The 92,515-nt window shown below is 63.6% G+C and carries 98 protein-coding genes (1 of these 98 running past the window's edge); 55 read left to right on the forward strand and 43 right to left on the reverse strand.

Annotated elements, in window-relative coordinates; genetic code table 11:
• The 5 genes from IF10I1_RS10210 to IF10I1_RS10230 form a co-directional block, all read left to right on the forward strand.
• Positions 1-390, forward strand: partial view of a cbb3-type cytochrome c oxidase subunit I gene (locus IF10I1_RS10210; protein ID WP_050473031.1) — the final stretch only. 969 nt of this gene lie to the left of the window's left edge; only the last 390 of its 1,359 coding nucleotides appear in the window; its start codon lies beyond the left edge, outside the window; the stop codon is at positions 388-390.
• 157 nt (positions 391-547) lie between these two features.
• A complete protein-coding gene (locus IF10I1_RS10215; protein WP_050473030.1) occupies positions 548-1,354 on the forward strand; it encodes a CbbQ/NirQ/NorQ/GpvN family protein in 807 nt (268 codons plus the stop codon).
• A 3-nt stretch (positions 1,355-1,357) separates the two neighbouring features.
• The gene (locus tag IF10I1_RS10220; RefSeq protein WP_186392675.1) at positions 1,358-3,265 is read left to right on the forward strand and encodes a nitric oxide reductase activation protein NorD; all 1,908 of its coding nucleotides are present in this window, start codon (positions 1,358-1,360) and stop codon (positions 3,263-3,265) included.
• A gap of 117 nt (positions 3,266-3,382) precedes the next feature.
• Positions 3,383-3,616 (forward strand): DUF1858 domain-containing protein, encoded by a 234-nt coding sequence (locus tag IF10I1_RS10225; protein ID WP_058898995.1) that lies wholly within the window; start codon positions 3,383-3,385, stop codon positions 3,614-3,616.
• Complete coding sequence (locus tag IF10I1_RS10230; RefSeq protein ID WP_186392676.1) at positions 3,613-3,894, forward strand: DUF6522 family protein; 282 nt, start codon at positions 3,613-3,615, stop codon at positions 3,892-3,894. Before IF10I1_RS10225 ends, IF10I1_RS10230 begins: the two co-directional genes overlap by 4 nt.
• A 42-nt stretch (positions 3,895-3,936) precedes the next feature.
• Here IF10I1_RS10230 and IF10I1_RS10235 read toward each other — a convergent pair whose 3' ends face one another.
• The gene (locus tag IF10I1_RS10235; protein ID WP_186392677.1) at positions 3,937-4,275 is read right to left on the reverse strand and encodes a DUF2249 domain-containing protein; all 339 of its coding nucleotides are present in this window, start codon (positions 4,273-4,275) and stop codon (positions 3,937-3,939) included.
• Positions 4,276-4,377: 102 nt separating this feature from the next.
• On the reverse strand, positions 4,378-5,082 hold the full coding sequence (locus IF10I1_RS10240) for a Crp/Fnr family transcriptional regulator (RefSeq protein ID WP_050473026.1): 705 nt from the start codon (positions 5,080-5,082) through the stop codon (positions 4,378-4,380).
• Positions 5,083-5,257: 175 nt separating this feature from the next.
• Here IF10I1_RS10240 and nirK point away from each other — a divergent pair, with 175 nt between their 5' ends.
• From nirK to IF10I1_RS10285, 9 genes are all read left to right on the forward strand, one after another.
• Positions 5,258-6,388, forward strand: a complete 1,131-nt coding sequence (nirK, locus tag IF10I1_RS10245) for a copper-containing nitrite reductase (RefSeq protein ID WP_094463060.1) — start codon at positions 5,258-5,260, stop codon at positions 6,386-6,388.
• 80 nt (positions 6,389-6,468) lie between these two features.
• Positions 6,469-7,302: an SUMF1/EgtB/PvdO family nonheme iron enzyme gene (locus IF10I1_RS10250; protein WP_186392678.1), complete on the forward strand. Its 834-nt coding sequence runs from the start codon at positions 6,469-6,471 to the stop codon at positions 7,300-7,302.
• Entirely contained in the window at positions 7,287-7,679 is a 393-nt protein-coding gene (locus IF10I1_RS10255; protein ID WP_186392679.1) for a hypothetical protein, read from the forward strand. Before IF10I1_RS10250 ends, IF10I1_RS10255 begins: the two co-directional genes overlap by 16 nt.
• 103 nt (positions 7,680-7,782) lie before the next feature.
• Positions 7,783-8,151, forward strand: a complete 369-nt coding sequence (locus IF10I1_RS10260; protein WP_186392680.1) for a metal-sulfur cluster assembly factor — start codon at positions 7,783-7,785, stop codon at positions 8,149-8,151.
• A complete protein-coding gene (locus IF10I1_RS10265; protein ID WP_244284691.1) occupies positions 8,118-9,251 on the forward strand; it encodes a hypothetical protein in 1,134 nt (377 codons plus the stop codon). The genes IF10I1_RS10260 and IF10I1_RS10265 overlap by 34 nt, the downstream gene beginning before the upstream one ends.
• Before the next feature lie 79 nt (positions 9,252-9,330).
• Positions 9,331-9,762, forward strand: a complete 432-nt coding sequence (locus IF10I1_RS10270; protein WP_186392681.1) for a pseudoazurin — start codon at positions 9,331-9,333, stop codon at positions 9,760-9,762.
• A gap of 376 nt (positions 9,763-10,138) precedes the next feature.
• Positions 10,139-11,302, forward strand: a complete 1,164-nt coding sequence (locus IF10I1_RS10275) for an NnrS family protein (RefSeq protein ID WP_186392682.1) — start codon at positions 10,139-10,141, stop codon at positions 11,300-11,302.
• Positions 11,303-11,317: 15 nt separating this feature from the next.
• On the forward strand, positions 11,318-11,728 hold the full coding sequence (locus IF10I1_RS10280; RefSeq protein ID WP_122520814.1) for a hypothetical protein: 411 nt from the start codon (positions 11,318-11,320) through the stop codon (positions 11,726-11,728).
• A gap of 94 nt (positions 11,729-11,822) precedes the next feature.
• Positions 11,823-12,380 carry an alpha/beta hydrolase gene (locus tag IF10I1_RS10285; RefSeq protein ID WP_186392683.1) on the forward strand — a complete coding sequence of 186 codons (558 nt, stop codon included), beginning with the start codon at positions 11,823-11,825 and terminating at the stop codon, positions 12,378-12,380.
• Between the two features lie 9 nt (positions 12,381-12,389).
• On the opposite strand, the gene IF10I1_RS10290 is transcribed toward IF10I1_RS10285, so the two are convergent.
• On the reverse strand, positions 12,390-13,772 hold the full coding sequence (locus IF10I1_RS10290; protein ID WP_186392684.1) for a PLP-dependent aminotransferase family protein: 1,383 nt from the start codon (positions 13,770-13,772) through the stop codon (positions 12,390-12,392).
• Between the two features lie 111 nt (positions 13,773-13,883).
• Between IF10I1_RS10290 and IF10I1_RS10295 the strand changes: the two genes are divergently transcribed.
• Positions 13,884-14,804, forward strand: a complete 921-nt coding sequence (locus tag IF10I1_RS10295) for a LysR substrate-binding domain-containing protein (RefSeq protein WP_186392685.1) — start codon at positions 13,884-13,886, stop codon at positions 14,802-14,804.
• Positions 14,805-14,851: 47 nt separating this feature from the next.
• Here the strand turns inward: IF10I1_RS10295 and IF10I1_RS10300 are convergent, their stop codons facing one another.
• On the reverse strand, positions 14,852-15,346 hold the full coding sequence (locus tag IF10I1_RS10300) for a cupin domain-containing protein (protein WP_186392686.1): 495 nt from the start codon (positions 15,344-15,346) through the stop codon (positions 14,852-14,854).
• Between the two features lie 163 nt (positions 15,347-15,509).
• On the opposite strand from IF10I1_RS10300, the gene IF10I1_RS10305 reads away from it, so the two are divergent.
• From IF10I1_RS10305 to IF10I1_RS10320, 4 genes are all read left to right on the forward strand, one after another.
• The gene (locus IF10I1_RS10305; protein ID WP_244284692.1) at positions 15,510-16,478 is read left to right on the forward strand and encodes an alpha/beta fold hydrolase; all 969 of its coding nucleotides are present in this window, start codon (positions 15,510-15,512) and stop codon (positions 16,476-16,478) included.
• A gap of 358 nt (positions 16,479-16,836) precedes the next feature.
• Positions 16,837-17,370 carry a hypothetical protein gene (locus IF10I1_RS10310; protein ID WP_186392687.1) on the forward strand — a complete coding sequence of 178 codons (534 nt, stop codon included), beginning with the start codon at positions 16,837-16,839 and terminating at the stop codon, positions 17,368-17,370.
• A gap of 92 nt (positions 17,371-17,462) precedes the next feature.
• Positions 17,463-18,197, forward strand: a complete 735-nt coding sequence (locus tag IF10I1_RS10315) for a cytochrome c oxidase assembly protein (protein ID WP_186392688.1) — start codon at positions 17,463-17,465, stop codon at positions 18,195-18,197.
• The gene (locus IF10I1_RS10320) at positions 18,194-18,673 is read left to right on the forward strand and encodes a CopD family protein (RefSeq protein WP_186392689.1); all 480 of its coding nucleotides are present in this window, start codon (positions 18,194-18,196) and stop codon (positions 18,671-18,673) included. Before IF10I1_RS10315 ends, IF10I1_RS10320 begins: the two co-directional genes overlap by 4 nt.
• On the opposite strand, the gene IF10I1_RS10325 is transcribed toward IF10I1_RS10320, so the two are convergent.
• Positions 18,640-19,176 carry a DUF2231 domain-containing protein gene (locus IF10I1_RS10325; protein ID WP_186392690.1) on the reverse strand — a complete coding sequence of 179 codons (537 nt, stop codon included), beginning with the start codon at positions 19,174-19,176 and terminating at the stop codon, positions 18,640-18,642. The two genes, IF10I1_RS10320 and IF10I1_RS10325, sit on opposite strands and share 34 nt — an antisense overlap.
• A 48-nt stretch (positions 19,177-19,224) precedes the next feature.
• On the opposite strand from IF10I1_RS10325, the gene IF10I1_RS10330 reads away from it, so the two are divergent.
• Genes IF10I1_RS10330 through IF10I1_RS10340 form a run of 3 tightly spaced genes read left to right on the forward strand, consistent with a single transcriptional unit; the run spans position 19,225 to position 22,729 of the window.
• Positions 19,225-19,953, forward strand: coding sequence for a cytochrome c oxidase subunit II (locus IF10I1_RS10330; RefSeq protein ID WP_186392691.1), 729 nt, complete (start codon positions 19,225-19,227; stop codon positions 19,951-19,953).
• Entirely contained in the window at positions 19,950-22,415 is a 2,466-nt protein-coding gene (gene ctaD / locus IF10I1_RS10335) for a cytochrome c oxidase subunit I (RefSeq protein WP_050472994.1), read from the forward strand. The genes IF10I1_RS10330 and ctaD overlap by 4 nt, the downstream gene beginning before the upstream one ends.
• Positions 22,412-22,729: a hypothetical protein gene (locus IF10I1_RS10340; RefSeq protein WP_050472993.1), complete on the forward strand. Its 318-nt coding sequence runs from the start codon at positions 22,412-22,414 to the stop codon at positions 22,727-22,729. Before ctaD ends, IF10I1_RS10340 begins: the two co-directional genes overlap by 4 nt.
• Here IF10I1_RS10340 and IF10I1_RS10345 read toward each other — a convergent pair.
• Both IF10I1_RS10345 and IF10I1_RS10350 read right to left on the reverse strand, forming a co-directional pair.
• Positions 22,726-22,926, reverse strand: coding sequence for a DUF3008 family protein (locus tag IF10I1_RS10345; RefSeq protein ID WP_050472992.1), 201 nt, complete (start codon positions 22,924-22,926; stop codon positions 22,726-22,728). The genes IF10I1_RS10340 and IF10I1_RS10345 overlap by 4 nt on opposite strands.
• 27 nt (positions 22,927-22,953) lie before the next feature.
• Positions 22,954-23,469 carry an MgtC/SapB family protein gene (locus IF10I1_RS10350; RefSeq protein WP_050472991.1) on the reverse strand — a complete coding sequence of 172 codons (516 nt, stop codon included), beginning with the start codon at positions 23,467-23,469 and terminating at the stop codon, positions 22,954-22,956.
• Positions 23,470-23,792: 323 nt separating this feature from the next.
• Between IF10I1_RS10350 and IF10I1_RS10355 the strand changes: the two genes are divergently transcribed.
• Entirely contained in the window at positions 23,793-24,089 is a 297-nt protein-coding gene (locus IF10I1_RS10355; RefSeq protein WP_050472990.1) for a PRC-barrel domain-containing protein, read from the forward strand.
• A 274-nt stretch (positions 24,090-24,363) separates the two neighbouring features.
• Here IF10I1_RS10355 and IF10I1_RS10360 read toward each other — a convergent pair whose 3' ends face one another.
• A complete protein-coding gene (locus IF10I1_RS10360) occupies positions 24,364-25,032 on the reverse strand; it encodes an exopolysaccharide biosynthesis protein (RefSeq protein ID WP_208977260.1) in 669 nt (222 codons plus the stop codon).
• 90 nt (positions 25,033-25,122) lie between these two features.
• Between IF10I1_RS10360 and IF10I1_RS10365 the strand changes: the two genes are divergently transcribed.
• From IF10I1_RS10365 to IF10I1_RS10390, 6 genes are all read left to right on the forward strand, one after another.
• A complete protein-coding gene (locus tag IF10I1_RS10365; protein WP_050472989.1) occupies positions 25,123-25,836 on the forward strand; it encodes a gluconate 2-dehydrogenase subunit 3 family protein in 714 nt (237 codons plus the stop codon).
• Between the two features lie 3 nt (positions 25,837-25,839).
• A complete protein-coding gene (locus IF10I1_RS10370; RefSeq protein WP_186392692.1) occupies positions 25,840-27,609 on the forward strand; it encodes a GMC family oxidoreductase in 1,770 nt (589 codons plus the stop codon).
• A gap of 11 nt (positions 27,610-27,620) precedes the next feature.
• Positions 27,621-29,006: a cytochrome c gene (locus IF10I1_RS10375; RefSeq protein WP_186392693.1), complete on the forward strand. Its 1,386-nt coding sequence runs from the start codon at positions 27,621-27,623 to the stop codon at positions 29,004-29,006.
• Positions 29,007-29,066: 60 nt separating this feature from the next.
• Positions 29,067-29,570 (forward strand): superoxide dismutase family protein, encoded by a 504-nt coding sequence (locus IF10I1_RS10380; protein WP_186392694.1) that lies wholly within the window; start codon positions 29,067-29,069, stop codon positions 29,568-29,570.
• A gap of 114 nt (positions 29,571-29,684) precedes the next feature.
• Positions 29,685-30,545: a BON domain-containing protein gene (locus IF10I1_RS10385; RefSeq protein WP_186392695.1), complete on the forward strand. Its 861-nt coding sequence runs from the start codon at positions 29,685-29,687 to the stop codon at positions 30,543-30,545.
• A gap of 179 nt (positions 30,546-30,724) precedes the next feature.
• Complete coding sequence (locus tag IF10I1_RS10390) at positions 30,725-30,955, forward strand: hypothetical protein (protein ID WP_050472984.1); 231 nt, start codon at positions 30,725-30,727, stop codon at positions 30,953-30,955.
• Between the two features lie 99 nt (positions 30,956-31,054).
• Here the strand turns inward: IF10I1_RS10390 and IF10I1_RS10395 are convergent, their stop codons facing one another.
• A complete protein-coding gene (locus tag IF10I1_RS10395; protein WP_244274493.1) occupies positions 31,055-31,675 on the reverse strand; it encodes a sigma-70 family RNA polymerase sigma factor in 621 nt (206 codons plus the stop codon).
• Between the two features lie 318 nt (positions 31,676-31,993).
• Between IF10I1_RS10395 and IF10I1_RS10400 the strand changes: the two genes are divergently transcribed.
• The 3 genes from IF10I1_RS10400 (at position 31,994) to IF10I1_RS10410 (ending at position 36,140) form a co-directional block, all read left to right on the forward strand.
• Complete coding sequence (locus IF10I1_RS10400; RefSeq protein ID WP_186392696.1) at positions 31,994-34,363, forward strand: membrane-bound PQQ-dependent dehydrogenase, glucose/quinate/shikimate family; 2,370 nt, start codon at positions 31,994-31,996, stop codon at positions 34,361-34,363.
• An 80-nt stretch (positions 34,364-34,443) separates the two neighbouring features.
• Positions 34,444-34,941, forward strand: coding sequence for a ferritin-like domain-containing protein (locus IF10I1_RS10405; protein ID WP_050472983.1), 498 nt, complete (start codon positions 34,444-34,446; stop codon positions 34,939-34,941).
• A 68-nt stretch (positions 34,942-35,009) separates the two neighbouring features.
• The gene (locus tag IF10I1_RS10410; protein ID WP_186392697.1) at positions 35,010-36,140 is read left to right on the forward strand and encodes an NAD(P)-dependent oxidoreductase; all 1,131 of its coding nucleotides are present in this window, start codon (positions 35,010-35,012) and stop codon (positions 36,138-36,140) included.
• A gap of 79 nt (positions 36,141-36,219) precedes the next feature.
• On the opposite strand, the gene IF10I1_RS10415 is transcribed toward IF10I1_RS10410, so the two are convergent.
• The gene (locus tag IF10I1_RS10415) at positions 36,220-37,110 is read right to left on the reverse strand and encodes an SDR family oxidoreductase (RefSeq protein WP_050473120.1); all 891 of its coding nucleotides are present in this window, start codon (positions 37,108-37,110) and stop codon (positions 36,220-36,222) included.
• A 1,021-nt stretch (positions 37,111-38,131) separates the two neighbouring features.
• Between IF10I1_RS10415 and IF10I1_RS10420 the strand changes: the two genes are divergently transcribed.
• From IF10I1_RS10420 to IF10I1_RS10450, 7 genes are all read left to right on the forward strand, one after another.
• Entirely contained in the window at positions 38,132-38,647 is a 516-nt protein-coding gene (locus IF10I1_RS10420; RefSeq protein ID WP_186392698.1) for a hypothetical protein, read from the forward strand.
• 48 nt (positions 38,648-38,695) lie between these two features.
• Positions 38,696-39,283, forward strand: coding sequence for a hypothetical protein (locus IF10I1_RS10425; protein ID WP_122520843.1), 588 nt, complete (start codon positions 38,696-38,698; stop codon positions 39,281-39,283).
• A 448-nt stretch (positions 39,284-39,731) separates the two neighbouring features.
• Positions 39,732-40,388: a hypothetical protein gene (locus tag IF10I1_RS10430; protein WP_050472978.1), complete on the forward strand. Its 657-nt coding sequence runs from the start codon at positions 39,732-39,734 to the stop codon at positions 40,386-40,388.
• A 72-nt stretch (positions 40,389-40,460) separates the two neighbouring features.
• Positions 40,461-40,967: a ferritin-like domain-containing protein gene (locus tag IF10I1_RS10435; RefSeq protein ID WP_122520845.1), complete on the forward strand. Its 507-nt coding sequence runs from the start codon at positions 40,461-40,463 to the stop codon at positions 40,965-40,967.
• 137 nt (positions 40,968-41,104) lie between these two features.
• Positions 41,105-41,833, forward strand: a complete 729-nt coding sequence (locus IF10I1_RS10440) for a PRC-barrel domain-containing protein (RefSeq protein ID WP_186392699.1) — start codon at positions 41,105-41,107, stop codon at positions 41,831-41,833.
• 119 nt (positions 41,834-41,952) lie between these two features.
• Positions 41,953-44,052 (forward strand): catalase, encoded by a 2,100-nt coding sequence (locus tag IF10I1_RS10445; RefSeq protein WP_186392700.1) that lies wholly within the window; start codon positions 41,953-41,955, stop codon positions 44,050-44,052.
• Positions 44,053-44,111: 59 nt separating this feature from the next.
• Positions 44,112-44,729, forward strand: coding sequence for a cysteine hydrolase family protein (locus IF10I1_RS10450; protein WP_186392701.1), 618 nt, complete (start codon positions 44,112-44,114; stop codon positions 44,727-44,729).
• A 111-nt stretch (positions 44,730-44,840) separates the two neighbouring features.
• On the opposite strand, the gene IF10I1_RS10455 is transcribed toward IF10I1_RS10450, so the two are convergent.
• Positions 44,841-45,053, reverse strand: a complete 213-nt coding sequence (locus IF10I1_RS10455) for a hypothetical protein (RefSeq protein ID WP_186392702.1) — start codon at positions 45,051-45,053, stop codon at positions 44,841-44,843.
• Between IF10I1_RS10455 and IF10I1_RS10460 the strand changes: the two genes are divergently transcribed.
• The 3 genes from IF10I1_RS10460 (at position 45,048) to IF10I1_RS10470 (ending at position 49,565) form a co-directional block, all read left to right on the forward strand.
• The gene (locus IF10I1_RS10460; RefSeq protein WP_119396674.1) at positions 45,048-45,263 is read left to right on the forward strand and encodes a hypothetical protein; all 216 of its coding nucleotides are present in this window, start codon (positions 45,048-45,050) and stop codon (positions 45,261-45,263) included. The genes IF10I1_RS10455 and IF10I1_RS10460 overlap by 6 nt on opposite strands.
• 91 nt (positions 45,264-45,354) lie before the next feature.
• Positions 45,355-46,494: an exonuclease SbcCD subunit D gene (locus tag IF10I1_RS10465; protein ID WP_186392703.1), complete on the forward strand. Its 1,140-nt coding sequence runs from the start codon at positions 45,355-45,357 to the stop codon at positions 46,492-46,494.
• A complete protein-coding gene (locus IF10I1_RS10470; protein WP_186415159.1) occupies positions 46,491-49,565 on the forward strand; it encodes an AAA family ATPase in 3,075 nt (1,024 codons plus the stop codon). Before IF10I1_RS10465 ends, IF10I1_RS10470 begins: the two co-directional genes overlap by 4 nt.
• 313 nt (positions 49,566-49,878) lie before the next feature.
• Here the strand turns inward: IF10I1_RS10470 and IF10I1_RS10475 are convergent, their stop codons facing one another.
• The 5 genes from IF10I1_RS10475 to gstA form a co-directional block, all read right to left on the reverse strand.
• Positions 49,879-51,867, reverse strand: a complete 1,989-nt coding sequence (locus IF10I1_RS10475; RefSeq protein WP_186415160.1) for a tyramine oxidase — start codon at positions 51,865-51,867, stop codon at positions 49,879-49,881.
• A 166-nt stretch (positions 51,868-52,033) separates the two neighbouring features.
• Positions 52,034-52,957: a helix-turn-helix domain-containing protein gene (locus tag IF10I1_RS10480; RefSeq protein ID WP_186392706.1), complete on the reverse strand. Its 924-nt coding sequence runs from the start codon at positions 52,955-52,957 to the stop codon at positions 52,034-52,036.
• A 122-nt stretch (positions 52,958-53,079) separates the two neighbouring features.
• On the reverse strand, positions 53,080-53,295 hold the full coding sequence (locus IF10I1_RS10485; RefSeq protein WP_019965971.1) for a 4-oxalocrotonate tautomerase family protein: 216 nt from the start codon (positions 53,293-53,295) through the stop codon (positions 53,080-53,082).
• Positions 53,296-53,339: 44 nt separating this feature from the next.
• Complete coding sequence (locus tag IF10I1_RS10490; RefSeq protein WP_186392707.1) at positions 53,340-53,717, reverse strand: nuclear transport factor 2 family protein; 378 nt, start codon at positions 53,715-53,717, stop codon at positions 53,340-53,342.
• The gene (gstA, locus tag IF10I1_RS10495; protein ID WP_186392708.1) at positions 53,714-54,340 is read right to left on the reverse strand and encodes a glutathione transferase GstA; all 627 of its coding nucleotides are present in this window, start codon (positions 54,338-54,340) and stop codon (positions 53,714-53,716) included. The genes IF10I1_RS10490 and gstA overlap by 4 nt, the downstream gene beginning before the upstream one ends.
• A 138-nt stretch (positions 54,341-54,478) precedes the next feature.
• Here gstA and IF10I1_RS10500 point away from each other — a divergent pair, with 138 nt between their 5' ends.
• Both IF10I1_RS10500 and IF10I1_RS10505 read left to right on the forward strand, forming a co-directional pair.
• Positions 54,479-54,844, forward strand: a complete 366-nt coding sequence (locus tag IF10I1_RS10500; RefSeq protein WP_186392709.1) for a helix-turn-helix domain-containing protein — start codon at positions 54,479-54,481, stop codon at positions 54,842-54,844.
• A 64-nt stretch (positions 54,845-54,908) separates the two neighbouring features.
• On the forward strand, positions 54,909-55,571 hold the full coding sequence (locus tag IF10I1_RS10505; protein ID WP_186392710.1) for a helix-turn-helix domain-containing protein: 663 nt from the start codon (positions 54,909-54,911) through the stop codon (positions 55,569-55,571).
• Here IF10I1_RS10505 and IF10I1_RS10510 read toward each other — a convergent pair.
• The 10 genes from IF10I1_RS10510 to IF10I1_RS10555 all read right to left on the reverse strand — a co-directional run bounded on the left by IF10I1_RS10510 (position 55,523) and on the right by IF10I1_RS10555 (position 66,275).
• Positions 55,523-55,918, reverse strand: a complete 396-nt coding sequence (locus IF10I1_RS10510) for a VOC family protein (RefSeq protein ID WP_186392711.1) — start codon at positions 55,916-55,918, stop codon at positions 55,523-55,525. The genes IF10I1_RS10505 and IF10I1_RS10510 overlap by 49 nt on opposite strands.
• Before the next feature lie 321 nt (positions 55,919-56,239).
• Positions 56,240-57,874, reverse strand: a complete 1,635-nt coding sequence (locus tag IF10I1_RS10515; RefSeq protein ID WP_186392712.1) for an FGGY-family carbohydrate kinase — start codon at positions 57,872-57,874, stop codon at positions 56,240-56,242.
• A 24-nt stretch (positions 57,875-57,898) separates the two neighbouring features.
• Positions 57,899-58,594, reverse strand: coding sequence for a class II aldolase/adducin family protein (locus tag IF10I1_RS10520; protein WP_186392713.1), 696 nt, complete (start codon positions 58,592-58,594; stop codon positions 57,899-57,901).
• Positions 58,591-60,036: an FGGY family carbohydrate kinase gene (locus IF10I1_RS10525; protein ID WP_186392714.1), complete on the reverse strand. Its 1,446-nt coding sequence runs from the start codon at positions 60,034-60,036 to the stop codon at positions 58,591-58,593. Before IF10I1_RS10525 ends, IF10I1_RS10520 begins: the two co-directional genes overlap by 4 nt.
• A 40-nt stretch (positions 60,037-60,076) precedes the next feature.
• Complete coding sequence (locus IF10I1_RS10530; RefSeq protein WP_186392715.1) at positions 60,077-60,721, reverse strand: nucleoside/nucleotide kinase family protein; 645 nt, start codon at positions 60,719-60,721, stop codon at positions 60,077-60,079.
• A gap of 56 nt (positions 60,722-60,777) precedes the next feature.
• Positions 60,778-61,626, reverse strand: coding sequence for a sugar phosphate isomerase/epimerase (locus IF10I1_RS10535; RefSeq protein WP_050472961.1), 849 nt, complete (start codon positions 61,624-61,626; stop codon positions 60,778-60,780).
• A gap of 11 nt (positions 61,627-61,637) precedes the next feature.
• On the reverse strand, positions 61,638-62,624 hold the full coding sequence (locus IF10I1_RS10540) for an ABC transporter permease (RefSeq protein WP_050472960.1): 987 nt from the start codon (positions 62,622-62,624) through the stop codon (positions 61,638-61,640).
• Complete coding sequence (locus tag IF10I1_RS10545; protein WP_186392716.1) at positions 62,617-63,651, reverse strand: ABC transporter permease; 1,035 nt, start codon at positions 63,649-63,651, stop codon at positions 62,617-62,619. The genes IF10I1_RS10540 and IF10I1_RS10545 overlap by 8 nt, the downstream gene beginning before the upstream one ends.
• On the reverse strand, positions 63,644-65,158 hold the full coding sequence (locus IF10I1_RS10550) for a sugar ABC transporter ATP-binding protein (protein ID WP_186424479.1): 1,515 nt from the start codon (positions 65,156-65,158) through the stop codon (positions 63,644-63,646). Before IF10I1_RS10550 ends, IF10I1_RS10545 begins: the two co-directional genes overlap by 8 nt.
• Before the next feature lie 133 nt (positions 65,159-65,291).
• Positions 65,292-66,275, reverse strand: a complete 984-nt coding sequence (locus IF10I1_RS10555; protein ID WP_050472957.1) for a substrate-binding domain-containing protein — start codon at positions 66,273-66,275, stop codon at positions 65,292-65,294.
• Between the two features lie 238 nt (positions 66,276-66,513).
• Between IF10I1_RS10555 and IF10I1_RS10560 the strand changes: the two genes are divergently transcribed.
• The 3 genes from IF10I1_RS10560 to IF10I1_RS10570 all read left to right on the forward strand — a co-directional run bounded on the left by IF10I1_RS10560 (position 66,514) and on the right by IF10I1_RS10570 (position 69,646).
• On the forward strand, positions 66,514-67,572 hold the full coding sequence (locus IF10I1_RS10560; protein ID WP_058898931.1) for a LacI family DNA-binding transcriptional regulator: 1,059 nt from the start codon (positions 66,514-66,516) through the stop codon (positions 67,570-67,572).
• Between the two features lie 357 nt (positions 67,573-67,929).
• Positions 67,930-68,976, forward strand: a complete 1,047-nt coding sequence (locus IF10I1_RS10565) for a TRAP transporter substrate-binding protein (RefSeq protein ID WP_186392718.1) — start codon at positions 67,930-67,932, stop codon at positions 68,974-68,976.
• Positions 68,977-69,091: 115 nt separating this feature from the next.
• Positions 69,092-69,646 (forward strand): MarR family winged helix-turn-helix transcriptional regulator, encoded by a 555-nt coding sequence (locus IF10I1_RS10570; RefSeq protein ID WP_082205939.1) that lies wholly within the window; start codon positions 69,092-69,094, stop codon positions 69,644-69,646.
• On the opposite strand, the gene IF10I1_RS10575 is transcribed toward IF10I1_RS10570, so the two are convergent.
• From IF10I1_RS10575 to IF10I1_RS10605, 7 genes are all read right to left on the reverse strand, one after another.
• Positions 69,619-71,289 (reverse strand): FAD-dependent monooxygenase, encoded by a 1,671-nt coding sequence (locus tag IF10I1_RS10575; protein ID WP_186415161.1) that lies wholly within the window; start codon positions 71,287-71,289, stop codon positions 69,619-69,621. The two genes, IF10I1_RS10570 and IF10I1_RS10575, sit on opposite strands and share 28 nt — an antisense overlap.
• Positions 71,290-71,291: 2 nt before the next feature.
• Complete coding sequence (locus IF10I1_RS10580) at positions 71,292-72,314, reverse strand: cupin domain-containing protein (RefSeq protein ID WP_186415162.1); 1,023 nt, start codon at positions 72,312-72,314, stop codon at positions 71,292-71,294.
• Positions 72,315-72,577: 263 nt separating this feature from the next.
• Positions 72,578-73,198 (reverse strand): glutathione S-transferase family protein, encoded by a 621-nt coding sequence (locus IF10I1_RS10585; protein WP_058898926.1) that lies wholly within the window; start codon positions 73,196-73,198, stop codon positions 72,578-72,580.
• 20 nt (positions 73,199-73,218) lie between these two features.
• Positions 73,219-74,304 carry an NAD(P)H-quinone oxidoreductase gene (locus IF10I1_RS10590; RefSeq protein ID WP_244293712.1) on the reverse strand — a complete coding sequence of 362 codons (1,086 nt, stop codon included), beginning with the start codon at positions 74,302-74,304 and terminating at the stop codon, positions 73,219-73,221.
• Positions 74,216-76,006: an FAD-dependent monooxygenase gene (locus IF10I1_RS10595; RefSeq protein WP_186415163.1), complete on the reverse strand. Its 1,791-nt coding sequence runs from the start codon at positions 76,004-76,006 to the stop codon at positions 74,216-74,218. Before IF10I1_RS10595 ends, IF10I1_RS10590 begins: the two co-directional genes overlap by 89 nt.
• The gene (locus IF10I1_RS10600; RefSeq protein ID WP_186415164.1) at positions 75,963-76,808 is read right to left on the reverse strand and encodes a fumarylacetoacetate hydrolase family protein; all 846 of its coding nucleotides are present in this window, start codon (positions 76,806-76,808) and stop codon (positions 75,963-75,965) included. Before IF10I1_RS10600 ends, IF10I1_RS10595 begins: the two co-directional genes overlap by 44 nt.
• A 52-nt stretch (positions 76,809-76,860) precedes the next feature.
• Positions 76,861-77,841, reverse strand: a complete 981-nt coding sequence (locus IF10I1_RS10605) for a VOC family protein (protein WP_186415165.1) — start codon at positions 77,839-77,841, stop codon at positions 76,861-76,863.
• Between the two features lie 383 nt (positions 77,842-78,224).
• On the opposite strand from IF10I1_RS10605, the gene IF10I1_RS10610 reads away from it, so the two are divergent.
• The 3 genes from IF10I1_RS10610 to IF10I1_RS10620 all read left to right on the forward strand — a co-directional run bounded on the left by IF10I1_RS10610 (position 78,225) and on the right by IF10I1_RS10620 (position 80,963).
• Positions 78,225-79,013, forward strand: coding sequence for a helix-turn-helix domain-containing protein (locus IF10I1_RS10610; protein WP_122521524.1), 789 nt, complete (start codon positions 78,225-78,227; stop codon positions 79,011-79,013).
• 106 nt (positions 79,014-79,119) lie between these two features.
• Complete coding sequence (locus tag IF10I1_RS10615; protein ID WP_186392725.1) at positions 79,120-79,662, forward strand: TRAP transporter small permease; 543 nt, start codon at positions 79,120-79,122, stop codon at positions 79,660-79,662.
• A 2-nt stretch (positions 79,663-79,664) separates the two neighbouring features.
• The gene (locus tag IF10I1_RS10620; RefSeq protein WP_050472946.1) at positions 79,665-80,963 is read left to right on the forward strand and encodes a TRAP transporter large permease; all 1,299 of its coding nucleotides are present in this window, start codon (positions 79,665-79,667) and stop codon (positions 80,961-80,963) included.
• 118 nt (positions 80,964-81,081) lie between these two features.
• Here the strand turns inward: IF10I1_RS10620 and IF10I1_RS10625 are convergent, their stop codons facing one another.
• The 5 genes from IF10I1_RS10625 to IF10I1_RS10645 form a co-directional block, all read right to left on the reverse strand.
• Positions 81,082-82,602, reverse strand: a complete 1,521-nt coding sequence (locus IF10I1_RS10625; RefSeq protein ID WP_186392726.1) for a tripartite tricarboxylate transporter permease — start codon at positions 82,600-82,602, stop codon at positions 81,082-81,084.
• Complete coding sequence (locus tag IF10I1_RS10630) at positions 82,599-83,072, reverse strand: tripartite tricarboxylate transporter TctB family protein (protein ID WP_058898921.1); 474 nt, start codon at positions 83,070-83,072, stop codon at positions 82,599-82,601. Before IF10I1_RS10630 ends, IF10I1_RS10625 begins: the two co-directional genes overlap by 4 nt.
• 65 nt (positions 83,073-83,137) lie before the next feature.
• Positions 83,138-84,100 (reverse strand): tripartite tricarboxylate transporter substrate binding protein, encoded by a 963-nt coding sequence (locus IF10I1_RS10635; protein ID WP_186392727.1) that lies wholly within the window; start codon positions 84,098-84,100, stop codon positions 83,138-83,140.
• Between the two features lie 36 nt (positions 84,101-84,136).
• Entirely contained in the window at positions 84,137-84,817 is a 681-nt protein-coding gene (locus tag IF10I1_RS10640; protein ID WP_186392728.1) for an RraA family protein, read from the reverse strand.
• A gap of 1 nt (position 84,818) precedes the next feature.
• Positions 84,819-85,820 carry a hydroxyacid dehydrogenase gene (locus tag IF10I1_RS10645; RefSeq protein WP_186392729.1) on the reverse strand — a complete coding sequence of 334 codons (1,002 nt, stop codon included), beginning with the start codon at positions 85,818-85,820 and terminating at the stop codon, positions 84,819-84,821.
• Positions 85,821-85,995: 175 nt separating this feature from the next.
• On the opposite strand from IF10I1_RS10645, the gene IF10I1_RS10650 reads away from it, so the two are divergent.
• A complete protein-coding gene (locus tag IF10I1_RS10650; RefSeq protein ID WP_186392730.1) occupies positions 85,996-86,913 on the forward strand; it encodes a LysR family transcriptional regulator in 918 nt (305 codons plus the stop codon).
• 133 nt (positions 86,914-87,046) lie between these two features.
• Here IF10I1_RS10650 and IF10I1_RS10655 read toward each other — a convergent pair whose 3' ends face one another.
• A complete protein-coding gene (locus IF10I1_RS10655) occupies positions 87,047-88,270 on the reverse strand; it encodes a DMT family transporter (protein WP_208977261.1) in 1,224 nt (407 codons plus the stop codon).
• A 124-nt stretch (positions 88,271-88,394) separates the two neighbouring features.
• Between IF10I1_RS10655 and IF10I1_RS10660 the strand changes: the two genes are divergently transcribed.
• Positions 88,395-89,012 (forward strand): LysE family translocator, encoded by a 618-nt coding sequence (locus IF10I1_RS10660; protein ID WP_208977627.1) that lies wholly within the window; start codon positions 88,395-88,397, stop codon positions 89,010-89,012.
• Positions 89,013-89,028: 16 nt separating this feature from the next.
• Here the strand turns inward: IF10I1_RS10660 and IF10I1_RS10665 are convergent, their stop codons facing one another.
• The 4 genes from IF10I1_RS10665 to IF10I1_RS10680 all read right to left on the reverse strand — a co-directional run bounded on the left by IF10I1_RS10665 (position 89,029) and on the right by IF10I1_RS10680 (position 91,074).
• A complete protein-coding gene (locus tag IF10I1_RS10665; RefSeq protein WP_122520876.1) occupies positions 89,029-89,421 on the reverse strand; it encodes a VOC family protein in 393 nt (130 codons plus the stop codon).
• 226 nt (positions 89,422-89,647) lie between these two features.
• The gene (locus tag IF10I1_RS10670) at positions 89,648-89,839 is read right to left on the reverse strand and encodes a helix-turn-helix transcriptional regulator (protein ID WP_058898917.1); all 192 of its coding nucleotides are present in this window, start codon (positions 89,837-89,839) and stop codon (positions 89,648-89,650) included.
• On the reverse strand, positions 89,836-90,282 hold the full coding sequence (locus IF10I1_RS10675; RefSeq protein WP_244284695.1) for a hypothetical protein: 447 nt from the start codon (positions 90,280-90,282) through the stop codon (positions 89,836-89,838). Before IF10I1_RS10675 ends, IF10I1_RS10670 begins: the two co-directional genes overlap by 4 nt.
• Positions 90,283-90,453: 171 nt before the next feature.
• A complete protein-coding gene (locus IF10I1_RS10680) occupies positions 90,454-91,074 on the reverse strand; it encodes a TetR/AcrR family transcriptional regulator (RefSeq protein ID WP_186392731.1) in 621 nt (206 codons plus the stop codon).
• A gap of 93 nt (positions 91,075-91,167) precedes the next feature.
• Here IF10I1_RS10680 and IF10I1_RS10685 point away from each other — a divergent pair, with 93 nt between their 5' ends.
• The 3 genes from IF10I1_RS10685 to IF10I1_RS10695 are packed head-to-tail and all read left to right on the forward strand — an operon-like array spanning position 91,168 to position 92,452.
• Positions 91,168-91,638, forward strand: coding sequence for a cupin domain-containing protein (locus IF10I1_RS10685; RefSeq protein WP_208977263.1), 471 nt, complete (start codon positions 91,168-91,170; stop codon positions 91,636-91,638).
• A complete protein-coding gene (locus IF10I1_RS10690) occupies positions 91,635-91,826 on the forward strand; it encodes a hypothetical protein (RefSeq protein ID WP_186392732.1) in 192 nt (63 codons plus the stop codon). The genes IF10I1_RS10685 and IF10I1_RS10690 overlap by 4 nt, the downstream gene beginning before the upstream one ends.
• Before the next feature lie 2 nt (positions 91,827-91,828).
• Positions 91,829-92,452 (forward strand): ATP-binding cassette domain-containing protein, encoded by a 624-nt coding sequence (locus tag IF10I1_RS10695; protein ID WP_186392733.1) that lies wholly within the window; start codon positions 91,829-91,831, stop codon positions 92,450-92,452.
• Positions 92,453-92,515: the final 63 nt, after the last annotated feature.

Consider the following 92,515-nt stretch of genomic DNA (forward strand, 5'->3'; position numbering starts at 1 on the left):
GCCGCACACGGGCACCTCGCCTTCTATGGCGCCTATGTGATGCTCAACCTCGCGCTCATCAGCTATGCCATGCCCTATCTGCGCGGCAAGGCGCCCTATCACCAGACGCTGAACATCATCTCCTTCTGGATCATGAGCGGCGCCATGATGGTGATGACCTTTGCCCTCACCTTCGCCGGTGCGGTGCAGGTGCATCTGCAGCGGGTGATGGGCATGTCCTACATGGACGTGCAGGACGAGATTGCCCCGTTCTACTGGGTGCGCCTCGGCTCCGGCGTGCTGGTGCTGATTGCAGCGCTGATGTTCCTCTGGTCCGTCTTCGGCCCCGTCCGTGACCGGCGGGTGGCCGCCCAGCGAAAGGCTCAGACAGCAGTCCAGCCTGCCGAATAGGCCTGCCGAATGAGCCTTGCTCCGGGCGCAGTGGTGGGCCGCGCCCGGAGCCCCCTTCACGCCAGCGCCGAGATCCCAAAGGCGTGATCCCAGAGGCGTGATCCCAGAGACGTGAGCCCAGAGACGTGAGCCCAGAGACGCAAGCAAGGAGATCTTCATGACCGTCCCGCACTCCATGCCAGCAGCATCCGCTGCGCCCTTCTACGCCCCTTCCGGCAACGAATGCCTGCTGTTCGAGCAGGCCTACCGCAACCGCCTGCCGGTGCTGCTGAAAGGGCCGACCGGCTGTGGCAAGACCCGTTTCGTCGCCCATATGGCCGAACGCCTTGGCCGCCCGCTCTATACGGTTGCCTGTCACGACGACCTGACCGCCGCCGATCTGACCGGCCGCTATCTGCTGAAGGGCGGAGAAACCGTCTGGGCCGATGGGCCGCTGACCCGCGCCATCCGCGAGGGCGCGATCCTCTATCTCGACGAGGTGGTGGAGGCGCGCAAGGATGTGACCGTGGTGCTGCATCCCGTCACCGACGACCGGCGCATCCTGCCGCTGGAGCGAACCGGCGAGATGCTGAGCGCCCCGCCGGAGTTCATGCTCGTGATCTCCTACAATCCCGGCTACCAGAATGTGCTGAAGGCCCTGAAACCCTCCACCCGCCAGCGCTTCATCGCGCTGGAGTTCGGCTATCCCGATCCGGACACGGAAGCCGCCATTGTGTCGGCCGAAAGCGGCCTGCCGAAGGACCGCTGCGTGCCGCTGGTGCGCGTCGCCAATGCCCTGCGCGACCTCAAGGGCCAGGACGTGGAGGAAGGCGCTTCCACCCGGCTTCTCGTCTATGCCGCGACACTGATCCGCGCAGGCGTAAAACCCGCCGCCGCGCTGGAAGCTGCCCTGCTGCAGCCGCTCAGCGATGATGCCGATGTGCAGGCGGCGCTGGCACGGGTGGCGGAACTCGCACTGGGGTGAGACATGTCGATCTTCGAACCGGAGGAATTCGTCGGCTCGCACTGGCACGCGCTGGTGGGCAGCCTCACCACCCTGCCCCGTTACCCGCAAGCAGGCGTGCCGCTCACAGACATGCGCCTGCGGCTCGGCGTGCTGTTCCGGGCTTTTGGCGGCAGCGGCGCCATCCGCATTGCCGAAGCTGCCCCCGCCGTATCCGGCCACCGGCTCAGCCTGCTGCGCCGCGTGGGGCTGGGGCAGGAAAAGCTGGAGCGCGCCGTTCTGGACACTGCAGCCCTGCGCCTGCCGCCGGTGATCGACTGTTTTCCGCAGAAGGAAGACAATGCCGCGCTCTACGAGTGGCTCGCCGCCTGGTTTGCCCATGCGGAGCCGGTGGCAGCACATGAGGATCCTTTCGTCAGCGACCTTCTCTCCCTGCGCGCTGCCGTTGCCGCCACGCGGGAGGCGCTGAACACATGGCCGGGCCTGAGGGCGCTGTTTCACCGGCAGCGTGCGGCCGCTCTTTCCGTCCGGCCCGAACGCCGCCTGCCGCCCGTGGAAGCAAGGCTGGAAGAGACCATCTGCGCCCTTCTCGGCGGCCGCCGCCCGCCGGACACCAGCCTTCTTGCCGCCATCGAGGAACCGGATGCAGATCTTCGCCAGTTCCACGCCCCGCGCGGCTACCGGCCCTTCCTGCCTGTGCCCCTGTTCGGCGAAATCCGCCTGACCGCAGGCGCGCCCCAGCCGGACGAACGGGATGAGGCAAACGGGCGATCCGTTTCCGCCGACGCGCGCCGGCGGCAGGCCGAGCGGCGGCAAACGGACCAGAGCGACCGGGGCGACCCGCTCTGCTTCCACCGTTTCGAGACGATCTTTTCACTGGCCGAGATGGTCAACGTGAACCGCCGCGTCGATGAGGACGACGAGGACGGCGCCAGACAGGCCGCCGAAGACATGAGCGACCTGACCATCGGCAGCAACCGCCAGCGCACAGCGGCAAGGCTGAAGCTGGACCTCGACCTTGCCCCAGCAGAAGCCGAAGAAGCCAGCCTCACATCGGGCCTGACCTATCCCGAATGGGACTGGAAGAAGCAGACGCTGCGCCCGAACCACTGCCGGGTCATCGCCGGACGGGCCAGGGAAGACAGCGAAGGCTGGCAGCCCACGGCGGAGATGCAGCGCCAGATCCGGGCCGTGCGGCGCCACTTCGAGGCCCTGCGCCCGCGCCGCGTGGTGCTGCATGGCCAGCCGGATGGAGAAGACCTTGATCTCTCGGCTCTGGTGCGCGCCGCCGCCGACCGCAAGGCCGGTGGCGCTGGCTCGGAAAACCTCTTTCTGGCCGGGCGCGCCATCGAGCGGGACCTGTCCATGGCCGTGCTGATGGATGTATCCCTGTCGACGGATGCCTCGCTCGGCACCCACCGGGTGATCGACGTGGAGAAGGCCGCGCTTCTGGCTCTGACGCAAGGGCTGGATGCCTGCGGGGACGAGCATGCGATCTTCACCTTCACCTCCCGCCGCCGCAGCGCCGTGCAGGTGGATACGGTGAAGGACTTCGGCGATGCCGTGGACAATCGGGTGCTGCGGCGGATCGAGGGGCTGAAGCCGGGGCAATACACCCGCATGGGCGCCGCCATCCGTCATGTGAGCGCACAACTGGCTCAGCGCCCGCAGCGCCACCGGCTGCTCCTGCTGCTGACCGACGGCAAGCCGAACGACATCGACTATTACGAAGGCCGCTATGGCATCGAGGACACGCGCTCGGCCATCCGGGAAGCGCGCAAGCAAGGCCTCAAGGTGTTCGGCGTGACGGTGGACGAGGAAGCGCGGGACTATTTCCCCTGGCTGTTCGGCCGGGGCGCCTATGCCATCATCACCCATCCGGACCGTCTGCCCTCGGCGCTTCCGGCCATTTACCGGCAGCTGGTGGGATAGCTTGCAACAAGCTGAAACTTTGCGCCCGCGCAACGTCGCCCGCCGCCTGCAGGCGCAGCATGAAGGTTGCAGGCATCCACCCGAAGGAGGCCTCGCATCAGCCAGGGAGGCAGAAACATGGTCACGATCCTGAGGGGCCCGGTCTGCGCGGAAACCATCCTGGACGGGATGATGGAGACCTACAAGGAAACCATCCCCGTCTTCATCCGCCGCAAGATGCGGTGCATCGGCTGCCCCATTGCCCATCTGCATGATGTGCGGGAGGCCTGCGAGGAGCATCATGTGCCGCTTGAGGAGTTCCTGAGCGACGTGAACCGGGCTATCCTCGGCGCCAGAGGAAAGATGCCATGACACGCGAAGCACCGGAAATCGACCTGAAGGATATCGCCGCCGGCTTGCAGATGCCGCCGGAAGAGGCCTTGCGCCTGATGCGGGCCGGGGGCATCACCTGCCGTCTGCATGAGGGGCGCAATGAAGACGAGGGCCGGTTCGCCTGCCTGTTCTTCCACGGCAACAAGCGCCTGACGCTGATCGCCGATGCCGCCGGAACCATTCTGCGCCGCAGCCTCGTCGACTTCGGCCAGCATCCCTTGCCCCCGGCCATGCGCCAGGGCCCGCAGCTGCGCTGAACCCGGCCCGCATCTGCGGACCGGGCAAGCAGCATTCCAGTATCAGCCACAGCCGCCCCGGCCGGAAGAGCCGCAGCCGCAGCTGTCCGAATGGCTGTGATCCACCTCGGCAACTTCGCCGTCCCGCGGGCGGCCGACGACGACATGCCAGTCGGAGGGGCCTTCCACCCGGTAGGTCCAGGTGAACTGGCCCGGCAGGTAATGCTCGAACTGATGCAGCAGGCCGAGCGGATTGTGGTCGTTGATCAGCTCGAAGCTTTCGCCCGGCATCAGCGCCTCGAACTGGCGGAAGACCAGCATGTGGCGCTGCGGGCGCGGCAGGGGGCGCAGGTCGACGGTGACGGGGGGAACAGGATCGGACTGGACAGCGGAAAGGGTCATCAGAGGCTCCATGACAGAGGTTGAGGCCTCAACAGCTAGAAGCTTCGCATGCTGCCTTCCTTGTCGGGGAACAAACTCCGGAGCGCCTCTGCCCGGCCGGGCTCAGTCGCCGCTGCTTTCCGCCAACAGATAAAGCCGGTGCGGATCGACCACCACAACCCGCTTGCGGCTGGACTGGACAAGCCCCTTGGCTTCCCAGGCGGTCATCACCCGGCTGACCGTGTGCAGCGTCGTGCCGGTCATTTCCGCAATGTCCTGCCGGGTCACCGGGAAGTCGATGAGAATGCCCTCTTCCGTCTTCTTTCCGGCCTGACGCACCAGCCGCAGCACCGCATGGGCAACGCGCCGCTCCACCTCTTCCGTCGAAAGCTCCAGAATGCGCGTGTGTGCATCCTGCAGGCGCTGGCCCACGGTCTGCAGCGCATTGAGCGCCAGCGTCGGGCTGCGGGCGATGAAGGCCTCCCACTGGTTCGAGGGCCAGGCCAGCGCCAGACTGTCGACGATGGCGGTGGCCGTTGCCGGATAATCCGGACGCCGCATGGCCCGCGCGATGCCGAAGATGTCGCCCGGATTGACGTGCCGCACCACCACCTGCTGGCCATCCGGCGTGGTCTGGATCACCTTCAGCCGGCCGCTGAGCAGGCAGAAGAACTCCGTCGCCTCGATGCCCTGCATGAAAGCCGTGGCCCCATCCGGCAGCTGGCGCACACTGGCCGTAGACAGGACATTATCAAGATCCGCATCACTCATGTACTGGAAAATACTTAGATTGCGAATGAGCGAGCGATCCAGTCGATGCACGGCCATTGAATTTCTCCAGATCACTTTTCAAAGCCGCAGCAATGACTTGTTTCATCGACTGCGACCAAATGGCATCCCCGGCAACCACCGCTGCACTGTTTGCCTTTTCGCAAACACCTCTACTGCCCTTTGTTCTGTAATCCAGTCAACACCCAAGGCAACCTGAATGAAAGGAAATGCCATGTTGACCCGCCGTGAAGCCCTGTGTGGTGCAGCCGCCATCGCCCTTCTGATCGCAGCGCCGCTCCATGCGGAAGAAGGACCCAACCCCACGCTGAAGGCCGCAACCGGACAAACGGACCTGACCGTTGGCCTTGAGCGCGTGAAAGCCAAACTCGTCGCCCCGCCTTTCGTCATGGAGCATGATCAGGTGGCCAAGGGCGGACCGAAGGTCGTCCAGTTCACCATGACCATCGAGGAAAAGAAGATCGTCATCGACGGCGAAGGCACCACCTTCCAGGCCATGACCTTCGACGGCTCGATGCCCGGCCCGACCATGGTGGTGCATGAAGGGGATTATGTCGAGCTGACACTGATCAACCCCGAAACCAACTCGATGCCGCACAACATCGACTTCCATTCGGCAACGGGTGCCCTCGGCGGCGCGCAGCTGACCTTCGTCAACCCCGGCGAACAGGCCACCTTGCGCTTCAAGGCCACGAAGAACGGCGCCTTCGTCTATCACTGCGCCCCCACGGGCATGGTCGCCTGGCACGTGGTCAGCGGCATGTCGGGCACCATTCTGGTGCTGCCGCGTGACGGGCTGAAGGATGAGGCGGGCAACCCGATCCACTATGACCGGGCCTATACCATCGGCGAGTTTGATCTCTACGTGCCGAAAGACGAGAACGGAAAATACGTGGACTATGACAGCCCCGGCGAGGCCTATGCCGATACGGTCGAGGTGATGAAGGGGCTGGTACCCACCCATGTCGTGTTCAACGGCGCCGTTGGCGCGCTGACGGGCGAGAAGGCCATGAAGGCCAATGTCGGCGAGACCGTGCTGATGATCCACAGCTCGGCCAACCGGGACACCCGCCCGCATCTCATCGGCGGCCACGGCGACCACGTCTGGGAGCGCGGCAAGTTCGACAACCCGCCGGAAAAGGGGCTGGAGACGTGGTTCGTGGCAGGCGGCAGCGCCGCCGTGGCGACCTACAAGTTCCTGCAGCCGGGCATCTACGCCTATGTGAACCACAACCTCATCGAGGCCATGGAACTGGGGGCAGCAGCCCACTTCAAGGTGGAAGGCGACTGGGACAATGACCTGATGATGCAGGTCTCGGCCCCCGGCCCGATCCCCAGCAACTGACAGCATGCCGCGGCAGCCCGCCTCTCCGGGCTGCCGCAGCTTCCCTCTACTCTCCCTCTCTGGCGATCAGGAGGTCATCCATGGCCTTGATCAGATACACCAGCGCCGCCGTTGCAGGCCTTGCCCTCCTCACTCTGCTGCAGGGCTTTGCTGCCGCACCAAAGGCCCCGCATCCCGCACCGGAGACAGTCAGGCTGGAACAGGCCGCCCTCGCCTACCGGGAGCCCGGCGAGTTTCTGGACCGGGGCACGCCGGTCAACGGCCCGCGTGTGCCGCTGACGCTGGAAGCCCCGCTCACCATCATGCGGGCGCAGGTGACGCGCGGCGCCTATGATGCCTGCGTGGCCGACGGAGCCTGCCTTGCGCTCGGCACACAGGGCACGCCGGATCTGCCGGTCACCGGCGTCAATTTCATCGATGCGGAAGCCTATGCCGCCTGGCTGTCGGCCAAGACCGGAGAGACGTGGCGCCTGCCGACCGACCGGGAATGGGCGCTCGCCGCCGGATCGCGCTTCAAGGACGATGCCTATACGGAGATCAGCGACCCGGTCAACCCGTCGCGGCGCTGGATTGCGGTCTACGATATTGAATCGAAACTGCAGGAGGAGATCGACCCCAAACCCATGCCGGCCGGACACTTCGGCACCAATGAGCATGGCCTATTGGATCTTGCCGGCAATGTCTGGGAATGGACATCCACCTGCTACCGCCGCCACCATGTGCTGCCCGGCGGAGAGGTGCGGGAAACGGAGAACTGCGGCATCCGCGTCGCCGAAGGGCGCCACCGGGCGCTGATGACAACCTTCTTCCGCGACCCCAAGGCCGGGGCCTGTTCGGTGGGCGTGCCGCCCGCCAATCTCGGCATCCGGCTGGTGCGCGAGGAAACAGGAGTGCGGCAATGGCTGGGCTTCTAGAGCCGGACTCGATGCCCCTGGCCGCTGCAGCAGACACCGCCCTGCTGCAGCGGCTTGCGCATGTTCTGCAGGACATGGGCCTGCCTTGTGCCTGTCAGGAGGAGGTGGAGCGGACGGTCGCCGTCTTCACCGAATTCGAAATCCGCCGCACCCGCCGCCGCCTGCTGGAAAGCGCAAGGGAGCGCACGCGCCAGCTGGCCGGTTTCCTGCCCTATCTGCAGGATCTTGAATCCCCCGGTGCCGCCGAACTGGATGCCGCCGACCTTGCCGTTCTCGCCGATGCCTTCCGCCAGATTGCCGCTGCCGCCGCGCAAGGGGTGGCAAGCCTTGAGCTTCTGGCCGCAATGCAGCCGGGCGCTCCACGGCAGGACGGCTGACAAGCTGCGTCAAAGCTTGTGCCTGCACAAAGAGGCGGAGCAGCAACTGCCACACACTTCCTGCAACATCCATCCGCAGGAGCCCCACAGGAGCAATTGTCCCATGACCGGCGAAGCCTCCATCCTCGCAGCCCTCACCACCGTCGATGATCCGGAACTGGGCGTCAGCATTGTGGATCTCGGGCTTGTCCGGGAGATTTCCTGCACGCCCGGCCGCATCCGCATCACCCTCGGCATGACGACGCCCACCTGTCCGCTGGGCGGGCTGATCGCCGAAACCGCAGCCATCGCAGTGGAGGAGATTGCCGCGCCGCAGACGGAAGTGGAAGTCACGCTCGACCGCGCCTTCCGCTGGACGCCGGACCTTGCAGCGCCGCATGTGCGCCAGCGCTTCGGCGGCGAAAACCCTGTGCCCGCCTCTGATACCGGGGCCGGCCTGTGGCAGCAGTTGCGGGCAAGGCTGTGGAGCTGACCATGCTCCACTCCATGGTGCAAGCAATCCGCCTTCTCACCGCCGTGCTGGCGCTGGCGAGCCTTGTCACCGGCCTTGGCGCCGGACTGGCGCGGCTGGGGCTTTTCGATCTTGCCCTTTCAGTTTCGGACCGGCATTCGGTCTTCATGCTCTGCGGCTTCTTCGGCACCCTGATTGCGCTGGAGCGGGCGGTGGCGCAGGGCTCGGCTGCAGCCCTCGCCGTTCCCGCTGTGTCTGGGTTCGGGGCCGTCCTGATCTGGTTCGAGCCGCAGTCAGCCGCCCTCGCCTTCGTCGCTGCCGGGGCAGGCCTTGCTGTGCTGAGCGCGCAGGCGGCGCTGGCGCTGCGCACCCTGTTCAGCGCCGTCTTGCTGGTGGCTGCAGTGCTATGGCCCATCGGCACGGGCGTGTGGCTTATCACCGGTGACCCGGCCCTTGCCGCCTATATCTGGCTGGGCTTCCTCATCCTCACCATCACGGCCGAACGGATCGAACTGTCGCGCCTGCGCCAGCGCGGGCCTCTGCAAGCCGGATTGCTGGTCCTGCTGGTTGCCGTCTTCTGCCTCGGGCTGCTGACAGGCGAGCCCTTTGCCGGAACGCCCTGGCTGACGGGCACGGCCCTCGCCGGGCTTGCCCTGTGGCTGACGGTCAATGACGTGGCGCTGATCACCATAAGGGGCGAAGGCCTTGCCCGCTATTCCGCCGCCGCCCTTCTGTGTGGCTACGGCTGGCTGCTTGTGGCCGCAGCGGCACTCTTGATGCTGCCGCCGGGAACGTCCGCGGCGGGGCATGACATTGCGCTGCATGCCATCGGTCTCGGCTTCGTGCTGTCCATGGTCTTTGCCCATGCCCCCATCATCCTGCCCGCCGTCGCAGGGCTGCGCATCCGCTATTCGGCCGCGCTCTACCTGCCGCTTGCGCTTCTGCAAGGCGCAACGGCGCTGCGGGTGGCGGGCAATCTGCTGGAACAGGACGGCCTGCGCAATGCATCCGGCTGGCTCACCATGGGCGCTCTCGGCCTCTACGCAGCGGCACTTATCCTCTCCAGCCGGCACCGCCCGCACAAAGCCTGTGCAGCGCACAACAACCGTCATCCAGTTTGACCTGGCTCAACGTCGCCCGCCGTGCCGGAGGCTATTTCTTCCACATACATGAATTTAAAATTCAACTTTGGAGAATATCATGTCCATGAAGTCCCTCATCCTCGCCACGGCTATGGTCGTCAGCCTCACCGGCATGGCCGCAGCAGCCGATCATGAAGTCAAGATGCTGAACAAAGGCGAGGCCGGCGCCATGGTCTTCGAGCCGGAACTGATCACCATCGCTCCCGGCGACACCGTCACTTTCAAGGCGACGGATGCCGGCCACAACGCTGAAACCATCCCCGGCATGCTGCCGGACGGCGCCGAACCCTTCGTCGGCAAGATGGGCAAGGATGTCACCGTCACCTTCACTGAGGAAGGCGTCTACGGCATCAAGTGCAAGCCGCATCTGGGCATGGGCATGGTCGCCGCCGTCATCGTCGGCGCCCCGGTCAATCTGGAAACCGCCAAGACCGTCAAGACACCCGGCAAGGCCGGCAAGAAGTTCGAAGCCCTGCTCGGCGGGCTTTGATCGCATTGGGACGAGGCGGCAATCTGGCCGCCACCGCACGGCTTTTCAGCGCTCCTCTCCCCCCTTGAGGGGGAGATGTCTGCGTCAGCAGACAGAGGGGGTAGCAGCGCCTCAATACGGCAGGCCCTCTCTTACAACCGGACAGGCTGCATACCCCCCCTCTGCCCCCTGCCGGGGGCATCTCCCCCTCAAGGGGGGAGAGGAGTTGGAGCCTAACTGGCTGTCCGTTGTAAACATTGCCGCCTTGAGAGGAGGGGAAATCACCAGCCTCGGCCCAAGCAGGCAGAAAAATGAGTGCCTGACCGGCTGTCCCCACAGAACGCAGTTGCTGAGACGCATTCAAAATCCCGCAAGGCACCACCAGGGAGATCATCACATGACCAGTCCGCACTGGCTTTCCGGCGGCTTCAGGCCGTTCTTCTTTCTTGGTGCCCTTGCCATGGCAGCTTCCGTGCTGATGTGGGTGCCGGTCTATTCGGGCCTCTTCTCCCTGCCCACCTTGTTCGTGCCAAGGGACTGGCATGTGCACACGCTGATCTTCGGCGGCGTGATGGCCATCATCGCAGGCTTCGGCTTGACGGCGGTGGCCAACTGGACCGGCCGTCCACCGGTTTCGGGCGCGCTGCTGCTGGCGCTGGTACTGCTGTGGCTGGCGGGGCGGGTGGCCGTCACATGCGGCGCCGGTCTTGGGCCCCTTCCGGTGGCCGTGCTGGATGTGCTCTTCCCCCTCGCCCTCGCTGCCGTGATGGCGCGGGAGGTGATCGCCGCCCGCAATTTACGCAATCTGAAGATCGTCGCCGTGATCGGCCTGCTGGCCCTGGCGGACCTCGGCTTTCATCTGGAAGCAGCACAGACCGGCGTGGCAGATGTCTCGCTCAGGGCGAGCCTATCGCTGGTGATCCTGCTCATTCTCATGATCGGCGGGCGCATCATCCCCGCCTTTACCCGCAACTGGCTCAACGCCCGCAAGGCGACGAAACTGCCGGTCATTTTCAACAAGGCAGACGCCGCCATCATGGTGCTGAGTGGCGCCGCGCTTGCGCTCTGGACCGTGCTGCCCGACGCTCTGGCAACGGCCGTCCTCATGCTGCTGGCGGGAGCGGGGCAGATCTGGCGGCTGACACGCTGGTGCGGGTTTGCGGCAAGGCGTGAGCCGCTGCTGCTGATCCTCCATATCGGCCACCTCATTCTTGCCCTCGGCTTTCTGGCGGTGCCTTGCGCCGCGCTGCTGCCGCAGATTGGCGATGCAACGGCATCTGTGCATCTGTGGACGGCGGGCGCCATCGGCATCATGACGCTGGCCGTCATGACCCGCGCCAGCCGGGGCCACTCGGGCCATCCGCTGACGGCAGACAGGCTGGATCTGGCCATCTTTGCGCTGGTCATCCTCGGCACGATCGCCCGTGTCGCCTCGCCGCACGCCGGAGACGCGGCACGCGCGCTGCTGGACACGGCGGCTCTCGCCTGGGCCGGGGCCTATCTCGCCTTTGCCGCCGGTTATGCCCGCCGCCTGCTGCTGCCCCCGGCCAAGGCGGGATGAAGGGAGAATTGCCCGATGGACCGGCTGGCGCCGAACAGGACCGGGGATGGCCTGCAGGCCGCTCTTGCCTATGGCCTGCCGCTGTCCGCCGCTTACATCGCCACCGGCCTCACCCGCACCCTCTGGCTTGACGCCCATGCGGGTCCGCTGCCCGGCGCCTTGCTGGAGGCGGCGGTCTTTCTGGCTCTCTGCCTTGCAATGCTCGCCAGCGGCTGGCAGGACCGGGCGATCCGGCGGCATCCCATAGCAGCCGGGGCGGGCATGCTGCTTCTGTTTCTGCTTCTGGACGCTGCCATTGCGGCCGGGCTGTGCGGTGTTCCGCTCGCCCGCCATTTCGGCCGGTTTACGGAAGCGCAGGGGCTCGTCCAATTCACTGCCCTTATCTTCTGCGCCCTGCTGCCCCGGTTCTGGTACAGCGAAACGTGAGAAATGCAGGCCACCAGCTGAGAACCCGTCACTTTGCGGCGTGAAGCACAGGCTTATGCTCCGTGTTCCGGTCTCATGCGGAGAGCACTGCGCAATGGCAACCCTGAACACTCTTCCCAAACTCATCCTTCCCGGCATCGGCGGCTCCGGCGAAGCCCATTGGCAAAGCCATTGGGAGGCTTCGGACACATCCTTCCGCCGCTTCCGGCCCTCAAGCTGGGACGCGCCAGAGCTGGAGGACTGGACAATGGCTCTGGATGCGGCCGTCTCGCAGGCGCCAGCCCGGCCGGTGCTTGTTGCCCACAGCCTTGCCTGCCTGCTGGTGGCCCATGCCGCTCACATGCTGGGAAGCAGGGTGCGCGGCGCCTTTCTCGTGGCCGTGCCGGATCCGGACGGGCCTGCTTTCCCGGCAAGGGAAGCGGCAAGCTTTGCCAACCCGCCAGCCCTGCCCCTGCCCTTTCCGGCGCTGATCATCGCAAGCGCCAATGATCCCTATGGCACACCGGACCATGCCCGGCGCCGTGCGCGGGAATGGGGCACAGGCCTGATCGAGGCTGGCGCCCTCGGGCATATCAATGGTGCCAGCGGCCTTGAAGACTGGCCGCAGGGGCGGATGCTGCTGGAGGCCTTTTGTGCGGGGCTGCCGGACTAGAGCCGGATCTCATGCCTGAAAGGCCAGCGGCCCGGCAATGGCTCCGCGCAGATTGGCGAGAAGCCCGGCAATGGCCTTGAGCGCGCTTTCGAGCTCCGCCTGCGCCGGGGCGCCGATGCACAGCCGCACGCCTGCCGCCCCGTTCTCCGGAGCGGCGGCGGTTGCCAGCGGATCGGTGACGAGAATGCCGAGCGCCCGGGCAGCCGCCGCCAGCGCCTGCGCCTCCTGATCTGCCATCGGCAGCCACACGTGATAGCCAAGGTTCGGATGCGGCGGCAGCGCATCGCCCAGAATGCTGGCCGCCAGCGCCCGGCGGCGCGCCGCCTCTTCGCCGATGGCATCGCAAATGGTCTGAGCCGTGCCATCCATGATCCAGTGCTCCATCACCAGACAGCTCAGCGGCGAAATCATCAGCCCGTGAGCGTAGAGGCAGGCTTCCGCCCGCTCCTGCCAGGCGGCAGGCACCACCAGCCCGCCAATGCGCAGCGAAGGATTGAGCGTCTTCGACAGGCTGTTGATGTAGAACACCCGCTCCGGATCAAGGCTGGTGAGCGACGGCAATGCGGGATCGGCACCCAGCGCATAGACATCATCCTCGATGATCAGCGCCCCGTGGCGGCGGCAGACTGCCAGGATATCCTCGCGCCGGGCGCGGCTCATGCAGGTGGCCACCGGGTTCTGCATGGTCGGCATCAAATAGACCGAGGCCCGCACATCCGGCCCCGCCGCCTGCAAGGCCCGGTCCAGCGCTTCCGGCATCATGCCCTCATGATCCATGGCAACGGCCGCCAGCCGCACTCCGGAGTACCGGGCGAGTGTCAGCAGACAGGGATAGGTCTGCGCCTCCACCAGCAGCAGGGAGCCCGGACCGGACAGCATCGACAGGCACACGGTGAGCGCATGCTGCGCGCCACCAGTCAGCAGCAGGCGGCCGGGACCGGTCTCCGTGCCCAGCCGCCCGAACCAGCGGGCAAGGCCGGTGCGGAAGCGCACATGCCCCGGCACCGGCGGATAGGAATTGAACAGGGCCGGCTCAGTCTGCCGGGCCAGAGCGGTCAGCGTGCGGGAGAGCAGGCGTTCGCTCATGACGGCGGGCGGAGCATTCTGCGACAGGTCGATCACCGCCCCCTTGCGCCCGCCGGTGTCCGCCACGAAAGTGCCGCTGCCCTTGAGCGCATGCACAAGGCCGCGCCGCTCCAGAATGCCATAGGCCTTGGTCACGGAGCCAAGCCCGATGCCCAGCTGCCAGGCAAGATCCCGGTGCGGCGGCAAGCGCTCGCCTGCGGCCAGCTTTCCATCGAGGATGTCTTCCGCCAGCGCCGCCGCCAGCCTGTCGCAGGGCAGTTGCGCTTCACCGGAAAGGCGCGGCTTCCAGGGCGACTTGAGGCGCATCGGCACTCTCCAATTGCGTCACGTGACGCTTTTGCATTTTACCACGAGTGTCACGAACTCTACGATCCTCCTTCCGGGACAGCAAACAGAACCGGAGACAGGATCAGAGCCATGCAGCAGGATAACAAGGCCTTGCACGGCGGCCCCGTGCGCCTTCCCGTTCCGCTCAACGCCCTGAGGGCTTTCGAGGCGGCGGCGCGGCATCTTTCGGTCAAGGGTGCCGCTGCAGAAATCGGCGTCACGCCCTCCGCCGTCAGCCACCAGATCCGCCTGCTGGAAGACAGCCTGGGCGTGGAACTGCTGCGCCGGACGGGCGCAAGGCTGGAGCTGACGCAGGCCGGGCGGACGCTGACCCCGGGGCTTTCCGCAGGCTTCCGACAGATCTCGGAGAGCGTCGGCAGTTTGCAGACCGGGCGCAAGCTCGGCCCCTTGCGCCTGTCGCTGCCGCCCGGCTTTGCCGCCCACTGGCTGCTGCCCCGCCTTGCCGCCTATCCGGCGGCCCGGCCGGGGTTTGAACTGGAACTGCAGACCACGCAGGAGGTGGCCGATCTGGCCGCAGGCAGCGCCGATGCCGCCGTGCGCCATGGCAAGGGGCACTGGACCGGCACGGTGAGCGAGCACCTCTTCGACGAAACCCTGACCCTGCTGGGCCGGGCAACAGCCGGAGAGGATGCCCGCGCGCTTGTCGGCCGCAGCACGCTCTTCATCTCCGGCCACCGGCATGAGGGCTTTGCCCGCTGGAATGCTTCCCTGCCCGGCGGCCCGGTCCAGCCGGCGGCCATCATCACCGTCGATTCCACCAGCCTCAGCCTCAAGGCGGCGCTGGATGGCACGGGCATCACCTTTGCCGGGCCGGAACTGGCGGCTGAGGACATTGCCGCCGGGCGGCTGTCCCTGATCTTCGCCCACCGGGTGGCGGCAGAGGCCGGCTATTACCTGTGCTATCCGCCTGCACTGGAGCGCGACCGGCGCATCCGCAACCTCAGGACATGGCTGCTGGCGGAAACCGGCGATCTGCGCCGCGCCGGCTGAAGCCCGGTCCCGGCGGGATGGACACGCCGGCAACCTGGCAAGCATGCTCAGTCCTCGCCGTCCCAATATCCGGCGGCGGCAGGGCGCTGGAAGGTGAGCGCAAGACGGCGCGCCCTGACATCGCCGCCCGGCGCGGCCCCGGCATAGACCGCCATCTTGCCGCTGTCGGGATATTCGACAATGTCCGGATCATGCATGCTGCTCACGGCCAGATAGCGCAGCGCTTCATCCGGCCCCGCAATCAGCTGATGCGCGGTCTCTGTCCCGCCGGCAGGGCAGACGGCTACATCCCCCGCCGCCAACGGAAATTCCTCTTCGCCGTAGCGCAAGATGCCGCTGCCGGAGAGGATGACAAACATCTCGTCATTGGCCAGATGGCAGTGATAGGGCCAGCCCTTCTTGCCGGGCGGGATCTCGACATAGCGCGCGCCGAGCCGCGTGGCGCCCAGCGGCGCGGCCACCGCCGCCTTGCGCGCCTCAAAGCTCTCCCCATGGGCCTGTGTTTCCATCGGCAGGGTGGCAAGTGTCACAACCGGTTTCATGTTGCAGTGTCCTGTCAGGTTTCCTCGCCATGCAGAGGAACCCGCAATGCAGCCCAACGCAAGTGAATGCTCTTCAGTCCTCCCGCAGCTATGGTCAATCGACAGGCAGAAGCTTCAGGCGGAGACTTGCGGTTGAACGCAATTTCAAACCGGAGACCCGGCCTTGCACAATTGCCAAGCGCAGCATCAGGAGATCACACGCCCGGCACCTGCCGCCAAAGAGGGTGCACGTATTCGCCTGCGTGCCCCCGATGGGGTGCCGCTCGGCGGGCTTGTCTGGCGCCATCCGGCCCCGGATCCGCGCCGTCCCGTTGCCGTCATCGCCCCTGCCACCTCCGTACGCTGCAGCTACTATGGGCGCTTTGCCGGCTATCTGCATGAGCATGGCTTCGAGGTGCTGACGCTCGACTATCGCGGCATCGGCTTTTCCCGGCCCGCGAACTTGCGCGGCTTTCAGGCGGACTGGGCCGACTGGGGCGATCTGGACGTGGAAGCAGGGCTGCGGCTGGTGGAACAGCAATGGCCGGGCCAGCCTCTGCATCTCATCGGTCATTCCATCGGCGGGCTGGCCATCGGCCTTGCCCCCTCCGCCCGCAACGCCGCACGTTTGCTGACCGTTGGCGCACAGCATGCCTACTGGCGCGATTACGACCCCCAGCAGCGCCGCCGCATGTATCTGAAATGGCACGTGTTCATGCCGCTGGTGACGCGGCTCTTCGGCTATTTTCCGGGCAAACGCCTTGACTGGCTGGAGGATACGCCCGCAGGGGTGGTGCGTGACTGGAGCCGCATGGGGCCACAGCTTGCCGAGCACCTGCGGCAGGACATGTTCATTGGCGGCGAGCGGGAGGGCGAGATCCTGACCCGCCGTCTTGCAAGGATCACCGCGCCGCTGCTCGCCATCGGCCTTGATGACGACCCCTTCGGCACGCCACAGGCACTGGAGCGGCTGCTCGCCTGCTACAGCGCCAGCCCCCGGCAGCATCTGCGCCTGGGCCCGCAGCACAGCGGCGGCGAACCCATCGGCCACTTCAACTTCTTCCACACCCGCTTCCGCCCCACCCTCTGGCCCATTGCCCTCAGGTGGCTACAGGAGGGAGAGATTGTTGCAGACGGCAGGACCAACGGCTGATCACTTCCTTACAGACGCTGGCCCACAAGTTCCTCAACACTCGTCCGGCTCCAGGTGTCTAGTCCAGCATGTAACAGGCAAGGCTTGAGCCCTCCCGCAGCCCGGAAGCTGGCAACGGGAACAAAAAGCAGCTGAAACAGTTGGCAATTCAGAAATGAAAGCCCGCAGCGGCGGAACCAGCCAAAGCGATCCAGAGCGGTCCGGCCGGTTCCGCCACACGCGCAGCTTTCCTTTGTCCATCTGAAACGGGTCAGAACCCGGCCGGTTCAGTGTCTGCTGCAGCCCTTCCGTTCGACGGCGCGCGCCTGCGCCGGGCGGGCATGAGCAACGGGCCGGAACACCGGAGAAGGAGAACACCATGCCGGTGGCTACACGTCTTTTTGAAGATCAGGCAGCGGCCGCCAGGGCAGCCTGGCAGCTGGACGCTCTGGGCCTTTCCTCTGTGAAAGCATCCATCATCGGCAAGGATGACCTGCCGGACTACCGCGACATGCGGGTGGAACAGGACCCTGTGACCGGGGAACGCACGCAGGTTCCCGAACCTGCCCCCGGCGCGGCGAAAGGCACAGCCGCCGGCGCGGTGGTTGGAGGCGGGGCCGGACTGCTTGCAGGCCTCGGTGCAGCAGCCGTCCCGGGAGCCGGGCCCGTTGCGGCTGCCGGGCTTCTGGCTCCGGCACTGGCAGGCGTGGCGGGCGGGGCCCTCGCGGGCTGCGCCATCGGAGCACTCACGGATCTCGGCATTCCGGCCAAGGAGGAAGGGGCTTTCCGCGAAGCCATCCTGCACGGCGGCGCTGCGGTCAGCGTCCGCTTTGCGGAGGAGCACCGTGAACAGGTGGAACGGGTGCTGGCAGGCGCCGGATCCCGCCCGGCAAGCAGCGCCAGCCGCCAGTGACTCCCGACAGAGACACCCGTCAGTAACACCCGCCGCAAATCCCAGCCCCGGAGACATCCCGAAACGCCCGGCACAGCCCCATGAGGAGAGACATGGACACAGCAGCAACCGGCCCCTCAATCCCCTACTGCGGCGAAGCACCGTCTCCGGCAACGTTTCTGAGCAGCTGGAACCTTGATCCGGTGCTGATCGCCGCCCTCCTTGCGGCGCTGGTTGCGGGAGGCAAGGCGGCGGTAAACCGGCCCGCCTTTCTGCTGGCCTGGAGTGTTCTCGTTCTCGCCTTCGTCTCACCGCTCTGCGCCCTGACCAGCGCCCTGTTCAGCGCGCGGGCGCTGCATCACCTGCTTCTGGTCAGCGTCGCGGCACCTCTTCTGGGCCTTGCCCTGCCACTGCGCGGCATAGCCGTGCCCGCAGCCCTCGGGATGACCGGGGCAGCGCTGGTGCTGTGGCATGTGCCGGTGGTCTATACGGCGGCATGGGACAGTCCTGCAGTATACTGGCTGATGCAGGCGGCTCTTTTGATCCCGGCGGCAGCCTTCTGGTCGGGCGTGTTCGACTGGCGGGAACAGGATGCCGGAGCGCTCCTGTCCAATGCCCTGATGACCGGGGCGCTCGCGGGCATCATGGGGCTGACCGGCGCCGTGCTCACCTTCGCGGCAGAGCCGCTCTACCTGGAGCATCTGCCCGTCACCCTGATGTGGGGACTGGAACCACTGGCTGACCAGCAGGCAGCGGGCCTGATCATGTGGGTGCCCGGACTGCTGCCGCTGGCCCTGGCCGCCGCCGTCATGGCCCGGCGGGCCTGGGCGCAGGGGCTCGCAGCATGATCGCTGCGCTGAAATTCCTGCATATTGCGGGTTTGGCCTCGTGGAGCGCAGCCCTTCTTGCGCTGCCCTTGCTGATGCGGGCGCATGGCAGTGCAGACAACCAGCGCCAATATGCAAGGTTCCGCCTGATCACCCACATCGGCTACATCGGCTTTGCCACACCTGCGGCTCTCATCACCATCATCGCCGGCACCGGCCTGATCTTTGCGGCAAGGATGTTCGAGCCCTGGCTGCTGCTGAAGCTGTCATTCGTTGCGGCCATGGTGCTGGTGCATGCCTGGATCGGTCATCTGATCCAGCGGTCCGGCGAAGAGCGGCGCAGCCACTGGCAGGCCGCCCCCCTTGCGGCCCTGCTGATGGTTCTGCCGCTGATCGCGGCCATCGTCGCTTTGGCGCTGGTCAAGCCGGATCTGGGCGGGGTCTTCACCGCCCTCATCCCCGATCAGTTGCTGTCACCGCGCAAGGGGGCATCATGATCATTCTGCGTCCCCAGCCCGTAATCGAAGACCAGCTTGCCGCCGTGCCAGCCGGTCATTCCGGTCATGCCCGTCGCCAGCAGGGAGGTCAGGAAGCCCCAGGGCAGCACCGCCTGGACCGGATCGCCAAAGCGAATGCCCCAGTTTGCGCCGAGTATCGAAAGCAGCATCACGGCCAGGATGAAATGGGTCCAGCTGGCCGCCCGGATGCGGATGCCGGGCACCAGCAGCAGCTCGGCGGTGCCTGCAATGCCGGCCAGTATCCCCATGAGGAAGCCGGTGCCGGACGCCCAGAAGGCAACGCGCGGCCAGAACAGGTCTCCGGTCCACCAGTAGAGCGCGTCGGCTCCAAGCGTGCTGACGCACATGGCAATGGGAAAGGTCACCAGCATGGCGTGGATCGGGTGGCCGGCGATGGCAATCTTCGAGTCCGTGCGGTGAAAACTGCGGTGCTCGTGGATCGGGTCATGGAGACGGCGGCGGAACGCTCTGGTCCGGGGCATGTCTTTTCCTCCTTAAGGCTGTCTTTCAGGCAACTGGCAGCGGCGCTTATGGTTCCCGCCCTTGCCGCCTGCGAGGGACCTCTGTCCACGCTCTCCCCGCAAGGACCGGCCGCCGCAGACATCGCCACCCTGTGGTGGGCAATGCTGGCAGGGGCGGCGCTGATCACCTGTCTTGTGCTGGCGCTCGTCTGGCGCGCCTTCGTCCGCACGCCCGGCAAAGCCCCCGGCAAAGCCCCCGGCAAAGCCCCCGGAGAAGCCCCCGGAGAAGCCCCCGGAGAAGCCCCAAGAGAAGCCCTCGGAGAAGCCTTCTGGATCAAGGGCATGGGCCTTGGTTTCAGCTTCACCGTGCTGTTTGCTGTGGTTGGTGCCGGAATCTGGACCGGCGAGCGGCACCTGCCCCGTCCCGGCACGGAGGCAATGCGCGTCGAGGCCACTGCCCGGCAATGGGCATGGCGCTTCCGCCAGCCCGGCCCGGACGGCACCATGGTCGAGACGGAGGGACGCCTGCACATTCCGGCCGGGCAGCCGGTGGATGTGGTCATCCGCTCGCAGGACGTGATCCATTCCTTCTGGGTTCCGCAGCTTGCAGGCAAGATGGATGCCCTGCCGGGCCGCGACACCCTGTTGCGCATCGAAGCCTTCAGACCGGGCCTTTACCAAGGCCGCTCGGCGGAGTTCTCGGGCACCGGCTATGCCGGGATGGTGTTCGAGGTGCTCGCCTATGACCCGGCCTCGCCACCAGATTTCACCAGCACAGACGGGAGAGGCGCAGAATGAGCGGGCCAAACCCCAACCCGCCGCAGAATGCCCTGCGGCTGCACCGTGACCTTGACCGGATCTGGGGCCGTCCCGAAGGGTTCCGGGGCTGGATCATGACGGTGAACCACAGCGATCTCGGGCTGCGGTTCATGATCACGGCATTCGTGTTCTTTGCCATAGCCGGATGCCTGGCCATGCTGATCCGGGCCCAGCTGGCCACGCCGGAGGGCGCCTTTCTGGACACCGCGCATTACAATCAGATCTTCACGATGCACGGCAGCCTGATGATGTTCCTCTTTGCCATTCCGATGCTGGAAGGGCTGGGGATGTATCTGCTGCCGAAGATGCTGGGATCGCGGGATCTGGCCTTCCCCCGCCTCTCCGCCCTTGGCTGGTGGTGCTATCTCTTCGGCGGCCTGATCATTCTTGCCGCGCTCGTCGCCGGTGTTGCACCGGATGGCGGCTGGTTCATGTACACCCCTCTGTCGTCCAAGACCTACAGCCCCGGCATCAATGCCGATGTCTGGCTGCTGGGCGTCACCTTCGTGGAAATCTCGGCGCTTGCGGCCGCCATCGAGATCACCGTCACCATTCTGCGGATGCGCGCGCCGGGCATGAAACTGACGCAGATGCCCCTCTTCGCCTGGTACATGCTCGGCACCACGGCCATGATGCTTGTCGGCTTCCCACCCCTGATCCTTGCCTCGGTGCTTCTGGAAATCGAAAGAGCCTTCGGCTGGCCCTTCTTCGACGTCACGCGCGGCGGTGATCCGCTGCTGTGGCAGCATCTGTTCTGGCTGTTCGGCCATCCGGAGGTCTACATCATCTTCCTGCCGGCGGCCGGCGCCATCTCCACCATCCTGCCGGTGATGTGCCGCACGCAGATCATGGGCTACAGCGCCATCGTTGCGGCGGTGCTCGGGCTGGTGTTCCTGTCCTTCGGCCTGTGGGTGCACCACATGTTCACCACCGGCATCCCGCATATGGCGCTGGCCTTCTTCTCGGCCGCCTCGGCGCTGGTCGCCGTGCCCACGGCCGTGCAGATCTTTGCCTGGATCGGCACCATGTGGAAGGGCCGCCCGCAGATGCACCTGCCGATGCTGCATCTGATGGGTTTCTTCTCGACCTTCGTCATGGGCGGGCTGACCGGGGTGATGCTCGCCATCGTGCCTTTCAACTGGCAGGCCCATGACACGGCCTTCGTCACGGCGCATCTGCACTATGTGCTGATCGGCGGCTTCGTCTTCCCGATGATGGCTGCCGCGGTCTACTGGATGCCGCTGTTCAGCGGCAGGCAGGCCATTCGCGGCCTTGGCACAATGGCCTTCTGGCTGATCCTCATCGGCTTCCACGGCACCTTCTTCATCATGCATCTGACCGGCCTGCTGGGCATGCCGCGCCGGATCGATGTCTATCCGGACAATCCGGAATGGCTGTGGCCCAATCTCGTCAGTTCGTTCTTCTCCTTCGTCATGGCGGCAGGCTTTGCGCTGTTCGTGCTCGATCTTCTGCTGCAGATGCTGTTCGGCCCCAAGGCAAGGCGTGATCCCTGGCAGGCGGGGACGCTGGAATGGGGCATGGCAACCCCGGCCCCGGCCTACAACATCGCCTCCCTGCCTCTGCCGGACCAAAGCGCCGTGGAGATTGCACGCGGTGAAGGCCTGCTGCCCGGAGCGCCCCGCCACCGGCGGGAAACCCTGGTGGTGGATGTGATCAGCGGCACGCCACGGCATGTGGCGGTCCTTCCGGGCAATTCGGTCCTGCCGATTGTGACGGCCGCCGCCATCGGCGTCTTCGTGCTGCTGATGCTTGCCGGGCTTTACTGGCTGGCGGCAGCAGCGCTGATGGCCGTCGCTGCCACCGCCTGGAGCTGGCAGCGCTTCATGGGGAGCACGCATGACGAGGGACCGCTGAACGTGGCACCGGGGCTCAGCCTGCCGGTCAATCATGCGGTGCCGGACGGGCTTGCCCGCACCGGATTGACCTGTCTTCTGATCGCCAACGGCACGCTTTACGCCTGTTTCCTCTTCGCCATCGGCTTTCTCTCGGTGATTGCCCCGAACTGGCCCGCCCCGGACAGCGGCATTGCCACCCTGCCTGCGGGCGTGCTGACGGCCATTCTGTGCCTGGCGCTGGCAGGAGCCTGCGGCCTTGCGCGCATTCCACAGGCGCAAGGGGCAAAACTCTCTCTCTTTCCGATGCTGGCAGCTCTCGGTGTCATCGCAGCGCTTGTGCCCCTGCTGGATGACCCCACCCGGCATGCGCGCGATGCGCTGCGGGCGGCAGGTCTCGGCTATGTGGCGCTGCATTGCGTGATCGCAGCGCTCCTCGCCCTTGTCTGCGTGGTGCAACAACGGGACGGGCGGATCGGAGAGGGGCGGGAATCGGCCTGGCCGGTCTGGCGCATCTGGCAGGACTACACGCTCGCCACCACCCTCATTCTGGTTCTGCTTGTCACACTACAGGAGGCACTCCAGTGAAATGGCCTTTACGTACCCTGCTTGGCCCCCTGTTCTGGGCCGCCGCCTTTTCGCTCATCTATGCGGCGCACGGCCTTGGCTGCGCCTGGGGATGGCCCGCCCAGCCGGCTCCCATTGCCGACCTGCAGCGTTTCACGCTGTTTGCCCTGTGGCTCGTGGCTCTGGCCGGGGCCGGGACCATCCTCCTGCTGTCCCCCGACGGGGACAGCAGGGAAGAAACGCTGGTCAGGGCCGGCGCCTGGATCGGTTTTGTCTCCGTCACCCTGACGCTGTTCCCGGTCGTGGGGCTGACCACCTGCGATGCGGGCAGCTAGTCCCGTTTGTGATCGTCTTCCAGCTTCTCCGGAAGATCCTTGCGCGGCGTGGAGGCAAGCTCCTCCAGCTCCGCTTCCGTCATGCTGTCGAACATCTCCCGCGAGGCGCCGAACAGGTCCTTGCGGTCCGTTTCGCCGCGCTTGGCGGACAGGGCGGCACCTGCCGCCTTCTGCTGTGCTTGTGATCTTGCAGGCATGGGTCTCTCCTTTCAGTGGTTGGGGTTTCATGTGTCCTCATCCGGCCCGCCCTTGTGGCCGATACGCCGCGACATACGCCTGAGCAGCCAGAGCACGGCGATGGCCAGCACCGCCGCCAGAATGGCAAGCGGCAGAAGGCCGCTGCCGCAGGCAAGGCCGATGGCGCCTGCCATCCACATCCCCGCTCCGGTGGTCAGACCGGTGATCCGGCCGCCGGAGGTGATGATCGAGCCCGCCGCGAGGAAGGCGACACCGGCCGTCACCGCCTCGATCAGACGCAAGGGATCTGTCTGCAGATGCGTTGCACCCTTGAACTCGTTGGCCATGATCTCGGCGGCGATGATCGTGAAGAGGCAGGCCGCCATGGACACAATCATGTGGGTGCGCAGCCCCGCAGCACTGGAGTGGATCTCCCGCTCAAAACCGATCGCCGCGCCCAGCACCGCCGCAAAGACCAGCCGCAGCAGGGCCACCTCGAAGCGGACGGCAACGAAGGGATCGCGGAACTCCCCGGCAATCAGCGCCACTGTGCTGTCGATCATGAACTTTCTCCCGGCCAGACGCCGGATCAACCCTGCAGCCGGCCTCTGTGTTCCAGAACATGCCCCCTTGGTCAGCCTTGCATGCCTGCCGGCAGGCCCTTCGGGAAACTCAGGAACAAACGGCAACGGCAGAGGTTGACGGCACGAAAATGCCGCTGCGCCTGACAGCCTGCCCTGGTGAAGCGAAGAATCTGGTGGTCTTCCGAGCTTCCCCTTTTGGCCGCTGACACAGGCAGCCCCGCTTCTGCCCCTCCCAGCGCAGCGGCATTTTCGCCCCCTTCCCCTTTGCGGGAAAAACACGAACAACACCAAAGGAGAAACTCATGGATCACAGCAAGCACACCCCGCTGCCCCGGCAGGACCTGAATGAAGCTGTTCTGGCCGACGCCCCGATTTACGACACAGCTGACCGCAAGGTCGGCACCATTTCCCATGTGCACCGGACCGGTGACCTGACCGAGGTCGTCGTCGATGTCGGCGGTTTCCTCGGCATCGGCGCCAAGCCGGTGCTGGTGCGTGCAGATCAGCTCAACCTGATGCGGGATGAGAAAGGCAACGTGCACGGCGTCACCAGCTGGACCAAGGATCAGCTGAAAGACCTGCCCGAGCACAAGCACTGACACCAGCCGGTGCGGCGCCTGAGCCGTTTCAGGGCAGAATGGCACGTGAAATTTGCAGGCGGCGCGGACCTTCCGGGCCGCCTTTTCGCATTTTCCGGACCCCGCACAAAAAAAGCGGCGCCCACCGGAGCGGGCGCCTGAAGTTCCAGTGAGAGACTGGGTAGGCGTGAGATCCGGCCCTGAGGCAGGGACCTCGGATGTGGCAACCTGTCCGGCGGCCTGATGTTCCCGCCCTTTTTTCAATTGCTGCATGACGATGATGCGGCCGGACCTGTCAGAGCATGGTTTCGCCGACCCAGTGGACCATCAAGCCCAGTCCGGCAAGGCACAGGCTGGCCAGCAGCAGCAAGAGCCCGTCGCGGGTGAGGATTGCGGCCGCGACCAGGGCAATGAAGCCGGAGGCGACCGTGCCGCTGCCGGGCACCAGCTCCATGAAGGGCATGAAGAGGGTCAGCGCCATGATCATCATCAGCCAGACATAGAGGCAGGGCTTTTCCGTCAATGTGCTGAAACGCGGCTGCAGGATGTGATCAACGAAGGCAACCGGCTTTCGCAGCCAGGAGACCGCCACACGCAGCCGCGCCCCTGCGATCTCCCGCCGTTCCAGAATGCCGGGAAGCCAGATGTGCCGGCGCCCGAGGATCATCTGCGCGGCCAGAATGAACTCAAGCAGGGCAACAAGGGTCGTCACCCCCGGCAGGATGCTGGCCGGAGACACGGAGATCAGGGCAAAGACCAGCATCAGCGTTGCGAAGGAACGGGCGCCGATAGCTTCCACCATCGTGCCGATACTGACCGCTTCCGCCTTGCCTGCCTCCTCCAGGTGGTCCAGCACCGCCCCCAGCACAAGGTTGTTGTCCTGCATCTCCAGCGCCGTCCTCTTCATCTGTTGCAGACAGGAAACCCGGCTGGGGCCGGACTGTTCCACGCGGGACTGGAACATTTCGGCGGCCTGCCGGTTCCTGGACCCCAGAACATGCAGCAAGAGCATCCCTGATGCCGCTTCCAGCCAGTTCCAAGCCAGGGAGACGACATGACCACCCCGCCGCATCACCCCGCTTCCTTCCGCACCGGCCGCAGGCAGTTCCTGCAATTGTCCGCCGGCAGCCTTGCCGCAGCCGGATTTTGGCCCGCCACCGCCCTGGCGCAGGAGCCGCTGCCGCCGCTGGAAGACTATCCAAGGGCGTTTTTCACCGATGCGGAATGGGCCTTCGTGCTGGCGGCCGTGGCACGGCTGATCCCCTCCGAAGGCGATGGCCCGGGAGCGCTGGAGGCGCGGGTGCCGGTCTTCATCGACCGGGAACTGTCCGGTGATTTCGGATCGGCGGCCGACTGGTACATGGCAGGACCGCACCAGCCCGATGCCGAACCGGAATTCGGCTGGCAGTCACCACTGGCTCCCGCTGATGTCTACCGGCAGGCCATCCCCCTGTTTGACGCATGGTGCGAGACCAGCTTCGGCGCGGCCTTCACTGCCCTGCCCGCCTCAGCCCAGGATGAGGCCCTGACCGCACTGGAAGAGGGCACCGTGCCCTTGCCGCCGGAGTTGCGGGACTTCTTTGACCTGCTGCTCGCCAACACCAAGGAAGGATATCTGTCCGACCCGATCCACGGCGGCAATCACCAGATGGCGGCATGGGTGCATATCGGTTTTCCCGGTGCCCGCGCCCATTACCGCGAATGGGTGGAGCAGCACAACGTCCCCTATCCGCTGGGGCCGGTTTCCATCTCCGGCGAAAGGGCCTGAGTGATGGCCCGGCAGGAGACGAAGAAGGACGCCGTGATCGTTGGCCTCGGCTGGACCGGAGCCATCCTCGGAATGGAGCTTGCCAGTGAGGGTCTTGAGGTCCTGGCGCTGGAACGCGGCCCGGACCGCCGGACAGTGCCGGAAATGCGCTATCCGCAGATGATCGACGAGTTGAGCCAGGGCGAGCGCCACAAGATGATGCTGCGCCCGGCACAATCCACCGTGACCTTCCGCCGGGACCTGTCAGAAACGGCCTTGCCGATCCGAAAATGGGGCTCCTTCCTGCTCGGCAACGGCGTGGGCGGATCCGGCGTGCACTGGAACGGCCAGAACTGGCGCCCCCAGCCGGAGGAACTGCGGCTGCGGAGCTACATCACTGAGCGCTGGGGTGCGGGCATCATCCCCGAAGACATGACCATTGCCGATTATCCCGTCACCTATGACGAGCTGGAGCCCTTTTTCGACCGGTTTGAGCGGGTGGCGGGCATCAGCGGCATCGCCGGCAACATCCGCGGGGAAATCCGGGACGGCGGCAACCCGTATGAGGGCTGGCGCTCACGCGATTATCCGATGCCGCCTCTGCCGATGACATGGAACGGTGTCAAATTCGCCGAAGCCGCAAAGGCCATGGGCTATCACCCCTTCCCCCGTCCCGGCGGCAATGCCTCCACATCCTATGTCAACGAGTACGGCATGCAGATGGGCGCCTGCAATTTCTGCGGCTTCTGCGAACGCTACGGCTGCTACCAGTATTCCAAATCCTCACCGCAGACGACCATCCTCGCCGCCCTGTTCCGCAAGCCCAACTTCAGCTACCGGACCGGAGCGGAGGTGCTGCGCGTGGAGATGGCAGCGGATGGGCGCACGGCCACCGGCGTGACCTATTACGACGAAGCGGCGGGCGAGGAGGTGTTCCAGCCCGCAGATCTGGTGATCCTGGCGGCCTATCAGATCGAGAATGTGCGCCTGATGCTGTTGTCCGGCATCGGTCAGCCCTATGACCCGGCGACGGGCGAAGGGGTGACGGGCAAGAACTACGGCTATCAGATCACCGGCTCCACCTCGCTGTTCTTCCGCAACGAGCATTTCAATCCCTTTGTCGGCTCCGGCATCAACGGCATGTGCATCGACGATTTCGGCATGAACGCCATCGACTTCGGTGCGGAGGGCTTCATTGGCGGGGCCTATATTTCCTCGGCGCAGACCAATGGCCAGCCGATCCGCAACATGCCCCTGCCGGAAGGCACGCCCGAATGGGGGGCGCGCTGGAAGGCCGCCATTGCGGAATGGTATGGCCACGGGATGAACATCTCGCATCATGGCTCGGTCATGTCCTACCGGGACCACTATTGCGATCTCGACCCCACTTACCGCGACCGGCACGGCAGGCCGCTGATGCGGATCACCTTCAACTGGCACGCCAACGAGCTGCGGTTGAACGCCTTTCTGCAGGAAAAGATCGAGGCGCTTGCCCGGTCCATGCAGCCGGACCTGATGCATGGCGACTACAAGGACGAGGAGTCCCTTTACGACATACGGCCCTATCAGACCACGCATAACACCGGCGGTTCGATCATGAGCGCAACTCCGGACGGCGGGCCGCTGAACCGGTATCTGCAGGCCTGGGACAAGCACAATGTCTTCGTCATGGGCGCCGGCGCTTTCGTCCAGAACACCCAGTACAATCCCACAGGGCTGGTTGGCGGGCTCGCCTACTGGGCCGCGGATGCGATCCGGAAGCAGTACCTGCCCAATCCGGGCCCGCTGGTCTGAGGGGGCAAGAGATGAGGATCTTTCTTCAAATTCTGCTGGCTCTCGCTGTCACCGGCGGGCTTGTCATGGCCGCCATCATCCTGATCCCGGTGAGCCGCACCCCGATGTCGCAGCTGCCGCCGGAAGGCTGGGAGCCGGAAGCCGGCGCGGGCGAATATGTGATGCGTGCCGGTGACTGCATCGCCTGCCATACGGCCGATGGCGGCGCGGATCTCGCGGGCGGACGGCCGATCGAAAGCCCGCTTGGCACAATCTATACGGCCAATATCACGCCGGACCCGGAAACAGGCATCGGCGGCTGGACGCTGGACCAGTTCCGGGCGGCACTGGTGGATGGACTGCGCGCCGATGGCAGCCATCTCTACCCGGCCATGCCCTATGAGAACTTCCGCTTTATGACCGAAACGGACATCCGCGCGCTGTACCGCTTCTTCATGGAAGAGGTGCCGCCCGTGCGCAACGCGGTGAAAGAGCCGGAACTGCCCTTCCCCTTCAATCAGCGCTGGGGCCTCAGGGCCCTGAACTGGCTGACCCTGCGCCATGACAGCGGCTTCACCGGCACCATGGGTGATCCCGTTCTGGATCGCGGGCAATATCTGGTGGAAGGCCCCGGCCACTGCGCTGCCTGTCACAGCCCCCGGACGGTCTACATGGGGCAGGACGGCCTCAAGGCGGATGAGCCTGCCTTCCTGACGGGGGGATATATCGAGGGACAGGAAGCACCGCCCCTGCGCGGGCCGCAAAGCGTCATCCGCAAATGGCCCATCGGTGAACTGACAGCCTTTCTCGCCACGGGCCGCAACTTTGCCTCCACCGCCAATGGCGAGATGGGCCTCGTGGTGGAGCATTCTCTGCAATACCTCAGTGACGAGGACATCATTGCCATGGCGCGGTTTCTCAAGGCGCAGGATGACGAGCCGCATGATCCGCCGGAAACGGCTGTGCCCGAAGGCCCGCTCGCCCTGCCGCCTGCCGGCACGGATCAGGCAGGGGAGGCAACAACGCGCATGCTGAGCATGGCCCCATCCTATATGCCGCTGGGTGCAAGGCTTTATCTGGACAATTGCGCCCAGTGCCATTTCGTCACCGGACGGGGATCTCCGGATATCTTCCCCGCGCTTCAGGGCAACAGCCTCGTCGTGTCGGAGGAAGTCACGCCGCTGATCTCCATCATCCTGCATGGCGCGAAGGTGGAGGGGACGGAAAAGCGGCCGATGCCGCTGGTGATGCAGGGCTATGCGAACCGGCTGACCGACAGCGAAATTGCTGAACTTGCCAGTTTCGTGCGTCAGGCCTGGGACAATGACGGCACACCGGTCTCGGCGGAGGACGTGAAGGAGATCCGCGCACAGGAACCAGCGCTTGCGCAGCAGAAAGACGGCAGCGGCAGGCCTTAGGAAAGCGGGAACAACGCAGGCGGGAGACGGTTCCCCAGTCCTCAACAGGAGGACAGACCGATGAGACACCTGACCCGCATCCTGCTTGGCACGCTTCTGGTGCTGCCCCTTCCTGCCGCTGCGCAGGAAGCAAGAACCACTTTCGTCAATGGGGAGGGCACCGAAACCGGCACCGCCACCCTGACTGAAACTCCAAGCGGCGTGCTGATCAAGCTCGACCTCGGCGCCCTGCCGCCCAACCAATGGCTCGGCTTCCACATTCACGAGACGGGCAGCTGCGATCCCCATGGCGGTCATGAATCTGCCGGGGACCACTTCAATCCGGAAGGTGTGGAGCATGGATACCTGTCAGAGACAGGGCCGCAGGCCGGAGACATGCCCAATATCCGGACCGACGCGGAGGGCATGGCGCGTGTCGAGGTGCACAATCCGCTTGTGACCCTCAACGAAGGCGGAAACTCGATCCGCGGCCGGGCGCTGATGATCCATGCGCAGGCCGATGACTATCGCAGTCAGCCCTCTGGAAATGCCGGAGACCGCCTCGCCTGCGCGGTCATCGAGTAAGGCCGTAATCCAGGAACATTCCCCATCCCGCATGGTTGACGCACAACGCAGAGGCCCTCTGCGGCAACACCCCGCCAGCCACTCCGGAGGGCGGGCAGCACAGGAGGAAAAGCAATGGCAGACCGCCGTTATGAAGAGCGTTACTACGATGAGCGCAATGATCAGAGCCGTGGCAGACCCCGCTATGGCCGCGAAGGCCGCTCCATGGAAGACGAGCGCTCGCTTTACTGGCCCACGCGGGAATATGATCGTCCGCAGGCCCGTGACGATGATGACGACCGGTACGGCAGCAGCTACCGCCGCGACCAGGATCCTTACGAGAACGGCAGCATGTACGGGCGGATGTATGGACGTGAGCCGGGCCGCGCGCCGGGGCGTCTGCCGCAGTCCTATGGCCGTCAGGATTACGGCCGTCCGGACTATGGCGTGCAGGACGACGGCAACGCCTTCGGATTTGCCCGTCACGACCAGCGCCACGATGAACAGATGCGCGGCTGGGACGACGAGCGCCGCTGGGGCCGCAACAGCGAGAGCGGCATGTATGGCGGCCCCGGCTACGAAAACGGCCCGGGCTTCCCCCCACGCGTCTATGACCCCGGCATGCTCTCGGCCCTGCAGGGGCAGGGCCGCCAGGAAACCGGGGCACGCGGCTTCCGCGGCCATGGGCCGAAGGATTACAAGCGCAGCGACGACCGCATCCGGGAAGATGTATGCGACCGGCTCGTGGACGCCGATACGGTGGATGCCAGCGGCATTACCGTGGAGGTTTCCAACGGGGAAGTGACACTCAACGGCCACGTCTCGTCCCGCCAGGCCAAGCGAGCCGCAGAAGACTGCATCGAGGACTGTTCAGGCGTGCAGCACGTCCAGAACAATCTGCGGGTCCAGGAGGCGTCCGGGGACAGCGATGAATCGTCCGGCACCGGCACAGCGGGCACCAGAACCGCCGCACGGACGCGGCCCAAGGAAAGCTGAGTGACTGAGTGAAAGCATGAAACGATCAACCGGCGGCGTGCACTTCTGCACGCCGCCGGTTGCTTAATGTAAACCATTTATTTTAGAAACGCTCAACAATGTGACCGTGCCGGGCTCGCCGACCTGCGGGAAAAGGGTATATGATACTTCAAGATACCCGAAAGAACCGGAACCCCGCGATGTTCAGCGAAGACAAGACCCAGCAGCCGGACGGACCGGCCGGTTCCCCTCACGAGGGACATGAAGAGCGCGAGGCCTTTCAGGAGGAAGCGCGCGAAATCGTTGATGCCGCAGAGGCAGAACCGGTGCCGGAAAGGCTCCAGGATCTGGCCCTTGCACTGGGCGAGGCGCTTGAAAGTGCCCATGACGGTGCAGCGCTCCTGCCGAGAAGCTTGCGCGACACGCACTGAAGTCCCGCGCACACGTGCAAAAGCGCCAGTACGCAGCCCCTGGAAGACCGCGTCTGCAAAAATGGCTGAAACCGCCTGGGCTGAAAGGCCTATGGCCGGTTAGATTTCATCAAGCTTGTCCCGCAAGGCAGCTCTCGCCCTGTTTACCCGGCTTTTGATCGTGCCGATGTCGCAGCCGAGGATCTGCGAGGCGTGAATGTAGCTTTCGCCGAGTACCGCCACGAGAATGATGGTCTCCCGGTAATGGATCGGCAGCTGATGAAGGGCTTCCTCCATCTCCTGCATGCGCAGATGCCAGATCTGGGTGTCGGCCACCGCCACCGGCTCTCCGGAGACGCAATCCTGATCACCGGTGCGCTCGCGCGACCGCTTGGCCCAGTTGGAATAGAACCGGTTGCGCATGATGGTGAAAAGCCACGCCCTCAAATTGGTGCCGGGCTCGAACTGATTTACCCTTTCGATGGCCCGTAACAGGGTTTCCTGCACCAGATCATCAGCCTCAACCGGATTGCGGCATAAAGACCGCGCGAAAATACGCAGTGCCGGAATGTAGCTGACGATCTCCTCCCCGCAGCGCTTTCCTGCCGCTGTCGATCTGGGTCTGCGCCCGTCCGGCTTCAGCCGGATGATCTCCTGCTTGCACGTTTGCCCCGATGCCCTGCCTCCCCAGGAAGGCGCACGTGTGCTTTCAGCCCCCGCGATTGTCATCCAGTCGGTCATGAATTTCTCCCTGGTCGTGTTCTTGCCAGCGGCTGCGGGTGTGAGGAATAGGTGTGCGGCCTGCGGCTTGTGGTCACGTCGATTGCAATCCACGGACGGGCAGATTGTTCCCAGCAATCTGAATGTAGGTGTCATACAAGTTGATTTTGTGGCCGGGTCCGCCTGCATCCGAAAAAGCAATCCGGGCAGACCGGGAACAATCCTTGAGGGCAGAGGTTCATGGGCCGGGAAGCAGCCGGCGGGACTGTCTGGACCAGCGGACACCGCGGGCAGGAGCCGCGGCCGCACGTCCTGACAGACCGAAAGGAGACCTTCCTCATGGCCCGGTTCCTGACCGCCATTCTCTTCGTTCTTGTTGGCCTTGCCCTCGCCCTTCCGGGCGTCCAGCTCGTCTGGCTGGGCGGAAGTCCCGCCTATCTGCTCATCGGGCTGGGCCTTGCCCTTACGGCTCATTGCCTGCTCCACCGGCCGCAACATGCGCTGACCGTCTACGCCGCCATCCTCGCAGGCACGATGGTCTGGGCGCTGTGGGAAGTAGGGCCCGACTGGTATCAGCTCGCGCCGCGCGGCTGGCTGCTGGTGCTGATGGGTCTGTGGCTGATCGGCCTGGACAGGTTCCGTCCGGTCGCCGGCGGTGAAGCAGACGCAGCCGGACGGTCTCCGGGTGCGGCTTGTCTTGCGGTTGTCCTGCTGGCCTGCGGTGCCGTGGCGCTCGGCTCCGTCCTGCGTGACCCCAAGAATATTTCGGGCACTCTGAGAGCGGACACGGTCAATCCCTCCCCTGCCGGAGGCGCGGATTTTGCCGATGAGGACTGGCGGCTTTATGGGCGCGGCAGCTACGGCCAGCGCTACTCACCGCTCGATCAGATCACGCCGGAGACTATTGGCTCCCTGACCGAGGTCTGGCGCTACCAGACCGGAGATGTACGCCTGCCTGAGGATGTGACCGAAACCACCTATCAGGTGACGCCGCTGAAGGTCGGAAACAATCTGTATCTGTGCACGCCGCATAACATTGCCATCGCCATCAGCGCCGCAACGGGACGGGAAATCTGGCGTCATGACGCAAAATCCGGAATGGAGCCGGACCGTCAGCATCAGACCTGCCGGGGTGTGACCTACTGGGAAAATCCGGCGGCCGCACCCGGTGAAGCCTGTGCAGCAAGGGTCTATATGCCCACCGCCGATGCCCGTGTGGTCGCGCTCGATGCCGCCAGCGGAGAGCCCTGCGCCAGCTTTGGCGAGGGCGGAGAAATCTCGCTGCTCCCGGGCATGCCTTACCAGCCGCCGGGCTATTACTACTCCACCTCGCCCCCGGTCGCAGTGGACGGCAAGCTGATCATCGGTGGCGCAGTGAATGACAATTTCTCCGTAAACTCGCCTTCCGGCGTGATCCGCGCCTATGACCTGCTGACAGGCCAGCTGATCTGGAACTGGGACAGCGGCAACCCGGACAATACCGCCCCGATCGACATTGCCGGCGGCGAGACCTATACCGCCAACTCTCCCAACAGCTGGTCCATCTTCTCCTATGACGAGGCGCTGGGGCTGGTCTATATCCCGCTCGGCAACGAGGTTCCCGACCAGCTGGGCACCGGGCGCAGCGCCGCCACCGAAGCGCATTCCTCTTCCGTGGTGGCCCTCGACATCCGCACCGGACGCAGGGTCTGGGTGTTCCAGACCGTCCGTCACGACCTGTGGGACATGGATGTGCCCGCCCAGCCCGTTCTGATCGATCTCGACATGCCACAGGGCCGCGTGCCTGCTCTTGTCCAGCCCACGAAACAGGGCGACATCTACGTCCTCGACCGGCGGACGGGCGCGCCGCTTCTGCCCGTGGGCGAGCGCGCAGCCCCTGCCGGGGCGATTGCAGGCGAATGGACCGCACCCACACAGCCGGTCTCCGCGCTGTCCTTCGAGCCCCCGAAGCTGCGCGAGGCGGATATGTGGGGCATCTCCCTGTTCGACCAGCTCGCCTGCCGGATCCAGTTCCACACCCTGAACTATGAAGGCCGCTACACGCCGCCCTCCATCGAAGGCAGCATCGTCCACCCCGGAAACTTCGGGGTCTTCAACTGGGGCTCCATCGCGGTCGACCCGGTGCGGCAGGTGATGTTCGGCATGCCGACCTACCTGCCCTTCACCGTCAGGCTGGTTCCGGCTTCGGAAATTCCGCCGAAAGGAGAGGACGAGAAAGCCTCCGAGCAAGGTCTCAACCGCAACGAAGGAGCTGACTTCGGCGTCTTCATGGGGCCATTCCTCGGCCCCCTCGGCGTGCCCTGCTCTGCTCCGCCCTGGGGTTATGTGGCCGGAGCGGACCTGCGCAGCGGCGAGATCGTCTGGATGCGCCGCAACGGCACCGTGCGCGACATGACGCCCCTGCCCCTGCCGTTCAAGACCGGCGTTCCCGGCATCGGCGGCCCCATCATCACCGCTGGCGGCGTCGCCTTCCTCGGCGCAACGGTGGACGACTATCTGCGCGGCTATGACCTGACCACGGGCGCGGAAATCTGGCGGGCGCGGCTGCCCGCAGGCGGTCAGGCCACACCGCTGACCTACGCCCTCGACGGGCGCCAGTATGTGGTGATGGTCGCAGGCGGCCACGGCTCGGTCGGCACGAAGGCCGGGGACTATGTCATCGCCTATGCACTGCAGGACGAAAATTCCCCGCCGCCCCCCGCCAACTGATGCGGGCTGGAACAAACCGCCGAGGCTCCGGTTACTGCACCTGAGCCCGGCCGGCCAACTCACCAGCAAAGGAGAAAGCCATGAAGACCAAGACCCTCGAAGACCTGTTTATGGACCTCTTGAAGGACGTCTATTACGCCGAACGCAAGATCCTGAAGGCCCTGCCGAAAATGGCAAGAGGCGCCAATTCGCCGGAATTGAGCACTGCTTTCGAGAAGCACCACGACGAGACCCAGACCCATGTGGAACGCCTGCAGGAGGTGTTCGACATTCTGGGCAAGCCCGCCCGCGGCAAGACCTGTCAGGCCATCGAAGGCATTCTGGAGGAAGGCGAGGACGTGCTTGAGAGCTTCAAGGGTTCGCCCGCCCTTGATGCCGGGCTCATTGCCTCGGCCCAGGCGGTCGAGCATTACGAGATCTCACGCTATGGCACGCTGCGCAACTGGGCAGAACTGCTTGGCCAGCGAGAGATCGCAAAGATCCTTCAGGACACGCTGAACGAGGAAGAGGCCACCGACGGCAAGCTGACAAAGCTGGCGGAGGGCTCGCTCAACAAGGCCGCGCTCAAGGCTGCCTGACGCCGGAAGAAAACGACAGGGCTGGCTGCGTCCCATGCGCAGCCAGCCTCTTTATATCAGAGGAACACATGACCTGCGTATTAGTGACATCGGCCTGCAGCTACCACGGGCGCCATCTGGTGGCCGGGCTTCGTGCGCAGGGGCATGACGTGATCGCCTGGGATGACGGCCTGCCCGGCACCTGGGACGGAGACCTCTGGCCACCGCCGCTGGATGCGGAACTGATCACCAGCGAGCTGGATGACCTTGACCGTCTCGATCAGGCCCTCAAGCGGGCCAAGCACGTGATCCATCTGATTGATCCGGTGCACCCGCTCGACCGGGAGCGGCTGCGCCCGCCCCCTCCTCTGGCCCAGACGGTGACGCTGTTGCGGGCCGCAGCGGCAGCCGGGGTCGAGCGGCTGGTGCTGCAGTCCAGCCTGACGGTTTACGGCGAAGGGCGCTACATCGATGAAGACGGCGTGCCGCAACCGGCACGGCGCACGATCTACGACCTTGAAGCGGGAAGATGGCAGGCGCGCTGCCTGAGGGACCAGCCCATCGCGGCCATGCCCACCCCGGAAGACACGCCCCCTGCCCCTTTGACCCATGCGGCCAAGCTCTGCGTGATGCGCGAAAGAATGGTGCGCAAATGGAGCGCGGTTACGGGCGCGAAAGCGGCAGTGCTGCGCATGGGGCGCCTTTATGGCCCGCCGCTCCCGGGCGGCGGCACCTTCTGCGGCGAAACCGGGCTGATGGCCAGCCATCTGCTCGCAGGCAGGCGCCCGCCCGTGCTGGAGGATGGCGGGCAGACGGACGACTGGCTGCATGTGCATGACGCCGTCCGCGCCTTCCGTCTGGCGCTGCTCAATTGCACCCGGGACATGCTGCCGCTCAACATCAGTTCAGGCATCGGCCACAGTGCGGCGGACATTGCCGGAATGCTGGCAATGGCTGCCTATGCCGGAGAAAGGGCAGCGGCCCCGCTGCAGATGGCCTGCAAGGGCACCGCACGGCACCTTGTTGGCGAACCGGGCACTGCCGAAGACCGGATCGGCTTCGTGCCCGGTCTTTCCCTGTCGCGCAGCCTTGCAGACCTGATCCTGTGGACTGCGGAAGCCGGGACGGAAGACCGCGCAAGCCATATCCTTGAGAACCTGCACCGGCATGCCGGCCTGGTCGGCCCGGGCAGGAGACGGGCCCGGCGTTCATTGTCGTGACTCCAAGGCACATGTGAAGGGGACGAAGCAAAGGGCTATGACACTGAAGCTTCAGTCCCATAGCCCTTTTTCCATTCGATCAGATCAGAGGCTTGCCGCCAGTTACGGCAATGGTCGCCCCCGAGGTGTAGCTCGACACCGGTTCGGCCAGCATCACATAGGCAGATGCCAGCTCTGCCGGCTGTGCCGGGCGTTTCATCGGAGTGTCGCCGCCGAACTTCGCCACCCTGCTGCCGGACATGCTGGCAGGAATGAGCGGGGTCCAGACCGGCCCGGGCGCGACACAATTGACCCGGATCCCCTTCTCCGCCAGCAACTGAGCCAGCCCGCCCGTGAAGTTCTGGATCGCTCCCTTGGTGGTGGCATAGGCCAAGAGGGTCGGGTTGGGCATGTCGGAGTTGATCGAGGCCGTGTTGATGATGGAGCTTCCCGGCGCCATATGCGGCACCGCCGCGCGGGTAAGCCAGAACATGGCATGAATGTTCACCGCGAAGGTGCGCTCCCACTCCTCGTCGGAGATTTCGCTCAACTCGTCGAACGTGTCCTGATGCGCGGCGTTGTTCACCAGAATGTCGATCCGTCCGAAGGTATCGACCGCCTTGCGGACAATGGCCCGGCAGAATTCCGCCTCCGCAATGTCACCCGCAATCGACAGGCAGCGGCGGCCGCTTTCCTCGATGAGCCGGACAGTGTCGGCAGCGTCATCACTTTCGTTGAGATAAGCAAGGATCACATCAGCGCCTTCGCGGGCATAGGCAATGGCCACGGCCCGGCCGATGCCGCTGTCCCCGCCGGTGATGAGCGCCACCAGCCCCTTCAGCCGGTCAGCGCCGCGCCATGTCTCCTCGCCGTGATCCGGCCGCGGATCCATTTTCTGGAAACTGCCCGGCAGGTCCTGGGTCTGTTCGGGAAACGGCGGGCGGGGGAAGGACCGGTGCCCCTTGGCCGGGGCACCGTTGTCCTGCTGCATGGAGCGGCCTTCCTCCGGGTTGCCGGAAGACCGGGCGGCGCGGCCTGCGCCGCCGTGTGTGGAATGGGTCATCTCAATGCCTCCGCTGTTATGGACCGGTCAGCAACCGGCAAACAGCGGGCATGTTCCCGGCGGGTGGCAGCTTATGACCTGCCACCCCGTCTCGTGCGGTCAAATCCCTGAAGGGCGCCGCCACCGCCCATCCCCGAGAATGCGGCTTCGCGGCGGCCAGGAGGCTTTGTCCGTTGCAGATGCGCCCCATCTCCGCCGTGGCGGATATCAAGGGCCTGCCCCAAAGCCATTGCAGCTGTCTGGAGATGCTCCGGCACAGAGCGATCGGCCTCTGCAGTCCCAAAGACCCTCTCCGCTTCGAAGAAAATATCCTCCCCGTCGGAGAACAAATCCACGCGCTGTCCGATAAAAAAGTTGAAGGAGCTTCCCATTTTCCCGTTCCAGTTTGCAGTTCATCATGATGCGTGTCGACATTTCTACTCCCCACTAAGTTCGGCACATCTACATCAGGAATCCGTTTCATTGAGCGCGTGATCAGGATCAACGCACCAGTCCAGAGGCTACGCACCACCGGCAGCTATGGATGACAGGGTTTTGAATCGTCCCCCCTGGAGACGTTGAGCCCGCCACAGCGGCACGGGACATCCGCAACCTTTTGCGCTGGCGGGAAAGTGCCTGACATCGTCAGGATCGCTCCCGCCAGGGCGGAGGCAGCCTGCAATTCCCCTATTCAGCAAGATCTTGCGTCAGCTGGCCGCCAGAGATGCTGCGCCGGATTCTCCGGGCTGCCCTTACGAAGTCTCTCTTCAGTAGATCCCCACCGGACAGCCGGACTGCTGCAGCCCGTCAGCACTCGGGAAGGCCAACTGCCAGGACTCTGCATTGTTCCCCAAGATTGTTGCCGGAGAGGCAGAAAAGCGGCCTCAGCGTGGCGCTGGAACATTTCGCCCGGGGTCAGGTTCACCAGCGCACCGGCGGACCAAACCGCCGCATATCCAGGAGGACCAAAATGACACGCCACGGTTTTGCATTCACGGTGATCGCAGCGCTCGCCTTTCCGTCTCTGGCATCGGCGCAGGATACGGTGCCGCCTTCGCAAGGGGCCGACCCGCTCACCGGCCGGGACGCTGTGCAGGTGGACTGCCAGGCGCAGTTCGATGCGCTCGATCTGGATGGAGACGGCTTTCTGAGCCAGAGCGAGGCCGCTCGCGAAGAGGCACGGACAATGATCGATGGCATTGTCATCGGCGAACAGGGCCTGACCCGGGACCAGTTTCTCGAGGTCTGCGACTCCCACACCTGGTCTCAGTCCGCACCGGAATCGGGTGCTCCGTTTGAAGGTGCAAACAGCTTCACCGAAGAGCAGGCCCGCGACCGCGCCATGGCGTGGAATGTCGCGAATGTCTCCCAGCTCACTCTGGATGATCAGGGCATCTGGCGCGGGACCGGCACAGTGGACGGACAGCCGGTGTCGGTTGCCGTCGACTACCGGGGCAACGTCGTCACCACTCCGGCAGCCCAGTGACCAGGCCAACCCGTAATGAAACGCACTTAACAACCAAGGAGAATTGCAATGCCTGTCGTAACACGAGTTTATCCGGATCTCGCCACCGCCGAACGCGCTCATGCCAAGCTGACGGCGCTCGGCCGCAACCATATTGATGTATCGCTGGTCGGCGGCAGCAGCCTGCAGGAGCGCTACGAGCCAGCCGGAGTGCCGAATGATGAGGCTTCGGGGACGGCAACTGGCGCGGGGATCGGATCGGTCGCTGGCGCCGGCGCCGGGCTTCTGGCCGGACTTGGCGCCATTTCCATCCCGGGCATCGGCCCGCTTGTCGCCGCCGGCTGGCTCGCAACGGCAGCTGCCGGCGCAGTCGGCGGGGCAGTCGCCGGAAGTGCCATTGGCGCTTTGACGGATATGGGCGTAAGTGACAGCGATGCTCCGGTTTTTGACGAGGCCATGCGGCGCGGCAACGTGGCGCTGACCGTCCGGTTCCCGGAGGAGCGGCGTGCCGAGGTCATTGCCGCTCTCGATCAGGTGCCGACGGTCGGCTTTGGTGATCTGAGAACCCGGTTCGAGGCCGAAGGCTGGGACTATGACACTGCCGAAGCAACACGGCGGGAACGGCTGCGCACCCGCTCTCCCCTGCCGCCGATCTGACCTGACCTATAAGCGGGCTCTGCGGTTCGCGAAAATTCTCAACCGGCACAGACGGCGGAGCAACAGCTCTGCCGTTTCCGTATGTAAACGGGGCAGAGCTTCCAGGCGTCCTCCAGCCGAAAACCTTTTTCTTCAGATGAATAAGCAAGGTCCGGCATGCCGGCGCAGGGTGGACAGACCGATTTTTCCGGCTTTCTCAAATGATCTGCCCGAACTCAGGAACATCCCGCCCAGCTGCCTGTTGAACCAGTCGCATGCCGGACATGGCAGGCACAGACGGAAGCAGACAGACAGGGCAGGCAAGGGCAATTAGGCCCTGCACACCTGCCATCCAAGGTCTCCGGCTTCCGTCCTATTCCGGCATGGTGCCGGACCCGGACCTTCCCTCCCGCACTTTTTTCCGGCGCGGTTTGAGGAGCGAGGCCCGAAAACTCCGAAGGAGGATAGAATGCCGAGATACAACGACATGCCCGAACGCGACTCCCATGGCCGCTTCGTGAGTGACGACGATCACCGTGGCTATGGCCGCCACGGCGGCAGCACCTACCGTGAGCGTGACAGGTATGGCCGCTTCATGAGCGAAAACGGCCACAATGGGCGCTACAGCAGCCGTCACGACGAAGACGACCGCCGCTACTCCAGCCACCGTGATGACGACTATGGCCGTGAGCACAGCCATGGCGGCTGGTTCGGCGATCCGCGCGGCCATTCCGAGGCTTCCCGCCGCGGTTGGGAACACCGCCGCGAGGACGACGGACGTGGCTCCTATTCCCGTTCATCCAGCCGCTACGAGGATGACGACGACGATCGCCGTTCGTCCCGCGGCCACTATGACGACTACTCCCATGACCGCGGTCAGGGTGGCTGGTTCGGTGATCACGAAGGCCATTCCGAAGCCTCGCGCCGTGGCTGGGAGCACCGCCGCGGACAGGATGAGCGCGGCACCTATGGCCGGTCCTCCAGCCGTTATGGCGATGATGACCGCCGCTATTCGCGCCACCGGGATGATGATCATTCCAGGGACCACGGCCAGGGCGGCTGGTTCGGTGACTACGAGGGCCACTCCGAGGCCTCGCGCCGCGGCTGGGACAACCGCCGCCGCTGACCCGGAACGCAGGGGGGCCCTCCCCCCCTGCGGCCTGCCCCACAGAAACGGCAGCCAACAAAGGAACACCCTATGGAAGAGATCCGCGAGAATTATCTCTCCTGGCTGCGCGACGCGCACGCCATGGAGGAACAGGCCCTGACCATGATGCGGGGCATGATGTCGAGGCTGGAGAACTACCCCGAGCTCAGCGCCCGAATCCGGCAGCACATCACAGAGACCGAGCGTCAGGAGGACGCCCTGCGCAAGCTCCTGGAGGACCGCGCTACAGACACCTCCACCGTCAAGGACGTGATGGGCAAGGTGGCAGCCAGCGGCCAGGCTTTGAGCGGGCTTTTTGCCAGCGATGAAGTCGTGAAAGGCGGCATGGCCAGCTACACGTTCGAACACATGGAGATCGCGGCCTACAAGGTGCTGATCGCCGCAGCCCGCGAGCTGGGTGACGAACCTGCCATCGCCGTTTTCCAGCAGATCCTCACGGAAGAGCAGGACATGGCCGACTGGCTTTTCGAGCACCTTGATGGAACCGCACGGCGTTTCCTTGAGCGCAGTGCCGCTGATCTGACGGCCGGCCGCTAGGCCCTGACACACATTCCGGTGCTGGACCATCCCCGCGCAAAACACGGGGAGAGAGGCGGCTTGCGCCCGCCGTCATGTCCTTGCGCCGCAACCCCGCGCTGCCGCCGCGCTGCGGCAGTCTCACCAAGGAGATACCAATGAAAAAGCTGCTTATGACAACCATGCTGGTTTCGGCCTTTGCCGCAACCTCCGCCCTTGCCCAGACCGGTACGCAGCCGGGCACCCAGCCCGGAATGCAGCAGACGGCGCCGGGCACCGGCGCAGATACGGGCGCAATGCCGGGCTTCACCGCGCCTGAAGGCTATGCCCGTCAGGATATCGTGCTGACGGCCGAGGACCTGCTTGGCGCCACCATCTATGACGCCACGGGTGACTCCATCGGCTCGGTGCAGGATCTGGTGATTGACTCCAGTGCTGCCGGTGCCGCTCAGCCCCCGGCCAGCACCAGCCCGGGCGGCACGGCCGGCACGCCTCCGGCGGCAGGCACAGATACCACCACCGGAACCGGCATGTCGCCGGACAGCCAGACGGGTGGCACCGGCAGCATGCCGGGCCAGCAGGCACAGCCGGGTACCGGTGGCGCAACAGGCGGTTCCGTAACCGGCCAGTCCGGCGTCACGCAGCCGACGCCGGCCCCCTCGGCCACGCCTGAAACAATCACCCACGTTCTTCTGGATGTGGGCGGCTTCCTCGGTATCGGCCAGCGCCGCGTTGCCGTGCCGGTGTCCGATCTGACGGTCTATGCCAACAACACCGAGACCCGGGTCTATCTGCCCTGGACCCGTGACCAGATCGAATCCCTGCCGGAATACGACCAGACCAATCCGGAGACGCTTGGCCGTCCGGTCGCCCCGCAGGCGAACTGACCTTGCGGTGCCCGTCCCCGCCCCCATCAGGGGGCGGGCATCCCGCCCTCAACTGACGCCGCCTTTCCGCAGCAATGGGAACGGCAGACCTCTTTCAAGCCAGCGAGCGGAGAAAACCGATGAGCCAGCAGCATCCACCCGCACGGTCCGCGAGGATCCATGACCAGACCCTCACCCGGGGCCACGGCGGGGAACTTCATCAGACCGCCGAAGAGGGCATGGACATCCTGACCACGGCACAGGGCACGCCGGTTGGAGACGACCAGAACACGCTGCGGGCCGGCGCACGCGGGCCGGCGCTGATGGAAGACCAGCATTTCCGCGAAAAGATCTTTCATTTTGACCATGAACGCATCCCCGAGCGCGTCGTCCATGCGCGGGGCTATGGGGCTCATGGCTATTTCGAGACCTACAAGTCGCTTGCCGAATACACCAGCGCGGATATTTTCCAGCGCGCGGGCGAAATCACGCCCGTCTTTGTACGTTTTTCCACGGTGGCAGGCTCGAAGGGCAGCTTCGATCTTGCGCGCGATGTGCGGGGCTTTGCCGTCAAATTCTATACGAAGGAAGGCAACTGGGATCTGGTGGGCAACAACATCCCGGTCTTCTTCATTCAGGACGCGATCAAATTCCCCGATGTGATCCATTCCGTGAAGCCGGAACCCGACAGGGCCTTTCCGCAGGCGCAATCGGCGCATGACAATTTCTGGGATTTCATCTCGCTGACGCCGGAATCGATGCACATGATCATGTGGGTCATGTCCGACCGGGCCATACCGCGCTCTTTCCGTTTCATGGAAGGCTTCGGCGTCCACACCTTCCGTCTGGTGACAGAGGAAGGTAAATCAACCTTCGTCAAGTTCATCTGGAAGCCCAAGTCCGGCATGCAGTCGGTGCTTTGGAACGAGGCGCTGAAGATCAACGGCGCCGATCCGGATTTCCATCGCCGCGACCTCTGGGAGGCCATCACTTCCGGACAGTTCCCGGAATGGGAGCTCTGCCTGCAGCTGTTCGACCAGGATTTTGCAGATAGTTTCGATTTCGACGTGCTGGATCCGACCAAGATCATTCCGGAGGAAATCCTCGCGCCTGTCCCGGTGGGACGGCTGATCCTCGACAGGATGCCGGACAACTTCTTCGCCGAAACCGAACAGGTCGCCTTCATGACGCAGAATGTCCCGCCGGGGATCGGCTTTTCCGATGATCCGCTGCTGCAGGGGCGCAACTTCTCCTATCTCGACACCCAGCTGAAACGGCTTGGCAGCCCGAACTTCACCCACATCCCGGTCAATGCCCCCAAATGCCCCTTCGCGCATTTCCAGCAGGACGGGCACATGGCCATGCACAATCCGAGGGGACGGGCCAATTATCAGCCGAATTCCTGGGGTGAAGGGCCGCGCGAAGATCCGGTAACCGGCATCCGCACCTATCCTGCGCAGGTGGAGGGCCCCAAGCAGCGCCTGCGCCCGGAGAGCTTTGCCGATCATTACAGCCAGGCGCGGCAATTCTACCTGAGCCAGACGGCCGTGGAGCAGAAGCACATTGCAGACGCGCTCATCTTCGAGTTGTCGAAATGCGAGATGCCGGTGATCCGCGAACGCATGGTGGCGCATCTGCTCAACATCGACGGCCCGCTGGCCGAAAGGGTGGCCGGCAAACTCGGCATCGAACCTCTGCCGGACCCGGCGGACGCTGCCGTGCCGCCGCGGGATCTGCCGCCCTCGCCCGCCCTCAGCATCTTGAAGAATGCCCCGGCGAGTTTCGCCGGACGCAAGGTCGGCGTGCTGACCTGCGACGGTGCAGACGGCAGGCTGCTGCAGGAACTGAAGGCCGCGCTTGAGGCCGAAGGTGCAAAGCTTGAAATCATCGCCCGCAAGGCTGGCGGGATCACCGCTGGTGACGGCAGTTTCGTTCCCGTCACACATCTCATCGACGGTGGCCCCTCGGTGCTCTTCGATGCGGTGGCTCTGATCCTGACGCCGGAGGGGGCAGACCTCCTGGCACAGGAAGCGCCGGGCCGGGATTTCGTCACCGATGCCTTCGCCCATTGCAAGTTCATCGGCCACACACCGGGCGCAGCGCCCCTGCTTCAGGCCGCCGGGATCGCCCCGGATGCTGACGAAGGCATGATGCCGCTGGAGACAGGCACAGGTGCCAGCTTTGTCGTCCGCTGCCGCAAGTTGCGGCTGTGGTCACGCGAGCGCGTGCTCCTGTCCTGAGGGGCAAGAAAGGCCCGGACGATGCCAGAGCCACGCCCACGGAAAGACCCGAGGACGCGATGAGCGGCAAGCAGGGACTGCTTCATGGCCCGCTTGGAAGCGGCTGCATCCACATCTGCGTGGACATGCAGCGCCTGTTTGCGGCCGGTTCGCCCTGGGCGGTGCCCTGGCTGGAGCGGATCGAGCCCACTGTCGTACGGCTTTGCGAGCATGCTCCGGCGCATACCGTATTTACCCGGTTCCTGCCTCCTGCATCTCCTGAAGATGCAGGAGGTGCCTGGCGGCGCTATTACCGCAAATGGCAGGACGTGACGCTGGACCGGATCGGGCGGCAGGCGGCGGATCTGGTCCCTGCCCTTGCCCGCTTCGTGCCCCCGGCCCATGTGGTCGGCAAGCAAGTCTACTCCCCCTGGCTGACCCCGGCCCTGGATGGGCTGCTGCGCAAGATCAAGGCTCACACTCTTCTTCTGACCGGTGGAGAAACCGATATCTGCGTGCTTTCCACCGCCCTCGGCGCCATTGACCGGGGGTACCGCGTGGTGCTGATCCGCGACGCGCTGTGCAGTTCCTCCGACCGCAGCCACGACGCCCTGATGGATCTGTGCCTGCGACGGTTCGGCACCCAGGTTGAAGTCGCCCTTGCGCAGGAAGTGCTGGAAAGCTGGCGCCCCGGATAAGCCGCCCTGGACGGCACTGTCATCCATTCCACCGCCAGACAGGCGTTTATCCCGCCGGAAGTCACAGAGACTTCATTCACCGGAACATTCCCTGCCCCTTTCTGTTGAACCTCAGAGGAAGCCGCATATGCATCGCTTCACTGTTCCAGAAAAGGAGAGGACTTCACCATGAACAACATCATCTATCTGGTCGGACTGATCGTGGTCATCGTCGCCATCCTGTCGTTCTTCGGCCTGCGGTGACAGAACAGCATCGAACATAACATTTTCGTCTGGCCAATGCAGGCCAGTGTAACCTTCCAACAGGGAGATCTCTTCATGCACAGCATGTCCAATCTCTGCAGGCTTGGCTTTGCAGCCCTTGCCGGGTTTGCATTCTACCGGGCAGCAACAGCGCCTGCCTATACCGGCGACTATCCGGATATCCGCAACGCCGGTCCGCAGGAGATGAAAAATCCGCCGGAAGACTGGGACAAGGTTGATGAGGAAAGCGACGAGTCCTTTCCGGCGAGCGATCCGCCCGCGAATTATTGACTGACAGGCCGGCGGGCCGGGAGACGGCAGGTAGACGAAGCAGCCGGTCTGCCTTTAAACCTCATGCGTTCAAAACCTGACAGGTGCGCGCATGAGGATTCTCCATACGGCAGATCTGCATCTCGGGCGGCAGTTCAACGGCCTGCCGCTGGAGGCAGATCATGATGCCATCCTTGGCCAGATCCTTGATGCGCTTGTGTCCAGAGATGCGGATGTCCTCGTCATCGCCGGGGATATTTTCGACCGGGCCGCCCCGCCTGCCCCCGCCGTCCGCCAGTTCAACACCTTCCTCTCGCAGGTTGCCTCGCAAACCCGCGCGGCTGTGGTGATGATCGCCGGAAACCATGATTCCGGTGACCGCATTGCCGCGATGTCCGTCATGACCGACACACGACGCGCCCTGATCCGGGGTGTCATCAGCGCCAGCGAGATGCCGCTCGTTCTGCAGGATGCAGCAGGACCGGTGGCCTTCACCGGCCTGCCTTTCGCCTATGAGCACGCCGCCCGCGAGTGTTTTTCCGACGATACTCTGCACAGCCCGGAGGACGTGCTGCGCGCCCAGATCGCCAGCGCCCGCAGCCATCTGCCCGAAGGGGCGCGCTGGGTTGCCGTTGCCCATGCCTTTGTGGCCGAAGCCTCCAACAGCGAAAGCGAACGGCCCCTGACCCGGGTCGGAGGCATCGAGACGGTCAGCACGGAGGTGTTCACTGGCGCCCACTATGTTGCGCTCGGGCATCTGCACAGGCCGCAGGAGGTGGGAGCACCCCATATCCGTTATTCCGGATCGCCTCTGGCTTTCGGTTTCGATGAGGCAGACTGTGCGAAATCCATGAGCCTTGTCGAGCTGGATGCCGCAGGCCGGACCATGGTCGAGGAAATTCCCTTCACCCCGCTGCGCCGCGTGCGCGTGCTGAAGGGTACACATGCGGAGCTGCTCCAGGCGCCGCCCTCGGGCGATTTCATCAAGGCCGTTCTCACCGATGAGGCACCGGTCATCGATGGCATGAAGCGGCTGCGGGAGGTGTTTCCCAATGCCTGCGAACTCGTCTACGAGCGCCACCAGCGCGCACCGGAGATGAAATCCGCCAGCTACACGGTGGCAGCGGCCGACCCGGTGACGGTGATGGGCGATTTCCTGGAGCAGGTGCGGGGCAACCGCCTGTCTGAGGCGGAACTGAAGGTTCTCGGCGCCGCGCTGGAGCGCCTGCGCATGAAGGAGGACGGGCAATGAGACCGGTCAGGCTCACCCTTCAGGCCTTCGGCCCCTACCCCGGCCGGGTCACCATTGATTTCCGCAAGGCTGTCGATGCTGGTCTTTTCGGCATCTATGGCCAGACGGGCTCGGGCAAATCGACGATCTTCAGCGCCATGACCTTCGCCCTTTTCGGTGAGGCCGCCAAGGCGGAGCAGGACGCCTCCTCGCTGCGCTCGGACCACGCCGATGCGGACATGCTGACCGAAGTCGAATTTGTCTTCGACATCGCAGAGCGCCGCTACACCGCCCTGCGCCGCCCGGAACAGATGCGCCTCAAGACCCGGGGCGGCGGCGAAACCCGCAGCGCGCATGAAGCCTATCTTTTCGATGCCACCGGTCTGGAGCCGGAGGAGATTTCACAGGCGCAGCGCGGCCGCATCATCGCTGAAAAGAAGGTGCGGGATGTGGATGCGGCCATCGAGGATCTGCTCGGCTATGGCGCGCGGCAGTTCCGCCAGATCGTGCTGCTGCCGCAGGGCCGGTTTGAGGAATTTCTGGCCGCCAAGACAAAGGAGCGGCTGGAGATCCTGCGCGAGCTCTTCGACGTCTCCCGCTATGAAGCGCTCATGGCGGATCTGAAATCGGAAGCCGAGGCTGCCGAGCGGCATGTGCGCGAGGAGCTTGCCCTGTCCGCCCGGCAGTTGAATGCGGAGGGCTTCGAGAGCTTCGATGCACTGGATGAGGGCATCGAAGCGGCTCAGGCCCGCCTTGCCGGGCTTGAGCTTGCCCTTACGGCAGAAAAAGCCGAAACGGAGGCCGCCGAAAAGCGCCTGCGGCTTGCTGAAGCCCTTGAGGAGAAATTCGCCGCTGCAGATCAGGCGCAGGCACGGCTGGCGGAACTGGAAGCCCGGCGCCCGCAGATTGAAGCGCTGGCCGGACAAGTGCGGCAGGCTGATCTTGCGCGCAGCCTCCTCGACCCGGAAGAGCGGGTGAAAGATGCAACGGCGGAAACCGAAAAGGCCGCCGGAGCTCTGCGGCTTGCAACAGAGAGCGCCGGGAAAACCGCGAAAGCGGCGGCGGACGCAGAGGCGGCGCTGCAGCGTGAGGAGGCGCGGTCTGACGAAGTGGAAACACTGCGCCGCCAGAAGGATGACCTTGGCCGCTATGGCCGTGTTCTGGAAGCGGCCGCCGGAAGCGAAGAGACAGCCTCCGCCGCGCTGAAGGCCCAGGAAGAGGCCGCAGCCAGGCTGGAGACGGCACAAGGCAGGCTTGCCGGCCTGCGGCAGGAGCGGGACCGGGCGCAGGAATCCTTGAAAGTGCAGCGCGAGACGGAAAAGCAGCGCGCCCTTCTCGCCGGACAGCACCGGGAGCTTGACGCAAGACATGCGGCTGCATCCGCCTATGCCAGAGCGCTTGAGGAGGTGTCCGAAGCCCGTAGCGCGGAAGAGCGGCAGCGGCTTGTTCATGACGCAACCCAGGAAAAGGCCGGACAGGCGCAGCGGGATCTCGATGCCGCTGAACGGAGCCTTTCGGGCGCACAGGCGCTGCATCTGGCCACCCGGCTGGAGCCGGGCGCGCCCTGCCCCGTCTGCGGCGCCACCAAGCACCCGGCTCCCGCCACGGGCGAAGCCGCCAACGCAGGGCTGGACGCAGCCTTCCGGACGGCAAAGGCCGCATGGGAGGCAGCCAGCCGCGAGGTGGGCCAGGCGGCTGAAAAGCTGGCAGGCCTCAAGGCAACACGGGCGGAGCGGGAGGCGCGCCTTGCCGCGCTTTCACAGCCCGAAGAGCCCGCGCAGCTTCTGGCCGGACGCTTGAGACAGCTGGCAGACGCGCTCGCTGCGCTCGGGCAGGAGGCAGATGCCGCTTCCGCCGAAGACGGTCTTGCCGCGCTGGACCAGCAGCTTGCCGCCCTTGAACTGGAGCGCGACAGCCTGCGGGATCAGTTCGAAGAAAGCCGCAACAGGGCAACATCCGCCATCAGCGCCAGAGACAGCCAGCTTGCAGACGTGCCCGCAGACCTCCGGAGCCCGCAGGCCCTTGCTGCGGCCCTTCACAAGGTCTCGCAGGCGCTGGACAAGCTTGTGGCCGGGCGGACGGCAGCCGCCGCAGCTGACCGGGCAGCGCGGGAAAAGGCCCTTGCTGCCGCACGCGACCTCGAAAACGCCAAGGCGCAGCATCTGAGCTGCCAGGAGCGGCAGCAGAAGGCCGAGGAAGCATTTGCTGCAAGGCTTGCCGGAGCGGACTTGAGCCTTGAGGCTTTTCAGTCTCTCAAACCGGCGATCGCAACGCTTGATGCCGACAGGCAAGCCGTCGAAGCCTTCTGGCGCGAGCACCGGAGCGGGGAAGACGCCGCCAGCGCAGCGGCGCTGGCAACCGGCGATGCCAGCCGCCCGGATACCGCCTCCTTGCGTGAGGCCCATGCTGCCTTTGCTGAAAAGCTGGCGCTGGCATCGGAAGAGCGCGCCGCGGCAGCCAGCCGGGCGGCCCACCTCGAGCGCGTCAAGACCTCCCTGTCTGAGATGGTCGGGAAGGCGAAGGCTGCGGAGGCTGAAACTGCCCCCTTGCGGGCGCTTGCAGCTCTGGTGAATGGCGGCAACCCGCAGAAGCTGACGCTGGAGACCTTTGCCATCGGCGCCATGTTCGATCAGGTGCTCGAGGCGGCCAACCTGCGGCTGGCGCCGATGACGGCGAGCCGTTACCGGCTGGAGCGCGACATGGACGGCACGGGCGCCGGCAAGCGCGGCCTTGGCATTCAGGTCTTCGACATGCACACGGGCAAGGCACGGGGCACAGGCACGCTCTCCGGCGGCGAAAGCTTCATTGCTGCCCTCGCCCTTGCACTTGGCCTTGCCGATGTGGTGGAAGGCGCCAGCGGCAAGGTGCGGCTCGACACGATCTTCATCGACGAAGGCTTTGGCAGTCTCGATACGGAAAATGGCTCGGGCACACTCGATCAGGTGCTGCAGGTGCTGGGCGCGCTGGTCAGCCAGAACCGGGCCGTCGGCCTGATTTCCCATGTGCCGCAGGTGCAGGAAGCCATTCCCAACGGCTTCCACATCCGCAAATCCGCCGCCGGCAGCAGCATCGAGGAACGCAGCCTGCCGTGATGATGTCCTTCCTGACGCGCGCCATCGTTTGCATGTGACGCAAGCGGGAGGAAGGCACTCTCCTTTTGCCGCAGCCGCCTCTCCCCCCTTGAGGGGGAGATGTCTGCGCAGCAGACAGAGGGGGGTAGCAGCGCTGCAGTACGGCAGGACATCTCTCATACCCGGACAGTCCGTTACCCCCCTCTGCCCCCTGCCGGGGGCATCTCCCCCTCAAGGGGGGAGAGGAGTTGGTGCCTGACTGGCAGTCCGATGGAAACATTTTCCTGAAGGGCCGGGCCCCGGAGGATTGCCTCTCCGGGGCCTGGCCCTGAACTCAGTCCTTTCTGAGCGTCAGGGCCGGATTATGGGCAAAGAAGTTGTGCGGCATGATGTGGACGGTCTTCCACTCCGTCGACATGACCGGCCAATCCTCCATGCGGGGAATGTGGTGGAAGCCGGCGGTGAACCAGGTCACGATGTCCTGGCCCATCAGGCTCCTGTCCTTCTTCACCCATTCGGCCAGCGTGTCGGAACCGTCGCTCTGCATGGCGAACTTGCCGCCCGCATAGCGCTGCTCAGGATCATAGACCGTATTCCAGACCGAATATTCAATATAGGCGTTGCGCTTCATCGGCGGATCGTTGGCGAAGTCGAACGGCCCGTAGGCAACATTGCCGTGATGGATCATCCAGCCCGGCTCATGGCCGAGATAGCCCTCGCGTGAGGGGTTCGAGATATGGAAGTAGCGCGGCTGCATGGCCGAAATCTTGTAGCGCGCCTCCAGCTCCGTGTGCGGCATGTTGTGCTCGACCGTCCACATCGACTTGCGCGGGGAAGACGGGTCAAGCTTCGCAGGCACGATGTCCATGGTGGAGAAATGGTTCACCGGCTGATCGACGTCAAAGTCGATGCGGAAGTTGAAATAGTGATCGTGATTGGCCGCAACGAGATTGGGCGCGATCAACGTGCCATATGCCGTGTCCTCCTTTGCCGTCGCATCCTTCATTGAGGTTGAGACAACCCCCTTCACGGCATCAAGCCCGGTGGCCCCGACATAGATGTTGATCTGCCCGTTCTGTTGCAGGCGGTAGTCGATCAGATAGTCGTAGTTGCCCACTTCCGAGGCGGTGCGCACCACGAGCTCCGTTGCAGGCCGCCCTTCCGCCGGAACAGGCGTCTCCGGGGTCTGGGCAAAGACCTCGAAATGCCGCCAGGCCGGATCACCGGTGTTGCGCTCGAAGACGCAGATGGCATCGGGAATGACCAGCGGTGCCCCCTTGTCATCGGCAATGGTTGCCGGAAGGAAGGTGGCGTGCCTGGGGCAGTCGATCCCGGCCCGCAGCGGGCTCAGGAACAGGCCGAAGCCATATTCGCCGCTGTCCATGTAGGTGCGCCAGTACCAGCCCTCGGTCGGGTCCATATAGGGCACGAAGACCTCGGACAGATGCGCCTGATAGATGACGGACCGCCATGTTCCCTGATCGTTGACATCAAGGTTCGAGATCACCAGGCCCGGGCGCTTGTCGATGCGGAAATTGAAGCGCCAGATGTCCCATTCAAGGTGACTGCCCTTGACCGTGAAGTTCGGGCCGCCCTCCTGCGACAGCGTGGCGGGATTGGACTGCGGGCGCAGCGGCAGGCGCGCGGCCACTTCCTCCTCCGTATAGCCCCAGCCATCCTGAGGCAGCGCAATGGTGCCGGTGTCGATGACGCGCTGCACCTCCTTCTTGCCGATATCATAGATGGCGAAAAGCCCCTCGATCGGCTTGGCATAGAAGTTGGATCCGTCCGGCACCTTGTAGCAGGGCACCTTCATCAGCCGGGAGTTCGTGTATTCCTCGGTAAAGAAATTCCCGCCCGTCAGCGGCAGGCAGAAGGCCTCTTCCGGCGTCACCCCGCGCCGGGCAAGGCCCGCCACCATCTCCGGATGGCTGAGAGCGCCCTCCAGCGCGTCGATGAACTCCGTGAAGAGCACCATCGGCTGGCCTGCCGCCTGCTCGTTGCTTTCGACCGTGCCTTGGGTGATGTTGACAACCGCCTCGCCAAAGCCGCCGGCGTTGGTGAAGTAGACGGTTGCCTTGCGGTCGAGGCTGGAGCCTTCGGTCCAGGCCAGAACATCCGCTTTGGGCGGCTCCTTCAGCTCGATCAGCGGATAGAGCGTGTCATCATCCGCGACTTTCTGATCGCGCAGGATCTGGTTGATCTTCTGGTATTCCTCCGCCGTCAGCCCGTCGAGCGGATGGGCAGCAGCTCCTGAGGCCCAAAGCCCCGCGCCCAGCCCCAGAGCCAATGCTCCGGACGCCAGATGTCTTGTCAGTTTCATCCGTGTTCCCTCTTGTTTTTTGCTGTTGTCCCAAGGCCGCTGATGCTGGCGCATCACGCCTTGAAAAGCTCAAGCTTCCGCACCCCGGAAGACTTCAGGGATCCGATTGTGCAAGCGGGCTGGCCGTCAGACTTGGACGAAGCCGACAGGGCCATTGAAAAAACCGTCAGCTGCCGTTGGCGGCAGTCCTTGGAGTTGCGCCGTACTTCCTGCGGAACTCGCGGTGGAAATAGGACAGGTCATTGAAGCCGCAATCCAGGGCAATCGAGGTGACCGTCTCGCCCGGACGGCGGCGCGCACCGGTCAGCCTTGCATGGGCAAGCTCAAGACGGCGCTCAAGCAGGCGCCGGCCCGGCGTTTCGCCAAGCGGCTGAAAATGGCGCTGCAACGTGCGTTCGGACACATTGAGCCGCATGGCCAGTTCCCGCGGCCCGAAGGCCGGATCGGACCTGTAGCGGTCGATCAGTTGCAGGGCACGGGACAAAAGCCCGGTGCCGCGTTCCGGCAGGCCGCCTGCCCGCAGGGAACTGACATAGGCACCTAGCAGGCTGAACATCGCCTCGCCCAGTTCCATTTGAGCGTCCGAGCCCGCCGACATCTTGGAAAGAACCGCCCGCATCGCCAGCCAGAGCGGATCGCTGCGGGAGATGGGCAGGCCGCCATCGCAGGCATGGCCGAAACGCCCGGCAATCTCCTCCTTCGGCAAATGCAGGGAAATCTGCCGGGACTGCACGGCGCCGTATGAGAATTCCGAGGGCCTTGCCGCATCGACCAGGACCATGTCCCCGGCCGACAGCAAGGTGGAGTGGCTTTCCTGAGCGATCCGGCAGCAACCGCTCTCCTGCACGATCAGGAAGAAATACTCGCCCGGCGCCTGCCGGATCGCCCGGGCATCGCGCACGACGGCCGATGCATCGAGAGCAACGGCGGCTGTGTCGAATGGACCCGTGCGGCGGCCCGAGACCGCGCCATGGATGACGCCGCCCGGCCGTCTGGTTTGCAGGGAAAAGGCGCCGCAGACCCTGTTCAGGTCCGCCTGCAGTTCCTCGACAGGCACCTGCCGGTGCTGAGGCGTCGTCAGCGGCTCCATGGCGTCCTCCCCGTTTCCGCAAAGCCCTTCAACCTGCCCAGTTCACCACAGATCGGGGGCTTTGCCTATCACCGGGCCTATCACCGGACCTGCCGCAAGGCCTACGGCCCGGAGGGGAACGCTCAGGCTGGCCCGCTGGCGAGGGTCTTGCGGTACTCGGCCACCGGAAGGCCGCCGATGCCCCAGTCTTCCATTGCCACCTCGTCGATGACGACAAAGGTGGTTGCCGGGTTCTTGTCCAGCACATCAGCAAGAAGACGGGTCACCCCTTCGATAAGGCGGGCCTTCTGGCCGGCCGTTGCCCCTTCGCGGGTGATCTTGATGTTCACATAAGGCATGGCTGCTCCTTTGAGTTTGCCCGGAAAGAAAACGAAATCAGGGATCAAGGCTGGCGTTCGATGATCTGAAAGACCTTGGCGATGATCCGCCACTGCCCGTCGCTGCGCACAAGGGTGAGAAAATCCACGAAGTCCCGCGGCCCGATCGAGCAGCGCACCCGGGCAAAGGCCGTGTTGTCCCCGGCCAGATCGATGGCATCGATGTGATCGCGGCGCGGCTCGCCCCGTGACGCCGGAGACTGCCGGGCCGCGACAACCGGGACATACTCTTCCATGGTGCGGTAAAGCAGCGGCGTCTCATCGGCGGTGGCATAGATTGCCCTGGGATGAAAGACGCGCTGCAGGATGCCTGTGTCGCAGAAATACAGGGCGTCGAAATAGTCCTGCAGAACAGCGGAGACTTCGTGAAAAGCCTGTGTCATGCGGCTTCTCCGTCCAGAAGGCCTTCTTCCTGCATCGCCTGCCGCACCGATGCGCGCTCCGTAATCCGGGCGAGATAGGCGGCCGCATGCGGCCATCGGGCCAGATCCACCCCGATGAAACGGGTCCAGTTCAGCACCACGGCCAGATAGGCATCTGCGACGCTGAAACGGCTGCCCAGAATGAAGCTGCGGCCATCGGCCAGCCCGTGCTCGACATCGCCGATGCGCCGCTCCAGCTGGGCTGAGGCCGTCGCCTTCTCCCCATCCGTGAGCGGCTTGCCACGGAAATAGGGACTGAATGCCTTGTGCAGTTCCGAGGCGGTGAAATTCAGCCATTCCTGCAGGCGCGCGCGCTCCACGGTGCCCGGCGCAGGCGCAAGGCCGGCCTCAGGATGGCTGTCGGCCAGAAACTGCAGGATCGCAGGGTTTTCCGTCAGCACCACACCGCCCTCGATCTCCAGCGCGGGCACATAGCCCTTCGGATTGATCTGGCGGTAGTCAGCTCCAGAGCCGGTCAGGCCGGCTTCGGTATCGACCTTTTCGGCCGTGAAGGGCAGTCCGAGTTCATGCAGCACGATCCGTGATGACATGGAACAGGCGCCGGGCTTGTAATAGAGCTTCATGAGAAGGGTCCTTGCTGTTGATGGCTGGAGGGTAGGCATTCTGGTTTCCCTTGCCAACCTGGTTTCCATCAGTTACCTGATTATCAGGTTTCTCCGCAGTAACCCCATGAACAGTCATGGCAGGAGCCGGTTCCAGACATGAGCCTGAAACGCCGCAAGAACCACAGCGCACGGCCGCCCACACCCTGCGCCCTGACCGAGTGCATGGCCATCATCGCCGGGGCATGGGCGCCGAATGTGATATGGCATCTGCGTGCCGGGCCGCGGCGGTTCAGCGAATTGCGGCTGGATATCCCGCCGGTTTCCGCCAAGGTTCTGTCGCAGCGCCTGCGTGAGCTGGAGAGCAAGGGCGTGCTCACCCGCACCATCCAGCCCACCTCGCCGCCTTCCGTCGAATATGCGCTGACGCCCCTTGGCGAGGAACTGGTTCCGGCGCTGGATGCCATCGTCGCGGTCGGCCACAAGCTGAAGGTAGCCGCCGGGAACGGGGCTGATCCCGCCTGAAGGGATCAGCCCTTTGCAGCATTCCCTGCTGACAGGCCAGGCAGACAGTTGCTATTGGTTGGGGATGCAGAATGAAACCCGGTTCATCGAATGGCAGCATCATGCGGAAGCGCCGGAGAAAGCGCCCATATTTCCGGATGGATGCCGCGACCTGCTGATCATCCGGAATACGGACGGGCCTGCAGACATCGTCTTGACCGGACTGGATTTCCGGCCCCGCATTGCCGCTCTGCGTCCCGGCGTCCGGATCACGGGCTACCGCCTGCGCCCGGGTGCTGCCCTGTCGCCCAAGGCCCTTGAGGCGGTTGCCGCAGATACCAGCCGCGCACAAGCCATCGTGGAAGAGGAATGCGGCGGGCACACCGGTCTGGATGACGCCATTGCGGCACTCGCCGCCCCTTGCGCCACCGTCGGGTCCGCCGCGCGGGACCTGGGCGTTTCCCTCCGGACCATGCAGAGGCTCTTTCTGAACAGGCACTTGCCGCCGCCGGACTTCTGGCGTCTGCTCGCCCGGGCGCGTCATGCGGCCACCCTGCTCGCCACCACTGCGCCGCTTGCGGACATCGCTGATAGATGCGGCTTCAGCGATCAGGCCCACATGACCCGGGAGCTCGTCAGGTGGTTCGGGCTGAGCCCGGGTCATCTGCGCCGCAACACGGCGGTCATCGGTCTGCTGTCTCAGCCCGCGCTCGGCAACTGGACCGGCGAACAGATCTCGACAAGATAACCGTTCAGGTCGCCGGCATAGGCGGTAGTCTGCCCCCACGGCTCGTCGCGAACCTGCTGCACCGGCTTTGCCCCTGCTGCAACCGCACGGTCGAATGCAGCCTGGACATCATCTGTCTCAAAGGCGATTTCGAACACCGGCGCTTGCAGCACTGGCTTTCCAGGCTTCTTGCCGAGCTGTTTCATCAGTTCAACCGACGAAAACGCGAGTTTCGTGTCCCCTGTCGCCAGTTCCCCATAATCCCCCGATGCGTGCAGGAAGCTCCGCTTCAGACCGAACGCGCGCTCGTAGAAATCAAGCGTTGCCGCGACATCTTCGACATAAAGGATCGTATATCTCAGGATCATCCAGTTCCTCCAAGGCATGTGGTGCCAGAGGGACATCTGAACATGAGCGGCAGATTTGTCTTGAAGGATCACGCCAGGCCGGCATTTTCCCATCGGCATTTCACCGCCTGCATTTCCCCGCAGGGCCCAGTACAGCGCCTGCACCCAGCATTCGGGACTGGACCTGTGCCTATCGGTCCAGTGAAAATCTGTTCATCGCCCCGCCATGCAAATCCTTGCCGACGCAAAGGATCCAAACCTCGGCCGAGACGCAGAGCTTCAAACAGTTGCGCCCTGAAACATGGGGAACCATCAGGCCCGGGCCGAAGAGCACTGAACCATTCAGAAGTGCCTTATGGTTCGCGTGGCCGCCTGCAGACTGAGGAAAGCTTGATAGCGGTGTTCGTGGATCTCGGCCCAATCGCAGGTAACCGGCTCGTAGACGGCATCAATGGCTGACATTGCCCCCATCGCATGGCGAATGTCGGGAAATGCCCCGGAAGCAACGCTCCCCAGCATGGCGGCGCCGAGGAGGACCGGCTCGGCAGCGGCAGGGCTCAGAACCGGCTTGCGGCACGTATCGGCCAGGATCTGCCGGACCAGCGGACTTGCACCCGCCCCGCCGCTGATGACGGCACGCTGCACCGGCGCGCCTGCCCTCGCCTGCGTTTCGATGATCTGGCGCAGCCCATAGCCGATCCCGCAGAGACCGGCGATATAGAGCGCAATCAGGCTTTCGAAGTCCCGTTCCATGCCCAGCCCGGCAATGATGGCGCGGGCATGCGGATCGGCGAAGGGCGCGCGGTTTCCCAGGAACTCCGGAACGACATGCAGACCGGTGGCAAGGGTCACGGCTGCGGATGCATCGGATACCCTCTCAGCAGCCGCAGCAGCCATGAAGGCCGGGAGGGGTTTACCCAGTTCGCGCGCCTTCATCGCCGCCTCACCGGCAGCCGGGTGGAAGGAGAGCAACTGGTCGATCGCGGCTCCCGCGGCACTCTGCCCGCCCTCGTTCAGCCACATGCCGGGCACCATGGCGGAGTAATACGGCCCCCATATACCGGGCACGAAGACCGGCCCGGCAGTCGACGTCATGGTGCAAGAGGACGTTCCGAAGACATAGGCCAGAGTGTCAGCCGGGTTGCCGCCGGCCCCGACCGTGCCAATCCCGCCCGCATGGGCGTCGATCATTCCCGCGGCAACCGCGGTGCCAGGCCTCAGCCCCATTGCGGCAGCAGCGTCCACGGTCAGACCGGCGCCCAGCCTGCTGCCCGGGTCCACGATATCCGTACCGATGCGGGCAAAGCCCTCGTCGGCCAGTTCACCCAGCCCGATCTTCCGGAAGTAATCACCATCCCAGCGGCGTTCATGGGCAAGATAGGTCCACTTGCAGGTGACCGTGCAGGTCGAACGGGCCAGGCTGCCCGCCGCCTTCCACGTCAGAAAGTCCGCAAGGTCGAAGAACTGCCAGGCGGCTGCGAAGGTCTCAGGGCGGTTTTCCTTCAGCCACAGGATCTTCGGCGTTTGCATTTCCGGTGAAATGCGGCCGCCGGTGTAGCGAAGAACGTCATGTCCGGTTGCGTTGATGCGCTCGGCCTGGGCTATGGCGCGGTGGTCCATCCAGACAATGATGTCCCGTTCCCCATCTCCGGAAGGACCGGCGGCAAGCGGCCTGCCGCCCTCACCCAGAACAACCAGCGAGCAAGTGGCATCAAACCCGAGCCCGGCGACATGCGCCGGATCTATGCGAGCCGTGGAAACGGCTTCACGGATGACGGCGCAAACCGCATCCCAGATCTCCGTGCTCGACTGTTCGGCGATCGAGCCGGCTTCCCGGAACAGCGAAATGTCGCGTTTGGCGGCCGACACCATATGACCACTCAGGTCAAAAACACCTGCACGGGCGCTTGCCGTCCCCACATCAATACCGATGACGTAACGCGGGCGCCCCTCGGACGGGGTATGTGCTGATGTCATGGTTCTCTTCTCCGCGGCGGGTGTTCAGCTCTGGGTACGGGGCCGCGCAACATCATTCGAGCCCTCCGCCTCAGGGCCAAGACCATAGCTCATCCGCTTCATCTGGCCGATCACGCGCTCCATTTCATCGTCGGACAGAACCGGCGGCGTCCCGAGCGTCAGCACCTGCACATACATGCGCGACAAGGTTTCCACCTCGATCGCGAGCCACAACGCCTGCTCCAGATCCTGACCCAGCGAGATCTGGCCATGCTGGCCGAGCAAGCAGGCAAGCCGGCCATCAAGTGCTTTCAGGGCGTGATCGGAAAGCTCCTGTGTGCCGAAAGTTGCATATTCCGCACAGCGGATCGTCGTGCCCCCGGCAACACCAACCATGTAGTGAAAGGCCGGAATGGTCTTGTGGTGGCAGGCAAGCGTCGTGGCATACATCGAATGGCAATGCAGCACGACATTGATGTCAGGCCGGTTCTTCAGGATATCCCGGTGGAAGCGCCATTCGGAGGACGGCCTCCGGCCAGCATAAGTGCCGTCAAAGTCCATCTCCACCAGATCGTCCGGTGTCATCAGATCATATGGCAGGGACGATGGCGTGATCAGGAAGCCGCCGCCGGTCCGGACCGATAGGTTGCCTGCCGTGCCCTGGTTCATGCCGCTGGAATTCATCCTGCGGCAGATGCCGACCATATTGCGGCGCAGATCGTGGATATCAGTTTCGCTCATGACATGTCCTTTCTGGAAGAGTTGCCGGCCTGGCGGGCCTGTTCGCGCCAGCGCTGATGGTAAGACCTCATGAGGCCAGCTGGCGCTGCGACGGCAGCAGCGGTCCGCAAATGCAGACTGTCCAGAGCCCGCGCCGTGCCGTGAGACGCCAGCAGCGCCGCACCTGTTGCCACGCCATAGGCATCGAGGTTGAAGAGGGTTTCGCCGCAGCCCCGGAATGCGGCAACCAGTCCGGCAAACAGCGGATCCCCGAGGTAGCTTCCGTCGAGCACCGCCGTCCCCTGGGCCTTCAACGCATCGAGGCATTCGGCTGACAGCTGCGCAACGAAGATCAGGGCAAGGGCGCGCCGCTCGGCCGCATTCTGCGGGGGAGGACCGGCAATATGTCCTCGCCCCGCACTGCCGGGGAAGAACCCGTCACCGTCGCCGAAACTCGGCAGTGCCATGGTGCCGCGTGCAATCAGCGCCATCGCCACATCCGGATCAACGGCGGTTCCCCCACCCTCGCCCGCAAGAAGCGCAAACTCACGGCCACCCATGGCAAGGGCGCCTGCGACAGGGCGGCCGTAGACGTCGCTGTTGATCGTCATGCCGGCCATCTCATCGAGCCCGTCAAGCGGCGTCATGCGGCTCATGCCTGCGATCCAGGTGCCGGTCGAGAGAATGGCAGCCCCGGAAAGCCCGGCGGCCTGATAGCGGTAGAAATTGGCGCTGCTGTCATGAATGCCGGCCAGCACGTCCAGTCCCTCCGGCAAACCGAAACGGCGTGCAAGGCCGGGGCGTACCGTCCCAAGACTGGCCCAGGCCGGAGCAAAGGGCGGCAGCAGCCGCTCCCAGCCGCGCATGGCGACAATCGGTGTGTGGCAATTGTCCGGCGTGTTCCAGAGATGGGACTGCGCGCCGAGACAGGTCTTCTCCGAAACCGCAACCCCGGTCATCCGCCACGCCCAATATTGCGGCAGGGACAGAAACCAGCGGCCTGCGGCAAACCGCTCCGGCTCGGCGGTTTCCATCCACAGAAGCTGCCGGGCCTGGTGTGTGGCACCGTGCATGATGGCGCTGCCGCGATCACGAAAGGAGCCGGCCAAAGGCACATAGGCCTCGCGGACCGCGGACGGCAGGGGCTGCTCGTAGTCGATCATCGGCAGGGCAGCGCCATCTCCTGCATCAGGATCCGGACCGGTCAGAACTCCGCCGGAACCATGCGCGGTGCAAACGAATGTCTGGAGCGGATGACGCCGGGTGAGCGCCGCCAGTTCTTCAAAGATCCAGCCGCCGAGCCCGGCCAGGTCATGATGCTGCCATGGCGGGCCCGGACGAACCGGATTTGCAATGGCCACGGTCTCCACCACACCGCCCGCGGCAGTCATGGCATTCAGCTTCACGTTGGTCTTGCCAATATCGAGGACGCAGATGCTGGCAAGGGGCTCCGGTTCAGCCATTGACATTCCTCCTGGACGGCACCGCGGCCAGTCTCCTGCATCAGTTCATGAGGCGGATATCCGGCTCGGCACTGCCCTCAATGACCGCAATTCCATTCGGCACGTCGTTCTGCTCAACCTTGAGCCGGATCTGATCCTCCGGCAGGCCGTAGCTCCGCCACCGTTCCGTCAGCCGGCGCTTCAGCTCCTCTGGCGGCACATCGGCAAAGACGGAAAAGTCGAAGAGCGGCTTCAGTCCGTTCCAGGGCGGCTGGCGCAGCAGCAGATAGTTGCCCTCGCAGATGATGATGTCGGTCTGACGTGGTATCAGCCGCGCCCCGGCCCGCGCGATCTCGATCCCGCGATCGAATACCGGCACCGCAATCGTGTCTTCGGCATTCTCCTTGAGCCGCAGCAGCATGTGCCGGAGCCCGTGAACATCGAACGTATCAGGCGCCCCCTTGTGCGCGCGGCGGCCCATGGCCTCCAGCACATGATCATCATAGTGATAACCATCCATCGGCAGCACCGCAGCAAGACCCGGCTGTCTCCGGTTGATCCAGGCCGCAACCGCCTCAGCGGCGGTGGACTTGCCCGCTCCCGGTGCACCGGCAATGGCCAGCAGCACGCGGGCTCCGCCCTTGGCTTCACGGCGCGCCAGAGCCTCCCGGCCCAGCCTCTCTGCATTTTCATCCAGCGTTGTCATCAGCCACGCTCCCCGGCGCGCATGGGCCCGGCCAAGGGCCGGGCACCGGAAGCCGGTCAGATCAGACCGTATTGCTCGGCCTTGTTGCGCAGGAAGGGAAGGCCATTGCCCATCACTTCCTCCATGTCCCGCGCCACCGGACGCCAGACGGCAAGTCCATAGGCCACCTCAGGCGGCATGTTGATGAAGCTTTCCATCGCGAGCCCGCCCTTGAAGCCGATCGCGGCAAGGGTCGCATAGATCTCGTCCCACGGCACGTTGCCATAGCCGGGGGTTCCGCGGTCGCTCTCCGAAAGATGAATGTATTTCAAATGGTTGCGGGCAATGAGAATGCCGTTCGCGGCACCCTTTTCCTCAATGTTCATGTGATAGGTATCGAGATGGACGAAAACATTGTCCGCCCCGACCCGCTCGACCACATCCACCGCCTGCTGCGCCGAGTTCACCAGATGGTTTTCGTAACGGTTGACGGCTTCGACGCCGAGCTGGATGCCGAAGCGTTTGGCGTGTTTGGCAGCGGTGTCGAGAACCCGGGTGATGTTGTCATACTCTGCCTGCGTCGGCGGCACGCCGGTGCGCTCGCCAATCCCGCCGTAGATGACACCGGAAAGCGCCTCCCCGCTCATCTCTGCTGTCTTCTCGATCGCGGCCTTGAGATGCTCGATTGCCGCATCAGGGCGCACCGAGGCCCAGGCAGCTTCCGGCAACCCAAGGGAGCAGACCGCCCTTAGCTTGTTCTTTTCCAGCAGGTCACGGGTATGCCTGGCATCAACCGCAGGGGCATTGAGGAGTGCGATCTCGATGAAGTCCATCTTGTAGCGGACAGCGCCCGCAATCGCCTTCTCCGCGCCTGCACGATCCCAGTTCATGGTCCACATGCTTGTGTGAACGCCGAAGCCTTCCATAATCGTACTCCCTATCTGCTTGTCTTGATGAACTTGACCGACACCCAGCGCAGTATCATCACGGCGATGAGCAGCAGGCCCCAGAAGGCGGTTGCCAGGTGCTGGTTGGCACCCAGAAGATTCAGCCCCGATGACAGCAATTGCAGGACGATCAGGGCGACGAAGACCGGAACCACCCGCCCAAAGCCGCCAAACGGATTGATGCCGCCAAGGAAACACGCCAGCACGGTGATGAGCAGGTAGGATTCACCGTGCCCCACACGCACCGAGTTGAAGCGCGCCAGCATGATGATGCCGGCAATCGCGGCAATCACTCCGGAGAGGACGTAGACCATCACCAGCACCTTGCGCGTGTTGATGCCGGAATAGCGGGCGGATTCGATGTTCGAGCCGATCATGTAGGCCGCAAAGCCGAGCCGCATCCGTGACAGGAAGACATGCATGACGGCGACGCAGGCAACCAGGATCAGCAGCGGGACCGGGACGCCAAGAATGCTGCCGTGGCCGATCGGAGCGACGAAGGCGGGAAAGCCCGAAATATCTCCGCCGCGCGTCAGGAATTCGCCAAGGCCACGCAGGAAGATCATCATCGACAGCGAGACCAGGATGGGATGCGCCCGCGTGAAGGCGATGACGAGCCCCATCACCAGCCCGCTCGCCGCCCCCGCACCCACAGCAAGCGCGGAGCCCAGCAGAAAGGCCATGGGTCCGGCATCGGCACCACCATGCGCCTGCAGCACCCAGGCCAGTGTGAGCCCGGCAATATTGGCCGTGAAAGTGATAGCCAGATTGAGCCCGCCGGTGAGGATCGGCAGCAGCATGGCAAGCGTCAGAATGCCGAGTTCAGGCAGCTGAAAGGCGACAGACCCGAAGGTTGCCGCGGTGAAGAACTGCGGCGTGGCAAGCCCGAAGATCACCAGCACCATGATCAGTGCCGAGAGGGGGCCGGCCATGTCCGCGCCGAAAACAGAGTTGAAACGTGCGGCGAGCTTAGTCATGCCGCCCCTCCCTTGCATCCTGGCCGGACAGGCTTCTTTGGCGCGGCGCGGCAGAGCCGAAAAGGGCCTCGATGCGGCTGCTCGACAGCGTGATGGCAACGAGGATGATCGCTCCGACAATCATCTTGAAGGCGAAGGGGGAGACCCCCATCAGGTTGAGGCCGTTCTGCGTGATGGACACCAGGAGCACACCAAGCACGCAGCCAAGGACCGTTCCCTTGCCTCCGCCGAGACGCGCCCCGCCCAGAACCACGGCGGCGAGAACGTCCAGTTCCCGGCCATAGAGTGCATTGGGCACCACTTCCTGGGCATAGTGGGCCTGCATCAGCCCGGCGATCCCGGCCATGAGCCCGAGCCAGCCAAAGGCGATATATTGCATGGCGCCAATATTGATCCCGAAACGGCGCGCGCCTTCAGGATTGTCGCCGAAGGCATAAAGCTGACGCCCGATGGTGGTGCGCGTGATCAACAGCCAGGTGACCAGCACACAGACCAGCATGACAGCAACCGGCAGCGTGATCTCGGCCCAGCTGCCATCTGCCATCTCGCGCTCATACAAGATGACACGCGTTGTCAGCCAATCCGGCAGATTGTAGATCGACACGCCTTTGGTAAAGAACATCAGCAGACCGAAATAGACATTGAATGTCGAGATCGTCGCAACGATGGAGATGATGTTGAACCGGTAGATCAGGAAGGCGTTGATCAAGCCGAGGCCGATGCCAAACACTGCGGCGATCAGCAGTCCCGGCACCCAGCCGCCGCCACCGGCCTGGGCCAGGGTAAGTGCCGTAGCATATTGCACGACCGAGGCCGCCACGGCGAAGGAGATGTCAATCCCGCCCGCGATCAGCACCACGAGCAGCCCCACCGCAAAGATGATGTTGACCGCACTGATGTTGAGAAGGTCGAAGGCATTGCCGAGCGTGAAGAAGCGGTCCGTGAGCAGCGACAGAGCCAGGCTCATCACCGCGATCACCAGAAGCAGGACAAACTCGGTTGGATGAGAAGTCATCAGCTTACGCATAGACGGCCGCCTCCATGCCGGTGAGGGTCATTGAGCGCGGATCGTAACAGGCACGGATCCGTCCCTTTTCCATGTGCAGGACGCGGTCTGCATTGAAATAGACCTCCGGAACCTCATCCGAGATCAGGATGATCGCGAGGCCTGTTTCAGCCAGGCGTGCCACAATCTCGAAGATGCCGGCACGCGCGCCGACATCCACACCGACAGTGGGCGCATCAAGGATCAGGACGCGCGGATCGGTTGCCAGCCACTTGGCGATCGCCACACGCTGCTGATTACCGCCCGAAAGGGTCGAGATGGCGTCTTCCGGCAGGCCGATCTTCACGCCAAGATCGGCAATCCACCGGGTGACCAGCGCTCTTTTACGGCCAGGTGAGATCAGACCGCCCCGCATGATGCGGTCCAGCGAGGCCATGACCAGATTGTCGGCGATGGATTGCGGCTGATTGAGGCCGAGCGACAGGCGGTCCTCGGACAGATAGGCAATACCGGCTGCGATCGCCTCCCGGTTGGAAGCAAAGGCGCAAGGCTGGCCATCCAGCCGGATCTGCCCGGCGCTGGGGCGGCGCATGCCGAAAAGAGTGAGGGCCAGTTCCGTCCGGCCCGAACCGAGAAGGCCGGTAATCCCGAGCGTCTCGCCGCGGTGCAGCTCGAAACTGACGCCGGAGAATTCGCCGGAGCGGGCAAGTCCTTCGACGGACAGCACGACAGGCTCCGCGCTCTTGTCCCGGGCCCGCACGGTCTGATCGAAGGTGCGGCCGGTCATCAATTCCGTCACCTTCGACTGGGTCATTCCCTCCACCGGATAGACACCCACAAGCCGTCCATCGCGCAGCACGGTTATGCGCGACGAGATTTCCAGCACCTCGGCGAGCCGGTGACTGACAAAGACCACAGCCACGCCGCATGAGGAGAGATGGCGCACAATCCCGATCAGATGGTCGGTTTCAGACTGGGTAAGTGATGCCGTCGGCTCATCCATGAAGACGATGCGAGCCTCGCCGACCAACGCCCGGGCGAAGGCAACGATCTGACGCTGGGCGATGGCAAAGTCCTTGAGCGGCCGGTCAACATCCAGAGTGACACCGAGCCTGGCCAGCGCCTGTTCGGCGGTCCGGCGGATCCGCGCATAATTGACCAGTCGCGGCCGGGCACCCGCCAGCGTTTGAAAGGCAATGTTCTCGGCCACCGTCATCTCCGGAAACAGGGCCAGATCCTGCCAGATCACCTGAATGCCGAGCGCCTGCGCCTTGCCGGGGCTCATCTGCGGAACAGCTTCACCGTCGAAGATGATCTCGGCTCCCGGCGCCGGGCGGTAGACGCCGGTAATCACCTTGATGAGCGTGCTCTTGCCGGACCCGTTCTCTCCGGCAAGACAGTGGACTTCACCGGGCATCACCTCGAAGGCGGCATCCTTGAGCGCTTGCACGCCGCCAAATGTCATGTTGATGCCGCGCAGCGAAAGGAGCGGCCGGGCCCCCGCGCCCTGATCCGTTGCGGTGTTCATTACAAAGCCTGCCTGCTTGCAAGTCGGGTCGGGTCCGGTGTCCAGCTTTGAGGTGGCCGGACACCGGTTTGTCAGCAGCGATCCGGAACTGCAGGGACTGCGCGCCCGGAAACCTTGAAGGTTTGCGCTGGTTTCAGAGCCCCATGGCCGCGAGTTCGGCGACCGTATCCTTGTTGATCGCAAGCAGCTGATCGACGATGATGTCATTGCCGGTTGGCGTGATCACACCCAGCCCCGGAATATCGTCACCTTCCTTGATGCTTTCGCCCTTGATCAGCCGGTCGGCCATGGTGACGAACACCTCGCCGGCCTGCTTCGGATTCCACATGAAACCGCCCGTGATGGCGCCTGACGTGATCAGCTTCTGTCCCTGGCCGGGCGAGAAGGGGCCAACCACAAAGATCTGGCCAGTCTTGCGGCGCTCCTCGACGGCACGGCCAGCACCGATCGGCCCCTGGCTGCCAAAGGCGAGGAAGCCCTTCAGGCCAGGATTGGCGGCAATCAGGTCGAGTGCGGTCGAGCGGCTCCTGTCGACATCCTCAGCAACGCCATAACGCTCGCCGACGAGCTTCATGCCGGGATGGTTCGTCTTCAGATACTCGATTGCCGCATCGGCCCAGGCATTGTGAAGCGGCACGGTGAGCGAGCCGACATAGACGGCATATTCGCCCTCACCGCCCATCTTTTCGGCCAGAAGCTTGGCATGCGCCTCGCCGAAGCCGGTGGACGAAGCCAGCTCGAAATTCCAGTCCGCGCCCTTCTGCGAGGGCGATTCATGCGTGATGACCTTGATACCCGCAGCCTGAGCCTTCATCAGAACCGGCTCGAGAACCGTCGCATCGTTCGGAACGACGCCAATGACTTTCACGCCCTGGGCAATGAGATCCTCGATCGCGCGCACCTGCAGCGCGGGATCGGCACTGGTCGGACCAACCATGAAAGCATCCAGACCGAGCTTCTGCCCCTGCTCCTTGATGCCGGCATCCATGGCATTGAACCACGGGATGCCGCCGATCTTGACGACGACACCGACTTTTGGCGCATCAGCCGCATAAGCAGCAACGGCGCCCGCAAGCGAAAGCGATGCGGCAAGAGCCGCCACGATAAGGCCTTTCATGTTTAATCCTCCTCACAGACCGTTGCTGTGAACGGCCCCGGCCCGCGCTCCCGCTTCAGGCCACCCATGGTTTCCTCATGGTCAGGGAAATCCCTGCCTCCCATCGCCTCCTCCGGCGAACCATCCTGCACAATCGATCTTTCGTTTTTGCACAATCGATGGTGCAAACAATATCCGTCAGAGATACACTTTCGTCAAGAGGACAATTTCCTTATGGAGACAGGTCAAGGAGACCTACATGACCGAGTTCGGAAAAAAGAAGGCGACCATCTACGATCTTTCCGTGCTGTCGGGATGTTCGGCATCGACGGTGAGTGCGGTTCTGAACGGCAGCTGGCGCAAGCGGCGCATCAAGGAAGCGACCGCGCTGTTGATACAAAGGCTTGCAGAGGAACATCAGTACACCGCCAACATGCAGGCGCGGGGTCTGCGCTCCTCCCGCTCGGGCCTGGTGGGGCTGCTTCTTCCGATCCATGACAACCGGTATTTCTCGTCCATGGCGCAAACCTTCGAGGCCGAGGCCAAAAGCCGCGGGCAATGCCCGATCGTCGTCAGCGCCTGCCGCGATCCTGAGGAGGAACGCCAGATCGTCGAGACATTGATCTCCTATTCGATTGACGAGCTGTTCATCGCCGGCGCGACCGATCCGGACCGGGTGCACGAAGTGTGCCTCAAGGCGGGTCTCCGGCACGTCAACATCGACCTGCCGGGAACCCTTGCGCCGTCGGTGATTTCCGACAATTTCGAAGGCGCGCGCATGCTGACCCGCGCCATCATAGAACATGCCCAGCAGGATGGCCCGGTCCTGCCGCATGAGGTCTATCTCTTCGGCGGCCGCGATGACCATGCCAGCCGCGAGCGTATCCGCGGTTTCAGCGACGTGAAGCAGGCCATGCTGGGAGGCGATCCCAAAGCCTGCATTCATCCAACCGGCTATTCACCCGCCATGACGGCACGGGCCTTCGAGACCTTCTATGAAGCCCACGGAAAACTGCCGCGCTGCTTCTTCGTCAACTCCTCCATCAATCTCGAGGGGCTCATGCGCTTCCTGGGGCAGCATCCCCACGAGACTTTCGCGGACATCATTGTCGGCTGCTATGACTATGACCCCTTCGGGTCGTTTCTGCCCTTCCCCGTCTACATGATCCGTCAGGACAGCGAAGCGATGATCGCCCAAGGGTTCAGGATACTCGAAACCACCCGCCCTCCGGTGGTGACGCATCTCGTTCAGCCGATGCTCGTGCCGCCGCGAACGGCTTTGACCGGGCCGCTTGATGCTCTGAAGGATCTGGATTGACGGCTTCAAGCAGGCGTTAGCTGCGCGGGTGAAACATGGCACGGGAAGGAGACAGCACAGCCCTGCCCTCAGGCCCGCACAGCGGACAGAGTGATCCGGCCTCCTGAATATTGGGTCGTGTGCGTCGGTGAGGGCTGTTCAGCTCCCCCCTGCAGCTGGAGAAATATGCTGCAAAAACAACAACACCCGAATGTGACCGAGGAGCGAACACTCTTTCATTTGTGCTTGTAGGGAGGCCGGGAGCGTCTACCCTTGCTCGATGACTTGGAAATATTGCGCGGCGAGCAGCAACTGCCAGCGCGTGAGTTTTTCCAAGCACGCCCAGACTTCATGGGCATGTGAGGGAGGGAGAAAACTATGCACAAGGGTACAAGGTTCGGGCGGCGTGCGTTCACAAATGGACTGCTGGGATGTGCCGCGGTTGCGTTGTTTTCGTTGACGTCAGGGCAGAGCACCTTAGCCAAGGAAACACTGCGCTTCACCACGAGTGTTCCTGCGAAGTCGTTCATCTACGCTGATATTCTGTCCGTCTGGGCTGAGCGTGTCGTTGCAGATTCTCAAGGCACACTGGACATTCAGATGTTTCCGGCAGGAACGCTCGGCCGGGATCCTGCGACACATCTCGACATGGTGCGCGAAGGGATCACAGATATCGCATATGTCGTCCTCGGCTATACGCCCGGCGCGATGAACGAGGCCACCATTCTCGAACTGCCGAACTCCACACCGAGTGCAACGGCGGGATCGGTGGCTGCGACCAAGATGGCCGAAACTGGCCTTTGGCCGGGGCGGGGCATGGAGGGAGTGAAGGTCCTTGCAATGTTCTCGACAGCGCCGACTTTGCTGACCACGACCAAGAAGGTCGAGACCCTGAGTGACGTTGCCGGATTGAAGCTGCGCGGCGCCGGACCGACCCTTCTGGCCTCAATTGCCGCAATCGGCGCGATACCTGTCGGCGGCATTACCTCGCCACAGATTGCTGAAAGCATGTCGCGGGGACTTCTGGACGGCACGGTCAACGAATGGGTCGCCCTGACGATCTTCGGCGTCGCCGAGACAGCCCACTACCATCTCGACGTCAACCTGGGCACGTCCCCGATCATGGTCGCCATCAACAAGCAGAGATACGACAGCCTGCCCAAGGAGGCGCGGGACGCGATCGACAAGAACTCCGGCGAGCCATTCGCCCGTCTTTGGGGGGAGCAGTTCGATGCGGCCATCGAGAAATTCCGGTCTGCGGCGATGAAGGACGAGAAGCGAACCTTTACGGCGCTGTCCGAGGAGGATCAGGCGAAGTGGAACGGCAAGCTTCAATCCGTCATCGACAGCTGGATTGCACAGACGCCGAACGGACAGGAGCTCTACGACTCCTTTTCAAAGGCAGTGCAAGAGGCGGCTCACTAGCTGGAACCGGCGCCGGGGCGGTCAGCCAGGCAACGGCCGGCGAACGGTCATCTGACAATCGGGCGGCGGACATTGATCGCCGTCCGTTTTTTTTGGCGCTGTCCGGGCAGAAGCTTTGATCACACGGCAACAGGGCATTGAGCAGCGTGCTGTCAAATGCCATTATTGCGGCGCGGTATCGTTTCCAAAACGCAAGGCACTGATCTTGAAGGCGAATGAAATATATGGCCAGCCTGGCTATCTTCTCCGGCGCACGCATCAGCTTGCAACCTCGGCTTTTGGTCAGATCAATGCCGACGTGGATCTGACCGCCGTCCAGTTTGCGGCTCTGCTTCATATCCGCGATACGCCCGGCATAGATGCGACGCGGCTGGCGGAGGCGATCCGCTTCGACAGGACGACGATCGGCCATGTCATCGGCCGGCTTGAGCACAAGGGCCTTATTCTTCGAACCGAAGGCAGCATCGACAGGCGCACCAAACAGCTTCGGATAACAGCGAAAGGATCCGATCTTCTGGCCAAGGTCGAGCCGCGTGTTCCCGATGTGAACGAGATCATCCTCGCTCCGCTGGAACCGGCCCAGCGCGAAGAGTTTCTGAAGCTTCTGGGGATCCTGGAACGGAACGCGTCCAGCCAGATCAGTCAGGATAACTCATCGCAGCCTGTCTGATGAAACGCGTCAGGCTGAAGCAGGCGCCCTGAAACGGCCAGCCATACGCTCCCAGCGCTTTCGGGAGGCGTGTCACCGCGCCAGCAAACGTGACCATCCGGCCGAACCAGAACGAGTGCGCATTCGTACAGCTTGCGCAGGGCCGCATCAGTGTAATGGACGGCACGCACCGGAATTCCGAGCGCCTTTCCAGCCGTGACGAAATCGTCGGCTCCGGAGACATTCCCCGTGACGACGAGCGTATAGCCTTGGCCGTAGTGATCCAGAATGGAGCTTCCGTCCCCGAATTCGAAATGCGGTGCACGCGCTCCGGGATAGGTGGTGGGTATGTAAACCATGTGGTCGTCCGGCCCTTCCAGACTGCCATCCGGCACGATGACCGGAGAATTCCGGTAACGGTGCCCCAGCTGGATCCCCGGCGTGTTGAATTCGCGCAGGCGCAGCGCGAAGAGTTTTTCGTGCATTGCCTTGCGCGCCACCTCTCCGGCCGGGCTCTCTTCGTCCAGAAGCGGGCTGGGCTGGATCATATGGTCGAGAACCCGGTTGTTCGCCGCTTCGTTTGTGTTGCGGATGGCAACCGGCCGCCGCTCGGTCTCGTAGGTGTCAAGAAGAGCCTCCGGCGCCCATCCCTCTGAGACGGCAGCCACCTTCCAGCCGAAATCCACCGCATCGCCGAAACCGGTATTGGCCCCGAAGCCGCCCTTGGGCCAGCGCAAGTGCGCCGCATCGCCCAACAGAAAGACCCGCCCGTCCCGATATCTTTCGGCCACCACCCGATGGCCAGACCAAGGCTGGGCCTGGATCACTTCAAAGTCGAGCTCCGGCCCGATGACCGGGCGCACGATCTCCGCGGGATCGAGCGTTTCGGCCGCCTCCGTATAGATCGACAAACGCCATTCGGCATCCCCGTCCACGGATGTCAGATAGGCGCGCCGGTCGTCGGAGAGGGTATGAACCTGCGCCATGCGATTGCCGAACATGGCATTCAGCCGCTCGCTCAGGCCATGACAGCGGAAATAGGTGGCGAAGTTGTACCCTTCGCCGAAGGTGCCGGCGAAGCGGATACCGAGCGCCTTGCGCACGCCGCTGCGGCCACCATCGCAGGCCGCCAGCCACTTGCCGCGAATGACATAGGTCTCTTTGTCCGGCCCTTCGACAGTGCAATCGACATGGCCGGCGTCCCGCTCCGGCTTGAAGAACAGGAGCCGCGTCTGATAGCGCAGGTCGCCGCCCCGGGCCTCGGCTGCGCGGCGCAGAGCCGGGTCAAACTCCTTTTTCGGGTAGAAGAACCCGCCTTCGGGCGAATAGGGATCGGCCGCCGGAGCCCCTGCATTTGACGTTCCGGGGAAGAACGCCAGCGGCTTGCCGCCGATCCGGGTGCAGAAGCCGACGTTCCGCGCCATGCCGGGTGGGAACCCCGTGCCATTGCGGAAGCTGCTGGCGATGCCCCATCGGCGCATATGCTCCATGGTCCGGGAGAAGAAGTTTTCTCCCGCCGGAAAATAGACCTTTCCCTCGCCCTGCTCGATCAGAATGTAATCTATGCCGCGGTAGCTCAGTTCATTTGCGAGAAAAAGGCCAACGGGTCCCCCACCGAGGATGACGACGGTGGTTTCTTCGGTACGTTCTGTCTGTCCGGCCATCGTCATCCCCGCCGTTCGCCATGGGTTTCACGATAGAACCCGAAGGCCTGCAGGATTGGGCGGTCGCTGTAGGAAAACAGCACGGCCTCCCCCTCGGTGCTCCAGTGTTCGTGTTCCATCCATGACGGGATCACGAAGGTATCGCCTTCCTGCCAGTGGAACACCTGATCGCCGATGAGAGAACCGCCTCCGCCTTCGGCCACGTGATAGATCGTGCTGGCCGTGTGCCGGTGGGACCTGGTGTGCTCGCCTTTGCGCAGAAGCTGGAGATAGGCAGAGATCGTCGGCAACGTTGGTCCGCCGTTATGCGGATTCACATATTGCATGATGATGCCGTCGTAGGGGCTGCCTTCTTCCTCCCGCAGGGCATGGAGGTTGGAGCGGCAGTCCGTCCAGCGGTAGTTCAGAACCGGCGACTGGCGCGGATCCTTCGGAGCCTCCCATGCGGGCTTCATTCCGCGCCCCCATCTGTAGAGGCTGTCTTCATTCTTGCGGTAGACCGGTTGGGTCTGCCTGTTGCCGTCTTCGTAATCTTCGAAGAAGTTGGCATCCAGCAGATTGACGAAGGGCAAATCCAGTCCGTCCAGCCAAGCCATGGGCTGCCCGGACTCGTTGCCATGGTCATGCCATTTCCACGCAGGGGTCGTGACGAAGTCCCCCTTGCGCATGATCGTCCGCTCTCCGTCCACGACCGTATAGGCCCCTTCACCCTCTATGATAAATCGATGGGCATTGGGGGAATGCTGGTGACTGTCAGCGATTTCGCCGGGTAGCAGAAACTGGATACCGCCGAAAATCATCCCCACGGTGCGGGCACTTTTCCGGTCATAGCCTGGGTTGATCAGCATCATCGGCTTGATCTCGCTCCACCTCCAGATATGCGGAACCGCGGCGACATTGGGTTCTGCCTGGGCTGCAGTTTCGAGGTTGAGCCACAATGGAATGATGCTCATGGCATCAAGCTCCCGGTGAAACATGTCCCGTTGCGTCTGTAGATCATTCGTGCGGTCGGTCACGGTCTGCATGAGATGTCTCCGCTGGCTTTTCGACGAGTGGGGAGAGCACGCACGATCTCTCGCAGCTGAGCGGCGGCTTCGGTCCGCACGTTGCCGTGCAATTGACGCCCCGGTAGCCCTCTCTGATTTTGACAGTATGCTATCAAATTTGTCAGGAGCAATCACATTGGACAACCTGTCCGATATGCGAACAGGGGCGGGCCTTGAAAGCGGGAAGGGATGCTGCGGGGCTTTCGGCTGCCTGCAGCATCTTGGTTCGGTGTTTTCAGCGCTCAGAGCAGGCCTTCCAGCTCCATCGCTCTTTTCGCCGCGGGACGCATCGATAGACGATTGAAATACGCGACAATGTTCTCCGGCAAGTCGAGGTTCAGGCGCGTAACGCCCCAGAACAATGTGTAGAACATCGCGGCATCTGCGATGGTCATCCGCTCACCCATGATAAATGGGCGGTCCTTCAGCTGCTCCGACAATAGCTTGAATGCTTTCACGACAATCGCCTTGCCATTCTCACGAACCCAATCGAGATCCGCTTCAGTTGGTGAGAATTTTTGCGGGCGCAGCAAGCGTGAAAAGCCCTGCATGTGAACCGTCGCCACCAGATAGTCGAGTGTCTCCATGATCCGGAGCTCGTCCTCGAAGGTTCCGGCTGCGAGTTTGTCCTTGCCGCAGGTATGTGACAACCAGTGGGCAATGACGCCAAACTCGGTCAGAAGCGAGCCATCGTCGCGGATGATGGCCGGGACCTTTGACTTCGGGTTGACCTTTACATAGTCCTCCTTGAGCTGGTCGCCGTTCTTGATGTGGATCGGGATACCCTCGTAGTCGGCACCAATTTCCTCGAGCAGAAAGTGGATACCGAGCGAACAGGCTCCGGGCGAAAAATAGAACTTCATGACTGGCCTCCCTTTATCTCTCAGTCGTGAGTAACCCTGAGCATGATCTTGCCGATATGACTGTTGGCCTCCATCAAGCGATGCGCCGCAGCAGCATCCCGGAAGTCGAACTCCTGAGCGATGACCGGGCGCACCTCGCGGCCAAGCAAGGGCCAGACCTCTTTGCGAATGCTTTCCGCCACAAGGACTTTCCTGTCGAGCGGCAACGGGCGCAGCAAGGACCCGGTGATGCGGATCCGTTTGGTCATGACATCGCGAAGAGGGATGGCGAGCGCCGCCCCGCCGCCACCGGACAGGTGTGCGATCTGTCCGTCATCGGCCATCATCTTGAGATCCTGTTCCAGATGTGCGCCGGCGGACACGTCAAGCAGAGCGGAAATCCCGGCACCGCCCGTTGCATCCATTACCTTGGCGGCCAATTCCGGATCCCGGTAGGAAAACGCGGCATAGGCGCCAAATGCCTTGGTCGCAGCAACTTTCCCGTCACTTCCAGCTGTGGCAAGCACCTTGTAGCCCAGCGCCGACATGGCCTGCAGCGCGATATGGCCAACCCCGCTGGTGCCGCCGTGGAACAGCCCGAACTGGTCCTTTCCGAGCGACATCAGATGGAAAAAGTTCCACCAGGCCGTGAAAACGGCCTCTGGAATGCCGGCGGCCTCACTGTCCGTGAACTCATCCGGTACAGGCATCGTCAGCGCGGAACTGGCAACCGCATATTGACCATAGCCGCCGCCCTGGACCAGTGCCATGACGCGGCCGCCTGCCGGGAGACCTTCCACGCCATTGCCGAGCGCGGCGACCGTGCCGCAGACCTCAAGTCCCGGCACCGCATTACCGTCACTATGCCGGCCGCCTGCCCGCTGATGCACATCGTGACGGTTTATCCCGGCCGCCGTGACACGGATCAGAACCTGTCCCGGTCCGGGCATTCCGACCGGGACGCGCTCCGGCACGAGAACATCGGGACCACCGGCGGCGGTGATGACAACAGCTGTCTGGGTTTCAGGTATCGTCATCTCAGCCGGCACCTTCCAACTGACCCTTTTCCGCAGGCTTTTCCGCTGCGGACCGTCCGATCGCGCAGGCTGCTGCCGCGCGAAGCTCATCCGGCGTTCCGGCGCCGGCCGATCTCCAGGCCACGTGGCCGTCAGGCCTGACAAGGACGGCGCCGTCTTTGGAGACGCCATAAAGCCTGCACCATTCGTCTGCGTTCACGGCCACATCTGTGCCGATCGCGTAGCAGGAGATGGGGAGGTCCAGGTCCTGCGCCGCCAACAGGCCGGCTGCCGTCCAGGCATTGCCACCCGGACCGGTGAGCAGCGTGAAGCCCCGATAATCGAAGAGGTCGATCAGCGACCGGCCTACTTGCCCTTCGATCTCCATATGCGGCGCACGATGTCCCGGCCGTGCCGACGGTTCATAGGCCGTGACCGAGAACGCGGGCACAGGCGTGCCATCAGGGGTGATCAAGGAGGACTCGTAGTGAAACCCGAAGGTCTGGCCCGGATAGTCGAAATGCGCGCGTTGCTCCGGGATCCCTTCAGCCAGCTTGCCGCGGTTTTCGGCCCCCTCCGGTCCTTCCAGGTTCGCCAGCAGCAGGCTGTCGTTGGCCAGAATGCCGGAGAGCCCGCGCTCAACCATGGCCAGGGCATTGCGGGCGCTCTGCTCGACATTGAACTTCGCCACGGGCCGCCGCTCAATGTTGTAACTGTCCAGGAGAGCTTCGGGCGCCGTCTTTTTCAGCACAAGGCCCAGCTTCCAGATCAGATTGTGCACATCGGCCACACCGGTGTTGAAGCCCTGCCCTCCGGTCGGCGGAAGCGGATGTGCCGCATCGCCTGCGATGAAGACGCGCCCCTGAGAAAACCGATCCGCGATGCGCGACTGCATGCGCCACGGCATGATGTTCTGAATCTCGATCGGGATGTCTTCATCTCCGATGACCGCCCGAAGTATCTTCAGGCAGCGTTCGGCCGTGAAGTCATCACGGGATTCATCTTCCCTGTAGCCGAAATTATAGGTCCAGCGGCTGCGGCCATCGAGTGAGATGAGAACCCCGGACGTGCGGGCATTGTAGATCCACCACAGCAGATAGGGCCGGTCTTCGACCAGCGCCCAGAGATCGGCATGGAAATAGATGCCGATCTGCTGCCCGATCGACCTTCCCTCCATTTCGATCCCAACCGCATCCCGCGTGCTGCTGCGCGGTCCGTCGGCGGCAATCAGATATTGTGCACGGGTGCGGCCGGTCCTGCCGGAACTGTCTGTCCAGTCCAGGGTCACTCCGGTGCCGTCCTGGTGAACAGCGGTGACCGTGTGCCCGAAGCTGACACTGACGCCGTCACAGGTTTCCGCATGCTCGCGCAGCACCGGCTCCAGCCGGTCCTGTGGGCAGGAGCGCTTGAAGACCGGGCTTTGAGAGCGCTCGATCCTTGCCCATTCCGGGTTGCTTCGGGTCTCGATGACACCGATCTCGTCACCAGTCAGGCTTGTGACGAAAGCGATGCCTGCGTGCCGCTCGAGCGGAAGGGAAACCGCATCGACCGCATCGGCCACGCCGAGCATCCGGAGGATTTCCATTGTCCGCGTGTTTACAACATGTCCGCGGGGATGAAACGATGTCGTGGCATTCTTTTCATAGAGTGCGCACGAGATCCCGAGATGCCCCAGCAGGTTTGCTGCGCTCAGCCCGACTGGGCCGCCGCCGATGACGGCGACGCCGGTCCGTACCTCAATCATGGGCCTGCTCCTGTATTTTGTTGGCTTAGCTCTCGTCCACGATGGTGTTCGACAGAGTTCCGATCCCATCGATTTCGACTTCGATCAGATCGCCGGGCTGCATGAAAACCTTCGGATCGCGGAAGTTTCCGACCCCGCTGGGCGTTCCGGTGGCGATGATGTCGCCAGGGACGAGATCGATGATGGCCGAGAGGTAGGAAATCAGGTCAGGGATCTGGAACGCCAGGTCACCAACCGACGTGTCTTGCATGACCTCGCCATTCAGGCGGGTCACCATCCGCGGCTTTGCCGGATCCCCCAGTTCGCCGGCAGTGGTGAGGCAGGGCCCCATCGAACCGGAACGCCAGAAGTTCTTGCCGCCCCAGAACTGGGTCGTATGACGCTGGAAGTCGCGGATCGAGCCGTCGTTAAAACAGGTGTATCCGGCGACATGTTCAAAGGCGGCATCCCTGGAGATATGGCGGCCGGCCTTGCCGATGACGACTGCGAACTCGCCCTCAAAGTCGAACATGTGTGAGGCGGCAGGACGCACGAGGGGCTGGCCATGACCAACGACAGAAGACGGATAGCGTGTGAAAATCGAAGGGTATTCCGGCCGGTCCCGGCCGGTTTCCTTGATGTGTCCCAGATAATTGAGACCGATGCAGATGATCTTGTCCGGATTGGGGATCGTCGGCAGCATCGTCACGTCCGCCAAGGCCAGGGTATCGCCGCCAGCGGATGTGAGCAACGTGAGCGCATCGCCCGCGATCAGGGCCCTCAGATCCGCAAACTGTCTGCGCAGGGCCTCGCCCGCGTCCACGACAGTATCGCCTTCGAGGCGGCCGTAGGAATGGATGCCGTTCGGCAATATATATGATGAAATCCGCAAGGATCGGTCTCCCCTTCATGAAGTCGCACGGAATGGCAGGTGAATGCCGGCATCATTCGCGGTGCACGACAGTGTCGAGCCACGCACAGTTCGGCCGTGGATTTGGGGCGCGAAAGCCCGTGCGGGCATTGTCCAGCCGCATCTTGCGCATCCGGGCCCGGATCTCGTCATCTTCGGGAAGATACAGCCGCTCGTGCCCCCAGGTCGAAGGGCCTTCATGTGTCTCGAAAGGCTGCCAGGTCACGGGATCGACGACTTGCGCCCCCCAGCCGTATTCAACGAAGAAGTTGGAAGGGGTGTGCGTGTAGAAGCTCAGCATATGGTCATTGGAATGGCGGCCAAGCGAATAGGCCACGCCTTCCTCGCGTTCCTGGGCAAGGTCGTATCCCTGCCCCACATCATCCAGAGAGAGCAGCTCGACCATGAAGTGGTGAATGCCCTTGCGGCCGGAACCGACCATCGCAAAGCTGTGATGCCGGCCGTTCACGTGAAAAAAGTAGAGCGGATAGGGCGTCAGGCCGAAGTCGGTGACGCGAAACCCCAGCAGGTCGCGGTAGAAGCTCAGGATGCCTTCGACATCGGCGACATGCAGCACCGCATGCCCCATGCCGAGGGACCCGGTCTTGAACCCGGAAATCGGGCGCCCCGAGAGAAACGGGTCGCTTGCGATCTCCGGCCCGCAGAAGACCTCCAGCCGGTTGCCGTCGGGATCGCAGAACGAAATGAGGCGGGCAACGTGCCGTTGACCGGCAAGGCCAGCGTCGTGCCAGGTGACCTTGACCCTGTTGTTCTCAAGCCTGGATGCCAGAGTGTCCAGATCGTCCGGTGTGTTCACCTCCCAGCCCATGAAGGCCAGGTCCTCTTCACCTTCCCCGGTCACGATGAGCCGTTGTTTGCGGTCATCCATGCGGTAAAGGCTCATGCTGCCGCCCTGATCCACTTTCTGCATGCCGAGAAGATCTGTGGCGAAGCCGTCCCAGTCGCCGAGTTTCTTGGAGTTAATACCGATGTAGCCGAGTGACGTGATGGGCATAGGCTGTCTCCTCCTCGCGTGTGCAGGCGGCCGGATATGGATCGCCCAGCGCACCACCGGTTCCGAACAGCCCGTCCGGCGGTAGCGGGCACCGTCTTGCGACATCTAGCTCCCCATCTGCCGTGATGCTCTCACAAAATAGATTTTGTCCGGCCAGCGAACATTTTGGACGTCCTGATGGCTATGCAGAGGCTATTCTGGAGAAGATAAAATCACTAACATGATGTTTTTATTATTTTTATTCAGGAAAAGCCCTTACGGAAAGAGCCTCAAGATCTGACAGCATACTAAACAAATCGCTTTACTCCCCATTTTTCAACGTGCAAGCTGAGCGGGCTGGAAGTGAAATCAGGTTATGGGAGGAACCTATTTCTGAACCATCGATCAAAGCGTTAGAGCGCGGTGTTGCCGTGCTTCGGGCCATCAACCAGTTCAACGGGGCAAAGCCGGGCGAGATTGCGAAGGCAACCGGGATTCCGCGTCCATCCGTCTACAGGCTCCTGAAAACGCTTGAGGAGATGGAGCTGATCTCGCGAGACCATTTCTCGAACCGCTGGCGTCCAACTCTTCATGTGAAGTCGCTCAGTTCCGGGTATCGCGAGGAGGACTGGGTTTGCCAGATCGCGGTTCCCCATATGATCGAACTCGGCCGTGACGTGCTTTGGCCGCTTGATCTCGTGACCTTGAGAAACAGTCACATGGAAGTCCGTGAATCGACGCACAAGATCAGCCCCTATTCCGTGAACCACGGCATGGTCGGCAGACAGTTGCCATTGGTCGAAACCTCCAGCGGACGGGCGCTGCTTGCCTACATGCCGGAAGAGGACCGGACGGCACTGCTCAATCTTCTGACGGAGACGAACGGGCGGACTGCCCCCTTCATGACCAGGGATGGCCCGCTGCACGCCATTCTGGCGAAAGTCCGGGAACTGGGTGTGGGCTACCGGATCGCGGATTTCACACCTGAAACCGGCAGCATTTCAGCCCCGATCTGGTACGAGGACAAGGTTTTCGCCTGTCTCACCCTGATCTGGCTGACCAGTGCAATGCCCTTCAGCAAGGGCCTTCAGCTTTACCGCGAAAAGCTCTTGCGCACCGCCGATGCCATAACGCGCGACCTGGTTGGACGGCTGTCCTCGGCCGAGGTGAAACGGCTTCGGGCCGGAGGCTGACTTGTTTTGGAAGTGTTCGCTGTCCGAACACACACAAGAAAGGGGTAAATCGGGATCCGTTTGACCGGTAAAGCGGCAGTTGGGTTGTTCTCAGGGAGGGAGACAGATGAACAAACTGGATGCCTATTTGCGCCGTGGCGCGAAATGGCTGGCACTGCTCGGGTTCGCGGGACTGTTGATGCTGGCGGTCATGACCACGGTTGATGCCTTGCTGCGATCGTTCTTCTCGGCCCCGATCCATGGTGTGAACGACGTCAGCGCCGTCGTCATGGCTGTGGTCATCGCCAGCTGTATCCCGGCCAATCTCGCAGACAGACGGAACATCTCGATCGAAGTTCTGGGCGCGATGCTTGGATTTCGGGCCAACAAACTGCTCCAGCTGTTCTCCAGCCTTGTCGTCTTCATGGTCATCACGGTGATGGCTTGGCAGTTCATTCCCTTCGTGGAAGGCACTTACACAAGCGAACGGCGGACCTGGGTGCTGGCATGGCCGATCTGGCCCTGGTGGAGCGTCGCCACCGCGTTCCTTTACTACGCGGCGCTCATTCAGGCCTTAAACGTTATCAAGGACATAGCCAGTTTGTTCGATCATCGGACGGCCAAAGATCTTCACGGTTTGAACGATACGGCACCGGGCGAGGGAGCATAAGGATGGATCCTGTAACGATCGCCGTCATCGGGCTAATCTGCATGTTCGTTCTGATTTTGCTGCATGTCCCCATTGGTGTGACCATGGCAGTTGTCGGGGTTGGCGGCTTTGCCGCGATTGCCGGATGGGCGCCTGCAGTCAAACTCCTGGCCTCCGAGCCGGCGGCAACAATGGCCAATCTCGATCTGGCGGTCATTCCGCTGTTCATGTTGATGGGAAGCCTGGCCGCCACAAGCGGATTGGCGAAAGACATCTTCGAAACGGCGGAAGCTCTGGTTGGCCATCGCCCCGGAGGGCTGGCGGCTACGACCATCGTTGCCAGCGCCGGGTTCGGCGCGGTCTGCGGATCTTCGGTGGCAACGACAGCCACATTCGGACGGGTCGCCCTGCCGGAAATGATCGCCCGCGGATATTCCAAGGGAAGCTCGGCCGGTGCGGTTGCGGCCGGGGGCACCTTGGGGATCATCGTGCCGCCTTCGAGCATCATGGTTCTCTATGGCGTCCTGACCGAAGTGTCCGTCCTGAAACTCTTCTCCGCTGCAATCCTCCCTGCCCTCTTGTCTGTCTTGCTGTATCTGACAGCCATCTGGATCGTCGCCTGGCGCAATCCTGATGCGATGCCGGGGTCGGACAAACTGCCCCTGCGCGACCGTGTTCGTGCATTGGGCCGGTCCTGGGGGGCGATAGCTCTCGCGGTGATCGTTCTGGGAGGGATCTACTCCGGCGTTTTCACGGTGAATGAGGCGGCGGCGGTCGGTGTGGTCTTCGCCTTCTTCTTCGCACTCGGCCGCGGCAAGCTGAACCGCACCACCTTTCTTTCGGTCCTGTCAGAAGCCAGTTCTGCCACTGTCATGATCTACATCATCGTGTTCGGCGCGATGATATTCTCATATTTCGTGAGCATCAGCGGCGTCAGCCAGGAGATGATAGGAGCCATCGAAAATCTCGGGCTCCCGCCGCTCGGCGTCATCTTGTTGCTAGTGTTTATTTACCTGATCCTCGGCGCATTCTTTGATGAAGTGGCAGCTGTCGTCGTCACCTTGCCCTTCGTGCTTCCGGTCATCCTGTCGCTTGGCTACGATCCCATCTGGTGGGGCATCCTGAATGTTGCGTTGATCGGGGTCGGCATGCTGACACCGCCGATCGGGATCAACGTGATGCTGTTGAACGCGATGCGGCGGGATATTCCCCTGTCAACAATCTACAAAGGAGTCCTGGCCTTCTTTTTCGCCGATTGCGTTCGCATCCTCATCCTCGTGCTGTTCCCGCAGGTAACGCTTTGGCTTCCCGCCAGCATGTAGAGGCATCAACGCCGGCAGGCTCCTTGCCGCACACGCCCTTACATCCGATCCCCGCTGCGATACGCTCGACCATAGCGGGGATCAGATGTAATTCTTGCAATGCGGCGGCAGGACTGGGCTACGGCGCCACGCTGCCGGCCGGAGCACCCGCCGGCTTGCGTTTGCGCAGGCTGCCATAAATCCCCCAAAGCAGCAGCGCCAGCGTGATCAGCAGCACGGTTGCGCTGATCGGACGTTGCAAGAACGTCATCGGATCCCCCCGGCCCAGAAGCATCGCGCGACGGAAATGTTCCTCCATCAGCGGTCCCAGGACAAAGCCCAGCAGCATCGGTGCGGCGGGGAAGGAGAGGTACCGCAGCCCGTAGCCCAGAAGCCCGAAGAACGCGACCAGAAGCACATCGAAGGCGCTGTTGTTCACGCTGTAGGTGCCGATGCAGACGAACATCAGAACAGCAGGGAACAGCCATTGATAGGGCACCGTCAGCAGCCTGACCCAAAGGCCGATCAGAGGGATGTTCAGCACCAGAAGCAAAAGGTTTCCGATCCAGAAGCTCATCACCAGCCCCCAGAACAGCGCGGGCTGTTCGGTCATCAGTTGCGGGCCCGGTGCGATGCCGTGGATCATCAGCGCCCCCAGCATCAGCGCCATTGTCGCCGATCCGGGGATGCCGAGCGCAAGGGTTGGAATGAAGGCAGTCTGGTCAGCGGCGTTATTCGCCGATTCCGGTCCCATGATCCCCTCGATCGCGCCGTTGCCAAAGCGCTCGGGCTCTTTTGCCACGCGTTTTTCCAGCGCATAGGACATGAAGGCGGCAATCGACGGGCCGGTTCCGGGCAAGGTGCCAAAGAAGGAACCGACGGCCGAGCCGCGCAGCATGGGGAACCACGAGCGGCGCACATCATCGCGGGTGGGCTTCATGGCCTTGAAACTCACCGACTCGGGGCTGACACTCTTTGCACTGACCTTGCCAACGCTGGCGATCACTTCGGACACACCGAACAAGCCCAGCGCCAGCGCCACCAGGGCAATTCCATCGGCCAGATCGATCATCCCGAAGGTGAAGCGGCGGGCGCCGGTATAGATATCGGCGCCAACCAGCCCGAACAGCACCCCCAGACAGACCATGATCAGGCCCTTGATCATCGCCCCGCTGGACATGCCGGACGCGGCGATCAACCCCAGAAGCATTAGGGCGAAATACTCGGTGGATGAGAACTGCAGGGCCATCCGGCTGATCACGCCCGAAAAGCCCATCATCAGGATGATCCCCACCGATCCGCCGAAGAAGGAGGCCAGCGTGGTCATCAGCAGCGCCACGCCCGCGCGGCCTTGTTGCGCCATCGGATAGCCGTCCAGCGCGGTGATGGCGCTCGATGGGGTACCGGGCACGTTCAGCAGGATCGATGCCGTGCTTCCGCCATAGGTCGTGCCGTACCAGATCCCGGCCAGCATGATCAGCGCAGCCGTAGGTTCCAGTTGAAAGGTCAGCGGGAACAACATGGAGATCGCGGCCAGAACGCCAATGCCCGGAATGACGCCCAGCAGGGTTCCCATGAACACACCGACGAAACACCACATCAGGTTGTTCAGCGACAGGGCGGTTTCCAGCCCCAGCAGGATGTTGCCGGCAAAGCTCATGACCAGTTCCACGCGAAAAGGGGGAACGTCATCCCAAGCCCAAGCTTGAAGATAAGCACCGCGAGAACTGAAAGGAAAAGAACGAGGGCCGCTATGGCCCGCAGTGTGTTGCGCCGGTCAGACAAGGCAGAAATGCCAACCACCGCCAGCACGGCCGGAACAAGGCCCAGGGGCCGCAGAAGCAGGGCGAACGCCACCACACCGGCCACGCACAGGAAGGCTGTGCGAAGTTCGAACCGGACGGGCATTCTGGCGCCGCCCGATACCGCGCACAGGCTGCGCCAGCTGTTGAATGCCAGCACCAGCCCCAGAAGCGCCAGTGTCACCCCCAGCCCGGTGGGAAACATTCCCGGCCCCATCCGGCGCAACGTCCCCAGCGGATAATTGCCGGCGGCGTAAACGGTGACGGCAACGCCGGCGCAGGCGATCAGCAGGCCGGAGACCAGATCGGCGCGGTCATTCTGGATCATCTCTCCCTCCCTTCAGGTCCTGCGGGCACGGCTTTGCAGCCACCGCCCGCAGGTTTGCTTAGGCCTTAACGCAGGCCTGCAGCGCGCACCACCTCGGCCCAGGTTGCGGCTTCCTCGGCGAGATAGGCCTTGAACTCTTCGGCCGTGCCCCCCAGAACGACGCTGCCTTGTGCCTCCAGCGCTGCACGCAGATCAGGATCGGCAAGAGCTTCGTTGATCGCGGTGTTCAGCGCGGTCACGGCTTCTTCTGGCATCCCGGCAGGACCGACGACCGCTTTCCAATCCGTCGCCTGATAGCCTTCAAACCCAAGCGAGGCCACCGTCGGCACGTCAGGCGCCAGAGGGTGCGGCTCCAGAGAGGTGACAGCCAGCAGACGCACATTGCCAGCCTCGACATGCTGCATGACGCTGGGCAATGAGCCGATATAGATATCGACCACGCCCCCCATCACATCGGAGATCGCCTGCGCGATCCCCGTGTAGGGAACATGCTCGAACTTCAAACCGCCCTGCAGCATCAGCCGCTCCACCGCCATATGCGAGACGGTGCCGGTCCCGGGCGTGCCATACATGATCGAGCCGGGTTCAGCACGTGCAGCGTCCAGAACAGCGCCGAAATCGGCGTAGGGGCTGTCATTGTAGGTGATGATCCCCATCGGCTGTGTATTGACCAGCGCGATGGGCGTGAAGCCCGCCTGCGGGTCATATTTCACTTCCGGGTTCAGCGCCGGGTTGACCGCCAGGTTCGACGTCTGGCCCATGCCGATGGTCTGCCCGTTGGCGTTAGCGCGCGACAGCTGGTCCATCCCGATCGTCCCGCCAGCTCCGGGGACGTTCAGAACCACGAAGTTCCATCCCGTCTTCCGCGCGATCTGGTCATTGAGCTGCCGGGCCAGCACATCCGTTCCACCTCCGGGCGGATAGGGCACGATGTAGTCGATGTTCCCGCTCGGCCAGGACTGGGCAAAAGCCGCACCTCCGCAGGCAAGGAATGCGGCCACGGCCAGCGATGTCAGGTGATGTTTCATCTTGTCTCCTCCTTTGATGAATGGCTTGTTTTTGTGTCACGCGCCCGGCAAGGCACAGCCAAGCCGGCGCAGGGCATCGTCGATCCAGCTGCGGTCGTTGCTGCGTTCGCCAATCTGCGCCATCAGCCGGGTCTCGGCGGCCTGCTTGGCCACCGCCTTTTCGAGAACTTCCTCCGCCGCCGCATAAGGGACGGCCAGAACGCCATCACCATCGCCGATGATCAGATCACCGGGTTCGATGACCATGCCATCCAGCGCGACCGGCACGTTGATTTCGCCCGGCCCGTCCTTGTAGGGGCCGCGGTGGGTGATCCCTGCGGCCCAAAGAGGCAGGTTAGCCTCTGCAATTGCATCGGCATCACGGACTGCACCGTTCAGCACAAACCCCGCCACGCCCCGGTTGATGGCATGGGCCAGCATCAGCTCGCCCATCAGCGAGTTTGTCAGATCGCCGCCGCCATCCACCACGATCACGTCACCGGGCTCCGCCATGTCGATGGCTTTGTGCAGCATCAGATTGTCGCCCGGACGCGCCTTCACCGTCACGGCGGGGCCCGCCATGCCGCCGCTGCGGTGCATCCGCATCAGGCCCGGCCCGCCCCCCGACATGCGGTGCATGGAATCGCTGACAACGGCAACGGGCAGCGCAGCAAAACGCGCCACCAGAGCGGCAGGCACCGCGCGCTCACGGGTGAGGATGCGAAAACCGATAGACATCTTATTCTCCTGTCGCCGGGGTGAGTTCAGCCAGCAGCTGCCGGTTCATGATGCGGTGTTCGGGAACATGGCGCCCTTCCAGCATGTCTATGATGCCGCGCAATGCTTCCTGTCCGACGCGGGCATTGGCCTCGCGCGTCACGCCGCCGATGTGCGGGGTCAGCACAATGCGCAGCTCGGTCAGGAACGGGTGGTCTGCGGCCGGGGGCTCCACCGCGAAAGTGTCCAGCCCCGCACCGGCCAGATGTCCCGACCGGATCGCCTGCAGCAGGGCCGGCTCATCGATCAGCCCGCCCCGCGCCGTGTTGACGATGTAGGACTGAGCGGGCATCTGCGCGAGGCTTTGCGCATTGACCACCGCCCGCGTCGCATCGGTCAGCGGGCAATGCAGGCTCAGGATGTCCGAGGTGCGGAACAGGTCCGGCAGGTCCGCGCAGCGGCGGACGCCTGTGCGGGTGAATACCGCATCTGCGGCGAAGGGATCATGTGCCTGCACCTCCAACCCCAGCCCGCGCGCCATCTGCGCCGCCGCCTGGGCGATCGCGCCCATCCCGAGCAGCCCCAGCCGCATGCCCGCCAGTTCACGCCCGGCAAAACCGGGCTTTTCCCAGCGCCCGGCGCGCAGGCCCGCATCCAGCGGCAATAGGCGTTTTACCGTTGCCAGAACCAGCGCAATGGTGTGTTCGGCGACAGAGACAGCATTCGCACCCGTTGCGGCAAGAACCGGAATGCCCCGGGCCGCGGCGGCAGCAAGATCGATATTATCGACCCCTGCCCCATGCTTGGAAATCACCCGCAGGCCGGGAGCCGCATCCATTGCCGCGGCATCTAGCCGGCCCATGCGCGAGACCACGGCCACAGCACCGCTGCCGCGCAGAGCGTCCTGAAGGTCCCCGGCCGAAGCATAGGGCGGCGCGTAATGCAGCACATAGCCCGCCGCCTCCGCGATCTCGACAGCAGTTTGATGCAGTTCCGGTCCGGTGACCAGGATGGACTTCGACATAGCATTCCCCCGATGCGGGCAGCAGGCTGCCCGACGGCTTCAATCGGATTGATGGTAAGGTTTTTGCCCCCTCTCCCAAGGGGGCAGGCAAACTCCTCGAGCCGAGCATATGACAAAGCAGCGCTTTACAAAAATGCCAATATTGATATCTTAAATTAAGAAAAACTGTATTATCATGGACACACGACAACTTCACACCCTTCTGGCGATTGTTCAGCACGGCAGCTTTGCCAAGGCGGCGGAGGTTGTTCATGTAACGCCTTCGGCTGTCAGCCAGCAGATTCAGGCGCTGGAGCAAGAGCTTGGCGCAACGCTGTTTGAGCGCAGCACCCGCCCGCCCGCGCTGACGCCTCAAGGCGTGCAGGTGGTCGAGATGGCGCAGGACATTCTGCGGCGGGTCAGCGAGGCCCGCTCCGCGCTGTCCGGCGATCAGGTGACGGGAACACTGTTGCTGGGGTCGGTGCGCACCAGTGCGCTGGGGGTCCTGCCCCGCGCCATCATGAAGATGCGCGAGCACTATCCGCAGCTCAGGATCAACCTGCAGGTGGCCAATTCGTCCAGCCTGATTGCGGAAGTCGCCGCCGGGCGGCTGGATGCGGCGGTCGTTGCCGAAAACATGAGCATCCCGCAGCTCATCCGCTGGAGCCCGTTCCTGCGCGAGCCGCTTTGGGTCATTGCTCCGGCCAGCATGGGTAAGGACGCGGCCTCAGGCGACGCGGCCGCGATGCTCCGGACCTTGCCGTTTGTGCGGTTCCAGAGCCCCGTGCCACTGGCTGGCCTGATCGACACGGAACTGGCCCGCTTGCAGATCACCACACAGGATGTGGCCGGAATGGATTCCATCGCGTCCATCATCAATTGCGTGGCCGAGGGGATGGGAATATCCATCGTGCCCAACATCGCCCTGCGCGAACCGCAGGCCGAAGGACTGCTTTATCTTCCCTTCGGCCAGCCGCAGATCTTCCGGCAGATCGGGCTCATCGAACGCATCAATGCGGTGCGGGCCGATGTCATCGACCAGTTTCACGGGATCCTGGCAGAAACCTGCGGCGAGCATGGCGTCAGGCGCAACGAAGAAAACAAGCGCCGGTGATCCTGCTTCGAACTGCTTTGTCCATCGGGTCCATCCCTTGACGGGTTAACGCCCCCTACCGCCACCTTGGCTCGATCGGCGAGCATCTTCGCCGTCCAACCGGCTACAGTGCCTGCGGCAAGTGACGAGGCAGTCATGCGCCGCGTTTCCTCTGCGCCTCCCGCCGCATCAGATAGCTTGCTGCCCCGACGATGATCGCGGCCCCCGCTGTTGTCGCTGTGTCCAGGACTTCGCCAAACAGCACAAAACCAAGAACCACGGCATAGACCAGCTGAGTGTATTGCAGGTTTCCGATGACGCTCACCTCCCCCAGACGCAGCGCCTTGACGCCGGCCCATTGGCCAGCAGTGGCCAGCCCACCCATGGTCAAAAGCAGGATCAGGCCGTGCAGGTCTGGCGGGACCCAGACCCATGGAAGCGGAACAGCAGACAGAAGCCCGATGAAGCCAGCCTGATACACCAACAATGTCGCTGTGCTTTCCGTCTGCGACAGCCGCCGCACAGCAATGACCGCGACCGCAGCACCGGCACCGCCGAACAGCGGAATCAAGGCATGAAATGAGGTGAAGCCTTCGATCCCCGGACGCATCACAACGACGACACCCAGGAAGCCGGCCATCACCGCCCCGATCCGGTGCCTGCCTACCGGCTCGCCGAGAACCCACATGGCCAGAAGTGTCACGAAAAACACCTGCGAAAAGGAGAGAGTAATCGCCGTCGTCAGCGGCAGAACCGCGACGGCCCAAATGCCTGACGACAGGGCGATGAACGCTCCAGCAAGGCGCACCCCATGCCAGCCCGGATGGCGTGTTTGAAGGCTCTGCGGGAATGCCTTGATGAGGGCGGGCAGCGATAACAGGAACACCACGGCCTGGCGGATAAAGAGAATTTGCAGCACATGAAACTCTGTCACGGTAAGTTTGGCCAGAGCGGCGACGGCGGCATAAAGCCCGGCAGCCAGCAGTGCCCAGAGAATACCCTGCACATTGTGAGGCACCGGGGCTCGACCCCTGCCATTGGCGGCTGTACGGGTCATGGCATTCGGCCCCTTGCTGGTGTCCTGCCTTGAGAGAAATTTGGTACCGTGGTACCAATTCATTGTCAAGCTGCAGAGTATGGGGATACGATGGCTGCGAAAAAAATTGAACGCGTTCAAACCGGGGTCCGGATCGAGAAGCGCGTGCTTCAGGTTCTGAAGGCCATCGCAGCCCAGAAGGGGATCGGCCTTGGCGATCTGATTGAAGGAATTGTGCTGCATAGCTTTGAAGGCAAGCCGCCCTTCGGACCGGAGACCCTCGATTTCATCGCGCAAATGCGAAAGGCCTACGGGCTCGATCTCAGCGCCGAAGACAGCCATACCCTCTCCGAAGAGTAGCCTTTGAACAGCGCCCGGCCGGCACTGTCACCTGCTGGAGATTGTGCCGGCCGTGATGCTGGATGTAATCTCCCGATCCACGCTGATTGCAGACGGGCGCCTGCCGATGACCCTTGCCAATTCACTGTCTCTGCTTCTCATCATGGTTGCCCTAGCGGCAATTCCCAGTTCGAGCGTCGCGCTGGTGGTCGTCCGCTCGGCAACGCGGGGTGTTCGCGATGGCGCCGCCGCTGCGCTCGGCATCGTGGTTGGGGATCTCATCTTCGTTGCCCTGGCGATTGCAGGGCTTGTGGCAATTGCTGAAGTGATGGGCACGCTTTTCGCCATATTGCGTTATGCAGCCGCCGCTTATTTCATCTGGTTCGGCTTCACCCTGATCCGTGGCGGCGCCAAAGCCAGCCAGACGGCGGATGAGCGCCGGGCGGGCGGCATGGCCGTGAGCTTTGCCGCCGGCATCGCGCTCACACTCGGCGACGTGAAGGCGATCCTGTTCTATGCGGCGCTGTTCCCGGTCTTGATCGACGTCACCGTGCTTTCGGCCTTCGACATCGGCGTGATCGGCGCAATTACGCTGATTGGCGTGGGCGGCGTGAAACTGGCATATGCCGTCGCGGCGCGCGCGATTGTAACCGCATCGCACGGGTTTCCATTCAGAAGGCCCATACGCATGGCCGCTGGCACCTTGATGATCGGCACGGGCGGCTATCTGATCGCCAAAGGGTAGCGATCGGGGCTTGCGATCAGTCCGGTGCGTAGCAAACCGCCTGAAGCTTGTTTCCATCAGGGTCGCGAACATAGGCTGCGTAATAGTTCAAACCGTAGTGCGGCCGCGGTCCAGGCTCTCCCTCATTGATGCCGCCCCATTTCAACGCCTCTTCATGGAAGGCGTGAACCTGGGCTTTGGTATCGGCGACAAAAGCAATGTGGGTTCCGTTCCCCCATGTTGCGGGACGGCCGTCCTCCGGTGTGTAGATGTAGATCGTCGGCATTTGGCCCTCGCGCTCATAAGCGAGAGGCTTTTCCGCCGGCTTGGGCAATCTGGAAAAGCCGACCGCCCCCAGCACGGCATCGTAAAACTTTGCCGACCGTTCCTTGTTGTTCGTCCCCAATGTGATGTGGCTGATAACGGACACCGGTTTCTCCCTCGTTCTATGTGGTTGCCAACGGTCCCTGCTGACGCTTTGACCGCGAGCCCAAGCAGAGCTTCGCTCCCTCGCCACACTGACCGGCCATGAGGTCAGGACAGGGAAACACCCCGGCAATCGGCCGGCGCGCCAGCGGCATAGTCTGGCGAAAGCCCTCTCCGGCCGCTTCGAAACCAGGTTCTGCGATGCAGACGCATTGACCTGTCACATCCGGCTAATGCGGATGGAAAATCTCTTCGATGGGCAGAGCGAACAGACGGGCGATCTTGAACGCCAGCGGCAGGCTGGGATCGTAGCGCCCGCGCTCCAGCGCATTGACCGTCTGACGCGACACATCAAGCTTCGCCGCCAGATCCGACTGAGACCAGTTTCGTTGCAGCCGCAACTCCTGAATGCGGTTGTTCATCTGTAGCGCAGACGCCCAAAGAGAACGCCGGCGAGCCAGAGCCCGCACATGACCGGCCAGACAGCAAAGGCCGACAGCCTCGGAAAGCCGGCATTTTCCAGGAAACCGTAGCTGAAAGTTATCAGCGCCGTTCCCGCGAAGGCAAGGGCAAAGGCTTCAAGCTGCAGCCGGCGCTGCAACTCGTCCAGGCGGCGGATGACACCGATGATGGACCAGCAAAGGAAGATTGCAGGGACCATCGGCGCCAAGGTGATCGCGATGGCTGCCCCCCTGTTGCCGATGCCACTGGCCAGAAGATGAAGCGAGACCATCAACGTAATTGCATATGCCAGCATGCTCAAAAAGGCCGGGATCATGTTTCGGGCCAGGCCGGCGGGAGTGTTGTTGGTCATGCGAGCACCTGCTGTAAAGCCTGCTTTACACTTATCGGTTCCAACCCGCATGTCAAGCAGACTTTACAGGCCGCGGTATCCACCGGTCTGAGGAAGCGCTCCTCTCCGCCTCCTGCGCCTGCAGGATCGCGTGATCTGCACAGAACATGCGCCAGGCGGCCGCGGGCGCGAACGGGCCGTCCATATATCTGGCGCGGTCCGAGGCCATGACGTGCGCCACCGTCAGCGCTGCCGGGGTTTCGCCTGATCAGCCGCAGCAACGCTGGCCGGGCCAAGATGCCGTGTCAGGATGGCATCGGCGATCTCGCCCAGAAGCCGCGCGGCGGTGGCGCTGTCGCGGCCGGCGACGTCGGTCAGCGCGACCAGCCCCTCGACCCCGGCGACTGTTGCAAGTGACGCGACCAGATCGGCGGCCTGCGCAGCCGACAGATCATGCGGCAACTCGCCCAACGCGCGCTGCATGTAGCCCACCCGGCGCGCGCCGCGGCTGCTGGTGCCGTCTGCCGCGGTCACGGCATGGGCAAGATATTGCCGAAACGCGGGTTCGTTTTCCAGGGTCAGACGGATCATGGCCGCCGTGATGGCCGCCAGACGCGCACGCAGATCAGTGGTTCCGGCAATGACCTGCTCATAGGGCGGAACCAATGTGGCAAGGCCCGCTTCCAGCGCAAGCGCCTGGGGCTCCGAAAAATACCGGTAGGCCGTCGCGCGCGAGACGCCGTGTTCGGCCGCCGCCGCGGCGACAGTTACGGGCTCTCCCCGGCTCATCAGCCGTCGCGCGCCGTCAAGGATGGCGTCGCGGGTGCGCTGCTTCTGGTTCGTTCGCTCGGCTTTGTCCCGCATCTCGTCTCCCGATCATTTTACCTGTTGAGACACTTGTCTCATGATGATAATAAGAGTCTTATACCGGGAATGAGTCCCGTCAAGGAGAAAACAATGACAGACGCACGTCACTACGATGTCTTCGGCCTGCTGGTCAGCTTCCGGGTCCTGCCAGAGGAAGTGGATGGCAAGTTCACCCTGATGGAGGCCATCGTGCCCCCCGGCTTGGGCGCACCGCCGAATTGCCATGCCGGGGAGACGGAAACCTTCCAGGTTTTGGACGGTAATTTCCTGTTCCTGATCGACGGTAAGTCCATCGCCGCGAAGGCTGGCGACACGCTGGTGGTTCCCGACGGAGCAGCGCATACCTTCCGCTGCACGGGCGATGCCCCCGGCAGGCTCCTGATCGTGAACGCGCCGGGGCGCATGCATGTGGACTTCTTCCGCGGTGTGGGCCGCCCGATGGCCGATGACAGCCGCCTGCCCGAACCGCAGGATGGCCCGCCCGATATGGCCAGGATCATGCAGGTCGCGCAGGCCACCGGCATGACGCTGCTGCCCCCGCAACCGGAGGGTGCCCGATGACCGGGTTCGACGCGCGCGCGGAAAGTGCGGAGAGAACGGCCGGGCGCGGCACCCGGATCGCCAAAAGACGGGAGGCCGAGGTTGTGCAGGCGCTTGCCGAGGCGCGCACTGCGGTCGAGGTGCTGGCACCGCTCAGGATCGGTCTCGCCGCGCCAGCACAGGCAGGGGCAGGGGCAGCCCCATCCTGACCTTGGATGCGGTCACCTGCGACATCGGTGGCCGCCGGGTGCTCGGGCCCCTCAACCTGGTGGCGCTCGCCGGGCCCAACGGTTCCGGCAAGACCACGCTGCTGCAGTTTGCCGCCGGACACCGGGCTCCTTCTTCCGGATCTGTGCGCTGCGGCAGCGGAGCCATCGCAATGCTCGACCAGCATGTCGCTTTTCTGCGCGCGGACGAAATCCTGTTGGAGGCCATGCGCCGGATGAATCCCGGCCTGACGCTGAACGCCTGCCCCGCCGCTCTGGCCCGCTTCGCCTTTCGCAACATCACGGCTGCAAAGCACTGCGGGTCTCTGAGCGGCGGGGAGCGGATGCGCGCAGGACTGGCATGTATATTGTCTGCGCCCGAGCCCCCGGCGCTTCTGATGCTTGACGAGCCCACGAACCGCCTGGACATCTGCTCTATCGAAGTGCTGGAGGCGGGCCTGCGTGACTATCGCGGCGCGCTGCTCGTTGTCAGCCATGACGCGGTATTCCTGGACGAGATCGGCGCGCAGCGCAGCGTTTTTTCTGGGGTAATCGATCCGATTTGCTTGCGGAACGTGGCTTTCGACGGTTTTGCCTGTTTGCTTTGTACTTGTTTTGTTCTTTGTTGATTATATAGGTGTTTTTGAATGGTTTTACCCCGTTTTGTGGACGGGGTTTTTGTGATTTGTTTT

Origin of the sequence: Pannonibacter sp. I15F10I1 (assembly GCF_900185665.1) — a bacterium.
In the GTDB taxonomy this organism is placed as follows: domain Bacteria; phylum Pseudomonadota; class Alphaproteobacteria; order Rhizobiales; family Stappiaceae; genus Pannonibacter; species Pannonibacter indicus.

Excerpts from the sequence above, each read along its gene's own strand:
- IF10I1_RS10420 (WP_186392698.1), top strand. The coding sequence starts at position 38,132 with ATGACACGCCACGGTTTTGCATTCACGGTGATCGCAGCGCTCGCCTTT.
- IF10I1_RS10330 (WP_186392691.1), top strand. The coding sequence starts at position 19,225 with ATGGTTCCCGCCCTTGCCGCCTGCGAGGGACCTCTGTCCACGCTCTCC.
- IF10I1_RS10620 (WP_050472946.1), top strand. The coding sequence starts at position 79,665 with ATGGATCCTGTAACGATCGCCGTCATCGGGCTAATCTGCATGTTCGTT.
- IF10I1_RS10365 (WP_050472989.1), top strand. The coding sequence starts at position 25,123 with ATGACCACCCCGCCGCATCACCCCGCTTCCTTCCGCACCGGCCGCAGG.
- IF10I1_RS10240 (WP_050473026.1), bottom strand. The coding sequence starts at position 5,082 with ATGGCCGTGCATCGACTGGATCGCTCGCTCATTCGCAATCTAAGTATT.
- IF10I1_RS10560 (WP_058898931.1), top strand. The coding sequence starts at position 66,514 with ATGACCGAGTTCGGAAAAAAGAAGGCGACCATCTACGATCTTTCCGTG.
- IF10I1_RS10530 (WP_186392715.1), bottom strand. The coding sequence starts at position 60,721 with ATGACAACGCTGGATGAAAATGCAGAGAGGCTGGGCCGGGAGGCTCTG.
- IF10I1_RS10225 (WP_058898995.1), top strand. The coding sequence starts at position 3,383 with ATGGTCACGATCCTGAGGGGCCCGGTCTGCGCGGAAACCATCCTGGAC.
- gstA (WP_186392708.1), bottom strand. The coding sequence starts at position 54,340 with ATGAAGCTCTATTACAAGCCCGGCGCCTGTTCCATGTCATCACGGATC.
- IF10I1_RS10395 (WP_244274493.1), bottom strand. The coding sequence starts at position 31,675 with ATGACCGACTGGATGACAATCGCGGGGGCTGAAAGCACACGTGCGCCT.
- IF10I1_RS10515 (WP_186392712.1), bottom strand. The coding sequence starts at position 57,874 with ATGACATCAGCACATACCCCGTCCGAGGGGCGCCCGCGTTACGTCATC.
- IF10I1_RS10645 (WP_186392729.1), bottom strand. The coding sequence starts at position 85,820 with ATGTCGAAGTCCATCCTGGTCACCGGACCGGAACTGCATCAAACTGCT.
- IF10I1_RS10415 (WP_050473120.1), bottom strand. The coding sequence starts at position 37,110 with ATGCAGCAGGACAACGGTGCCCCGGCCAAGGGGCACCGGTCCTTCCCC.
- IF10I1_RS10440 (WP_186392699.1), top strand. The coding sequence starts at position 41,105 with ATGAAAAAGCTGCTTATGACAACCATGCTGGTTTCGGCCTTTGCCGCA.
- IF10I1_RS10590 (WP_244293712.1), bottom strand. The coding sequence starts at position 74,304 with ATGAGCTTCGCGCGGCAGCAGCCTGCGCGATCGGACGGTCCGCAGCGG.
- IF10I1_RS10270 (WP_186392681.1), top strand. The coding sequence starts at position 9,331 with ATGTCCATGAAGTCCCTCATCCTCGCCACGGCTATGGTCGTCAGCCTC.
- IF10I1_RS10400 (WP_186392696.1), top strand. The coding sequence starts at position 31,994 with ATGGCCCGGTTCCTGACCGCCATTCTCTTCGTTCTTGTTGGCCTTGCC.
- IF10I1_RS10585 (WP_058898926.1), bottom strand. The coding sequence starts at position 73,198 with ATGAAGTTCTATTTTTCGCCCGGAGCCTGTTCGCTCGGTATCCACTTT.
- IF10I1_RS10430 (WP_050472978.1), top strand. The coding sequence starts at position 39,732 with ATGCCGAGATACAACGACATGCCCGAACGCGACTCCCATGGCCGCTTC.
- IF10I1_RS10660 (WP_208977627.1), top strand. The coding sequence starts at position 88,395 with ATGACCCTTGCCAATTCACTGTCTCTGCTTCTCATCATGGTTGCCCTA.
- IF10I1_RS10535 (WP_050472961.1), bottom strand. The coding sequence starts at position 61,626 with ATGGAAGGCTTCGGCGTTCACACAAGCATGTGGACCATGAACTGGGAT.
- IF10I1_RS10500 (WP_186392709.1), top strand. The coding sequence starts at position 54,479 with ATGAGCCTGAAACGCCGCAAGAACCACAGCGCACGGCCGCCCACACCC.
- IF10I1_RS10290 (WP_186392684.1), bottom strand. The coding sequence starts at position 13,772 with ATGCGCCTCAAGTCGCCCTGGAAGCCGCGCCTTTCCGGTGAAGCGCAA.
- IF10I1_RS10485 (WP_019965971.1), bottom strand. The coding sequence starts at position 53,295 with ATGCCTTATGTGAACATCAAGATCACCCGCGAAGGGGCAACGGCCGGC.
- IF10I1_RS10460 (WP_119396674.1), top strand. The coding sequence starts at position 45,048 with ATGCACAGCATGTCCAATCTCTGCAGGCTTGGCTTTGCAGCCCTTGCC.
- IF10I1_RS10490 (WP_186392707.1), bottom strand. The coding sequence starts at position 53,717 with ATGACACAGGCTTTTCACGAAGTCTCCGCTGTTCTGCAGGACTATTTC.
- IF10I1_RS10685 (WP_208977263.1), top strand. The coding sequence starts at position 91,168 with ATGACAGACGCACGTCACTACGATGTCTTCGGCCTGCTGGTCAGCTTC.
- IF10I1_RS10580 (WP_186415162.1), bottom strand. The coding sequence starts at position 72,314 with ATGCAGACCGTGACCGACCGCACGAATGATCTACAGACGCAACGGGAC.
- IF10I1_RS10405 (WP_050472983.1), top strand. The coding sequence starts at position 34,444 with ATGAAGACCAAGACCCTCGAAGACCTGTTTATGGACCTCTTGAAGGAC.
- nirK (WP_094463060.1), top strand. The coding sequence starts at position 5,258 with ATGTTGACCCGCCGTGAAGCCCTGTGTGGTGCAGCCGCCATCGCCCTT.
- IF10I1_RS10320 (WP_186392689.1), top strand. The coding sequence starts at position 18,194 with ATGATCGCTGCGCTGAAATTCCTGCATATTGCGGGTTTGGCCTCGTGG.
- IF10I1_RS10655 (WP_208977261.1), bottom strand. The coding sequence starts at position 88,270 with ATGGCTGTCTTCGGCGCTGAGATCGAGCCCGTAGGCCTTTCGCATTTG.
- IF10I1_RS10545 (WP_186392716.1), bottom strand. The coding sequence starts at position 63,651 with ATGCGTAAGCTGATGACTTCTCATCCAACCGAGTTTGTCCTGCTTCTG.
- IF10I1_RS10640 (WP_186392728.1), bottom strand. The coding sequence starts at position 84,817 with ATGTCTATCGGTTTTCGCATCCTCACCCGTGAGCGCGCGGTGCCTGCC.
- IF10I1_RS10425 (WP_122520843.1), top strand. The coding sequence starts at position 38,696 with ATGCCTGTCGTAACACGAGTTTATCCGGATCTCGCCACCGCCGAACGC.
- IF10I1_RS10505 (WP_186392710.1), top strand. The coding sequence starts at position 54,909 with ATGCAGAATGAAACCCGGTTCATCGAATGGCAGCATCATGCGGAAGCG.
- IF10I1_RS10410 (WP_186392697.1), top strand. The coding sequence starts at position 35,010 with ATGACCTGCGTATTAGTGACATCGGCCTGCAGCTACCACGGGCGCCAT.
- IF10I1_RS10250 (WP_186392678.1), top strand. The coding sequence starts at position 6,469 with ATGGCCTTGATCAGATACACCAGCGCCGCCGTTGCAGGCCTTGCCCTC.
- IF10I1_RS10390 (WP_050472984.1), top strand. The coding sequence starts at position 30,725 with ATGTTCAGCGAAGACAAGACCCAGCAGCCGGACGGACCGGCCGGTTCC.
- IF10I1_RS10310 (WP_186392687.1), top strand. The coding sequence starts at position 16,837 with ATGCCGGTGGCTACACGTCTTTTTGAAGATCAGGCAGCGGCCGCCAGG.
- IF10I1_RS10650 (WP_186392730.1), top strand. The coding sequence starts at position 85,996 with ATGGACACACGACAACTTCACACCCTTCTGGCGATTGTTCAGCACGGC.
- IF10I1_RS10275 (WP_186392682.1), top strand. The coding sequence starts at position 10,139 with ATGACCAGTCCGCACTGGCTTTCCGGCGGCTTCAGGCCGTTCTTCTTT.
- IF10I1_RS10475 (WP_186415160.1), bottom strand. The coding sequence starts at position 51,867 with ATGAAACTGACAAGACATCTGGCGTCCGGAGCATTGGCTCTGGGGCTG.
- IF10I1_RS10690 (WP_186392732.1), top strand. The coding sequence starts at position 91,635 with ATGACCGGGTTCGACGCGCGCGCGGAAAGTGCGGAGAGAACGGCCGGG.
- IF10I1_RS10295 (WP_186392685.1), top strand. The coding sequence starts at position 13,884 with ATGCAGCAGGATAACAAGGCCTTGCACGGCGGCCCCGTGCGCCTTCCC.
- IF10I1_RS10630 (WP_058898921.1), bottom strand. The coding sequence starts at position 83,072 with ATGATCCAGAATGACCGCGCCGATCTGGTCTCCGGCCTGCTGATCGCC.
- IF10I1_RS10465 (WP_186392703.1), top strand. The coding sequence starts at position 45,355 with ATGAGGATTCTCCATACGGCAGATCTGCATCTCGGGCGGCAGTTCAAC.
- ctaD (WP_050472994.1), top strand. The coding sequence starts at position 19,950 with ATGAGCGGGCCAAACCCCAACCCGCCGCAGAATGCCCTGCGGCTGCAC.
- IF10I1_RS10470 (WP_186415159.1), top strand. The coding sequence starts at position 46,491 with ATGAGACCGGTCAGGCTCACCCTTCAGGCCTTCGGCCCCTACCCCGGC.
- IF10I1_RS10375 (WP_186392693.1), top strand. The coding sequence starts at position 27,621 with ATGAGGATCTTTCTTCAAATTCTGCTGGCTCTCGCTGTCACCGGCGGG.
- IF10I1_RS10260 (WP_186392680.1), top strand. The coding sequence starts at position 7,783 with ATGACCGGCGAAGCCTCCATCCTCGCAGCCCTCACCACCGTCGATGAT.
- IF10I1_RS10675 (WP_244284695.1), bottom strand. The coding sequence starts at position 90,282 with ATGCGGGTTGGAACCGATAAGTGTAAAGCAGGCTTTACAGCAGGTGCT.
- IF10I1_RS10605 (WP_186415165.1), bottom strand. The coding sequence starts at position 77,841 with ATGCCCATCACGTCACTCGGCTACATCGGTATTAACTCCAAGAAACTC.
- IF10I1_RS10565 (WP_186392718.1), top strand. The coding sequence starts at position 67,930 with ATGCACAAGGGTACAAGGTTCGGGCGGCGTGCGTTCACAAATGGACTG.
- IF10I1_RS10325 (WP_186392690.1), bottom strand. The coding sequence starts at position 19,176 with ATGCCCCGGACCAGAGCGTTCCGCCGCCGTCTCCATGACCCGATCCAC.
- IF10I1_RS10680 (WP_186392731.1), bottom strand. The coding sequence starts at position 91,074 with ATGCGGGACAAAGCCGAGCGAACGAACCAGAAGCAGCGCACCCGCGAC.
- IF10I1_RS10450 (WP_186392701.1), top strand. The coding sequence starts at position 44,112 with ATGAGCGGCAAGCAGGGACTGCTTCATGGCCCGCTTGGAAGCGGCTGC.
- IF10I1_RS10435 (WP_122520845.1), top strand. The coding sequence starts at position 40,461 with ATGGAAGAGATCCGCGAGAATTATCTCTCCTGGCTGCGCGACGCGCAC.
- IF10I1_RS10510 (WP_186392711.1), bottom strand. The coding sequence starts at position 55,918 with ATGATCCTGAGATATACGATCCTTTATGTCGAAGATGTCGCGGCAACG.
- IF10I1_RS10285 (WP_186392683.1), top strand. The coding sequence starts at position 11,823 with ATGGCAACCCTGAACACTCTTCCCAAACTCATCCTTCCCGGCATCGGC.
- IF10I1_RS10350 (WP_050472991.1), bottom strand. The coding sequence starts at position 23,469 with ATGATCGACAGCACAGTGGCGCTGATTGCCGGGGAGTTCCGCGATCCC.
- IF10I1_RS10360 (WP_208977260.1), bottom strand. The coding sequence starts at position 25,032 with ATGTTCCAGTCCCGCGTGGAACAGTCCGGCCCCAGCCGGGTTTCCTGT.
- IF10I1_RS10230 (WP_186392676.1), top strand. The coding sequence starts at position 3,613 with ATGACACGCGAAGCACCGGAAATCGACCTGAAGGATATCGCCGCCGGC.
- IF10I1_RS10380 (WP_186392694.1), top strand. The coding sequence starts at position 29,067 with ATGAGACACCTGACCCGCATCCTGCTTGGCACGCTTCTGGTGCTGCCC.
- IF10I1_RS10550 (WP_186424479.1), bottom strand. The coding sequence starts at position 65,158 with ATGAACACCGCAACGGATCAGGGCGCGGGGGCCCGGCCGCTCCTTTCG.
- IF10I1_RS10525 (WP_186392714.1), bottom strand. The coding sequence starts at position 60,036 with ATGGCTGAACCGGAGCCCCTTGCCAGCATCTGCGTCCTCGATATTGGC.
- IF10I1_RS10385 (WP_186392695.1), top strand. The coding sequence starts at position 29,685 with ATGGCAGACCGCCGTTATGAAGAGCGTTACTACGATGAGCGCAATGAT.
- IF10I1_RS10370 (WP_186392692.1), top strand. The coding sequence starts at position 25,840 with ATGGCCCGGCAGGAGACGAAGAAGGACGCCGTGATCGTTGGCCTCGGC.
- IF10I1_RS10235 (WP_186392677.1), bottom strand. The coding sequence starts at position 4,275 with ATGACCCTTTCCGCTGTCCAGTCCGATCCTGTTCCCCCCGTCACCGTC.
- IF10I1_RS10345 (WP_050472992.1), bottom strand. The coding sequence starts at position 22,926 with ATGCCTGCAAGATCACAAGCACAGCAGAAGGCGGCAGGTGCCGCCCTG.
- IF10I1_RS10220 (WP_186392675.1), top strand. The coding sequence starts at position 1,358 with ATGTCGATCTTCGAACCGGAGGAATTCGTCGGCTCGCACTGGCACGCG.
- IF10I1_RS10575 (WP_186415161.1), bottom strand. The coding sequence starts at position 71,289 with ATGGCCGGACAGACAGAACGTACCGAAGAAACCACCGTCGTCATCCTC.
- IF10I1_RS10355 (WP_050472990.1), top strand. The coding sequence starts at position 23,793 with ATGGATCACAGCAAGCACACCCCGCTGCCCCGGCAGGACCTGAATGAA.
- IF10I1_RS10635 (WP_186392727.1), bottom strand. The coding sequence starts at position 84,100 with ATGAAACATCACCTGACATCGCTGGCCGTGGCCGCATTCCTTGCCTGC.
- IF10I1_RS10670 (WP_058898917.1), bottom strand. The coding sequence starts at position 89,839 with ATGAACAACCGCATTCAGGAGTTGCGGCTGCAACGAAACTGGTCTCAG.
- IF10I1_RS10625 (WP_186392726.1), bottom strand. The coding sequence starts at position 82,602 with ATGAGCTTTGCCGGCAACATCCTGCTGGGGCTGGAAACCGCCCTGTCG.
- IF10I1_RS10520 (WP_186392713.1), bottom strand. The coding sequence starts at position 58,594 with ATGAGCGAAACTGATATCCACGATCTGCGCCGCAATATGGTCGGCATC.
- IF10I1_RS10540 (WP_050472960.1), bottom strand. The coding sequence starts at position 62,624 with ATGACTAAGCTCGCCGCACGTTTCAACTCTGTTTTCGGCGCGGACATG.
- IF10I1_RS10315 (WP_186392688.1), top strand. The coding sequence starts at position 17,463 with ATGGACACAGCAGCAACCGGCCCCTCAATCCCCTACTGCGGCGAAGCA.
- IF10I1_RS10480 (WP_186392706.1), bottom strand. The coding sequence starts at position 52,957 with ATGGAGCCGCTGACGACGCCTCAGCACCGGCAGGTGCCTGTCGAGGAA.
- IF10I1_RS10280 (WP_122520814.1), top strand. The coding sequence starts at position 11,318 with ATGGACCGGCTGGCGCCGAACAGGACCGGGGATGGCCTGCAGGCCGCT.
- IF10I1_RS10300 (WP_186392686.1), bottom strand. The coding sequence starts at position 15,346 with ATGAAACCGGTTGTGACACTTGCCACCCTGCCGATGGAAACACAGGCC.
- IF10I1_RS10615 (WP_186392725.1), top strand. The coding sequence starts at position 79,120 with ATGAACAAACTGGATGCCTATTTGCGCCGTGGCGCGAAATGGCTGGCA.
- IF10I1_RS10215 (WP_050473030.1), top strand. The coding sequence starts at position 548 with ATGACCGTCCCGCACTCCATGCCAGCAGCATCCGCTGCGCCCTTCTAC.
- IF10I1_RS10555 (WP_050472957.1), bottom strand. The coding sequence starts at position 66,275 with ATGAAAGGCCTTATCGTGGCGGCTCTTGCCGCATCGCTTTCGCTTGCG.
- IF10I1_RS10595 (WP_186415163.1), bottom strand. The coding sequence starts at position 76,006 with ATGGGATCGGAACTCTGTCGAACACCATCGTGGACGAGAGCTAAGCCA.
- IF10I1_RS10445 (WP_186392700.1), top strand. The coding sequence starts at position 41,953 with ATGAGCCAGCAGCATCCACCCGCACGGTCCGCGAGGATCCATGACCAG.
- IF10I1_RS10255 (WP_186392679.1), top strand. The coding sequence starts at position 7,287 with ATGGCTGGGCTTCTAGAGCCGGACTCGATGCCCCTGGCCGCTGCAGCA.